Origin of the sequence: uncultured Kushneria sp. (assembly GCF_947497025.1) — a bacterium.
Lineage (GTDB): Bacteria > Pseudomonadota > Gammaproteobacteria > Pseudomonadales > Halomonadaceae > Kushneria.
Genome location: NZ_CANMFC010000007.1, coordinates 1 through 112,780, shown reverse-complemented (window position 1 = coordinate 112,780; position 112,780 = coordinate 1). Strand labels below are relative to the sequence as shown.

The window sequence follows — 112,780 nt, the reverse complement described above, 5'->3', positions numbered from 1 at the left end:
TACGTTCATGGGAAAGCACCTCGCGCACGCCCGTGGCATCAAGCGCCACCACCGGCAGCCCGGCGGCCATCGCCTCGACCACCACCATGCCCTGGGTTTCGCTGAAAGAAGCAAAGGCAAAACTGTCCATGGCGTGATAGGCATCAATGAGCGACTGCTCCTTGAGCACGCCGGTCAGGTGAACCCGCTCCCCCACACCCATCTGATGCGCCCGGGTCAAAATGGCGTCGCGCTCCTCGCCATCTCCGACCACCAGAAAGTGCATGTCGGGGTGATCGCATAATGCCCGACAGACGCTGCGCGTGAGAAACGGCAGATTTTTCTCCTGCGCCAGTCGCCCCACATGGCCCACCACGTGAGCATGCTCCTCGATGCCAAAATGCGTGCGCCAGCGCTGACGATCGCCCTGGGCAAATCGTTCGATATCCACCCCGCTGGGCACCACTTCCAGCGGGGTCTGAACGCCACGCTCACGCAGTATGGTGCGAATGCTTTCACTGGGCGCAATCACGGTATCGCAGAGTTCGCTGTAGCCATTGGACAGCGCCAGCGCAAAGCGCTGCATCACCGGAGAATTACCCGGGACATAGTGAGTGTAATGTTCATAGAGCGTGTGATGGGTAAACACCAGCGGCAGACCGCGCCCCTGGGCGACGCGTACCGCCGTGTCCCCCAGCAGAAAGGGATGATTGGAGTGCACGATATCAGGCGCAAAGTCCCGAATGGCGTCATCCAGCGAGCCGGGGATCGTGACCGGCAGGGAAAAATCGCTGCCGTTGAAACGCTGCATGGCGGGTACACGGATAACATCGGTTTCCGTATCGGGCTGGCCGTTGAGCGTGGGCGCCACGACCAGAACCCGGTGACCGGACGTTCTGAAACATTCAACGAATCGCTGCACGGATTCGCTGACACCTCCCACGATGGGACTATAGGTGTTGGTGAACATCAAAATGTTCAAGCCATTCCTCCTGGTGCTGGCCTGCAAAAATGGATCCGACGGCTGCACCTGATAAACCTGATTGCACAAACGTGTCGAGAACCTCGACACCATGCGCGCATTATAGCCGACGGAGTCTAACAGAGCTGTATGGTGCTGGGCATTCCGGCGTGACGAGAACTACACTGCGGGCGGCATCACGATATGTTGATCCATGACACTATAAAACAGGATGCCCGGCCACCTGACGGCCGTGCCCCTGACCCTGGACCCAACCCTGACAAGCTGTCCGAAAGATGAAGGAGTACGCCCCATGAGCACCATTTTTGAAGAGATCCGCAAGGACCACGATACTCAGCGCACGCTGCTGGACCTGCTGGTCAAGACCCATGGTGACAGCGACGGCCGCGAGGAGCTTTTTCAACGCGTCAAGAAAGCCCTGCAGACCCATGAGACCGCGGAAGAGCGCTACTTCTACAGCCCGCTGATGGAGTATGACAACGGAGTCGGAAAATCCCGCCATGGCATCGCCGAGCACCATGAAATGGACGAAGTCATCGAGCAAATGGAGAGCACCGACTTCAGCTCGCCGGCCTGGCTTGGCTACGCCAAAAAGCTTCAGGATATGGCGCTGCATCACTTTGAAGATGAAGAGCAGCAGTTTTTCATCTCGGCCGGACAAAAGTTTGAAGACGATGAGAAAGCGCGTCTGGGTCGGGAATACCGCAGTGAAATGGAGCGTCTGAACAGCTGATCCTTTGGCTGTCCAGGCTCCTCCGGCAGGTGCCCGCATTTCTGCCCGGTCTGATGTCAGGGCAGCGGCGGCAGCCGTTCGGCGAGCCCCGTTGTCATGGCATCAATGAACCGGGCAATCCGTTCCGGAACAAAGCGCTGCTGGCGATGCACCACCATGAAATCCATACGCGGCGTTTCAAAATCGGGCAGAAGCCTTTTAAGCGTGCCCTGCGCCAGCGGCTTTTGTACCTGCCACCAGGAACGATAGATGATGCCGTGGCCGGCCATGGCCCAGCGTGTCACGCTCTCCCCATCGTTACTGCTCATCGTGCCGCCGACGCGCACGCGATGTTCCTGCCCATCTTTCATGAAGCGCCAGTCATCGAAGCCGGCCTCGCGCTCACGCACCACCAGGCAGTTGTGAGCGGCCAGCGCCTCCGGGGTGGTCGGCCAGCCGGCGCGCTCGAGATAGTCCGATGAGGCACAGGCAATACGGCGACTGGCCAGCAGACGCCTGGCACGCAACCGCGAATCCGGCGCCGGACCCACGATGATGCCGATATCCAGATCATGAGCCAGCAGGTCACGCGGGTAGTCACTCAAATCCAGCAGCACCTCCACCTCCGGATGAACACGGGTGAACTGCTCGATCAGGGGCGCCACATGGGCACGGCCGAAGCCAAAGGTGGCATTGACCCGCAGCTGCCCGGAAAGCGCATGACGCTGGGCGCCCAGCGACGCCTCCAGCTCATCAAGTTCCTGCAAAAGAGAGGCACCACGCTTTAAATAGTGCTCGCCCTCCCCGGTCAGGGCCAGACGCCGCGTGGTCCGGCGCATCAACTGAACGCCCAGGCGCTTTTCCAGCTGGGCCAGGCGCTTGCTCACGGCCGACAGCGACAACCCCAGCGCCTGAGCGGCCTGCGTCATCGACTCATGCCGGGCCAGCACCTGAAAAAAGTGCAGATCACTGATGGCTTTCATGCGCGCTCCCCGTCGATTATCTACCTGGATTCAATAATCAATTGCCTGAGCGGGCGATTATAAACGTCGCATGATGCTTTAGAGTACCTGTCATGATGAACACCACGCAGGAGCCTTCCATGCTGGAGATGTTCGAAACCTTCGATCTGGACGTGAACGGGATCACCCTGCACGGCTGTGCCGGCGGCCAGGGACCGCCCCTGTTATTACTGCACGGCCATCCACAGACGCACGTGATCTGGCACCGGGTTGCCCCGACGCTGAAGGATCATTTTCATGTCGTCATGGTGGACCTGCGCGGCTATGGCCACTCCTCAAAGCCGCCGGGCGATCCGGAACATATGACCTACAGCAAGCGCGTCATGGCCGAAGACATGCGCCAGCTCATGCAGGCGCTGGGCTTTGAGCGCTTTTCAGTGCTGGCGCATGATCGCGGCGCGCGTGTTGCCCATCGGCTCTGTCTGGACCACCCGGAACATGTCGAGCGTGCCATGTTTCTCGACATTGCCCCGACGCTCGATATGTATGAGCGCACCGATCGCGCCTTTGCCAGCGCCTATTTCCACTGGTTTTTGCTGATTCAGCCCGCCCCACTGCCGGAGCGGTTGATCGAGGCCAATCCCGACGCCTGGATCGAAGAGGTCATGGGTGGTCGCCACGCGGGGCTTGCGCCCTTTTCTATTGAGGCCCTTGACGCCTACCGGGCCGCCATGAGGCTGCCGGGCACGGCCCACGCCATGTGTGAGGACTACCGGGCCGCCAACACCATCGATCTTGACCATGACCGCATCGATCGAAACGCTGATCATCGCATCCGCTGCCCGCTCAGGGTGCTGTGGGGCAAACATGGCGTGATCGAAAAACTGTTTGACCCGATGGCGCTATGGCGCGCCTGTGCGCGGGATATCAGCGGCCGTGCCCTGCCGTGCGGCCACTATCTGCCCGAGGAGTGTCCCGACGACGTCATCCGGGAAGCCCTTGTGTTTTTCAACGCTGACTGAGCCCGCTCGGTCAGTCTTTCCTGTCGCCCATCAGAGGAGCTCAACATGAGCCATAACATTGCGGTCATCCCCGGCGATGGCATCGGTAACGAAGTCATGCCCGAGGGCGTTCGCGCGCTGGAAGCGGCCGCGCATCGTTTCAAACTGGATTTGAGCTTTTCGGAGTTCGATTTTGCCAGCTGCGACTACTATGAGCGCCACGGCAAGATGATGCCTGATGACTGGCGCGACCAGCTGGGCGGCATGGATGCGATCTTCTTTGGCGCTGTGGGCATGCCCGAGCGCGTGCCGGATCATATTTCGCTTTGGGGCTCGCTTCTGCAGTTTCGCCGCGCCTTTGATCAGTACGTCAATCTGCGCCCGTGCAAATTGATGCCCGGCATCAGGAGCCCGCTGGCGGGTCGCGCCCCCGGCGATATCGATTTCTACGTCGTGCGGGAAAACACTGAGGGCGAGTATTCCAGCGTCGGCGGCAGGATGTTTGAAGGCACCGACCGCGAGGTGGTGATTCAGGATACGGTCATGACCCGGACCGGCATCGATCGCGTACTGAAGTTTGCCTTTGAGCTGGCCATGACCCGCCCGCGCAAAAAGCTCACCTCCGCCACCAAATCCAACGGCATCTCGATCACCATGCCCTATTGGGATGAGCGCGTGGTGGAGATGGCCAAAGGCTATCCGGACATCAACGTCGACAAGTTCCATATCGACATCCTGACCGCCAACTTTGTGCTGCACCCGGACTGGTTCGATGTGGTCGTGGCCAGCAACCTGTTCGGCGACATTCTCTCGGATCTGGGCCCGGCCTGTACCGGCACCATCGGCGTGGCGCCGTCGGCCAACATCAATCCCGAAGGCCGCTTCCCGAGTCTTTTCGAGCCGGTCCACGGCAGCGCACCGGATATCGCAGGCCGGGGCATTGCCAATCCGATCGGCCAGATCTGGTCAGCGGCGATGATGCTTGAGCACCTCGGTCACGTTGATGCCGGCAAGGCCATGGTAGAGGCCATCGAACGCGTGCTGGCAGCAGGCCCCGAAAACACTCCGCTGACCCAGGATCTGGGCGGCAAGGGCACCACCAGTGAGCTGGGCGAAGCTGTCGCCGAGGCCATCAGGGCCGGCTGACCAGCTGACCGGCAACCATCACGCTATTTATGGCGTTGCGATGGAGCTGCCGTCACGATAAAAAAGAAAGGGCCGCATCATGATAGTGATGCGGCCCTCTTTTCATCTCGGCGCCCCCGGGCTCAGATCGCGAAGCGAACCACGGACTGATACAAACGTCCGGACTGCTCTTCCAGCGAGGAAGCAGCGGCAGCCGCCTCCTCCACCAGCGCGGCGTTTTGCTGCGTCACCTGATCCATCTGGCTAACAGCCTGATTGACCTGTTCGATGCCGCTGGTCTGCTCCTTGGAGGCCGCTGCAATCTCGGCCATCAAATCATTGACCCGACGCGAGCTCTGGGTGATGGTCGCCATGGTGGTATCGGCTTCATCAACGAGCGTGGTGCCGCTGGCGACCTGCGCCACCGAGCGCTCGATCAGCGCCTTGATATCGCTGGCGGCGGTCGCCGAACGACTGGCGAGCTGGCGAACCTCTCCGGCCACCACAGCAAAGCCGCGACCCTGCTCGCCGGCACGAGCGGCCTCAACGGCTGCGTTAAGCGCCAGCAGGTTGGTCTGGAAGGCGATACTGTCGATCATGGTAATGATTTCGCTGATCTTGCTGGAGCTTTCACGAATCTCGCTCATGGTCGCCACAACACGCTGAATGACTTCACGCCCGCCGTCCATCTCGCTGGAAGCCGTCTGGGACAGGCGCGTGGCCTGGGCAGCGTTATCGGCATTCTGGCGCACGGTGGCCGTCAGCTCTTCCATGCTCGCCGCCGTTTCTTCCAGCGAGGCGGCCTGCTGTTCGGTACGCGCAGACAGGTCGTTGTTGCCGGCGGCAATTTCACGAGCGCCCACATCGATTGACTCACTCGCCTGGCGAATGCTGGCGATGGTCTCGGCAAGCTCTGCGCGCATGTGCTCAATGTGATAAAGAAGACTGGTCTGATCACCGCGTTTCAGATCGAGGCGCGTGCCCAGTCGCCCAGCCGCAATTTCGCGCACGCAGTCGATGGCGTAGGCAGGCTCGCCGCCCAGTCCCCGATAGATATTGCGGGTCAACAGCAAAAACGCCACGGTCAGCAACGCACCCACGGCGCTCAACAACACCACGTACTGAACGAGCTTGCTTAAAAAGGCATTCCGAATATCATCGGTATAGACCCCGGCCGCCAGATTGATCTGCCAGGGCGCGAAGCGCTCGACATAGCCCAGCTTGGGCAGCAGTTCCTCACCGTTGGCATCACGTGAGTCATAGCTGACAAAGCCGCTTCCATTGGCGAGCGCCTCTTTCAGCAGTTCACCATACACGGCAACGCCATTGGGATCGGTATAGGTCGACATGTCATCGCCGCTGTCACGACGCGGGTGATAAAGCACGCGCGCGCTGTCATCAAAGGCAAAGATATAGTTCTGGCGGTCATCGCCAAAGCGCAGACCGGCCAGTGCATCCAGTCCTCTTAGTCGGGCTTCTTCCTGGGTAAACTCGCCGGCATTGGCGCGCTCCTGGTACCGCGCGAACAGCGTATGCGCCACACCCACGGTGGCCTGCAGGCTGCGCTGACGTTCTTCAAACATCATGTCACGGGCATTCCATGCCATGCTGGTCACCAATACCATCATGCCAACCCACATCAGCGCCAGGATGGCGAACATCTTCTTTCTCAGCGTCCAGTTGCCCAGACTGAAGCTCGTGCGACGACGCCGTGTCGCCTTTTCATCATGGTGAGAGACCGTGTGCTCTCCTGGTGTCATTTCCGTCCAGCCTGCCTGCGACGCCATGTTTCTCTCCCTGCGGACCCCATGTCCATCACCTGCACCGTAATGGCGCGACTCAATGCACAACATCGGCCGACAGTGACTAGACTTGAGGTCATTCAAGCCAACCGCGTATCCATTTGACCGAAAGGAGCATGACATGCCTGACATGGCCGATCTGAAAGGATTACTGGGAAGCCTGGCCAGTGCCATGGGCGGTGAAACGGGAATGCCGAGCGGGTGTCGGGCCGTGGAAGACTTCGAGCTGAAGCGCTACCTGGGCCTGTGGTATGAAATCGCGCGGCTAAATCACAGCTTCGAGCGGGGCCTGGAACAGGTCACGGCGCACTACGCGATGCGTGACGATGGTGGCGTGGCCGTCACCAACCGGGGTTTCAACCCGGAGGATGGCGAGTGGGACGAGGCCGAAGGCAAGGCCTTTTTTGAAGAAGGACCCACCATCGGACGTTTTCGAGTGTCCTTTTTCGGCCCCTTCTACGCCGGCTACAACATCCTCTGGCTCGATGACGACTACGAGCACGCCATCGTGGCCGGCCCCAACCACGGTTTTCTCTGGCTGCTGGCCCGCTCGCCGAGCATCACATCTGACATGTACGAGCACATGGTCAATCTTGCCCGTCAAAGCGGCTTTGATACCGAGGCCCTGATGCGCATTTCGCACGCCCCGGAAAAGGCATGACCTGACGCCGGATCAGCGCGCAACGATACCGGCCCGGAAGACGCGCCAGATGCTGACCAGACGCTGGTCGAGGGTCTGGCGGTCATAAAGAAAGCTTTCGCTGAAAAGCCCGTCGATGACGCAGTAGGTCATACTGATAAAGTCGTTTTCATCAAGGTCATCGCGTAGGCAACCCTGCGCGACGCCAGCCTGAAAGGCCCTTTTCAACAGTTCATCGATGGCGCCCTCGCTCTCGCGGCTGATCTGCTTGAGCGGTGTGGCCAGCGATGGCGGCGGAAACAGCAAAAAGCGTTTATAGAACACGCCCTTGCCTGAATCGAAAATAAAGTCGCGGCTGGCCTGTAACAGCCTCTGAAGACGTTTTTCGACATTATCCTCCCCGGCCAGACTCTGCTCGATCACGCCCAGCATCTGTGCCTCGACTTCCTCCACCAGGGTCAGAAACAGCGCCTCCTTGCTGGTGAAGTGGTTATAAAGCGACGGCGTACGAATGCCGACCTCGCGCGCGATGGCCGACAGCGGCGTGGCCTCGTAGCCCTGTTCGGCAAACAGCCTGAGGCCGATCTCCTTTATCCGTGTCTCAGTGCTCATGACGGCGTCTCTTTCCGGAAAATGGCCAGGGGTTGCTGGTAGGCGCTGGCGAGACTAGGCTAACTAACGATCGTTAGTCCAACAACCCCTGTCCGTTTTCCTGCAGAAAGAGAGGTTTCCCATGGCATCAAAATGGTGGCTGATGCTGCCGGCCACACTGTGTGAAATCGGCTGGGCGATGGGCGCCAAGTATGCCCAGGGCCCTGTCGAGTGGCTGGGCACGCTGGTGCTGGTCACTCTGAGCCTGGGCCTGGCGACATGGATGGCCCGGACACTGCCCACCACGACGGTCTACACCGTCTTTGTCGGCCTTGGAGCAATGGGCACCGTACTGGTCGATATCGCCTTTCTGGGCGCGCCCTTCAATGCCCTGACGCTGATGTTGATCATGACTCTGCTGACCGGGGTGGTCGGCCTCAAACTCTACTCCTCCGATCAAAAGGAGGCGTCATGTACTGGCTCGCACTGATCGTTTCGGGACTCATGGAAGTGGTCGGCGTAACCGGCATCGAGAAGTTCAATCGCGGCTCGCGCCGGCAGGGCCTGGCCATGCTGGTGATCGGTTTTGGCCTGTCGCTGGCATTCATCTCGTTTGCCATGCGCGAGATCAGTCTGGGCATCGCCTACGCCGTCTTTACCGCCATCGGCACGGTGGCCAGTGCGCTGTTGGGCATGCTGTTCTGGGGCGAGCCGAGAAGCCCGATCCGGCTGGGCTTCATTGCCCTGATCATCGCCTCGGTGGTCGGGCTCAAACTGGTCTCCGGCAGTCAGTGACGCCAACACGGTGTCACGACTCCTCTCGGGCCCAGGCCAGCAGCGGCCGGGTGTGCGCGTGCATGTCCAGCCGCGCCTTGAGACGCACCATGTTCCAGTAGTGTCCGTTAAGGGTACGCGACAGCAGCATGGTATCGGCCGGCGGCTGCAGTCGGTCCATGGCCGACCAGACCCGCGGGCTGATTTCACGTAGACGGTAATGAATGCGCGCATCGCTGAAGTCCTGCTCGCCGGGCTCGAACAGCGGTCGCATGGCGGCCGCCGATTCACGATACAGCGCCAGCGGTGCCCCTTCCCCCTGGCGTCCGCCCATCGAACGCAGCGCTTCATCCATGCCCATCGGGTCATCCTCGATGGCCGCCCCCAGAAGCTGCATCATCGAGCGCAGCCGCGCCTCGGGCACGCTGATCACCGCGCCCAGGTCATAGACAATCAACCGACCCTCCTCGTCGGTGGCAAAGTTGCCGGCGTGTGGGTCGGCGTGCAGCTCTCGATGCGTGAACAGCTCCTCGGTCAGCCAGTCGCCCAGATTGGCGGCCAGGGTCTGGCGAACACTATCCTCCATCCCTTCCGCCTCCCGCATGGGAATCCCGGGCAGGTAACGCATGGCGAGCACCCGGTCACCGGAATAGTCCGCCAGTGGCTCGGGAAAGCGCAGACCATCATTGTCGGCGTAACGTGCTCGATAGCGCACCAGTGCCTCGAATTCGGCGCGGTAGTCGAGCTCCTTGCGCAGGCTATCGGCAAACTCGTCAAACATGGCATCCAGCCGGGCCTGGGGCACCTTCATCCAGCGCATCAGGCGCATCATGCGCCGCACCTGCACCAGATCCTGCTCCAACACGCGCTCAAGACCGGGATACTGCACCTTGAGCACCAGTGTCTCGCCGTCATGGGTGGTGGCGCGATGCACCTGGCCCATGGAAGCGCTGGCAAAGGGCGTGGGCTCGATATTGGCAAAGGCCGCCTCCAGGTCGCCAAACTCATCCACCAGGGTTCGGCGGATGTCTTCCCAGGGCATGGGGCGGGCCTGACGCTGCAGTCGCGCCAGCTGCTCGGCCAGCGCCGGGGGCAGCAGGTCATCCCACTGCGCCATGATCTGGGCCAGTTTCATGGCCGGACCCTTGAGCTCGGAAAGCTCGTTGAACAGCTGCTCACCGAGCGCCTCCCAGCCGGCGTCACGCCCCATGCGCGAGCGCAACAGGGCCCCGCCGGTGCGCGCGCCCATGCCCAGCATCCTGCGGGTTCTGCCTCGCTCTCTCATTAACGTGACTCCTTTCAGGCGTTCACGGTGACACTGGACACTACGCCGTGCCCGTCATGATCACATCCAGCGCTCATCGGCCGTAAAGCAGACCGTAAACCAGCGCTGCTGCGGGGCAATGTCCAGTGCTGCACCGATCTGGGTGCGCACGTCATCCAGCGTGGCCACCCCCTCGCGCGCGGCAAACTCCGGCGTGGTCAGAATATGAATCTCGATAAAATGTCCGCGGCCGGTCCGGGCGACATGACTGTAGTAGTGTCTGAGCCCATCGCGCTGCATGACGCTTTCCATCACGGCATGCACCTGTTGATCCAGCTCGCGGGGCGCGATCAAAAGCACCTCCTTCATGGCCCGAATCACGATGCCGATGGGTACGGGCAGAAAGCACAGGGTCAGAACCGCCAGCAGTACCACATCCACATAGGGCGTATAGATGACCCAGGCCGTGCGCTCCAGCACCAGCGACAGCGCGAAGGCCACGATCAGCGCCAGCGTGATCAGGCCCGCCATCAGCCAGCTCTGGGCATCGATTCGGATGAAGACCGAATCAATGCGGGCGTTAACGCGCTTTTCCATGCGATACATGACAAGACAGATCACGGCCACCACCAGGGCATACCCCAGAGCAGGACCAAAGGCCAGTGCGTGGCCGCCCTTGATGATGCCCTGCACGGCATTAAGAAAGGCATACAGGCATAAAAGCGTCAGGATCGCGCCGTTAAGCGCTGCCACCAGCGGCTCCAGATGCCAGAAACCATGCTGAAATCGGTCACTGCTATCGCGCATGGCCAGACGCGCCACAAAAAGCGACAGCGCCGACATGATCGAATCGATGGCCGAGAACATGCCATCAAACAAAATGGACGCCGATCCCGAGACAAGACCAAAAACGATCCCGAGCAATGACACGCACAGCGTCGCTGCGATCGAGCGCTTCAGCGTTTGCTGCTCCAGACGGGCATCCATGATCATTCTCCGGAACGTTCTTCATCAGACGATCTTTTTCAGAACGACCTTCTTCATAACGACCCCTGCCCTGTGGTATCAGGCGTTAATATGGCCATCCTGGCGTACACTACAGACTGCCGATTGCATAACAATGAGGGGCAAGCATGTCACTGAGCGATTACTTTGCCGATTTCATCGCGGCCGATGAGCTGACAGTGTGGTCGGATTGTGGCGCATTGCCAGGCGTATCGGTGGTCGAGTATGCCCCGGGGGTCATTGCACTATGGCCGCAGGCATCCAGTGAACCGCCGGGCGCCACCATTATTTCGGCCGGCATTCACGGCGATGAGACGGCCCCGATCGAGCTTTTCGGCGAGCTTCTGGCGGCACTCGATGCCGGGCAACTACACGTCGGGGCACCTGCCCTGCTGATTCTGGGCAACCGTCGTGCCATTGCCAAAGGGCAGCGCTATCTCGACACCAACCTCAATCGACTCTTTCGCCGCGAGACCCTGCTTCAGGACGACAACCGATTCGAGTGCCTGCGTGCCCTTGAGCTGATGCATGCCGTGGACCGCTTCGTGGCCGGGGTTTCCGGTCCGGTGCTGCACCTGGACATGCATACCGCCATCCGCGACAGCCGCTATCCCCGCTTTGCCGTCGAACCCTTCAGCGACACGCCAACGCCTGACGCCGTCTGGCAGCAACTGGCCGATGCCGGCATTCAGGCCGGGCTTTCCCAGCATCAGCACAGCTGGACATTTTCGCACTACAGTCGCCACTATCATGGCGCTCAGGGCTTTACGCTGGAGCTGGGCCGCGTGGCCCCCTTTGGCAGCAACGATCTCGAGCCACTGGCGCCGATGCTGGATCTGCTGCGCGCGCGCATCGCCGGCACCCATGACAATACATCAGGCCATACGCCGCTTTTGCGCTTTACCGTGGTCGATGAAATCATGCGCGAAAGCGATGACTTTCACCTGTGCTTTGCCGATGACATCGCCAATTTTACCGAATTCTCTCCTGGCTGCTGTCTTGTCCGCGACGGTGCCTACGGCGAATGGGTCGTAAAGGAGGCACCGGTGCATGTCGTGTTTCCCAATGCCAATGTCGAGCGCGGGGCAAGAGCACTACTGCTGGCCCGGCCCGTGGCACCGGTAGCGCCTGGCACAGGATGATCCCATCAGACGGGCGCGCGCTGGTCGGGCCTGTTAACATGCGCCGCCAGATACCTCGGGTCGCCACATAAAAAACGGCCTGGCGCATGATTTCATACCACCAATGACAACATTCAGGAGAGTGCCTTGGCCGACGCCTCCATTCCGCTGATCGTTAGCGACATCCATAAGCGCTTTGGCAACAACGAAGTCCTCAAGGGCATTTCGCTGGAAGCCAGAAAGGGCGACGTCATCACCCTGATCGGGGCCTCCGGCTCCGGCAAGAGTACCTTTTTGCGCTGCATGAACCTGCTCGAGCGCCCTGACAGCGGTGACATTCTCGTTCACGGCGAGCCAATCAGTTTTCGCCGGACCCGGCACGGGCGCGAACCAGCCGACCGGGGCCAGCTCCAGCGTATCCGCACGCGGCTGTCGATGGTTTTTCAAAGCTTCAACCTCTGGGCGCACATGACGTTGATTGCCAACGTGATCGAGGCACCCGTTCATGTCCGCGGCGTGCCAAAGGCCCGTGCGATGGAACAGGGCATGGCACTTTTGGAGCGGGTCGGACTGGCCGACCGGGCCCACTACTACCCGGCCCAGCTCTCCGGCGGCCAGCAGCAGCGTGGCGCCATCGCCCGGGCACTGGCAATGGAGCCTGAGGTCATGCTCTTTGACGAGCCGACCTCGGCGCTCGACCCGGAACTGGTGGGCGATGTGCTCAAGGTCATGCGCGAGCTGGCCGATGAGGGGCGCACCATGATCGTGGTCACTCACGAGATGGACTTTGCCCGTGACGTCTCCAACCAGGTGGTCTATCTGCATCAGGGCATGGTCGAGGAGCAGGGACATCCCTCCGAGGTGCTGGACAACCCGAGCTCGTCACGCCTGCGTCAATTCCTCGCCCCGCGCGGGCGTTAATCCCAGGGAGACTGCCATGATCGATTTTCAGGGCTATGGCCCCCGTCTTCTGGAGGGCGCTCTGCTGACCCTTGAGCTGGCGGTACTCTCACTGCTGGTGGCGGTCGTGCTGGGGCTTCTGACCGCCAGCGCCCGCCTGTCACGCCTGGCCGTGCTGCGCCTGCCGGCCATCATCTACACCGTGATCATTCGTGGCGTGCCGGACCTGGTGCTGATGCTGCTGCTGTTTTATGGCGCCCAGATCGGCATCAATCAGCTCACCGATATGATCTATGATCGCTGGGGCTGGGACATTTTCATCAACATCGATCCGTTTGTGGCCGGTGTGATCACCATCGGGCTGATCTTTGGGGCCTACATGGCCGAAACCTTTCGCGGCGCCTTTCTGGCCGTGGACCAGGGCCAGATCGAGGCCGCCGAGTCCTTCGGCATGAGCCCATGGCTACTGTTTCGCCACATCCGCTTTCCCCTGATGATGCGTCACGCGCTGCCGGGACTTGGCAACAACTGGATGGTGCTGTTGAAGACCACCGCTCTGGTGTCGATCATCGGCCTGTCCGACATGGTCCGGGTCGCCGCCGAGGCCACACGGGCGACCCACCAGACCTTTTTGTTCATGATTCCGGTGGCGCTGGGGTATCTGGCCATCACATCACTGTCGGAAATCGGCATGCAGTGGTTGAAAAAACGCTATAACGCCGGCTTCGAGGAGGCGTCATAATGCAGGAGCTTCTGCAGTCTCTCGCCCCCTGGCTCAGTGATAACGCCATCTTCACACCGGCCACGCTTGCTCAGTACTGGGGCGGCTTCGTCAACACCGTCCAGCTGGTCTTTATCTCGCTGATCATCGGGCTTTTTCTGGCCGTGCCGCTGGCCATCGGCCGTGCCAGCCCGATCTGGATCCTGCGCAAGAGTATCTGGCTCTATACGTGGATCTTTCGCGGCACCCCGCTTCTGATTCAGCTCTACATTGCCTATTACGGTCTGGCCTTCATCCCCGGCGTGCAGGACAGTCCGATATGGCCATTGATCAAGGACCCGCTCTACCCGGCGCTTTTGGCGTTTCTGCTCAATACGGCGGCCTATACCACCGAGATCTTCTACGGGGCGATCAAGGCGATGCCCAGAGGCGAGCTTGAAGCGGCGCGCGCCTACGGCATGTCACCGATGCTGGCCTATCGGCGCATCATTTTGCCCAGCGCCCTGCGCCGCGCCCTGCCGGCCTACGGCAATGAGGTCATCTTCATGCTGCACGCCAGCGCCATTGCCAGCGTCGTGACCATTGCTGATCTGACCGGTGTGGCCTACAACATCTATTCGCGCTATTACGCGCCTTTCTCGGCATTTATCTTTGTGGCGCTGTGCTACATGGTGCTGAGCTTTTCCATTCAGGGCATTTTCAGGCTGCTGGAAAAGCGCATGCTGGCCCATCTACAGCCACGCTGATGCCGAAAGACATCGCCATGATCTTCCTTACATGCGGTTACAGCACTTGCATCCACACGGGGGAACATGGTGATAATCCAGCGTCGACCCGGTCCGCCGGGCGGTCCTTTTAAAAAAAGAGAGACAATGATGAAAAGACTACTGACGGTTTCACTGCTGGGGGCAGCCATCGCGGCAGGCTCAGCCCAGGCACGTGATAACGATACGGTCCGTATCGGTGTGGACATTCCCTATGTGCCCATGGAATATCGCACGCCTTCCGGCGAGCTGGCAGGCTTTGATATCGAGCTGGGCAACGCTCTGTGCGAGCAGGCCAGACTCGAGTGTAACTGGGTCGAACAGGGCTGGGACGGCATCATTCCGGGCCTGATGTCTCGCAAGTTCGACGCCATCATGTCCTCGATGACGATCAACGACGACCGCCGTCAGCAGGTGCTTTTCTCTGATCCGTACCTGGTACCGCCCTCTGCCTGGTTTGCACCCACCTCAACAAAGATGGCAGGCGTTGAATCCAGCGATCTCAAGGATCGCAGCATCGGCGTACAGCGCGGCACCGTGCAGGACAATTACGTGACCGACAAGTTTGGCGACGTGGCCAACATCCAGCGCTACGCCAGTGCCGACGATGTCGCCGTCGACATGGAAACCGGTCGTCTGGACATCGCCTTTCTGGACTACCCCACCGGTCAGGCAGCCCTGCTCAAGGGTGGCAAGTACAAGACCATGGGCGAGATGATGACCGAGCCCAAGGAGTACTTTGGTGACGGCTTTGGCATTGCCTTTCGCCAGCGTGACGAGGCTCTGGCCGAAAAGTTCAACAAGGCTTTGGCCACATTGAAGTCCAACGGTACCTACGACGAGATTCACGACAAGTATTTCAATGAAGATGGCACTAACGCCCCGCAGCCCGACCAGGACTGACAGCGGCCTGGTAGCCTCTGTACATTGAATGAAAAAGGCCCCGTCAATGACGGGGCCTTTTCATGAAGAGTCATACCGAAGCGGTCAGGCCGGTACGCCAGTGAGCTCTGCCCCCGGCGAGACCGGCTTTGCCGGTTCATCCACGGCAAAGATGCCGCCGGAGAGCCGGCGTACCCGCTTGATGAACAGCGCCAGCGCCACGGCCGTACCCAGCGCCGCCAGGATATAGGCCATGGTCAGGGGCAACCCGAAACCGATCGGCGCCCAGGCAATGTAGGTAAAGGTGGCCATGGTCATGAAAAGCGCCGGCAGCAGCGTCAGCCAGTAAGGCTTTTTGGCCAGAATCAGATACATGGTGGCCACCCAGAGTGCGATGACTGCCGTGGTCTGATTGGCCCAGGAGAAGTAGCGCCACAGCAGCGTGAAGTCCATATGGGTCAGGCCGTACGAAATCACAAACAGCGGTGCTGCCACCATGATGCGCTTGGCCATCGGCTTCTGACCAATATGGAGATAGTCGGCAATGATCATGCGCGCGCTGCGAAAGGCGGTATCCCCCGAGGTGATCGGCAACACGATAACGCCCAGTACGGCCAGCGTGCCGCCCACCGCGCCCAGCAGATTGACCGACACGCTCTGCACCACGGCGGCCGGACCGCCCTGCGCCAGCACCTGAGAGAGGCTGTTGTCACCGTGAAACAGGCTCATGGCCGCGGCCGCCCAGATCATGGCAATCACGCCTTCAGTGATCATCATCCCGTAGAAGATCTTGCGCCCGTTGTTTTCATTGCCGGTGGTGCGCGAAATGATCGGCGTCTGGGTGGCGTGAAAACCCGACAGCGCACCACAGGAGATGGTCAGAAACAGCAGCGGGAAGATGGGGGCGTTATCCGGATGCATGTTGGAGAAATTCAGCTCCGGAATCGGCGCGCCGCGCATGATCATCATGATGCCGATACCCGCGGCACTGAACAGCAAAAGCGCTCCAAACCAGGGGTAGATACGCCCGATGATCTTGTCGATGGGCAAGAGCGTGGCGAGCAGATAATAGGCAAAGATCGCCAGCGTAACCACGGTCAGCGACACCGGCAGCATATTGGCCAGCAGGGTCGCAGGCGCGGTCACGAAGACGGTCGCGACCAGTAGCAGCAGCAGCAGTGCAAAGAAGTTCACTACATGCTTCATGACCCGGCCCAGAAACTTGCCGGCCAGTTGTGGCAGGTGGGCGCCGTGATTGCGAATCGAGATCATGCCGGTGAGATAGTCGTGCACGGCGCCGGCGAAGATGCAGCCCACCACGATCCAGATAAAGGCCACCGGACCGTACAGGGCACCAAGAATCGGCCCGAAGATCGGTCCGACTCCGGCAATGTTCAGAAGCTGGATCAGCGCGTTGCGCTTGGTGCCCATGGGGAGATAGTCGACATCATCACGCATGGTATGCGCAGGCGTGGGGCGCCGGTGATTGGACTCGAAAACACGTTCCACGAATTTGCCGTAGGTAAAATACCCCACTACCAGCAGCACGATCCCTGCCAGAAAGGTCATCATATCGATATTCTCCTTGACCCTTGCGCACGCCATCGTTCGGAAGGTTCCGACCAGCGCGGCCAAGGTGGTCTGTGAGGTTTTTGTAAACCCGCAGAGCTTATTCACCCACCGGAGAAGTCAACAGATGGACCTTCGTTTTATAGACAAAAGTCTCGGGCGCCGGAGGGGCCCGTAGCGGCCCCCCGGGAGATGATGTCAGCCCACGGAGGGCACCAGAATGCGACGCAGCCAGACCCCGCATTCATCGATGGCCTGGTCGGCCTGCAGGTGCTGACCAAGTCTTCGAATAAAGGCATGGATCATGCCGTAATAGTGGCTGTGGCGTGTCAGCACCCCGTATTCGGCCAGCAGCTCGGCATAACGCACGCCTTCATCACACACCGGGTCAAACTCGGCGGTCATGACCAGCGCCGGTGGCAGCCCGGCCAGGTCCTGATGATCAAGCAGTGTATTGAAGGGGTGCGAGCGCGCCGCCTCATCGGGCAGATACTGCTGGATATACCAGTCGCGGGCCTCGCGGGTGAAGCCATAGCCGCTGGCATGGCGCGTCAGGGAATCAAGCCCCTGGCGCTGCAGATCCAGCATGGGATAGAGCAGACACTGCCCGCGCAGCACCGGACCGCCTTCATCACGAACCCGCAGGGCCGTCAGTGCTGCCAGCAGCCCCCCGGCACTGTCCCCGGCCAGTGCCAGACGCGTGTCGTCGCCGCCAAAACTACCAGCGTGACGGCCGATATAGCGCACGGCGGCCAGCGCATCATCGGGAGCGGCCGGAAACGGATGCTCCGGCGCCAGACGATAATCCACAAAAGCCACGATGGTTTTCGAGGCGCGACATAGTGCGCGGCAGATCACATCATAGGTCGCCAGCGACCCGGTCACGAATCCGCCGCCATGAAAAAATACCGTGACCGGTCGTGGCCCGCTCGAGCCGTGTACGAAGGGGTAATAAAGTCGCAGCGTCATGGATCCGGCCGGGCCGGGAATCGAGATATCCCTGATTTCCGCAACCGGATACGCCAGTGGCGGGCGCTGAAGTTTCAGATTGGCCTGATCGGCGACAGCGCGACGCTGGGCAACACTCATGGCGCTGACATCCGGCGCCCTTTCAGTGGCTTCCTGCAGCCAGCGTCCAAACTGCGAATCCAGTGGCATATTCCCCTCCTCTGACGTGGCTCCAAGCCCTCAGCGTAACCTGAATGGAGCTGCGCGTCGCGATGACGCACAATGTATGCGCTGTTCACTACAGCCATGGTCGTGGACACGGACTCTCTTTTGTTAACGGTTGCTCATGAACACACGCGCACTTGTTCCCCTTTCCCCCATTATCGCTGCCATGCTGCTGATCGGCTGTGATCGCGTCCCCGAAGTCGAACTGGCTCAGGGCGAGGCACAGGGCACCACCTATCACATCAAATGGTGGAGTGAGGATGCCCCTTCGCATGGTGACATCGAGGCGGATCTGACCCGGGTGCTCACGCAGATCGATCAGGACATTTCGACCTATCGCGACGACTCCTGGATTTCACGCTTCAACGCCAGTCGCCGCACCGACTGGCAGACGGCGCCGCCCGAAGTCATTCATCTGCTGCAGATTGCCCGCCGCGTCAATGAACAGTCGCAGGGCTGTTACGACCCGACGGTTGCCCCGCTTTTCAGGCTGTGGGGGTTTCAGGACGAGAATTTTCAGGTGCCCTCGGATGAGGCCATCCGAGAGGCCATGACGCATACCGGCCTTGAGCATCTTGAGATCGACGCCAGCGCCGGAAAAATCCGCAAGACGATCCCAGAGCTTTCCATCGACCTCTCCTCCATGGGAGAAGGTCACAGCGTGGACCGGATCGCCGCAATGCTGGAATCCCACGGCATTCATGATTATCTGGCCGAGCTGGGCGGCGACATGCGCATTCGTGGCGCCAAGCCGGACGGCGAGCCCTGGCGTGTCGGCATTGAGACGCCAAGCCCCGGCGAGCGCCGCGCCGGCCATATCGTGACCGTCAATGATCACGAGGGGATGTCACTCAACACCTCCGGCACCTATCGCCGCTATTTCGACGACAGCGGCCACGCCTATGGCCATATCATCGATCCACGCAGTGGCCATCCCGCCACGCATGAGCTGGTCTCGGCCACCGTCTTTGGCACCGAGGCCGCCGTCAGCGATGCCTGGGCCACCACCATGCTCTGTCTGGGACGCGAGGAAGGCACCCTCGTGGCCGATCGCGAAGGCCTGCCGGTCTATCTCATCGAACGCCACGCAGAGAACGACTTTACCGACAGCCGCACGAAGGCGCTGGAAAAGAGCCAGGGGTTCACGCTGGAATAACGCCACCGACTGGTGAAACAGGGAAAGGCAGCCGGCCGGTGAGCGGGCTGCCGGCATCAAGGAATCTACCCGGAAGTGCTGCCATCACGCATGAAGTTGACGATCCAGCGTGCCATGACATGGTCATCGACCGGCGCATTGAGCGACGCCATGGCCTCGCGGCGGCGCCGATCCGGCAGCGTGTCGCTCTTGTCGGCCATCAGATCTGCGCTGCATGCCTTCGAGAACTCGGGATGGCCCTGAACGCTCATCAAGCGGGGTCCGTACTGCAGCAGATAAAAGGGACAAAACGGGCTTTCGGCCAGCACCTCGGTGCCTTCGGGCAGTGCCAGCACCTGATCCTGATGGCTGACGATCAGATCCAGCCCTTCCTGCCAGGGCGTCATCCACGGTTTGTGATGTATCACCGTATTGAACGATACCCCCACGCCCCAGCCGCGATCGCTTTTACCGGCGCGCCCGCCAAGGGCCTGCGCCATCGCCTGATGGCCAAAGCAGATGCCCACCACTGTTTGATGCTCGGCGTGTAGACGGCGAATCAGCACCAGCAGCGATTCGATCCACGCGTGGGATTCATAAACGCCGGCCTTGCTGCCGGAAATCAGCCAGGCATCGACCACATCAGAATCGGTGGGCAGCTCACCCTTGTGAACCCGCCAGGTGACGAACTCGATGGCAGGGTCCACCGCCTGTAAAAGCCCCGCATACAGGGCTGGATAGTTGCCATGCACGCGGGCCACATGGGGGGCCAGATCATCACACTGCAAAAGACCGACGTTCATGCGTTGTTATACCCTTTCTCTGTCATCAGACGCTTTTATCGAATTCCGTGATCAGATGCGGTCATCGAACAGGGTCATTTCAGCGTCGCCTCGGCACTGGCAATGGCGTCAAACTCCTCCTCCGGCGCCTGTGCCACCAGTCGCTTGCGACTGTAGAGACCAAACCAGGCCAGCATGATGGCGTAGAAAAGCCCCGCCCAGAGCGCGGCCTGCAGGCTGACCACAAAGGTCGAGATAAAGGCGATGATGGAGAGTCCCAGCGCCACCCCGGAGGTCCAGCGTCCGCCCGGCGTTTTATAGGGCCGAGCCAGGTCCGGCTCGCGCGCGCGCAGCAGCCAGTGCGACAGTGTCATCATGCCATAGGAGATGGTCGCGCCGAACACGGCCATGGTGATCATCAGATCCCCCTGCCCGGTCAGTGACAGCAAAAAGCCGATGACCCCGGGCACGATCAGGGCCAGTACGGGTGCCCCGCGACGGCTGGTGATTGACAGTATTCGGGGAATATAACCGGCCCGTGACAGGGCAAAGACCTGGCGGGAATAGCCAAAGATGATCGAGAAAAACGAGGCGATCAGACCGAACAGGCCGATCAGATTCACAAAGCCTGCCGCCCAGTTGCCCAGCCCATATACGGCGTTGAGGGCATCCACCAGCGGTGCCGCCGAAGTGCTCATGGCCTTCGCTCCGGCACCGCCCGGCGCCAGCAGCAGCATGCAAAAGGCAAAGACCAGCAGGACAGCCATCGCCGCGATAATGCCACGTGGCATATCGCGCCCGGGATGACGTGACTCCTCGGCTGCCAGCGGGACACCCTCAACGGCCAGAAACAGCCACATGGCAAAGGGAATCGCGCCCCAGATCCCCATATAGCCGTTGGGCAGAAAGGTAGAAGCGCCCAGCGCCTGGGTCGGGGTGATATCAAAAAGTCGGGCGCTGTCAAAATGAGGCAGCATGCCAACGATGAACACGATAATGGCCACCACCGCCAGCGCCGTGACCCCCATCATGATTCGAAGCGCCTCACCCGCCCCCCACAGATGCAGCCCCACAAAAGCGATATAAAACACGGCATAAACCAGTGGCCCGTCGAGCCCGATCAGGGAGTTGACGTAGCCGCCAATGAAGATGGCAATCGCCGCCGGCGCAATGGCGTATTCCAGCAAAATGGCCGTACCGGTGATGTAGCCGCCCCACGGCCCCATGGCACGGCGGGCGAAGCTGTAACCGCCCCCGGCAGTGGGCAGTGAAGAAGAGAGTTCCGCCAGCGAGAGCACCATGGTGGTATACATGATGGCCATCAGAATGGTGGCGATCAGCATGCCGCCAAACCCGCCGACACCGATGCCCAGGTTCCAGCCGGCAAAATCACCCGAAATCACATAGGACACGCCCAGCGTTGCCAGCAGTACCCAGCCGGCAGCGCCCTTTTTGAGCTGGCGCTTTTGCAGATAGTCTTCAGCCACGGCGTCGTGATGAACGCCGCTGTCATGCTTCGTATCCTGTGTCATGACAACACCTCGCGATTGTTGTTATTGGTCGCATTGTGAGGGGCCACCCGCGGGTGGCCCCGTGCCCGGTCACGGTTCAAGCGTGCCTGAGCGTCAGGTCATCATGCCCTGCCTGAACGGATCAGGCGAGAGGCTGGCGGTATCGAGTGGTCTATCTGTCCTTCCGAGGGTCATGCGAGTCATCATGCCTGGCAATCCAGCGCTCCAGCAGCTCAATCTCCTTTTGCTGGGCATCAATCACCTCACGGGCCAGCGTGCGCATCTGCTCATCATGGCCGTGTTCGAGCTCGATACGCGCCATGTCGACCGCGCCACGATGATGCGCCAGCATGCCGCGGGCGAAGTCCATATCGACGTTGCCACTGGAGTTGATGGCCATGCCATGATGCATGCGCTGATTGGCCTCGCTGAAGGCCTGCGCCGCCTGATCGGCCTCGCCACCCTGTGCGGCATGAGCATCGTGCGAAGCGGGGGCGTCTGCCAGTGCCGCTGTAGACAGCAGCACGCCTGCAATACATGAAACGACGCGATATGACATTGAGAACATCCCTCTCCTCCCTGAAAACCATGGCGATGGTGCTTACGTCACGATCTCGTGACGACGGGGCAGATCCGGACCGCGCTGTTGGCAGGTATGAGCGGCTGCACGCATGGCAAATTCCACCATGTCGCGGCGCTGATCCTGCGTCAGCTGACCGGGACCTTCGGGCGTGGCCAGACCCTGCTCGTCGAGCCATGCCAGAAGGGCTGCCATGAAGCTGTCGCCGGCGCCCACGGCGTCCACCACGCTGATCACCTCGGGCGTGAACGACTCGCTGCCGCCTGTCGTGTAGAGCGTCACACCCTCGCCTCCCCGGGTCATGATGACCATCGGGCAACGGTCATTAAGCCAGCCGCGGATCACCGTCTCGGGGTCCTGTTCCGGGTAGAGCGCGTCAAGGTCTTCATCACTGATCTTGATCAGATGGGCATGAGCGGCGAAGGTATCGATGCGCTCGCGCCAGCGGGCCACGTCGGGCTCGACCTTGAGACGAATGTTGGGATCCAGCGAGATCAAGCAGCGGTCACGCTCCCGCGCCACCAGTGCCTCCAGCGTCTCGCTGGTGGGCGAGACGGCGAGCGCATAGGAGCCGACATGAATGGCATGCACCGCCTCAAGGCCTGCGGGCAAATGCGCTGTTTCCAGCATGCGATCGGCGCCGCACTGGTTGTAAAAGACGTAGCGCGGCGAGCCGCTGTCATCCAGTGTCACCATGGCCAGCGTGGTCGCGCTGCCGGGGATCTCGACCATAAAGTCGGTCTCAACCGCCTCACTGGCCAGCACCGCTCGCAGGCGCTCGCCCAGCGCGTCCTGCGCCAGCCCGGTGAAAAACGCCGACTGACGCTCAAGGCGTGAAAGTCCGATGGCCACATTCATGGGCGAGCCGCCGGCCACAGCCGTAAACGACAGCGATGAAGCGTCCGGGGCGATCTGCCCCTCATCGGAAAAGAAGTCAAAAAGGGCCTCACCGCAGACCAGAAACATCGGGTTACTCCAGAAGTCCATAAAGGGACAAGCTTAACGCACCCGTGCCCGAACGTCGTGGACCTGTAAGCACCGATGGCGCTCCCCGGGCATGCGGTCAGCGCGGATCATCGCCGGCCAGACGAATCTGCAGCTTGACGTCCGTGGGCCGCGCCTCGGTAGCGCGATCAAAGGCCGCCACGCTCTGTTCGAAATCAAAGGTTTCGACAATCAGTGGTTTGAGATCCACCTTGCCGGAGGCGATCAGTTCGATGGCCCGGTCATAAACGTTGGCATAGCGAAAGACCGTCTCGATGCGCACTTCCTTCGTCTGAGCGAGAACCACATCGAAGCTGACCTTCTCGACCGGCATGCCGACCAGCACCATGACCCCGCCCGGCCGCACGCAGGCCAGTGCATCGTCATACACGCGCGGGCTGCCGCTGGCTTCGAACACCACATCGGCGCCCCAGCCATCACCGGTTAGCTCGGCGACGCGCTCGGTCAGCGACTCGTGGGCCACGTTGACGGGAATCAGCCTCTTGTACCCGGCAGCGATGGCGAGCTTGTCGTCCACCACATCGGAGATCACCACGCGGCTGGCGCCCGAGGCCAGGGCCGCCAGGGCCACCATCAGCCCGATCGGGCCGCAGCCGGTCACCACGCAGGTATCGCCCGGCTGGAGCCCTGCCTTGACCACCGCCTGCATCCCCACCGCAAACGGCTCGACCATGGCCCCTTCGGCAAAGGAGACGCTGTCCGGCAGTTTGAAGGTGAACGCCGCCGGATGAATCACCTCGGGCGTGAGACAGCCATGGATGGGCGGTGTGGCCCAGAAGCGCACGGCAGGATCGACGTTATACATCCCGAGCTTCGACGCACGAGAGGTCGGGTCGGGAATGCCCGGCTCCATGCAGACCCGATCACCCGGGACGAGCGTTTTGACGTTGGCCCCGACTTCCGTGACGGTACCGGCACCCTCATGACCCAGCACCATTGGCGCTTCAACCACAAAGGGACCGATGCGCCCGTGGGTGTAGTAGTGAATATCGCTGCCGCAGATGCCCACGGTGTGCATACTGATGCGCACGTCATCCGGCCCGATCTCACCGGGCAGTTCGATCTCACGCAGGGCCAGCTCGTTCTGACGCTCCAGTACCAGTGCTTTCGCCTTCATGTCATGACCTCTCTACAGCGTTGATGGACTGCCCTGCAGTGTCAGCGCCAAAGGGCGCCAGCGCTTTACAACCATGGTCTTGTTAAAAATGGTCTTGTTAAAAAAGGCCTTGCTACGCGACGCCTTCCAGCTGAAAGGGATAAATCGATCCCAGCGCCAGCAGGTCGGTGAGCTCCTGAAGCGCTGCCAGCGACTCGTGGGCCAGCTGCGGGTCGGCCAGATCCTCAAGCGTCAGACGATCGCGATAATGACGCTCGACCCACTGGACGAGATGCTGATACAGGCCATCATCGAGCATGACCCGGCCACTCATCGCCTGGCGTTCGGCCTCATCAAGCACCACGCGCAGGCGCAGGCAGGCCGGGCCGCCCCCGTTGCGCATGCTCTGTTTGACGTCGCGCACCACGACCTCGCTGATCGGATTGTTGCCACCCAGCAGCAGGTTCTGAATCGTCATCCAGACGGCCTCATCGGATTCGCACTCCCCCGGCACCACCAGCGTCATGCTGCCGTCGTCCCGACTCAATAGCTGGGAGTTGAAAAGATAGCTCGCCACTGCGGCTTCCAGCGTCACGGCCTCCTCGGGCACGCGAATGGGAATCAACGGCTGCCCATCGCTGCGCGCGGCAAGACGATCCCGCAACGCTTCCAGCACCGCCCGTTCTTCAAGGAAGGCGCGCTCGTGATAGAGCAGTACCGGTCCATTGCCGACACAGATCACGTCGTTGTGGAACACGCCCGCGTCGATGGCCTCCGGGTGTTGCTGGGCAAACACGGTCTGCTGATCACTCAGGCCATGCTGGCGCGCCAGCGCCCGGCATGCCCTGAGGGTCTGCCGCGGGCGATGGTGTGTCGGCGCAGCCAGGGTGTCCGGCGCTGGATCCCCATGCACGAACAGATGCACGCCCGGCCCGCCATGGTGCGCGCACAGCCGGGTATGGTTGGCCGCGCCCTCATCGGAAAACCAGGGCGTGGCCGGCAGCGCCGGGTGGTGGGCAAAGTATCGATCGTCAGCGAAGATCGCCTTTAGGGTTCGCGCCGTCTGCGCCGTCTCGATCGAGCGATGCAGCGCCGACTGCATGTTGGCGGGCGTGACGTGTACGCGTGAATCCAGTGTGTCGCGCGAAGGCGTAATGGTGGCGGCGTTGGCCGTCCACATGGCCGCCGCCGAGCAGGCGGCGTACAAAAGCTCGGGCGACTCGCTGCCTACCCGCGGCAGAACATCTTCCGGGGCACCGCGATAGCCAAGGCGATGCAACAGCCCCATGTCGGGGCGCTGCTGCGGCGGCAGTACCGCCTGAGGAAAGCCGGCATCGCGTGAGGCCTTCATCTTTTCAAGCCCCTGCAGCGCGGCCTCGCGCGGGTTGGAGATCAGCCCGGCGTGACGCCTTGAAGCCAGGTTGCCCTGCGCCAGACCTGCGTAGTTGTGCGTGGGGCCCACCAGACCATCAAAATTGATCTCGACGGCATCACTCATATGGCCTCCTCACCGTCAAAACCGGCCAGCGTAATGCCCGGCGGCAGCTGATCCGGCAGCACCAGAGTATCGCTTTCCATGGAAGCGACCGGCCAGGCACAGTAATCCGCCGCATACCAGGCACTGGGGCGGTGATTACCGCTGGCGCCCACGCCACCAAAGGGCGCATCGCTGGCCGCACCGGTAGTCTGACGATTCCAGTTGACCACTCCGGCACGGATGCGCAGCACGAAGTCTTCCCAGACTTCAAAGGTGCCGCCAATCAGCCCGGCGGCCAGGCCGAAACGGGTGTTATTGGCTTCGGTAATTGCACCTTCCCAATCTGAATAACGGTATACTTTTAGCAGGGGTCCGAAATATTCCTCGTCCGGCACCTCAATGCCGGTCACCTCCATCAACCCCGGCGACAGCAGACTGGTGTCCTCCTTCACGTACGCCATGCGCGACAGCACCCTTGCGCCCATTGCCTCAAGCTGCTGCTGGGCATCGAGCATTTTCTGCGCCGCCTCTAAAGACACCAGCCCGCTGTAAAACGGCTCCTGCTCGCCATGGCCGTCAAGACCGTCGAACTGAGGCCCCACCACCAGCGTGGAAAGCGTTTGACGCAGGGCCTCGATCAGCCGATCTCCCGAAGCGCCTTCCGGCACCAGCAGACGCCGGGCGCAGGTACAGCGCTGGCCACCCGACAGATAGGCTGACTGGATAATGGTCAGCACCGTCGCCTCGATATCGTCCGGGATGTCATGCACCAGCAGCGGATTGTTGCCGCCCAGCTCCAGCGCCAGCATGGTATCAAGTCGCCCGCCCATGCCTTCGTGCAGGCGCCTGCCGGTCCCCTCGCTGCCGGTAAAGAGCAGCCCGTCGATCCCGTTGTGACCGGCCAGCGCCTGGCCGGTCTCGATGCCGCCCTGCACCAGATTGATCACACCCGCCGGCAACCCGGCTTCCTGCCAGCAGGAGAGCACCAGATCGGCTGTGGCAGGCGTCAGCTCGCTGGGCTTGAACACCACCGTATTGCCGGCCAGAAGCGCCGGCACGATATGGCCGTTGGGCAGATGGCCCGGGAAATTGTAAGGACCGAAAACGGCCATGACGCCGTGCGGGCGATGGCGTACCACGGCGCGCACGCCGGCGTTTTCCCGCACACGCGTGGGCGTGCGTTCATGCCAGGCCGCCATGGAGATGGCGATCTTGCCGATCATGGCCTGGACTTCGGTACCGGCCTCCCAGCGCGGTTTACCGGTTTCCCGGGCGATGGTATCGGCCAGCACGCTGCGGTGATGTTCCAGACGCTCGCGGAAGGCTTCCAGCAGCGCGATGCGCGTCTCGATCGGCTGGCGTGCCCAGCCAGGGAAGGCTTCCCGGGCGGCAGCGACAGCGCGCGCCACCTGATCGGCACTGGCACCGCGCCCCCGCCAGAGACCTTCACCGCTGACCGGGTCGCGCTTTTCAAGCTCGCTCCCCTCCCCTGGAAACCATTCACCGCCTGCCAGCAGCTGCTGCGTGATCTCGATACTCATCTCTTCCTCCATGAACATGGCACCCTCAGGTGGCCAGCAGCCTGAGCGTATCTCCGTCTTCAACGCCCAGACGCTGCGCTTCCTCGGGGGTCAGGGCAATCGTACCGTCCCGCGGTCCCCTGCCAACCCAGCCGGCCCGAAAACCTACCGCCGCCCCGGTCGTGGCCGCCAGCCAGCCCGGGCGCTCGTCACTTGAGAGCGCCTCCTGAACGCTGACACAAGCGGTCTGGCTATCGCGAATCGAGCGCACATCATCAATGTAGGCTTCCACGGTCGGGCCGCCGTCAAAGATATCGATGTAGCCTTCAAAGCGCAGTCCGTCGCGGTTGAGCATCGCCAGTGCCGGGCGGGTCTGGGTATGCACCTGACCGATGCACGCCCGGGCACTCGGCGGCAGAAAGGAGGTGCAGATCGGGTGACGTGGCATCATCTCGCCGATAAAGCCCTTTTCGCCCATGCCGGTGAGATGGTCGGCGCGCTGAAACTCGATGGGCAGGAATTTCTGGCCCAGCGCTTCCCAGAACGGACTTTTGCCGTCGTCATCAAAACGACCGCGCATCTCGGCCAGCACCCGATCGGGAAAGCGCTCGCGAAAGCCTGCCATGAACAGCCATCGCGCCCGGGACAGCAGCGTGCCGTTGCGCATCGGTCGTTGCGCTTCGCCGCGCCAGCGCTTTCGCAGATAGAGCGAGCACACCTCGGCGGAGCCGGTGTGATCGGAGCACAAAAAGAGCGTATCCAGCGTTCGATGCAGCTCCAGGTGGCTGGACGAGTGCGCCAGCTGGCCGATGCGGTAGTGATAAAACGGCGCTTCGAGCCCGACGCGCGACTCAATCGCACAGCAGCCGGCCAGACGCTCGGCACTCTCCAGAGGCTGGCTGTCATCCTCGAGCACAAAGAAGTAGAGCGCGGCTTCAGGCGCATTTTCTGTCGTTTCATGCGAGCGCTGAAAGCTCTTGCGAGCGTGGGCGATCTTGTCGATCAAAAAGTCGCGACTGTTCGGCAGTGAGGTAAATCCTGGGCCGGTCTCGACGGCGATCGCCTGCAGGGCATCAATGTCCCTTTCCTCGATGGGTCGAATCAGCATGGCTGTTCCTCCGAATCGCAGGATCCATCGAAGGGAATCACCAGCACCGGCTCGTCGATCTCTACCATAAGACGCCGGGCACTGTCGGACGCCATCACGCATTGACCGCGCTCGTTGAGACTCGCCGTCACCACGCTGGTTCTGAAGCCTCCCAACCGTTGACTGGCGATCAGCACGGGCCTGGCACAGGCGGCCTCGAAAGAGACATCACCGACCTGCACGGTCAGCCACTGACCATGGGGCAGATGATCGCGCGACGCCTCCAGCAGCGGCCCGCCATCGAGCATATCGACGTGGCGCGACAGGCGAAACCCTTCCTGCTGCCAGGCCGTCAGGGCGTCGAGATGATTGTCGCCGGCCCGCCCGATGGCCTCGCGCGCATGGTCGTCCAAAAGTAGCAGATACAACGGAAACGGCGGCATGACTTCACCGATAAAGCTTCTCGACCCCAGGCTGGCTGCCCGGTGAATGTCATCGAAGTCACGCGAGAAGAAATGGCGCCCCACGCCATCCCAGAACGGCGTTCGCCCGCCCTCACGATAGCCGGACAGCGCCACGAACAGCGTCGCGGCAAAGCGTTCCGGAAACCGGACAATCAGCGCGAGTCGCGCGGCGCGAAGCAGACATCGGGCGCTGTCGGCCCGGCCATGATCGGTGGTCGCCAGTGCGCACAGCAGCGAGGCGTGCGACATCTCATGCGAGATGGATAAAATGTTCACCTCGCGGCGGACATCGAGCTGCTGCGAGGCGTGAATCAGCGTTTCCTGACGATAGGTGTAATAGGCCTCCCGGCCCCCGGCCAGCGCCTTGACCGTGGCCGTGGCGATCACCTCGCCCGCTTCGGTCTCCGCCACCAGCACATACTGTTCATTCCCCGGACGGTCAACGCTTGTCGACAACGCCGCCTGGCTCGAAGCCAGGCGTTGCAGCAACCGGTCACGATCGGCCGGCAGGTTGGTCAGGGCGGGACGCGCCATCGTGGCCATGGCCATGATGGCATCGACATCGTCAGGCGTGGCACTGCGTGCAATCAGTGACATGTCAGCGCCCCCTCAGCGGTTGGCCATTACCCGCGCCAGGGCCCGATCGAGACACGCCATGCCTTCATCGATCACCTCCAGCTCAATGACCAGAGACGGCGCAAAGCGCAGCACATTGGGGCCGGCTACCAGCATCATCAGTCCCTCTTCGGTTGCGGCCGCCAGTACCTCGCGCCCCCGCTCGCCAAAGGATTCATTGAACTGCGCCCCCAGCAGCAGCCCCAGGCCGCGGATGTCGCTGAAGCAGTCATATTTTTCGTTGAGCCTTTGCAGGTGCTCGCGAAACCGCTGTGAGCGCGCCTCGACGCCCTTGAGCACCTCGGGCGAGCTGATGGTTTCCACCGCCGCCAGCGCCACCGCCGATCCCAGCGGATTGCCACCATAGGTCGAGCCATGGGTGCCGACCACGAACACGCGCGCAATCTCATCGGTAGTCATCATCGCACCCATCGGGAAACCGCCACCCAGTGCCTTGGCCGAGGTCAGAATGTCGGGCGTGATCCCATAATGCATATAGGCGTACAAATGGCCGCTGCGCCCGACGCCACACTGGACTTCATCAAAGATCAGCAGCGCCCCGTGATCGTCACAGAGCTTGCGCAGGCCTTCGAGAAACTCGGGCGTGCCCGGGGTGACGCCGCCCTCACCCTGCATGGGTTCGACGATCACCGCACAGGTGTCGTCGTTGATCAGCTCGCGCGCACTGTCGAGATCATTGTAGGTGCCGTGCACAATGCCGCCGGGCACCGGGCCGAAGCCCTGAGAGTACTTGGGCTGGCCGCCGACGCTGACGGTAAAGAAGGAGCGACCGTGGAAGGACTGACGAAAGGAGACGATGCGATGCTTTTGCTCGCCCGCGGTGTCATGGGCATAGCGACGCGCCAGCTTCAGGGCCGCCTCATTGGCCTCGGCCCCCGAGGAACACAGAAACACCTTGTCGGCAAAGGTCTTCTCGACCAGCGTACGGGCCAGCTTCAATGCAGGTTCATTGGTATAGACATTGGAGAGGTGCCAGACCTTTTCGCTTTGCGCTTTCAGGGCTTCCATCAGTACCGGATGGCAATGCCCCAGACCATTGACCGCAATGCCACCGGCAAAATCGATATATTCGCGACCGTTCTGGTCCCACAGGCGGCTACCCTCGCCGCGCACCGGTATCACCTTCTGAGGGGAATAATTGGGCAGCATGTACTGATCAAAGGCTTCACGGGTGGGGGTCCAGCTCATGACAGGTCTCCGTTGACAAACACATCTGGCGACAAGACGTCGCCGACAGGTATATCAGTATACGCAGAGGAGACCGGCAAAAGGCAGGGGGCAGACGTGATCCATGACACGATCGCGCCTTCACTTTGGTAGAAAGGGTCAGGGCGTGTGCATGACACCGTTGCGCACACGCACCTGCCAGTCTTCCCAGCGGCTCATATGGCTTGAGCTGCCGACCGGCGCCTCCTGACCCGACGCAGTCGATGTCCAGAGGCTGCTGCCGTTGAAGCTATAGACAGGGATCAGATCCCGGCGCGAAGCGGCCGGTGCGATGGTTTTGTCGATGTTATCCAGGATCACCGGCATCTGTTGCGGCGTCGCCGCCCAGGAAAGCACCACGTGAAACTGGTCATAGGGCACATATTTAACATAGTGAAGGCGCATCTGATCATCGGGCACCCCCAGCTCGAGCAGGGTCAGATACTTGGCCAGCGCAAACTCCTCGCAGTCCCCGCGCCCGACGCCCAGAAACTCGACCGGCGTGGCCCAGTAATCCGCCTGATGCCAGATATCGACATCATCCACAAAACCCAGCTGATTGAAGAAGTCATTGACCCCGGTCAGCTGAGCCGCCACCGGCTGGCCCTTGAGCCTGGTGATCAGCGCCTGCCAGCGCTGCACCCGCTCAAGACCGGCCGTACCGTAATGAGACGTGATAGCAGCGGAGGCCGGGACAGAGGCATTCGACAGCATGCCGGCCGAGACCGGAATGGCGATCCCCAGCAGTATTGTCACTCCCCACCGGCACCATCGCCACATCAGCAGACATTCCCTGTCAGATCATGCTTGTTTATCGGCCAATGCGTCGATCAATTGGCCCCGGGGTTCAATGTCACGGCGGGTGCCAGATAACCCTGATAGCCGTCCGCACCGATATCGGTCACGCGGGCGCGCTGCGCCTCGGACTCGACACGCGTCACAATTACCAGCGCCTCGATCTGATGGGCAGCCATGCACAGGCTGTGCAAAAACTCGTTGTCAACATCGTCACGCACAAAAAAGGTCTGGTCGATCTTGACGTAATCCGGCCGCAGTCGGCTCAGAATCGGCAGGGAGTTCAGATTGCGTGCAAACCGATCGATACCGCCGCGGCCCCCCAGGTTCCACGCCACGCGGAAAAGGCGTTGTACGTTGTCGGTATGGCGCAAAACGCTCTCTTCCGTGACCTCAAGATCCAGGCGACAGGCCAGCGTCGGATACGTTTTCAGCCACTCGATCAGACCATCGACTTCTTCATCGCTGCCGACCAGGTCCTGGGTCAGATTCACGGCCAGGCGGTAATCGGTGTCGTGACCGTGACGGCTCAGCCAGTCCAGCACGTAGCGATCCATCTGCGCTCCGATACCGAAATGCCATGCAATGGGCAAAAAGGTCGACGCCAGATGCACCTCGTCCCCTTCCCTGAATCGCATGAAAAGCTCGCGGTGCAGCTCCTGGCCATCATTGAGCAATACCGGCGGCCGGAGCCTGCTGTAACTCTGTAGGATCCTGACCGGCAGCAATAGCGGCCTGTAGCGCAGCAATATCGGGATCAACATCGGTTAGCTGCTGTGCAACCACCAGTTCATGAACATCTCCCGTGCTGACCAATGTACCGGGCTGGCCCGCACTCAGGCTCAGAACAGTACCGTCAGCCAGAATGACGCGACCGCCATCAGCTGCCATCACGTCAGTCCCCTATCCCGCAACATTACTGAAATACTTCATATTTATCGAATATATAGTGCTTGTTAAGCATAAAAAAAGGCAGCCCAAAGGGCTGCCTGAACAAGAGAAGACAAGGCAATCAGCCTGTTGATTCCATCCCTTCGATAAAGCGGTTGGATCGCTCTATCGAGGCCTGCATCTCACGCCTCAATGTGGCAATCTGGGTTTCCAGCTGGCTGACTTCACCTTTCAACGCACCAATCGCCCGGGCGTTCAGGTTGTGCTTGAGAAACAGCACGTTGTCATGCATGGCCGTCAGCACCGGCGGCATGGTGTCTTCCGCGCGGTGCATGGCATCGAGCATTTCACTGTAGCGCTGACGTGTCTGCTCAAGTTCCCGTTCGCTCTGGCGGCGATAGGTCTGGTTCTGATATTGATCCAGCTCGCCTTCCCATTCACTGAAGAGCGCCTGCGCCACGCTTTCGATGGCATCGATACGCTGACTCACCCGCTCGGCCGCCGCCTGACTGCGCTCGTAATCGGACTCGAGCTCACCATAGGCACGGGACAGCTTGCTTTCGGGCACCGTCACCACGCTTTGATAACGTTCGAGCGCCGAAGAAAACTGTTCGTCAGCATCCTGCTGCGCATCACGTGCGGTAATGACACGATCCGACAGGATATCGCGCTTGTGAACGCCGGCCTGCTCCATGACGTCGTAATAGGCACTCTGACAGCCGGACAGAAGCAGGGATGCCAGCAGCACCCCTGTGGGCGCCCATGTCGTTAAACGTGCGTGTCGCAATAACGCCATGATGGACCTCAGAGCTGTACCACGTCGAAATCGACCTTCGGATTGACGTCGGCGTCATAGTCGACATCGTCACGATCAAAGCCGAACAGCTTGAGGAACTCATGCTTGTAGCCGGCGTAATCGGTCATTTCAAAAACGTTGTCACTGGTCACCTGCGGCCACAGCGCCTTGCATTCATCCTGCACGTCATCGCGCAGCTCGCGATCATCCAGACGCATGCGACCGGCGTCGTCCAGCGCCGGCATCTGACTGGCCGTCAGGTGCTCATGGAACAGGCGATTGAGCTGGTCGATCGTCCCTTCATGCAGGTTTTTCTCCTTCATGATGCGATAGACCATGGAGATATACAGCGGCATAACCGGAATGGCCGCGCTGGCCTGAGTCACCACGGACTTGAGCACAGCCACATTGGCGTGGCCGCCCTTTGCGCTCAGGCGGGTATCGAGTGCCTGCGCGGCGCGGTCCAGATCTTCCTTGGCCTTGCCCAGCGAGCCGTGCCAGTAGATCGGCCAGGTGATCTCGGTACCGATATAGCTGAAGGCCACCGTGCTGGCCCCTTCGGCCAGTACACCGGCCTTATCGAGTGCATCGATCCAGAGCTCCCAGTCCTCGCCGCCCATGACGCGAATGGTATTGTCGATCTCTTCCTGTGAAGCGGGCTCGACCGAGGCCTCGATGATCTGATCCTTGTTGGTATCCAGTGCCGTGGCGCGATAGGTCTCACCGATCGGCTTGAGGGCCGATTTGACCACCTCGCCGCTATCGGGCAGCTTGCGCACCGGTGACGCCAGCGAATAGACCACCAGATCGATCTGGCCACCCATCTCGTTTTTGATCATCTCGATGGCCTGATCGCGTGTCGCATGGGCGAAGGCATCACCGTTGATCGAACGGCTGTAGAGGCCCTCAGCGCTTGCCAGACGATCAAAGGCTGCCGAGTTGTACCAGCCGGCCGACCCCGGGCGGGTCTCGGTGCCCGGCTTTTCAAAGAATACGCCCAGCGTATCGGCGCCACATCCAAAGGCGGCGGTGATTCGTGCCGACAGGCCGTAACCGGTAGACGCCCCGATCACCAGGACCTTTTTGGGACCATTTTCGATGGTGCCGCGCGAGCGCGTGATCTCGATCTGCTCACGCACGTTCTGCTCGCAGCCGACCGGATGGGTTGTCGTACAGATAAAACCGCGAACCTTGGGATGGATAACCACACTCACCTCTCTTGCCAGAAATATAAACGAATGGCATTTCAACCGATGAAATGCCTTCCAGAAATGCTGCGCCAATGCCGGCCGGACAACTGAATGCCCTGCGATACTCAAAATTGAGTCATGGCGACCTGGCGCGTATTTTACCGGGTACGGGCGCAGGTGTCCGCACAAGCCGGGACCAATGTCCCTGAACCGCTTCAATATTGCAGGGTGAAAACGGTGTCATCTTCTCATGACAACATGAATGACCCACAGCGTCTGCTCGATCATCGTCGTGACCTCTGGATGGCGCTGGCACCGCTGTGGCTCGACCGTGAACCCGGTGAACGCGACTACGCCCACATGGCGGATGTCATCGAGCAATATGACTTCACCACCGACGAGCTTGAACGCATCTATCGCGTCGAGATGTCACCGGTACTGGTCCGCCATCAGGTGTCACTGGCCGGAGAGTGGCGATCCTTTGATGAAGACCGGCTACTTCGCCAGCTGACCTTTCACGTCTGGAAGCTGACCCGGTGGCGCCGGGGTTTCTGGCTGCTCTTTTCCGGGTTGACCACCATGATGACGCGCCACCGCTACAACATGCTCATGGACGTCGTGCTGACCCGACGCAGAACGCGCGATGCGACGCCCGATAACTGATCTGCCTGCATGACACGCCCATGAAAAAGGGGCATCCCGTGGATGCCCCTTTTGGCTACTGACGATCAGGCCGGTTTAACGATCAACATCGTTGTCACCCTCGCCTTCGTCATTATCCTCATCCGGCAGCTTTTCACTTTCCTTCAGGCGATTGCGCTCTGACTGCCCTGAAGAAACGGTTTTGGCGCCCTTGCGTGAGGGGGTCTGGCCTGCCGCACCGGCCTGGCCTTCTTCCACCACATACTCGTCGAGGACGTGAACGTTGGCCGGCGGCGCGCCACCGTTCTTGTCCTGACCGAAGTAGAGCGTGGTATGCGGATAGGGAATCTCGATACCGGCCGCATCGAAATGCTTTTTGACCAGACGATTGAACTCACGCCCGACGCCCCACTGGCTGCCGGGCTTGGTCTTGATCATGATACGAATGTTGACCGAGCTGTCCGCCAGCGACACCACACCCGGCACCGCCATGTCATCAATGACATTGACGGCCTGATCGGGATTATCCATCAGTTCGGCAAAGGCCTCGCGCAGATGGTGAATGGCGTTATCCACGTCTTCACGATAGGCAATGCCGTACTCGCCCACATGGTAGGCAAAGTCGCGCATGTAGTTGGAGACCGTATCGACCGACGAGAAGGGAATCACGTGGAAGGTACCATCCAGTGTGCGCAGCCCTACCGAACGAATGGTGATCTTTTCGGCCGTACCGGTCAGACCTGCCACGCCCACGACATCACCGGTATTCATGGCGTTTTCCAGCTGAATGAACACCCCGGTAATGATGTCCTGCACCAGTTTCTGAGCACCGAAACCGATGGCCAGACCGACCACACCGGCACCGGCAATCAGTGGCCCGATGTTGATACCGATCTGCGACAGCACGATCAGCAGCGTCATGGTCACAATCAGGATCAGGATGGCGTTGCGAAACAGGGACAGCAGCGTCTTTTCACGAGCGCTCGGTGCGGAAGCGGCACTCAGGCGATGCTCGATAAAGCTGGCCACTACCGTCCAGATCAGCGTGGCAATAAAGAGAATAATCGCCACATGCACGATCATGCCGATGGTTTCAGCACCGCTGTCGGAAGCCAGCCAACCCGGCAGATCAAAGGCGCGCCAGGCGTCCAGTACGACCAGGACCACGAAGATGCCCAGCAGGATACGCAGGCCCCTGAGCGCCTTGGGCACATAGGAGTTGATGCGAACCTCGAGCATCGGGAGGCGCTCACGCAGACTCTCGGAGAGCTGAATGCGGCGTGCCAGCGCAATGGTGAGAATCGAAGAGATCAGGATACCGATCCCGACTGCCAGCAGGGTCTGCACGGTGGCATGGGCCATGAAAGGCAAGGCCTGTGCCGGCTGTACCTGACTGACCACCAGCAGCACGGTGAAATAGGCCAGCGCAAACAGATGCCAGGTGAGGCCCAGAATACGCAGCAGCGTACCGAAAAAGGCGAAGTTGCTCTCATCTGCTCGGGCATTGAGGTTGTCCCGCAGCGTTTTGCGGTTTTTCAGTACCACCCGCACGGCATAGATGTAGACGCCGATCATGACAAGCAGACTGGCGATCTGTCCGGCCGCCGGCGACAGCATGGCATTGATCATGGGCACGGCGACCATCAGACCGTAGCCGGTGATCCCTACCACACGCGCCAGCCAGCGGTTCCAGTATGATGCGGTCTCGCTCGACATGGCAAAAAGGCGCAGCGAATCATAGCGCGTGGAAAACACCATCCTGATCAGGGCCTTGACGATCTCGACGATGACAAAGGCATTGATAAAAAGGGATTCAGCGCGACCAATCTCGCCGCTCTGGCCGGCAAAGAACAGGCTGATCACATAGCCCACGGCACCGGCCAGCACGATCACAACAATATCGATCAAAAGCGCACCAAGGACGGCACTCCAGCGCCGCAGCAGCGCTCCGGCGGCCTGCTTTTGTTCGCGCTCGTCAAGCGTTTGCTGGACGTCCTCGTCTTCTCCCATCTCGATCGGTGGCGCTGTGGAAGGCGCCGGCTGGCTGGCCACCCAGCCATCAATGCGGCGATAGATGCGCGCCACCAGGGCACGAAAGACAAAAAAGGCCACTACCGTCGAGACCACGGCAATGCCAAAGGCCAGCAGAATACTGCCCCAGAGAGACCAGGGAAGGCCGGCGCCTTCACCGTCTCCGGCATTGCGGAAGGAGGCAATGGCATTGGTCACATCTTCGGCAACCCCCTGGGCAAAACCCTGGGTCATGTCGGCAATGCGACCAACCAGCGACTGCTCATCGGCTGCGACCACATCCGAACCGGCCTCCTCGGACGGCGCCGTTTCTCCCTGAGCAATACCGCGCAGCTGGGAGATCAGCTCGTTGCGCGTCTGCTCATTTTCAAGCAGATCCGCCAGTGCCGTATAAGAGGCCTGATCGCCAGACGGCGGTGCGGCCTCCTGCGTTTGCGATTCAGCCATAGCGGCCACCGACATGGTGCTGATCAAAAGCACCAGCAGAGGTAGCCGAAGCCAATAAAACAGCCTCGTCAAAGCCACATGCATTCTCCATGAGTGAGTAGATATCATTATTGTCAGCCCTTTGGGCCGGGCGCATGGCGCGTAAACTTTCATAACCTGGTACAAAAGGCCAGCGCTTTCAAAATGCTGAAAAGAGTCTATCGTCCCCACATGTTTGTCACCAGCGTCCCATGATGTCTTCCTGACCCGCGGGTTTCTGCACACCGCACTGGCTCCGGACATCTGATAAAACGCATTGGTCCGGTGATGCATGGGGCTCTGACAGCGGGCATCATGGTCGAATCTGTCACCACCGTGGCCTGAACATGAAACTGCGTCATATCGAAGTCTTCCATGCCCTGATCAGCTGCGGCAGCGTCAGCGCTGCCGCTCGCCGCCTTAATGTCTCCCAGCCCAACGTGACACGCACACTGGCCCATGCCGAAGCCACGCTGGGTGTACGTCTTTTTGAGCGCCATCCGCGTGGGCTGACCCCAACGCCGGAAGCCCTCCGGCTGTGGCCGGCGATCGAAGCGGCGATCAAACAACTGGATGTGGTGGATCAGCTGGGGCGTCAGCTTTCTCATGGCGTGGACCAGCACTTGCGTCTGGGCGCCTCTCATGCGCCCGGCCACCTGATCATGCCGGGTGCCCTGATCGCCCTTCAACGTCTGCTGCCGGCACTGGACATCGAGCTGGTCACCTCCCACTTTTCCACCCTGTGCGATGAGCTGCTGACCCATCGGCTGGACATGGCACTGGCATTTGAGCAGCCAGCACCGGAAGGCATCGAGTGCGAGCATCTGATGCGCGCGCCCATGAAGGCACTTCTGCCACCAGAGATGGAGGCGCCCTCCCATGTAACGCTTGAATGGCTCAATGCCCACGGCCTGATTCTGATGCCGGAAGATGACCCCCTGGGTGCCCTGCTGGGCCAGGCCCTCAGGGCGGAGGGGCTGTCTCCGACAGCACGTCTGCGGGTCAAGACCTACAGCGTGATTGCAGAGCTGGTCATTGCCGGCGGCGGCACGGGCATCGTTGATCCTTTCACGGCCGAGCGCTATCGCGACCGGCTTCAGGTATTGCCGCTGACCCCGGCGCTGGACATGAATGTAGCCCTGTTAAGGGCGCGTCATGTCCCTCAGCCTCACGCCGCACATCAGCTACGAACGCTTTTGATCGAACAGCTCTCGCTCCATGCCCGGCGCTGACAAATGAATTAGCCGTCCGGTATACGTCATGGTTATACCGAAGCGACAAAACAGCATTCGAAGCTATGGCAATTATCGTCGACACTGACACGGACCCCATTTTTCGGAGCCCGTGATGACAAGCCAGCCCTACCGCCCTGCCGATATTGTTTCACCCTACCTGCTGTTTCTGGGCGACATCGAAGACAGCGTGTCGGCCAAGATGGCTCGCGCCGTGGTGATCTGGCGTCCCGAAAAGGCCGTCGGTCAGCTGCGCATGACCGAGCAGACGGCCAGCGTCGGGATCGAGGATCTGAGCATCGAAGAAGCGGTGGCACGCGGTGCGCGCACGCTGGTCATCGGCGTGGCCAACTCGGGCGGCAAACTGCCGTCACACTGGCGTGACGTCATCTGTCAGGCCATCGAACACGGCATGGACGTGGCCAGCGGCATGCATCAGCGCCTTGATGCCATCGAAGGGGTGGCCCAACTGGCACGCGAGCATGGGGTCACACTTCATGACATCCGCCACAGCCACCCACCGCTGGAGGTAGGCACCGGCGAACCCCGCAGCGGCAGGCGAATCCTGACTGTCGGCACTGACTGTTCGCTGGGCAAGATGTTCAGCTCGCTGGCTCTGCAACGCGGCCTTGAAAAGGCCGGACTCAAGGCGCGCTTTCGTGCCACCGGACAGTGCGGCGTACTGGTGGCCGGTGAAGGCGTGGCCATTGATGCCGTCATTGCCGATTTCATTTCCGGCGCCGTGGAGTGGCTCAGCCCGGCCGGTGACGACGATCAGTGGGATGTCATCGAGGGCCAGGGCTCACTGTTTCACCCGGCCTATGCCGGCGTCAGCCTCGGTCTGCTACACGGTGCCCAGCCCGACTACATCGTGATGTGTCATGAACTGGGCCGGCCGCATATGCGTCACCTGCCCAACCGCCCGATGCCGGACATGGCCAAGTGCATCGACGCCAACCTGAGTGCCGCTCGAGTGACCAACCCCGATGTGAAGCTCGCCGGGTTTTCCGTCAATACCTCTCAGGTGGATGAAGAGACTGCCAGGCGTGAGCTGGCGTCTTTGAGTCAACAGTTTGGCGTCCCGGCCACCGACCCCATTCGCTTTGGCATCGAACCGCTGGTCGCCGCCTTTACGACAGGAGCCGCGTAATGCGCACACTCAAGCGCTACACCCAGACATGGCAGCTGGATCGCCCGTTCGTGATTGCTCGTGGTGCCAGTACCTCGATCGAGGTGATCCGCGTCGAGATTCATCAGGACGGGTATGTCGGTACGGGGGAAAGCAAGCCGACTCCACGTTATGGCCACAGTGCGGAGTCGGTCATGGAAGAGATCGATGAAGTATCGCTGGCCATCGAACAGGGCATTGATCGCAAGGCACTGCTTGAACGCCTGCCGGCGGGCCCTGCGCGCAATGCGCTGGACTGTGCCCTGTGGTCGCTGGAGTGTGCGAAGGAAGGCACCACGCCGACCGCGCGACTGGGGCCGCCCCTGGGGCGTGAAATCGTCACGGCCCACACCATTTCCATCGCCACACCGGAAGAGATGGCCGAAGCGGCCCGTCAGGAGCTGGCGCAGGGCGCACGGCTTTTAAAAATCAAGCTCAACGATGAACAGGTTGTCGAGCGGGTGCGCGCCGTACGCGACGCGGCGCCGAACGTGCGCATCATCATTGATGCCAACGAGGCATGGTCACCGGAAAACGTGGAAAACTACTGTCAGGCGCTGGCACAACTCGATGTTGAAATGATCGAACAGCCCCTGCCTGCCGGAGAAGATGGCGTGCTGGCCAACTTCGACCATCCAGTGGCGCTGTGCGCCGATGAGAGCTGTCATACCCGGGAAGATATCGTTCGGCTGAGCGATCGCTACGAGATGATCAATATCAAGCTCGACAAGAGTGGCGGACTCACGGAAGCACTGGCCATGGTAGACGAAGCTCGCAAGCATGATATGACTATCATGGTGGGCTGCATGCTGGGCACTTCCATGGCCATGCGCGCAGCCCTGCCGGTCGCCGCCCACGCCGCCATTGTGGATCTAGATGGCCCGATCTGGCTGTCACATGATGATATTCCAGCGCTGGACTATCGCGACGGCTGGGTCCGGGAGACTCACGACACCTGAAGACCTGCAGGGCCTGCCCAAGGCAGGCGCTTATGACAAGAATCCCTGCTCCACCAGCACCTTGAGGGCCTGGTGCGAGTCGGGTGTGGCATCTTCAATGGCCAACGCTTCACTCAGTGTCAGCCACTCGATGCCTGCCACTTCACTGGGCTGGAGCGTCATGGGCTGATTGCGATAACGCGTCAGAAAAACGCTGCCAAAGGCATTCATGCCTTCTTCGAAATAAAGTTTCAGGCAGTAGTTCAGTTCAAGTGACAACCCCAGCTCCTCCTGCAGCTCTCGACGCGCAGCGCATGCCATGGATTCGCCGGCATCGACTACCCCACCGGCACAAAGATCGCGATAACCTGGAAAAATGTCCTTCCACGGCGTGCGGTGCTGCACGCAAAGCCTGCCTTGCTGATCGATCACAAAGATATAGACCGCTCGATGCCACATCCGCAACCGGCGCATATCACATCGACGTGCACTACCCACGGGCCGATTCAGGGCATCCACAATCTGGACACGTACACGTGATGATCCCATGGCTGCGCTCTCCGAGAATAAAGCGAACAATCTTACGCCTGACCATCGCTTATTCGAAGCCCGCTTCTATCTCGATATATGCCCCACGATATGAACCCCGGATCTCCCGCGATACAAAACGCGCGCATAAAAAAGGCCTCGATTAACGAAGCCAGCCAGAAGCCATGATGTCAAAGCGATATCAGGATAAAACGAGAGACGCGATGACAGGACATCATCGGCAGGTGTCATTAGTGACAGCCTCAGGCGCCATCCATGGCGTCTTCAACCACTTTTCCTTCCTGGAAAATCCTGCTACCGGATGAGGCGAAAGCGTCCTGCCTTCTGTTTGCATCCTTGCAGTGTAAGGATGGTAACACTAGTAGAACTGTTGTCCATATTTTTCAAAAAATATCGGTTTTTTAATTTTCAAAAATCGTCTGGAGTTAAAAAATACCGCTTTCCTGTGCATCAGTTATACAAGGCATGACAGCCTGTTGTCAGCCTCATGAAGACCAGGTTAAGTGTTTTGATCTGAACTACGCTTGGGTACAGTGTCCAATCAGGTAGCGCAGGTCATGACAACCACGGCTGACGCTGCACAAACCAGAAAGACACCCACGTTTTCAGCCACCTATACTGACCAGAGCACGTCCGGTAGTGACCTGAAACAAGCCTGACCACGTCAATGGAGGACATCAGATGGGCATTTTTTCATCCAGCGATAGCCGAGCCACTCGTCGACTCAAGGATTACGAAAAGGAGCTGAACAAGCGAGGCGCGCGCGCACTGGCACGTTATGAAGATGAGCTTGATTCAACGGGTCAAAAGATACGCAGTCGTCTCAAGGGCGCTGGTGATCAACTGGGTCAACGCTGGTATCAGGCTCGTGATCGGGTAGAAGATGAAGGACACCGCGCATGGGAACTGACCGAAGAGGGCGCGCGTGATCTGGATCGTCATGTGCATGAAAATGCCTGGAGCTATATTGGCGCAGGTGCCGCCATTGGACTGGTGGCCGGTCTTTTACTGGGTCGTCGTTCCTGATTTGTAATGCTCCCTGTACGCCCGCCCCTTCCGGTGCGGGCGTTTTAGTATCTGCCCTTCTCATCCCGGCGTTTCCCTTTCCCATTCCATGAGCATGACGGCAGATCTTCCATGACAGATACGGCGTCAGTTTTATACTTGTGAAGCACGTGATGACAGTGACATGACACGGACAACAGGAGGCCAATTGATGTATCGCACAATTCTCGTACCACTGGATGGATCCGGGAATGCCAACAAGGCACTGGACATTGCCGCGCATCTGGCGCGCGCCAACCATGGCAGACTTTATTTAATACACGTGCCGGTCGTTACTGAAAAGGATAACGACCCTCTGGTAACGAGCCCTTCGCAAAACGATGCTGCCATGCAGCTGATTCAGACAGCGCTTGAGACCATTGATGCCTCGGACCTTGATACCAGTATTCTTGTTCGCAAGGGCGCTCCTGCCGAAGTCATTGAACGAGAAGCGCACCGACTGGACGCCGATGCCATCGTCATGGGATACAAGGGCCTGAGCAGGACATCAAACGAGAAAGGTGGCAGCGTTTCCGTGGCGATCAACCAGCGCGCGGCCTGTCGCGTCATCACGGTCAGATAATGACTCATTGCCCGCATGTCTCATGCTGGGCATTACGAGTACTGCGGCGTTCCCTCAGTGCCGAGAGCGTTTTTCCTCTCGCCAGCGCCGCAGTACCTTCAAAAGCACCATGACCAGTAGCGGGAAAAATAAAAGCGTCAGGATCGCACCTGTCGTAATGAAGAAAAAGTGCAGTACGCCCTCGCTCATGAATACTCCCATTACGGCCTTTCAGGACACGACCGGAATCTCTCTCCGACCATATGAATGCCGACATTCTAGGGGCTTTCCGGGTTCGTTGCACTGGTCCACAAACGCCGACCTGCTTGGAATGCACATGACCGACTTGAAAGCCGGTCATGTCGATAAGCGAAATACCCTACAGGCGTTTACTTTCGAGCAACGCTGACATTGCCGATTCGTTCCTCGGACCGGTTGGAAGCCGTGCGGTTGACCAATACATTGGCCGTAAACAGTAGCGATACCAGCTTGCTGCGATTGTTCAAGACGGCTGCCAGCGAGCTGATGGCCATCACGCCAAGGAAATAGACTGGAAAGACCATGTCCGGATTGCCGTGTACCACTCGAGTGAGAATCACGGGCGCCACCCAGGTCACCGGGAAATGCACGAGGAAAAGCACCAGAGAGTTACGACCAAACCACTCGAAGGGCCGCAGCACCGGAGCTGTCCATCTAAAGGTGACGATACGCAGCAACACCAGGGTCATCGCCAGTGCCAGAACCATGGACATGGGCTGATAGGCGCCGCCAGTGGCTACCAAACCGTGGTAGGCCATGACGTACCAGACCACCAGACCCGCCAGCGCCAGAACGGCCAGCCAGCTGGTACGCTCGATAAAATGCTTGAAGGCTTCCAGATGATAGCCCAGCACCCCACCCACAATGAAAAACGGCAGGTGAAATATGAAGCGATCGACCTCGGTATCCTTCAGAACCAGATAAAGCGCCAGTGATCCCAGAATGGACACGGCCCAGTGCAGCCTGAGGACAAAATAGGCAATAACGTAGTAAAAAAAGATGTAATAAATAAACCAGAGATAAGCCATGGGCTCGAAAAATAGCGAGTGCCAGAACTCAACCACCGGCTTGCCATTAAAATGGGCTCTATATATAAAAAGGCCGTAGGAAATAATCGACCAGATCACATAAGGATAAAGAATACCCGACAGCTTGCCCTTGAAATAACGCCCAGCGCCCTTGCGCATCGACCCTGCCACCAGAAGGCCTGAAAGCAACATCAGTGCCGGCATTCTAAAAGGAGAAAAATAACCATTGATCTGAGTAAAGATGGGATCAAGATCTTCAAACTTGAGCGACATCGAATCGGCGCTGTGTAAATAGACCACCATGGTAATGGCAAGCCCCCTCAGGGCATCCATCCACCTTATGCGGCCTCTTCCTGGAGCTGCTGAAACATTTTCTCTGGCCATTACCGGACCCTCTGACAAATGACACTGCCAGAGAAACATAATGTAACGTAAAAAAATAAAATATGCCGATTTGTCCGTTCCTCGCTGAATTAGCGCATTATATTTTAAAATAAGCCAATAGCAGTAACCGGCATCAAAATCGGACATCGAGCTTTATTAATTTCACCATTCCACTTCATGACAGAAAATCAGCATAAAATATCGTCATGAATTAGTTTTTTAGTCCTCTGAAAAATTATAAAGTTTACACTGAGCTGCCAGCGCTTTCCTCGGGAACAAATTTGCCCCTGCTTCAGGTCTCCGAGCGCTTTGAGTGCATCCGAAGATAGCCTTCCCTGAAGTCAGAAAATTCCTGCAGTCGACCAATGTCCGGGATACTGATCTGATGCCGATCACGATAAACCAGCGACTGCTCGCGTAGAGAAGAAAATACCCGGCTGACGTGTACCGGCGTTAACCCCATCAGATCCGCCAGCATCTGTTGCGATAACGGCAGCCTGAACTCGTTGAGCGCGCCACTGTTGGTTTTGGACAGGCGACTGCGTGTCTCGCACAGAAAATGGGCCAGTTTGCTTTGCGCGTTTCTACGCCCCAGATTGACCATACGCTCTACCAGCATGGATTGCTGAATACCCGAAATGGAAAAAAAGGTACTGGTCAGTCGGCCGGATTTTTCAAAAACGTTATCCAGGTGACAGTGTGGAAAGCGACAAAACGTGCAATCGGTGATGGCCTCAATGGTCGACTGATGCGCCTCAAGGGCATATTCGCGCAGACCGACGACATCTCCGGGCATGAAGATGTCCAGAATCATTCTGCTGCCATCTTCCAGCACATAGCTGCTGCAGGCCCAGCCCTGGCTCAATACCGCCATTTCTTCGGCACGCTCGCCTTCACGCCACAGGGCATCACCGCTTTTGAGCTGCTCGGGAGATTTCTCAAGCGTGCTCAAAAGCTCGATTTCCGAATCGGAAAGATCCGCAAAATATTGAAAATGCCGAACCATGCAACTTTGATGGGACACTCGGAATCTCCTCTGTCATGAGTGTTTAAAACAGATATTTCAGGCAAGAATACACGCCTCGCCGTGACAGATGGCAAGAAGCAGAGAGGAAAAACGAAAGAGGAGATATCGTAAAGAGGTGGTACCGGTGGTCGGACTCGAACCGACACGGAGTATTAGTCCGGCGGATTTTGAATCCGCTGCGTCTACCAATTTCGCCACACCGGCAGTGTTGCGCGAGACGTATTATACGGTCCGTAGCCAACACGTCAATGACGCAGACCGGTAGCATCCGCTATCATGCCCGCCCCTTGATGACACCGACTCTTGATTAGCCATGCAGCGCGCCGACTTTCATTTTGAACTGCCCAACGAACTGATTGCCCGCTACCCCAGCGACCAGCGCAGTGATTGCCGTCTGCTGTGCGTCGATGGCGACAGCGGAAACCTTGAACACACACGTTTTCCGCAGCTTCTGGACCATCTGGCGCCGGGAGATCTGGTGGTGTTCAACGATACTCGCGTCATTCCCGCACGACTTTTTGGCCAAAAGGAAAGTGGCGGACGTGTCGAAATGCTGCTGGAGCGCCCGCTGGATGCGCACCGGGGTCTGGCGCACCTGCGCGCCAGCAAGGCGCCGAAAATTGGCACCCGCCTTGTATTCGAAGGCGATATCCATGCGGTGGTCGAGGGCCGGCGCGATGCACTGTTCGAGCTGAGATTTGAAGGGGAGACACCACTGGTGGCGCTTCTGGAAGCGCATGGCCATATGCCCCTTCCGCCCTATATCGAGCGCGAGGATGAGCATACCGACCGCGAACGCTATCAGACCGTCTACGCCCGCCGCGACGGCGCCGTTGCCGCCCCGACCGCCGGCCTTCATTTTGACGACGCCATGCTCGAGGCGATGGAGACACGTGGCATCGAGAAGGCGTTCGTGACGCTGCACGTCGGTGCCGGCACCTTTCAGCCGGTTCGGGTGGATAACATCCTCGAGCATCACATGCACAGCGAATGGATCGAGGTCAGCGAGACGACGGCCGAACAGGTCCGAGCGGCACAGGATCGCGGCAACCGGGTCATTGCGGTCGGCACCACCAGCGTGCGCTGTCTGGAAAGCGCCTGCCAGCAAAGCGGCAGCAGCCGGATAGAAGCCTTCAGCGGTGATACGGATATCTTCATCTATCCGGGTTACCAATGGCAGTGCGTGGACAGCCTGATCACCAACTTCCATCTGCCGGAATCCACGCTTTTGATGCTGGTGTCCTCCTTTGCAGGATATGACCACGTCATGCAGGCATATCAGGCGGCCGTAGACGAACGCTATGCCTTTTTCAGTTATGGCGACGCCATGTATCTCACCCGGCAGCGCGGCTGACCAGCCGCTGCGGCACGCTTTTTGTATTGATGACTTTCAAGTACCGACAGGATCTTTCATGAGACAGGACTGCTTCATGCGTTTTGAACGCATGGCAACCGACGGCCGTGCCCGCCGAGGGCGCCTGACCTTTCCGCGTGGCAGCGTCGAAACGCCCGCCTTCATGCCGGTGGGCACCTATGGCACCGTCAAGGGCATGACGCCAAAGGATGTCGAGGCCATTGGCGCCGAGATCATTTTGGGCAACACCTTTCATCTGTGGCTGCGCCCGGGCACCGACGTCATCGAAGCCCATGGTGATCTGCATGATTTTGCGCAGTGGCACAAACCGATTCTGACCGACTCCGGCGGCTTTCAGGTGTTCTCGCTGGGCGAGATGCGCAAGATCACCGAGGCCGGCGTGCATTTTCGCTCACCGGTCGACGGCGCCAAAATCTTCATGGGGCCTGAGGAGTCCATGGCGGTGCAGCGCTCGCTGGGTTCCGATATCGTCATGATCTTTGATGAATGCACCCCCTATCCGGCCACATTCGAGGAAGCAAAGACCTCGATGGAGCTCTCGCTTCGCTGGGCGCAGCGTTCGCTGGACGCCCACGGCGACTCCCCTTCTGCGCTGTTTGGCATCATTCAGGGCGGCATGTATCGCGAGCTGCGCGAACGCTCGCTCGAAGGCCTTGAGCAGATCGGCTTTGACGGTCTGGCCATCGGTGGCCTGTCAGTCGGCGAGCCCAAGGAAGAGATGATCAAGGTGCTGGATTATCTGCCGGGATTGATGCCGGACGACAAGCCCCGTTATCTGATGGGCGTGGGCAAGCCCGAGGATCTGGTGGAAGGCGTGCGGCGCGGCGTCGACATGTTCGACTGTGTCATGCCCACTCGCAACGCTCGCAACGGCCACCTTTTTACCTTCGACGGCGTCGTTCGCATTCGCAATGCTACTCACCGCCATGACACGCGCCCGCTTGAAGAAGGCTGCGATTGCTATACCTGTCAGAACTTTTCACGCAGCTACCTTCATCACCTGGACCGCTGCGGGGAAATGCTGGGCGCACAGCTCAACACCATCCATAATCTGCGACATTATCAGCAGCTGATGAGCGGTTTGCGCGGGGCTATCGAAGCGGGTACATTGGCGGACTTCGTGGCAGCGTTCTATGCGCGCCGGGGCCAGACGGTCCCGCCACTTGAGGCGTAAACGGCTTATAACAGAGCACCACTGAACAAGATCATTCCTAGAGGAAACCTCATGCTCGAGTACCTGATTCCGGCAGCCATGGCAGAAGGAGGCGCCGGTAGTGCCGGTGGCGCGGGTGCCATCGGTCAGATCGTCATGCTGGTCGGCTTTGTCCTGATTTTCTACTTCCTGCTTTGGCGCCCGCAGTCCAAGCGTGCCAAGGCGCACAAGAAGTTGATGTCAGAGCTTTCCAAAGGCGACGAAGTCACCATCAGCGGCGGCCTTATGGGGCGTCTGACCAAGGTCGGTGACGAGTTCATTACGCTGGAAATCGCTGAAGGTACTGAAGTCAATGTTCAGAAAAGCTCGGTTATCAGCGTACTGCCCAAGGGCACACTGAAATCGATCTGAACCCAGCAAGGGCAGGCGATCACCGCTGTCGTATCGGTGTAATGACGCCTGCCTGCGATGTATTGACGCACAACACATCGCCTTCTGCCCGGGGCTCGTTCAGTGGTGATTGAACCATTGGTCGAGCCCTGTGGTCATTGATACGACCTCAAAAGCTCTCTTGAGCCACCAGCCAATCAGGACAGGGCCACGATGCTCAATCGTTATCCCCTCTGGAAGTATCTGCTGATACTCCTCGTGTTTATTGTGGGCGTTCTCTATGCACTGCCCAATCTTTATCCCAAGGACCCGGCCATTCAGATCAGCGCAGCCAACAGCGGCGCAAGCGTTGGCGACAGCGAAATGGCCCGTGTCGATCAGATACTCGAGCAGGCAGGCATTGCTGTTACATCAAGCGAGTCCGCCAACGGCACCGGTCTGGTAAGGCTGAAAAACGACTCACAGCAGTCGGCCGCTCGGGATGTGGTCAGCAAGGCACTGGGCCAGGGCTATACCGTCGCGCTCAACCTAGCAGACTCGACCCCCCAGTGGCTGCAGTCCATCGGTGCCAAACCCATGAATCTGGGCCTTGACCTGCGTGGTGGTGTCCACTTCCTGCTGGAAGTCGACATGGATGCAGCCATTGACCAGCGCCTGGATGTCAACGCCAGTGCCATGCGTGAGGCTCTGCGTGGTGAAGGCATTCGCTATCGCAACAACACCACCGGCGATAACACCATCCGCTTTACCTTTGCCAATGCCGAGGATCGCAGCCAGGCACGCACCCTGCTCAGCCGCCAGTACAACGAATTCACCTTCAGCAATAGCGATGATGGCGGACCAACGCTTGTCATGACGCTGACCGAACAGGCGGTCAACGACATTCAGGACTACGCCATCAACCAGAACCTCACCACCCTGCGCAATCGCGTCAACGAATTGGGCGTATCCGAGCCGATCGTGCAGCGTCAGGGCCCCAATCGTATCGTGGTTGAGCTTCCGGGCGTGCAGGACACGGCTGAAGCCAAGCGCATCGTGGGCGCCACGGCCAACCTCGAGTTTCGGCTTGAAGCGTCCGACAGCACGAGTCCCGATCAGCAGCAGGCGTTCGAATTTCGTAACGATGCCGGCCGCAAGGCGGCCTTGGAACGCGATGTCATCATCACCGGCGATCGTGTCTCCAGCGCCAGCACCTCCTTCGATGACAGCGGCCGCCCCCAGGTCAACATCAACCTTGATGGCCCTGGCGGAAGCAGCATGAATCGTGCCACGCGTGCCAATATCGGCCGTAACATGGCCGTGCTCTACATCGAGCACAAGACCCGTACCCGCACCGTCACCCGTGACGGAGAACAGGTCGAGGAGCGCATCCCCTACACCGAGCGCGGCATCATCAGTCTGGCCACCATCCAGAGCGCACTGGGCAATCAGTTCCGCATCACCGGTCTGGATTCACCGACCGAAGCGCGCGAGCTGTCGCTGCTGCTGCGTTCGGGCTCACTGGCCGCGCCCATCTACTTCGCACAGGAACGTACCATCGGGCCAAGCCTGGGCCAGCAGAACATTGATCGTGGCGTCATGTCGGTCATTGTCGGCCTGATTCTGGTGCTGGCCTTCATGATCGTGCGCTACAAGGGGTTTGGCCTGATCGCCAACATCGCCCTGGCCGTCAACCTGACGCTACTGATCGCGGCGATGTCGATTCTGGGCGCGACCCTGACCCTGCCGGGCATTGCCGGGATCGTGCTGACACTGGGCATGGCGGTCGATGCCAACGTGCTGGTGTTTGAGCGCATCCGCGAGGAAATGCGCAGTCGATCGATACAGCAGGCCATCCATACCGGCTATGAGCGGGCCTTCACGGCCATTCTGGACGCCAATATCACGACCCTGCTGGTGGCAATCATCCTGTTCTCGATTGGTACCGGTCCCGTGAAGGGCTTTGCGGTCACGCTGTCACTGGGCATTCTGACCTCGGTCTTCACCGGTGTGATGGTGAGCCGTGCCCTTACCAACCTTGTCGTAGGCGGCAAGTCGCTCAAGAAGCTGTGGATCTGAGGAGGCCGGCAAATGACGCAATTTGATTTCATGGGCAAACGCAAGGCTGCCTACATCATCTCTATCCTGTTGACGGTCATCGCCCTTGGGGCGCTGGCTGTCAAGGGCTTGAGCCTGGGCCTCGACTTCACCGGCGGCACCCAGGTCGAGGTAAGCTACGCCAAGGCGCCCTCGCTTGACGAAGTTCGTGATGAGCTGGGCGAGGCAGGCTTTGGCAACTATTCGGTGCAGACCTTTGGTGCTGACACCGACGTGCTGGTCCGCCTTCAGCAGACCTTTGATGAAGGCATCGGTGATCAGGTCGTCACCGCCCTGCGTGCCGAGGGCGAGCAGGTCGATCTGGTGCGGGCTGAGTATGTCGGCGCTCAAGTCGGCGATCAACTTCGCGACCAGAGTGGATTGGGCATGCTGATTGCCCTCGGTGTGGTCGCGCTGTATGTCGCCTTTCGCTTTCAGTACAAGTTTGCCCTCGGCGCCCTGATTTCGCTGGGCCACGATGTGGTGATCCTGCTGGGCTTTTTTGCCCTGTTCGGTTTCGACTTCGACCTGACGGTACTGGCCGCGGTGCTGGCCGTGATCGGTTACTCGCTCAACGACACCATCATCGTCTACGACCGGATCCGCGAAAACATCCGTCGCTCCCAGTCCAATGATCTGGTCAGGATCTTCAACGACGCCGTCAATCAGACGCTGTCGCGAACGCTGTCGACCTCGGGAACGACTCTGCTGGTGCTGCTGGCACTGTTTTTCCTGGGCGGCGACATGATCCATAACTTCTCGCTGGCACTGATCGTGGGCGTGGTGCTGGGGACGTTCTCCTCCATCTATGTGGCAGCCGCCGTACTGCTGCTGGTCAAACTGGAGCGAGAGGACCTGATCCCGGCGAAGCGCGAAAATGCTGCCGAGGACGAGCTGCCCTGATATCCCGGGCGGCTTGACCGATCAGTGCCACCGACACATAAAAGGGCCCGCCTCATGGAGGCGGGCCCTTTTTGGTATCGACATCCGTTCTTTCGAGACCCGTTTCTCTGGTCTCGACAGACGGCTACAGGGTCGGCAGATTCGCGTTGCCCATCGCCTGTACCAGCTGCTTGAAAAGACGCGGCGAGGCCGCCATGAGCGCCCCTTCGATCTTGATCTGAGGACTGCCCTGCGGTGTGCCGGATAGCGCCCCACACTCCTTGAGCACCAGGCTGACGATGTGCATGTCCTGCTCGTCCAGCCCCAGGATGAAGCCGGCATCGACATGGCCGGCACACAGCGACAGCATATCCAGCAGCGGGCAGCCCGAGGCGCGCAGCATGTCCACGCGAGCGCCCAGCTGGGTGGTCAGAATCTGCCAGGTCGAGAAATAGCGCTCGCGCATCCAGTTTTCGGGAAGGCCCAGCGCGATGCGACTGCCATCAATGCTGGTACGCACGGGCACACGCATGCGGCGACCGTTGTAATGGGCACCCCGGCCGCGGCTGACCAGATACTCTTCATCGGTGAAGGGGGAAATGATGACGGCATGCTCGGGACGCCCCTTGTAGAGGCAGACCATCGACAGCGCACAGCCCGAGGTGCCGGACGCCAAGTTGGCGTAGCCGTGAAAGATCTCGATCTTCCAGTGATAATCACGTCCTTCACCACGGCCTTCACTCCAGCCGATATAGCGTCCGGACATGCCATGTTCCGGGTATCCCTTGCCAAACTGAGCGGCAATCAGGGTTTCTGCACGCTGAGCCGTATCGCTGAGCAACGTATCAAGCGTGTTGTCTTCACGGGCAATATCAAGTCGGTCGCGAACGCGAACGAACTGTTCCTGGGCGCCACGCAGCGCGCGCAGGGCAAACTGGACCATTGGATGCATGATCAATCCTCGAACCGAGTGCTGTTAAAGAGCGGGAGCGGGTCAGTAGCTGACAGAATCAAACGCCGCCCGTGCGACAGGCCCGAGACCTGCCACACAAGCGACGCGATAAAATGAGATGTCTGAAAAGCGGACTGTCCGGAAAAGTGGCCGACGATGCTAGCAGAGACGCCTTGAACTCGCCAGCGCTCAATCAGGGCAGAGTCCGGTCGCTCCATGCTAGACTTGCCTCTTCTACTGCCCAACGGCCCACGTTTTCTGTATTACGGCGATTTTCATGCTAGAGCGTATTCGTATTGTTCTGATTGGCACCAGTCACCCCGGTAATATCGGCGCCGCCGCGCGCGCCATGAAAACCATGGGGCTTGAGCAGCTCGCGCTGGTCGCGCCGCGAGGGGAAGGGATCAACCCGGAAGCCATTGCCCGGGCCTCGGGTGCCGATGACATCCTTGAGCGGGCCACGCTGCATGATACGCTGGAACCGGCGCTGACGGACTGTCAGTGGGTGGTCGGGGCAAGCGCCCGCTCACGCCATTTGCCCTGGCCGCTGTGCTCACCGCGTGAGTTTTCTGCCCGCCTGCCCGGCGAGATGCAGGGCCAGAACAGCACGGTGGCGCTGGTCTTCGGTCGAGAGGACAAGGGGCTGACCAACGAAGAACTCCAGCGCTGCCATACGCATGTGCATATCCCGACGTCCGCCGATTACAGCTCCCTCAATCTGGCGGCCGCCGTCCAGGTGCTGGCCTACGAATGCCGTCAGGCATGGCTTGGCACTCAGGCCAGCGCGACGGACGCCCTGCCCGGCTCGGCCTATCCCTTTGGCGTTGAATGGGACAATCCGCTGGCCAGCCACGCCGACACAGAGCGCTTTTTTGAGCATCTCGAACGCACCCTGACCGATATCGGCTTTCATGACCCGGCCAACCCGCGTCAGCTGATGGCACGCCTTAGACGCCTTTACATGAGAAGCCGGCTGGATGTGATGGAGCTCAATATGCTGCGCGGCATTCTGACACGCGTAGACCGCCTGCAAGACGGTTCTGGCAAGCCAACGGCGCCTACCGAACCCTCGTCGTGACGCCATCGGTCCCCGGTCACCGCCGACAATTGTTGACCAAATCCCTCGGGATTATCATAATCAACGATTACTGTCATGTTGCGGAATCTGGATCATGCGTCTGACGACCAAGGGCCGCTACGCCGTTACTGCCATTCTGGACCTGGCCCTGCACGGTAGCGGCTCGCCCATCAGCCTTGCCGATATCTCGGCGCGCCAGGATATTTCGCTTTCCTATCTCGAGCAGCTTTTTGCCAGGCTGCGTCGTGAGGGGCTTGTCACCAGTGTTCGCGGACCGGGCGGCGGCTACCTGCTGGCCCGGGCACCTGGTGAGATTTCCGTGGCCAGCGTCATCGACGCGGTCAACGAATCCATCGATGCCACGCGCTGTCAGGGCACAGGGGATTGTCAGCAAGGAACCACCTGCCTGACGCATCATCTCTGGAGTGATCTGTCCGATGTCATACACGATTTTCTCGATCGTATTACGCTTGAAGAGCTGATTCATCGTCATGATGTTCAGCGCATCGCCTGTCAACAGCAGGACAGCGTCAACCGGATTGCCGTGCTGCCCATTGCCCACACGTCCTGATGTCATTGTGCGTCGTGCAGCGGGTCATGACGCTGGAGAAAGGAAAACACCATGAGCACCATGCCTCTTTACCTTGACTACGCGGCCACGACCCCGGTCGACCCGCGTGTGGCCGAGGTCATGGCACGTCACCTGACGCTGGAAGGCACCTTTGCCAATCCGGCCTCACGCAGCCACATGTCGGGCTGGCTGGCCGAGCAGGCCGTCGAAACCGGACGACGTCAGGTCAGCGACCTGATCGGGGCCGACCCGCGCGAAATTGTCTGGACCTCGGGGGCTACCGAGGCCGATAACTTGGCGCTGATCGGCTACATGCGCGCTCATCGCGCCCGCGGTCGACACCTGATCACGTCCGCCATTGAACACAAGGCCGTACTCGACAGCGCCGCCGCCCTCGAACAGGAAGGCTTTGAGGTGACCTACCTCGCCCCTCGCGCCGACGGCACGATCTCGCCCGAGGCGCTTCAGGAGGCGCTGCGCCCCGAGACGATTCTGGTGTCCCTGATGGCGGTCAATAATGAGCTGGGCAGCATCAACGATCTGCAGACGCTGGGCGCCATCGCGTCCGAACATGGCGCGGCCTTTCATGTCGATGCCGCCCAGGCCACCGGGCGAATCGAACTGGACATGAGCCGGCTTTCCGTCGACATGCTGTCGCTGTCGGCGCACAAGGCCTACGGCCCCAAGGGCATCGGCGCGCTTTACGTTCGACGCGGCACCCGAATCGAGGCACTGATTCACGGCGGCGGTCATGAGCGCGGCATGCGCTCCGGCACCCTGCCGACCCATCAGATTGCCGGCATGGGCCAGGCCTTTTCACTGGCCCTGGAAGAAAAGGACAGCGACAACGCCCATCTCGAGATGCTCGGTCAGCACTTTCGCAACGGGCTTCGCCGACTGGAAGGCACCTGGATCAATGCCGATGGCGGGACGCATGTGCCCAACATCATCAACGCAGGCTTTGAAGGCGTGGATGGTGAGGACCTGATCATGGCGCTACGCGGTCTGGCAGTGTCGACCGGGTCGGCCTGTAATTCAGCCAGCGTGGACCCCTCCTACGTATTGACCGGTATTGGTTTGCCACGCGAACAGGCCCTGGCCTCGATTCGCTTCAGTTTTGGCCGTTTCAGCCGGATCGAAGAGATCGATCAGGCACTTGAATCACTTTCGAACGCTCTGAGCAGCCTGCGTACGCGCCAGAGCGCCTGAGCATCTTCCATCTTTCGCGCGCCAGGCGCGCATCACCGGGGAGGACAATATCATGGCCCGGATCTCGATTTCCGAAGCCGCCGCCCACCAGATTCGCCACGTGCTCGAAGAGCGCGGCAGCGGCGAAGGATTGCGTGTTGCGGTCAAGCCAAGCGGCTGCTCGGGCTATAGCTACGTGCTCGACTTTGCCGACAGCGTTGATGCCGATGATCAGGTGTTTGAAGATCACGGTGTCAGAGTCATCGTTGATAACGACGCCCTGTCCGTCCTTGACGGCACCGAGGTGGATTACGTCAGCGAAGGTCTTAACCGCTTCTTTCGCTTCAATAATCCCAATGTCCGCGATGAATGCGGCTGCGGGGAAAGTTTCAGCGTTTGACCCGACCCATGCCACTGCGGATGCATGTTGCGTCGGCTATGGCTATAATGGCGCGATTTTTGCCGGAGCCGGCAGCTGTCAATGCAGCTGCCGGCTCTGCGCTATCCTGAATCACGACTCATCTTGAATTCATCACCCTGTCAGGAGCCCTTTAACATGGCCCAGGAACGTACTCTCTCCATCATCAAACCGGACGCCGTTGCCAAGAATGCCGTAGGCGACATCATTTCTCGTTTCGAGAAGGCCGGTCTGCAGGTGGTCGCCTGCAAGATGGTCAGCCTGTCACAGGAAAAGGCCGAGGGCTTTTACGCCGAGCACAGCGAGCGTCCTTTCTTCAAGGATCTGGTCTCCTTCATGACCTCCGGTCCGGTCGTTGTTCAGGTGCTGGAAGGTGACAACGCCATCGCCAAAAACCGTGAGCTGATGGGCGCCACCGACCCGAAGAAGGCCGAAGCCGGCACCATTCGCGCCGATTTCGCCACCTCCATCGACGCCAACGCCGTTCACGGCTCCGACGCGCCGGAATCTGCCCAGCGCGAAGTGGCCTACTTCTTCTCTGACGAAGAAATCTGTCCGCGCGGCTGATTGCCTTGCCGCGCCCGGCCGTCATCTGCCCCCGAGGGCAGATGACGGCCTTCTTTCTCCCATGACACCAGCGAGCTCACTGCCATGACACAGACTGCCACGACGACACCCGTCAATCTTCTGGGTCTTTCACGCAGCCAGATGGAGCAGTTCTTCATCGACCAGGGCGAGAAAAAATTTCGCGCCGCACAGGTCATGAAATGGATCCATCATGAGGGTGTCGATGACTTCTCGCAGATGACCAATATTTCAAGGGCCCTGCGTGACAAGCTCTCACATGTGGCCGAAATTCGTGGCCCCAAAGTGGTCTACGAAGGCCAGTCCAGCGACGGCACGCAGAAATGGGTGCTGGAAGTGGAAGATGGCAGCTTCGTGGAAACCGTTCTGATCCCGTCCGAAAACGGTAGCCGACGGACGCTGTGCGTCTCCTCTCAGGTCGGCTGCTCGCTGGACTGCAGCTTCTGCTCGACCGGCAAGCAGGGCTTTCAGCGCAACCTGACCGCCGCCGAAGTCATCGGCCAGCTGTGGGTTGCCCAGGCCAGTGCCGGCGGGCGCATGGGTCATGATGACGGCCGCCGCGCCGTCACCAACGTGGTCATGATGGGCATGGGTGAGCCACTCTTGAACTACGACAATATCGTGCCGGCCATGCACCTGATGCTGGATGACAACGGCTACGGGCTCTCCAAGCGCCGCGTGACCCTGTCGACGTCGGGCGTGGTCCCCATGATCGAGAAGCTGGGCGATGAGATCGACGTCGCGCTGGCCATTTCCCTGCATGCCGCCAACGACGAGCTTCGCAACACGCTGGTACCGCTCAATCGCAAATACAACATTGCAACACTTCTGGACGCCTGCCGACGCTATCTGTCCAAAAGCGAGGGAACGCGCCATATCACCATCGAGTACACCCTGATCAAGGATATCAATGATCAGCGTGAACATGCCGAGCAGCTGGTCGAGGTGCTGGGAGATCTACCCTGCAAGATCAACCTGATTCCGTTCAATCCCTTCCCACATGCCGGCTATGAAAAGCCGTCACGCAATCAGGTGATGCGATTCCAGGCATGGCTTTACGAGCTTGGGCACAATGCGCCGGTCCGCACGACCCGCGGCGATGATATCGATGCGGCCTGTGGGCAGCTGGTTGGCCGCGTCAAGGATCGCACCAAACGTGCCGAGCGCTATATCAAGGCGGTTCAGCTCGACGCATCATGACCGATTCGCCATGTACTATCCGTCATCGGCTTGACTTGGTGGAGTGGCAGCGCTTTGATGGTCAACGCTTTCGCTAATATTTGACAGATTCGGGCATGTTCATCACGTCAGGAAGTCGATGATTCACTTGCGCTGCACCTTCAAGACATCCCTGGTCATGGCGGCCCTGTTGCTGGTCGTTACGACGCTTACAGGCTGTGCCAGCCATGGCAGCAGCGCTCAGGGGCCGTCAGAAGAGTCACCCACCACGGCCTACACTCAGCTGGGTATGGCCTACCTGCAGCGCGATGATCTGGAACGCGCCCAGCAGGCCTTCGGCCGGGCCATCGACCTTTCTGCCAACGACCCCGATGCCCTCCAGGGGCTTGCCCTGATCTATCAACGTCAGGGCGAGACAGACAGTGCCGATCAATATTTTCAGCGCGCCCTGAACGCGCGGCCCTCGTTTACTCAGGCGCGCAACAATTACGCTGCCTTTCTGTTCAACCAGAATCGAATCCCTCAGGCCTGCGAACAACTTGAACAGGCCACGTCGGATCTGCGCTACGAACGCCGCGCTCAGCTTTTTACCAACCTGGGGCAGTGTCGTCAGCGTCAGGGCGACAGTACCGCGGCGCTTGAGTCCTACCAGCGCGCCGTGCAGCTGGATGAGCGTCTACCGCGCGCATGGCTGGGACTTGCCGAAGTACAATATCAACAGCAACGCTTTGATGCCGCCCGCGCCTCGCTCGAACACCATGTTCGACTGGCCGGCAAGAGCAATGAGAGTCTGCAGCTGGCTCAAAAGCTTGCCGGCGAGGCATATGATGGGTAAGGCTGGCCTGCGTCAAACGCCGGAGAAGGATCATTTCGTGCCACGACCGAACAAGGAATTTTCTGCATGAGCGAACAGCATGCCTCTCCCGCCGGGGAGCCGGGCGCCGGTGAAATGCTGCGCGAAGAACGCGAACGTCAGCGCCTGCATCTGGAAGATGCCGCCGAGCAGCTGAATCTGCGTCCGTCTCTGGTCGCCGACATGGAACGTGACAACTTTGATCAGATCCCGATACCGACCTATCGTCGAGGCTACCTGCGTGCCTATGCGCGCCTGCTGGGCATCGATGATCGAATGATTGTGGCGGCCTATGATCGTGTCCACGGTCGAAACGATCTGGATGAGCGTCGCGTCGCGCCCATCAGCAGCATCAAGCCCCCCTCGCGCATGGGCGCCATCGCCTTCAGGGTCGTCACGGTGGTCGTCGTGGTCATTCTGGCCGTCATGACCCTGTTATGGTGGGAGGGGCGTGAAAGCGCGCCCGGCTATGGGGATGAGAGCGCCATGCCCGAGCAGAACCTCACGCAGCAGGGAAATGCAGACGAGCGCGACCTGCCGCCAACGCCTGAAGCCCAACCCGTTGTGGATAACACATCGAGCGATGGCTCGGGTACCATGGCGAACAGCGCACCGGTCAACACCGCGATAGCCACCCGGGTCGCCGAAGGCAGCCATGATGGCATGCCCGAACCCGGCAGCCTTCAGGTCGAGACGCCCGAAGGCCGCAACGGCGCGACCGGCGGGCTGGTGGACACCGCCAGTGACGAAGACACGGCGTCCGACCCGATCGCCAGCGGTCGCAGCGTGAAAATGAATTTTGGCGGCGAATCGTGGGTGGATGTTCGTGATGCCAATGGCACCACCGTCCTGCGCGGCCTGCAGCAAAGTGGCACCACCGCCACGATCGAAGGCGTGCCGCCCTTTCGCCTGACGGTAGGCAATGCCAATCAGGTCACCATTGATTACAGAGGCGAACGCGTAGACATGTCCCAACACGCCGGCAGCAGCAACGTTGCCCGTTTTACCCTGGGGGAGTGATTTATCATGATTAGCCAGTCCCCGATCGTACGGCGCAAGTCGCGCCAGATCCACGTCGGTAATGTGCCCGTGGGTGGCGATGCGCCCATTTCCGTACAGAGCATGACCAATACCAACACGCTGGACGTCGACGCCACCGTTGATCAGATCGAGCGTATTGCCGCTGCCGGTGGCGATATCGTGCGCGTCTCCGTGCCGGACATGGACTGTGCCGAGGCCTTTGGCAGGATCAAGCAGCGCACCTCGGTACCGCTGGTGACCGACATCCATTTCGACTATCGCATCGCCCTGCGTGTCGCCGAACTGGGCGCAGACTGCCTGCGCATCAACCCGGGCAACATTGGTCGGGAAGACCGTGTTCGTGCCGTGGTTCAGGCGGCCCGCGACAACGGCATCCCGATCCGCATCGGCGTCAATGCAGGCTCGCTTGAAAAGGACCTGCAGAAAAAATATGGCGAGCCGACGCCGGCCGCGCTGGTCGAATCGGCCATGCGCCATATCGATTATCTCGATCGCCTGGATTTTCAGGAGTACAAGATTTCGCTCAAGGCCAGCGATATCTTCATGGCGGTCGACGCCTATCGTCAGATTGCCGGCCAGATCGATCAGCCTCTGCACCTGGGCATCACCGAGGCCGGTGGACTTCGCGGCGGCACGGTCAAGTCATCGATCGGTCTGGGGGCGCTTTTGATGGATGGCATCGGCGATACCCTGCGTATCTCGCTGGCGGCCGACCCGGTCGAAGAGATCAAGGTCGGCTACGATATCCTCAAGAGCCTGAAACTGCGATCGCGGGGCATCAACTTCATCGCCTGCCCGAGCTGCTCACGCCAGAACTTTGACGTCATCGGCACCATGAACCAGCTTGAGGAGCGTCTTGAAGACGTCATGACCCCGCTGAACGTGTCGGTGATCGGCTGTGTGGTCAACGGTCCCGGCGAGGCAAAGGAAACCGATATCGGTCTGACCGGTGGCAGCCCGGCCAACCTGATTTATATCGACGGCAAGCCTGCACAAAAACTGCGCAACGACCACCTCGTGGACGATCTCGAAAAACTGATTCGGGAACGCGTGGCGCGCAAGGAAGCCGAAGAGAAAGATGTCATCACCCGTGCCTGAGGCTCGGGCCCTTTTTTGAAATGCAGCGATAAACAATCAATGTCGAGTAAATTACAGGCCATCCGAGGCATGAATGACCTGCTGCCCGAGCGCTCGCCGCTCTGGCAGTATTTCGAGCAGCACGTGCGCCAGCTCATGGCACAGTACGGCTATCTGGAAATGCGCACGCCGGTGCTTGAGCAGACAGCACTGTTCAAGCGCTCCATTGGCGAGGTAACCGATATCGTCGAAAAGGAGATGTATACCTTTGACGATCGCAACGGTGACAGCCTCTCTTTGCGCCCGGAAGGCACGGCATCCGTCGTGCGTGCCGCCATCGAAAACGGACTGCTGCATAATCAGACCCACAGGCTCTGGTATGCCGGCCCCATGTTTCGCCACGAACGCCCCCAGAAGGGCCGTTATCGCCAGTTCCATCAGGTGGGTGTGGAAGTCTTTGGCCTTGAAGGGCCGGACATCGATGTCGAAGTGATCGCCCTGTCCGCCCGCCTCTGGCAGGCGCTGGGCCTGATCGATCACGTGCAGCTCGAGATCAACTCGCTGGGCTCGCTCGAAGCGCGTCATGCCTATCGCGCCAGGCTGGTCGACTACTTCAATGCGCACCTCGATCAGCTTGATGAGGATGCCCAGCGGCGTCTTGACAGCAATCCGCTGCGTATCCTTGATAGCAAGAACCCGAACATGCAGGCGCTCATCGAGGCGGCACCAAGGCTCATCGATCATCTTGATGAGGCCTCCGTTGCACACTTCGAGGGCCTCAAGCAGCGCCTTGATGCGCTGGGTATCGAGTATGTGATCAATACACGTCTGGTGCGCGGGCTGGATTACTACAGCCGCACGGTCTTTGAATGGACCACCACGGCGCTGGGCAGCCAGGGCACGGTCTGTGCCGGCGGACGCTACGACGGTCTGGTCGAACAGCTGGGCGGCAAGACCACCCCGGCAGTCGGTTTTGCCATGGGCGTTGAGCGTCTGATCCTGCTTCTGGAAACGCTGGAGCTTGTACCAAAGGCGGCCGAAGACATTCTGGATGTCTACCTGATGGGTCAGGGAGAAGGCATCGATACGCAGCTGCTGGTGCTGGGTGAGACGCTTCGCACCCGCTTGCCCATGCTTCGCGCACAGGTGCACTGCGGTAGTGGCAGCTTCAAGAGCCAGCTCAAGAAGGCCGACAAAAGCCGTGCCCGTTTTGCGATCATGCTGGGCGAGGATGAGCTCGCTGCTGGCACGGTAACGCTCAAGGACCTGCGCGGCGAAGAGCCCCAGCAGCAGATGGACATTGCCTCGCTGGTCGATCGCCTTGCACGCTGGATTGAAGAACGTCCGGCGGACAGCGGCCACTCAAACCGCGTTTAGCGCTTTTCCGACGACCCGGGCAGAGAATGTCATGAGACCGAACCTACAGGAGTGCCGCACGTGGCGGATCAGTTGAATATTCACGAGGAAGACGATCAGCTGGCAGCTGCCAAACGACTCTGGCACAACTACGCCAAGCCGATTCTGGGCGGCATTATCATTGCCGCAGCCGGTCTTTTTGCCTGGCACTGGTGGCAGGATCATCAGCAGTCGCAGTCCGAGGCGGCCTCGCTTCAGTACCAGCAGTTGATCCAGCTGACCTCACAGGACAGCCTTGATGACAGCGGCCGCCAGGCAGCCCAGAGCATCATCGATGCCATTCGTGACCAGCACGGCGACACCCTGTATGCCGACCTGGCCGGCATGATTCAGGCGCGTCTGGCCGTGGATGGCAACGATCTGCCGGCTGCCGAGCAGGCACTGGGCGAAGTACGCAAAAGCAGTGATCGCGACGAGATCCGCGCGCTGGCCGGCCTGGAACTGGTCCGTGTGCAGCTGGGTCAGAACAACGCCGAAGAAGCACTTGGCACGCTTGAGAGCCTGCAGCTGCCCGAGGCCATGAGCGCGCGCGGCGCGGATATTCGTGGTGACATCCAGCTGGCACTGGGCAACACCGACGAGGCGCGCAGTGCCTGGCAAAACGCCGTCAACCTGGCTCGTGAGCACAATCAGGAGCTCTCCGGGATACAACTCAAACTCGATGATCTGGCGCCTCAGGAGGCTTCATGAGCACGCTTGAAAACGGCTCTTTTTCACATTCGGGTCTCAAGCGCGTCGCGCTGATGGCCAAACCGCTGGGCGCCCTGCTGTGCGCGACCTCACTGGTGGTTCTTGCGGGCTGCTCCGGCAACGTCCAGACCGGCACCCAGCCACGCGAACTGACCACCATTGATCAGACCGTCAAGGTCGAAGGCATGTGGTCTCAGGGCATCGGATCACTGACACGCGCGCGCTACCCGATCACTCCGGCCATCTCGGGCGATACGATCTACGCCAGCGATGCCGAAGGCAACATCAAGGCCATCAACCGCAATAACGGTCAGATCAAATGGGAAAAGCGTCTGGATACGCCCATTTCCAGTGGTCTGACGGCGGACAGCGGACAGCTCTTTGTCGGCACGCGCAACGGTGAAGTCATTGTTTTCAGTGAAGACAACGGCGACATCGTCTGGCGCTCACGCGTGTCCAGCGAAGTGATCGCACCGCCGCAGCTCAACAGCGGTCAGGTCGTGGTGCAGAGTGTGGATGGTACGCTCACGGCACTGGATCGCTTTACCGGTGACGAGCAGTGGCTGTATGCCTCCTCCCAGCCGGCGCTGACCCTGCGGGGCACCGGGGCACCGCGCACCATCGATCCGGTCTCCTTTGCCGGCTTTGCCAACGGCCGTCTGGCCGCCTTTGACAACCGCAGCGGTCAACAGCTGTGGGATCTGCGTGTTGCTGTCCCTCAGGGGCGTACCGAAGTCGAACAGCTGGTGGATCTTGACGGCCAGCCGGTGCTGACCCAGGACGGCCGTCTGTTCGTGACCAGCTACAACGGTCGCGTCATGGCACTCGATGCCCGCAACGGCCAGCCGCTATGGGATCGGGAACAGTCTAGCTACCACACTCCGGTACTGGTTGGTGACTATCTCTTCACGGTTACGGCCGACAGCCACATCATGGCGCTCGATGCCAACAACGGTCGCGTCATCTGGAACCAGGACGCGCTCGAAGGCCGCTCGCTGAGTGCCCCGGTGTTTGTCGACAACAAGCTGGTGGTCGGCGACTATCAGGGCTATCTGCACGTTATTGATGCCCAGAGCGGTGAGCAGGAAGGCCGCGCACACCCGGGCGGTGACGGTATCAGCATCACACCACTGACCGATGGCAACCATGTCTTCGCCCTGACCAATGACGGTGAGCTGATCGCCTACGCCCTCAGGGACATGGACAGCCCCCAGTAAGCCGTTCTCGACCGTGATGTCATGACGGGTCTTCCGGTATTCGACCGGAAGACCCGTTCGTTTATCATCCACGCCTGACCAGGCGTACCACACATTTCGAATACCGACGCCTTTCGGGTTAGAATGCCACGATCAGGACGGACGGTATCAGCGCTGTCCCCCATTAAGCCGGCAGCCCGCTCCCTCTATCTTGCAGGACCCTCATGAATCCCGTTATCGCACTTGTCGGCCGACCCAATGTCGGCAAATCCACGCTATTCAATCGGCTGACGCGCACGCGTGATGCCATCGTTGCAGACTTTCCCGGGCTGACCCGTGACCGCCACTACGGCAACGGTCAGCTGGGCGACAAGCCCTATACCGTCATCGATACCGGTGGTATCAGCGGCGACGAGATGGGCATCGATGCGGCCATGGCCGAGCAGTCGCTGCTGGCCATCGACGAAGCCGATATCGTCTTTTTCATGGTGGATGCCCGCGCCGGCGTCATGCCGGCCGATGAGGCCATCGCCAACCATCTGCGCGTCAACCAGAAAAAGACCTGGCTTGTGGTCAACAAGAGTGACGGCCTGCAGGAAGAGATTGCCACCGCCGATTTCTGGGCACTGGGGCTGGGCGACCCCCACGCCATTGCCGCCGCCCACGGGCGCAATGTCACCACCCTGATCGAGCATGTGCTTGAGCCCTTCCCCGAGGTCAGTGAAGAGACCCACCCGGACCTGATCGCCAACGGTATTCGCATCGGTGTGGTCGGGCGGCCCAACGTGGGCAAATCCACCCTGGTCAACCGGCTGCTGGGCGAAGAGCGTGTGGTGGTCTTTGATGAGGCCGGCACCACGCGCGATGCCATTGAAATTCCGTTTGAGCGCCGCGGCCAGCCCTACGTGCTGATCGACACGGCCGGGGTACGTCGCCGCAAGAACATCAGTCTGGCGGCCGAAAAGTTCTCGATCATCAAGACACTGGACGCCATCAAGGAGTGCAACGTCGCCATCGTGGTGCTCGATGCCCGTACCGGTCTGGTCGAGCAGGATCTGCACCTGCTGGATTACGTGCTGACCACCGGGCGTGCGCTGGTGCTGGCCGTCAACAAGTGGGATGGTCTTGAGCAGGAAGCGCGCGAGAAAATGCGCTCCGACATCAAACGGCGTCTGGGATTTGCCGATTATGCCGACCTGCATTTCATTTCGGCGCTTCACGGTACGGCCGTGGGCGATCTCTACCCGTCCATCGAGCGCGCCTTCGCCTCGGCCACGGCGCGCTGGTCGACCAATCGTCTGACCACGCTGTTGCAGGACGCCGTCAGCGAGCACCAGCCGCCGCTGGTCAACGGTCGGCGCATCAAGCTGCGCATGGCGCATCAGGGCGGTGCCAATCCGCCGCTGATCGTGGTGCACGGCAATCAGACCAATGCCCTGCCCGACGCCTACAAGCGCTTTTTGATCAACACTTTTCGCAAGGTGCTCAAGGTCAAGGGCACGCCGATCCGCTTTGAATTCCGTTCCGGCGACAATCCCTACGACAAGAACAGCGGCGACAGCGACCGTGAAAAGGCCAAGGCGCGCCAGCTCGCCCGTACAAAGGAAGCTCGCAAGAACCGACGCTAAAGGCTGTCAGACTCCCGCCCTGACGACCTGGTATGACATTCCGATCGATCCAGGTCAGACTTGCATCAGAAAGCGTTGATCCAACGCCTCTCTGAGGGGAGTTCTTGATGACACTGGGGAAGTTTCGATATCGCCCGGCCTTGCTGATGACCGCAACGCTATCACTGGCCGGCTGCCTGGCACTGCCGCAGGCAAGCTTCATGCTGGGGCGACTGGCGCTCCAGTCGATGGGGGTGGAAAACGTTCGTATCGGCCGATGGGCGGTACCCGTCGATGCCATGACGCTCGAACCCACCGCTCTGGCCCGGGCCGGGCTGGATATGGCCGGCATGCCGGTCAGTCTGGAGCTGCCGCTTTCCCTGACGCCGCCGGACGCCGCACCCGATATCAATCTGACCGGCTATGCCTGGCAGCTTGTGGTGCCGGGTGCCGAGCCGGTCAGTGGCGACGTGGATGAGCCCGTCAGTCTGCGCGGCGGCGAGCCGGCCACTCTGCGCCTGCCGGTGGACCTTTTCCCCGAGACGCCCGAGCGGGAAGGCGCGGCCTACGATCAGAAGCTGCTGGCACTGGCACAGCGGCTGGCGGATCGGCAGCAGCTCCCGGCGGGGAGCACCCTGTCACTGACCCCACGTCTGGACAGCCAGATGGCCCGGCTGATACCGGCACCGACCATTACCCTTGATATCGGGGATGGGGGGGCTCAGGAAAGTGCCGCGGCGCTGCCTACCCCCGTCTACCCACCAAAGACGGGTGTCAGCAGCGATGATACCGCTGAACCTGAAACGCCCCTGCCCGCGGAAAGCCCCTGAACTATGCCTTTTGGGCGTCAGCACGTCCCGTCCAGGCAATGGCGAACTGCCAGGCCGCGCGCCCGCTGCGCACGCCACGCGCCAGCGCAAAGCGACGCGCCTCGGCCTCGGCGGCGTCATCAAACTGCCCGCCCAGGTGAGCCACCCAGTGGGCGCAGGTTCGCAGATAGGTGTCCTGATCGAAGGGATAAAACGATAGCCACAGCCCGAAACGGTCCGACAGCGAAATTTTCTCCTCGACGGCGTCACCATGGTGGATTTCCCCATCCACGACCTGCGTATCGTTATTGTCGGCCATGCTCTCCGGCAGCAGATGGCGCCGATTGGAAGTAGCATAAAGCAGCACATTGTCCGGCGGGCCGGTCAGGGTGCCATCCAGCACGCTCTTGAGCGCCTTGTAGGCATCATCGCTGCCTTCAAAGGAGAGATCGTCACAATAGACGACAAAGCGATAATCGCTGCCTCCGAGCGTTTGCACCAGCGTCGGCAGACCCACCAGATCATGACGATCGACCTGAATCAGGCGCAGCCCTTCGCCTGCCAGATCGTTGATCAGTGCGCGGATCAGTGATGACTTGCCGGTGCCCCGGGCGCCCCAGAGCAGCGCATGATTGGCCGGGCGCCCGCGTAGAAAGGTACGCGTATTGTCCACCAGCGCTTTTTTCTGGGATTCGATACCAATCAACTCCGCCACGCTAACGCTGTCACGCGGCTGAACCGGGGTCAGTCGTCCACCCAGCGCATGGCGCTGCCAGAGCGCGGCAACATCACGTGACCAGTCAATGGGCGCCTGCTCGGGGGGCAATAAGGGCTCCATCCGGTCCAGCAGATTCAAAAGACGTGTGCTCAACTGCTCATTCATGTATTGCTCCGCATCAGGTTATGCTGTCATGTGACCATGACCCCGCTATCCTGGCGTGCCCCTTTGGCACGCGTCCAGCCGGGCCCATCGAATCCCTACAGGAGTTTTGCCGTTCATGATGCGCAAGACCGTGCTGAGTGCACTGACTCTAAGCCTTGGCCTGAGCGCCTGCACCACCTCGCCACTGGGGCGTTCCCAGCTGTCGCTGTTTGACAGCAGCGAGATCGACCAGCAGGGTCAACAGGCCTTTGATGAATACCGCCAGAACCACAAACAGGCCACCGGCCGTGATGGCCGCTATGTCAGCTGTATTGCCAATGCCATTATCGACACGTTGCCCGAGGGGCAGGGCCCATCGAAATGGACCGTTGGGGTTTATCAGGATGACGAGCCCAACGCCTTTGCCCTGCCGGGCGGCTACGTCGTGATCAATACAGGGCTGATGAGCGTGGCGAAAAATCAGGACCAGATTGCCACCGTCGTCGGCCATGAAATGGCCCACGTGCTTTCTCACCATGCCAACGAGCGCACATCAACCCAGTCACTGACCAGCACCGGGCTCGGTGTGGTGCAGTCTGTCACGGGCAATAACGCGCTGGCCCAGCTGCTGGGCGCCGGCGCCCAGTATGGTGTTCTGCTGCCCTACTCGCGTCGTCAGGAAAGCGAAGCGGACCTTTTGGGGCTGGATCTGATGGCACGCGCCGGCTTTGACCCGAAGGCCAGTATTGCCCTGTGGCAGAACATGGCCAGTGCTGCCGGCGGTGGCCAGCCTCCGGAATGGGCCTCCACCCACCCCAACAGCGGCGCGCGCAGTGAGGCCCTCAAGGGCCGCATGCAAAGTGCGGTCAAACTTTCCGAGCAGGCACACGCCGCAGGCCACACTCCCGACTGTGGCAGTATCAGCTCCTGATAACGCCCGGGCCGATCAACGAAGATCGGCCCGCAGCGTTTCCAGCACGGGCGTGGTGTCGGGGCGCGTGCCGCGCCACTGATACCAGGATTCGGCCGCCTGGCCGACCAGCATGCCCAGCCCGTCCACACAGCGCACCTCAAAGGCCTGCGCCCACTCGAGAAAGACGGTGGGCGCAGCGCCATACATCATGTCGTAGGCAAGCGCCCCCTCGTTGAACAGCGTCTCCGGCAGCGGCGGCAGCGCACCGGCCAGGCTGGCACTGGTGGCATTGATGACCAGATCAAAACGGCCCTCGATCTCTTCAAAACCGCAGCCGCGAATCCTGCCGCGGGCATCAAACAGCTCGGCCAGCGCCGTGGCCTTTTCCACCGTTCGATTGGCAATGACCAGCTCCGACGGCCCGGCCTCCAGCAGAGGCTCAAGCACGCCGCGCACTGCCCCGCCGGCCCCCAGCACCAGAATGCGCGCGCCTTCAAGCGGTGCCTCAAGACGCTTGATATCCAGCAGCAGCCCGGCGCCATCGGTGTTGTCACCGATCACCTCGCCACTGTCACCAACCATCAGCGTATTGACGGCGCCGGCCTGTCGCGCCCGCTCACTCAGTCGATCCGCCAGCGTCGCGGCCTGCTGCTTGAAGGGCACGGTGACGTTGGCACCCCGTCCGCCCTCGGTTAGAAAGGCGCGCCAGTGCCCGTAAAAATCATCGACCGGCACCAGACGCGCTTCATAGCGCACCGGATCTGCCAGCTGCTCGGCGAAACCGGCATGGATTTGCGGTGACTTCGAATGCGCCACGGGATTGCCGAACACGGCGTAAAGCGGCGTGTCATTCATGCCTGTCCGGCCTCCTCAAGCCATTCGCGGGGATGCAGATAATCCGTGTACAGTTCGGCCTCGGGAGAGCCTTCTTCGGGCTGATACTGATAGGCCCAGTGCGCCACCGGCGGCATCGACATCAGAATCGACTCGGTGCGTCCGCCGCTTTGCAGACCGAACAGCGTGCCGCGGTCATAGACCAGGTTGAACTCGACGTAGCGCCCGCGCCGATAGTTCTGAAAATTGCGCTCCCGCTCGCCATAAGGCGTATCGCGGCGCTTTTCGACAATCGGCAGGTAGGCCGGCACAAAGGCTTCGGCCACCGCCTGCTGAAAGGCAAAGCTCTGCTCGAACCCTTCCTCGTTGACGTCATCGAAGAAAAGGCCGCCTACGCCACGGGTTTCATCGCGGTGTTTGAGATAAAAATACTCATCGCACCAGCGCTTGTAGCGGGCATAGACATCGTCACCGAAGGGCGCACAGGCATCATGGGCGGTGCGGTGCCAGTGGATGACATCCTCAAGCACCGGGTAATACGGCGTCAGATCGATACCGCCGCCAAACCACCAGACCGGTGTCTCCCCTTCCTTTTCGGCGATGAAAAAGCGAACGTTGCCATGCGTTGTCGGCAGATGCGGGGTTCGCGGGTGCATGACCCAGGAGACGCCAACGGCATGAAAGCTGCGCCCGGCCAGCTCTGGCCGGGCGGCAGAGGCAGACGGCGGCAGGTTCTCGCCAAAGACATGCGAAAAATTGACGCCACCCTTTTCAAATACCGCACCCTCGGTGATGACACGCGAGCGACCGCCGCCGCCATCCTCACGCGTCCAGGCATCTTCCACAAAGTCGGCGCGGCCATCAGTCTGTGCCAGCGCCTGACAGAGCCGATCCTGAAAGTCCAGCAGATAGAGTCGAACCCTTTCGAGATAGGCATGTGACACGGTTGCTCTCCAGCAGGGTCATGGCCACTCCCCGGCCATGACGGGCATTGTATTGCGGGGCAGCGCTAGTCGCGCAGCACGTCGTTGGTGAGCAGATCACGAATCTCGCTGGGACGCGTTCGCCCGCCCAGCGGCCCGTTGACGATGAGCACCCGGTCCTCGAAGACCTGTCTGATCTCTTCGGCGGCCAGACAGGGCGCTTCGCTGGCCCGATTGGCCGAACTCGACACCAGCGGGCCGCCGAAGGCCTCACACAGCGCCTGTACCAGCGGATGATCACTGACCCGCAGGGCTACGCTTGCATGCTCGCCGCGCACCAGCGGATGCGCGCGGCCGTTGTCCGGCACCAGCCAGCTCACGGGTCCGGGCCAGCTGGCCTGAAGCCGGGCACGATGCGTGGCATCAAGCCCGGCAAGCCAGGGCTCGAATTGCTCGATGCTGGCGGCGATCAGAATCAACCCCTTGGCCGGGTCGCGCATCTTGAGGGCCAGAAGACGCTCGAGCGCATCCGTGTTGTCGGGATCGCAGCCCAACCCCCAGACGGCTTCCGTCGGGTACGCCACAACGCCACCATCAATCAGAGAGACGGCGGCGTCCTTTAGCGCCTGCTGGGCGAGAGAAGAGTCAAAATATGAAGACATGCTGCGTGAATACCATTGCCCCAATCAGGGGGCAGTGTATCTCATGCCAGCCTGCGGACCCAGCCACCGGCGACCTGCGCCGCCCACCCGTCGAGCTCCAGCATGAGAAGGCGAGACTGCAGCGCAGCAATCGACTCACCGGTGCGCTCGACCAGGGCATCGACCGGCACGGGCGTGTCGTCAAGCGATTGCCAGAGCGGATCCTCGGGACGTTTATCCTGCGCTGCGGCATCAGGCGTAAGAGGAGCCTGCTCGCCGCTTTGACATGTCGACACTGCGGGCGCCAGTGGGGCACTTCCCCACTGCCGTTCGGGCAGCTCCTGCAGGATCTCTTCCAGACTGGTCACCAACCGGGCGCCTTCACGAATCAGCCACAGGCAGCCGCGCGCCTGCGGGTTATGCAGAGAGCCCGGTAGCGCAAACACCTCCCGGTTCTGCTCCATGGCAAGCCGGGCGCTGACCAGTGAACCACTGGCCATGGCCGCCTCGACCACCAGCACCCCCAACGACAGCCCGGTAATGATGCGGTTACGCCTTGGGAAGTGCTGCGGGTGCGCCCGCGTGCCGGGCGGATGCTCGGACAACAGCAGACCGTCCTGATCCAGCAGCTGCTGACGCAGGCGGGCATGGGTGCGCGGATAGAGCACATCGATCCCGCAGCCCAGTACCGCAACGGTGGCGCCACGGGCTTCCAGTGCGCCGTGGTGGGCACAGCCATCCACGCCCAGCGCCAGCCCACTGACAACGCTATAGCCGGCCCCTGCCATGTCACGCGCGAACCGCCAGGCATTGTCCTGCCCCTCACGGGTGGGCCGGCGCGTTCCCACAACGGCCAGCGCCGGCAGCGACAGCGCCTCGAGCGCGCCCCAGGCCCACAGCACCGGCGGCGGGTCCGGTAATTCATCGAGCATGGCCGGCCAGGCGGGATGCTCCGGCGTCAGCAGGTGATGCTGCGAACTCTGTTCCAGCCACGCCATGGCGGCTTCTACCCGCGCATGAAGGGGACCCTGCCCCGGCATTTGAAGATAGTGGCGCATCATTTGTGCCGCCTCCGCGGGCAGACGAGCCAGCCAGCCCTCGGGCCAGGCAGGCGCCGCCTGCCTGAGTGCCATGAGGCGTTTGGCGCCCACGCGAGGCAGCATCGACAGCGCCAGCCAATGACGAGGCATCGAAGGCTTCGTAAGCTCAGTCATCAAAAGGCGCTCCCAGCCGATCTCCCGTGGCCATGGGCAGCCCGGTCCGGGTCACCAGTGCAAGACTGGCCTGCTCGAACGTACGAACGATCATCAGCTCTCCCAGCACACCCCCTTCAAGCGCCAGCGATTCATTGGTGACCGGGTCGGTGACGGACTGCGCCTCGCCCTGCACAAGAAAACGCATCCCGGGCACCACCTGATGACGCCCCAGATCCACCACCACAATGTCGCGAAGGCCCACGATGCGTCCGGCACCGGGGCGGTCGAGAATCTGCCCTCGAGTGCCGGCCGGTGCCCTTGAGGGCACCAGCTGCCTCGGCGGCGTCCAGCCATCGAGTGCCATGAGCATTGCCCCGCCACTCACTTCACGCGGGCTCTGCTCGATGATCAGCGTCGACAGCGGCGTGCCCGAACGCTCAAGACGTGCCACGCCCTGACGGATCATGACCTGACCCAGCGTGTTGCCCTGCTCATCGTGCAGTACTGCTCCCGGCGTGTAGATGCCGAAACGCCGACCCGGCGGGCCCTGAACATGGCGCGCCAGAATCTGATCACCGGCGCCGCTGATCAACCGCCCTTCACTGCCGCTGACGACATAGGCCCGTGACGCCGCCCTGCCGCTTTCGACAATGCGATAGTCCATCAGCGCCTGCGCCCGGGCCGAAATGTCCACGGGCTCACGCTGCTCGTCCAGCGGCAAAAAGCGCAGCCGCGGCGACAGGGTCACGATGCTGTCCTGATCACCCACCGAAGCAGCACCGGCGCTACACGGCAGGCCCATCAGGGCGCTCACCATGGCAACCATCAGTACCATGGGCTGCCATCCCTGTTCGGCGCGGCGGCTTCTGGCGTTCATCCCTTGCCGTTTCATGTCATCTTCGCTCTGCTGTCGGTTCCGTTGCCAACGCCTGCGCACTACAATAGGCGCCATACGGAGTGAATCCATTCATGCATTTACGGCCGTCACCCCGGCTTTCTTGACCTGACGTGATCGAAGCCGGCGGCTGGCGACCCCACAACAGATACGAACATGGCTCTACTGACGATTCTCGAATACCCCGATGAACGCCTGCGCACCGTTGCAAAGCCCGTGGACCAGGTCGACGATGAGGTACGTCGCCTGATCGATGACATGTTTGAAACCATGTATGACGCCCCGGGGATCGGCCTTGCCGCCACGCAGGTGGATGTGCATCGCCGTGTGATCGTGATGGATGTCAGCGAAGAGAAAAATCAGCCGCTGACGCTGATCAATCCGGAAGTCACCCTGCTGGGCGATGAGCGCGAGCCGCTGCAGGAAGGCTGCCTGTCGATTCCGGAGTACTACGCCGAAGTACCCCGCGCCCTGCGGGTGCATCTCAAGGCACAGGATCGCAATGGCAAGTTTTATGAGCTGGAAGCCGATGGCCTGCTCGCCCACTGCATCCAGCATGAAGTGGATCATCTCGAGGGCGTGCTGTTCGTCGATTACCTTTCTCCGCTCAAGCGTGACCGCGTCAAGAAGAAGATGATCAAGCGCCAGAAGGCGGCTTCCTGAACCCGTTCACGGGTCAACACTGACCGCCCTTCTTCTTTATCGGCGCCCCGGACAGGGGCGCTGACGTCTTTCAGGACCACGCCATGCCCAGCTCTCTTCGCATCGCCTTTGCCGGCACCCCGGACTTTGCCGCCGAACATCTTCGCGCCCTGCTGGCCAGCCGCCATGAGGTCATCTGTGTCTACACCCAGCCGGATCGTCCGGCCGGCCGCGGGCGTCGCCTGACGCCGTCACCGGTCAAGGCACTGGCGCTGGAACACGGCCTTGCCGTGCATCAGCCCGAGAAGCTGAAAACCTCTGACACCCATGCCCCACTGATCGATGCCGACATCGATCTGCTTGTGGTGGTGGCCTACGGGCTGATCCTGCCGCGCGCCGTGCTCGACATTCCCCGTCTGGGCGCCATCAATGTTCATGCTTCCCTGCTGCCGCGCTGGCGCGGAGCGGCACCGATTCAGCGTGCCATCGAGGCCGGCGATCGCGAAAGCGGTGTGACCATCATGGCCATGGATGAAGGACTTGATACCGGCGATATGCTGCTCACGGCCCGGGTACCCATCGAGGACACGACCACCGCCGCCATGCTGCATGATCAACTGGCCGAGATGGGTGCCGGCGCCCTGATCGAGGCGCTTGATCGCCTGAGCGACCATCAGCTGACGGCCACGCCCCAGCCCGAGGAGGGTGTGACCTACGCGGCCAAGCTGAGCAAGGCCGAAGCCCGCCTCGACTTTAGTCAGAGTGCCACGGTGCTGGCTCAGCGCGTTCGGGCCTTCAACCCCTTCCCGGTGGCCTGGACCACGCTGGGCGGCGACACCCTGCGCATCTGGCAGGCCGAAGCGCGTGGGGCTCAGGGCAGCGAACTCGACGCCGCACCGGGACAGCTGCTTGACGACCCCTCGGATGCCCTGTGCGTGGCCTGTGGCGATGGCGTACTGCGCATTACCCACGCCCAGTTGCCGGGCGGCAAAATGCTGTCGGCCCATGAACTTCTCAATCGTCGGCGCGATCATTTCGTTGCCGGCACGCTGCTGGGAGCAGATCAATGACCCGTCAACGCGCTCAAAAGCCCAAACGCGCCATGAGTGTGCGTGCTCATGCCGCCCAGGCACTGGCACCGGTGCTGAACCAGCGCGGGGCACTCACAAGCGATGTCCCCGAAGGCGTTGCGCCGCGAGACCAGGGGCTTTACCGGGCGCTGTGCTTTGGTGTCTGTCGCGCCCTGCCCCAGCTTGAAGCCATTGCCGAAAAACTTCTGAAATCGCCCTTCAAGCAGCGCGACCAGGACGTTCATGCCCTGTTGCTGATCGGGCTGTATCAGCTCTATCACATGCGCATTCCGACCCACGCCGCCGTAGGGGAAACTGCCGGCGGGGCGCGCGAGTTGAACAAGGAGTGGGCCACCCGGGTCATCAACGGCTGCCTGCGTCGCGCCGATCGCGAGCGTGATGCGCTGCTGTCAGCCGTTGCAGAGACACCGGCGGCGGCGCACTGGCATCCTCAGTGGCTTCTGACCCGGCTTGAACAGGCCTGGCCCGACCAGTGGCAGGACATCACGGCCGCCAACAACGTGCCCGGTCCCATGACGCTGCGCGTCAATCAGCGTCATCAATCCCGGGCGGCCTGGCTCGAGCGTCTCGAAGGTGCCGGCCTGGCGGCCAGGCCGTGCCCGTTCAGTGACGATGGCCTGATGCTGGAGACACCCTGCGATGTCGAACAGCTGCCGGGATTTCAGGACGGCGACGTCAGCGTTCAGGATGAGGCCGCCCAGCTGGCCGCCCACCTGCTGCTTGACGGCCTTGAAGCGCGCACGACGCCGCTGCGCCTGCTCGATGCCTGCAGCGCGCCAGGCGGCAAGAGCGCCCATCTGCTGGAATGCGCCCCCGACAACATTCTGACGGCGCTGGACAGCGATGCCACCCGTCTTGAACGCGTACGCGAGACACTGACGCGCCTGAAGCTTTCGGGCACGCTTGTGTCCGCCGATGCCACCATGGATGACTGGTGGGACGGGACACCCTTTGATGGCATTTTGCTGGATGCGCCCTGTTCGGGCACCGGCGTCATTCGTCGCCATCCCGATATCAAGGCGCTGCGTCGGGAAGAGGATATCGCCGAGCTGGTCGCTCTGCAGGGCGACCTTCTGGACGCCCAGTGGCAGCGTCTGGCCCCCGGTGGCCGCCTGCTCTATGCCACCTGCTCGGTGCTGCCGGAGGAAAACGCCGAGCAGATTGCTGCCTTTCTGGCCCGCACCGGTGATGCGCGCGCGCTACCGATCACGGCTGATTGGGGCCAGCCAGGGGGCGAAGGCCGCCAGCTGATGCCAACGCCGGATGGCCATGACGGCTTTTTCTACGCGCTGCTGGAAAAGCACGCCGACTGACGAACCGTTCAGACCAGCGCCGGCAACAACCTTTCACATGCCGGTGCTTGTCAGATGGGCAAGCGCCTTCGATACTGAAAGCCATTCTGGTTGCCGGACACACCACATCCCATGGCCTACTCACATCGTGATACCGACATGCCCGGGACGAGGCCAGCGCCTGAGCAGTGCGCGCTGATCGTGATCGACATGCAGGGCGATTTCATGCCGGGTGGAGCGCTCCCCTGTACCCGTGGCAACGAAATCATCGACGGCATTCAGACCGCCATGTCCAGCGATGAGTATGGCCACGTCGTGGCCACTCAGGACTGGCATCCGGCCGGCCATATTTCCTTTGCCAGCAGCCATGCGGGCCATCAGCCCTTCGACACGATCGAGCTTTACGGCGAATCTCAAACGCTCTGGCCGGATCACTGCGTGCGCGCCACCAGCGGCGCCGTACTGGACACGCGGCTGGACTGGTCACTGGCAGACATCATTATTCGCAAGGGCAGCGACCCGCGCGTGGACAGCTACAGTGCCTTTCGTGACAACCTGGGGCCGAAAGGCACGCGTCCATCCACCGGGCTTGCCGGCTGGCTCAGGGAGCGCGGCGTGACCGAGGTTTCCGTCTGCGGTCTGGCACGCGAGGTCTGTGTGCTCTGGACGGCCGAGGATGCGCTCCGGGCCGGTTTTACCACCCGATTTCTCTGGCCGCTGACGCGTCCGGTGTCGTTTGATTCTGACACCGCCACGTATCGACGGCTGGAACACTGCGGTATTGCGATCGTCGATACCGCTTCCATGGACCCCCCCTGATGCCTGAAGACAGCAGGGGCCACGTTAAAGGAAAGACACCATGAGCGATCATGTCTACAAGTCCATCGAACTGACCGGCTCTTCCGAGACCAGCATCGAGGAAGCCGTCCAGAATGCCCTGACCAAGGCCAGCGAGTCCGTCAAGAACATGCAGTGGTTCCAGGTTACCGAAACCCGCGGCCACATTGAAAACGACCGCGTGGGCCACTGGCAGGTCAGCATCAAGGTCGGCTTTACCCTCGAGTGATGCCCTCACGGCAGCCGCCCCCCGGCTGCCGTTTTTATTCCTTTCGCCGTCTGTTGCAATCCCTCCCTGCCCTTTCCCTTGTCGCCGATTGGTGCCAACATCCCCGCCATTGATCTTGCTTCTCCATCCTTCGGATCACAGTCATGAAAATCATCATTCTGGGTGCCGGCCAGGTAGGCGGCACGCTGGCCGAGCATCTGGCGCACGAAGACAACGACATTACCGTGGTGGATGTCGACAGCGTTCGCCTGCGTGATCTGAGCACGCGTCTTGATCTGAGAACCGTGCAGGGCGTGTGCTCCTACCCCGTCACCCTGAAGGAGGCCGGGGCCGAAGACGCCGACATGCTGATTGCCGTGACCAACTCCGATGAAGTCAACATGATGGCCTGTCAGGTGGCCCATACGCTGTTCAGCACGCCCACCAAGATTGCCCGGGTGCGCGCGACCCAGTATCTGACCAGCAAGGGGCTGTTTTCCCAGGACGCCATTCCGATCGATGTATTGATCAGTCCCGAGCAGGTAGTGACCAACCACATTCGTCGCCTGATCGAATATCCCGGTGCCCTGCAGGTGCTGGATTTTGCCAATGGCCTGGCGCAGCTGGTGGCGGTCAAGGCCTACTACGGCGGCCCGCTGGTGGGCCAGGAGCTCGCGTTTCTGCGCCGCCACATGCCCAATGTCGACACCCGGGTGGCGGCGATCTATCGCCGCAACCGGCCGATCATGCCGCGCGGCAACACCGTCATCGAGGCCGATGACGAGGTGTTTTTCATTGCCGCACGCAAGGACATTCGCACCGTCATGGGCGAGCTCAGGCGCGTGGACCGGGGTTTTCGGCGGGTCATGATCGGCGGCGGCGGCAACATCGGCGAACGGCTGGCCGAGACCCTTGAACAGGACTATCAGGTCAAGATTCTCGAGCAGAACCTGGAGCGCTGCACCCAGCTTTCGGAGCACTTGAAGCGCACCGTGGTGCTGCACGGCAGCGCCACCAGCAAGCGACTGCTGCTCGAGGAAAACATCGAGGAGTGCGACATTTTCTGTGCGCTGACCAACGATGACGAGGTCAATGTCATGTCGTCGATGCTGGCCAAGCGCCTCGGCGCCAAGAAGGTGCTGACCCTGATCAACAATCCGGCCTATGTGGACCTGGTTCAGGGCGGCGAAATCGACATCGCCATTTCACCTCAGCAGGCCACCATCGGGGGGCTTTTGACCCATGTCCGCCGCGGCGACATCGTCAACGTGCACTCCCTGCGCCGCGGCGCTGCCGAGGCGATCGAGGCGATTGCCCATGGGGATTCGCGCTCCTCTCGCGTGGTCGGGCGCACCATCGGCGAGGTCAGGCTGCCCGAAGGCGTCAGCATCGGGGCCATCGTGCGCGGGCGCGACGTCATGATCGCCCACCGCGATATCACCATCCAGACCGATGACCACATCATTCTCTTTGTGGTCGACAAGCGCCGGCTCAAGGAAGTCGAGCGTCTCTTCCAGGTCGGCCTGAGCTTTTTCTAGCGGGCAATCCACAGCAGATACGACCAGATCATCGCTGCCGCCATCCCCGGTGTGCCAGCCACACATAGGGCGGCAGATTGATCACGAGCGCCCCAAGACCCAGCCAGAGCTGTATTGTCGGTGTCAGACCGCTGGGGTAGATCACGCCCAGTAGATAGTGTTCGATGAAACCGCCCTCGAACCCCGCCTGGCCGGCCCGCATCCGCAGCAGGTTTTCCAGCGGTGTCAGCGGGCAGCGCCAGCCATTGAGCTCCAGCGACACGGCCCAGGCCAGTGCCGGCACATGCAGCGCGGCCAGGCGCGGGCGCCACAGCACCATCAGCGCCCCGAGCACTACCCAGACGATAAAGGCCAGATGCAGGACCAACACCCCATCGGCCGCCAGTCGATATGCCATGGCCCGGCTCCCGTCGAGACCCTTCTGTCACTCTAGTGAGCCCTGATCGCTCCGGCCATTCAGGGCCGCTTTTTGTTCATCGCCCGGACTTCGGCGATAATGCGCCATCCCCTATCGGCGGCACTCGGTACCGCCCTTTCATTGACACCAGCCTGTGAGCCACCATGCCCAACCAAGCACAGGGTCCACGCGACACCCTTGATGTCGGTGATCATCATTTAACCCTTGTGGGCACCGCCCACGTCTCCCCTGAAAGCGCCGAAGAAGTCCGCGACCTGATTCAATCAGGCGATTTTGATGCCGTGGCCATTGAGCTTTGCGCGTCACGTCATCAGAGTCTGGTCGACCCCGATGCCATTGCTCGACTGGATCTCTTCCAGGTGCTGCGCCAGGGCAAGGCCGGCATGGTCGCTGCAAGCCTGGCGCTGGGCGCCTTTCAGCAGCGCGTGGCCGAACAGTCCGGCATCGAGCCGGGCGCCGAGATGAAGGCCGCCGTCGAGGAGGCGCAACACCGGGGCCTGCCGCTTTATCTGGTGGACCGCGATATCGGGGTGACACTCAAGCGCGTTTACCGCAACGTGCCGTGGTACAAGCGCATGACGCTCGTATCCGGCCTTGTGGGCAGTGTGCTGTCACGCCAGAAAGTGTCCAGCGAGGAGATCGAGCGGCTCAAGGAAGGCGACGTGCTGGAGGCGACCTTCGCCGAGTTCGCGCAGCAATCCAGGCAGCTCTATACGCCACTGGTCGAGGAACGCGACCGCTATATGGCACTGAAACTGGTCGAGGCCCTGCCTGCTGGCCGGTCCGGGCGCGTGCTGGTGGTCATCGGTGCCGGCCATCTCAAGGGCATGGGCACCCATCTGCGCACGCTCGATGCCGAGCCCCGCACCCCGGAGGCCGTCACCGACGAGCGTCAGGCACTCGATACCGTCGCGCCGTCGGGACGTCTTTTGAAACTGCTGCCCTGGCTGGTCGTGGCGCTGGTGGTGGCAGGCTTTGCCGTGGGCTTCAGCCGCGACACGGGGCTTGGCTGGTCACTGGTCGGTGAATGGGTGTTGATCAACTCGACGCTGTCGGCACTGGGCGCACTGATCGCGCTGGGCCATCCACTGACCATAGTGGCCGCCTTTGTGGCAGCACCCCTGACTTCGCTGAATCCGACCATCGGCGTGGGCTTTGTGACCGCAGGCGTTGAGCTCTACATGCGAAAACCTACGGTGGGTGATTTTTCCACTCTCAGAGCCGACGTCAGCCACTGGCGGGGCTGGTGGCGCAATCGGGTCGCCCGCACCCTGCTGGTTTTTCTGCTGTCCACCGTGGGTTCGGCGGCGGCCACCTGGATTGCCGGGCTGCGCATCGCCGGACAGCTGTTTGGCTGATCCCAAAAGCGCCGTGACAAAAAAAGCGCCGTGACGGTGTCACGGCGCTCGATGGCCTGATCGGTACCGCAATATCAGGTCAGGACGTCGTACTCGCGCACTTCCATCTGCTCAATGGCGTTTTCAAGCGTCTGCGCCATCTGCTTGTAGTGCTCGGTGGCAATATGGGCATCCAGCGCGGCCCGGTCACGCCACTGCTCGACCATGATAAACCGCGACGGCCGCTCACTGTCGCGCGTCAGGGTATAGAGCAGGCACCCTTCATCGTCTCTGGAAGGTGCCACGATTTTGGTCAGCTCGGCCTCGACACGCGCTTCCTCACCTGATTTGGCATCAATGGTCGCCAGAATTCCCAGGGTCATATCTCCGCTCCTGTCATGAACATGCCTCCAAGAATAGACGGCTCAGCTCGTATGTGCGCGCCGCTTTTCCAGAAGTCGCTGCGCGGCCTCGGACTGATGCGGCGTGCCGGCATCGCGGCGGGCCGCGGCGTATTGTTCGTTGAATACCGTAAAGTAGTCATCCAGTACCTGAGCGCCCTGCTCGTCACCCGAGTGGCGCAGCAGCTCGACGGCCACCTCGGCCGTGCACAGATGCTCCGGACTTGCCGGCTTTCTCAGCCGATAACGGGTGAGACGGTCGGTACGCAGGGCCACGATCGGCAGCTCGGCAAGATAGTCACTTCGGCGGAACATGCGCCGCGCCTGGCGCCAGGTCCCATCGAGCAGGATAAAGACCGGGATGCGCGACGTATCACAGGCTTGTGCCATGTCCACCACCCGGTGGCGATAGTCTTCCTGGTCGTCGGGAAAGACCAGACAGGGCGCAAAACGCGGGTCCGCAAGTGCGGCCAGCAGTGCCGGATCCGGCTCGGTGCGCGACCACTCAAACACCCGGGTATGGGCGATGCAGTCACCGATCAGACGGCCGGTGTTGGTCGGCTTGTAATGCTCGATGCGATGGGTGATCAGCCAGAACTGCGCCCGGGTGGTGACGCGCAGACGATAGTCACAGATGCAGTGCAGCCCCGGCATGCGGCACTGCTCACAGCGCTTCACCAGGCTGCCGCGCGCGTTGAACGGCTTGCGCGGCGCCAGTGGGTCATGACCGTCACTCATGATGCTTTTTGCGTCTCATCCGATGCGGTCGCCGGACGTCTTTTCCAGTAGCCGGCCAGAATCGAGCCGGAGATGTTGTGCCATACCGAAAAGAGCGCACCGGGCAGCGCCGCGGCCGCCGGGAAGAAGTTGGTCGCCAGCGATACGGCAAGTCCCGAGTTCTGCATGCCGACCTCGATGGCCACGGCACGGCAGTCCCGCTCGTTGAGCCCTGCCAGACGCGACATCCAGAAACCACCAATCAACCCACAGCCGTTATGAAGCACCACGGCCAGTGCAATGACGGGGCCCAGGGTGGCCAGACGCCCGGCGTTGAGCGCCACCACAATGGCAATGATCATCACGATCGCGGCCATGGCAATGGTCGCCAGCGCCGGCTCGATGCGCCGGATGGTCGTGGCCATGAAGTGATGCACGACCGTTCCCAGCGCAATCGGCACGATCACGAGTTTGGCGATGCTCCAGAGCATGCCCCCCACGGGCACATCGATGCTCGCCCCCATCCAGAGCCAGACCAGCAGCGGCGTCATGACAATCGATAACAGCGTCGAGATCAGCGTCATGCTGATCGACAGCGCCACATTGCCCCCGGCAAGCCAGGTCATGACGTTGGAGGCCGTGCCACCCGAGGTGGCGCCAACCAGCATCATGCCCACGGCAAGCTCCGGCGACAGCCCCAGAAGGCGCGAGATACCAAAGGCGGCCGCGGGCATCAAAAGGTACTGCAGGCCGATCCCGATCATGACCGCGCGCGGTGAGCGTGCCACCCGGGCAAAGTCGTGACGCGACAGCGTCAGCCCCATCGTGAACATGATCAGGGCCAGCAGGGGCGGTACCCAGCCCTTGAGAGAGGCCAGCGCGTCAGGGAAAAACGCCGCCAGCAGGGCCGCACCCAGTGCCCACAGCGGGAAGAATCGGTTGATCTGCTCAAACATGAAGGTATCTATCTGGTAGCGATGACAGGATGCGCTTGTCCATTCATGGAAAGCGCTCGTGATAAACCGCCGCATCCCGTGGCTCGATCAGAGCCTCAGGTATTCAGCAGGGTGTCCGGGTCGGGCTTGAGCAGATGGCCATGTTGTGACCAGAAGTCGCGCAGGCGACTGACCCCTTCGGTGGCGCTGGTGGCCAGCGGCACCACGCCCCGAACGGCCAGCTCGCGCGCACCGGGATCGACCAGTACGCGCGGGGCGGCGAGGGGCGCCTCGTCCATCAGCATCGAGGCTGGCATGACGGCCAGCGAGGTGCCCACAATCAGCAGGAGATCGGCATCGGCGACGATATCGCAGGCGGTGGCATACAGCGGGACATTTTCACCAAACCAGACCACGTGCGGGCGCAGCTGGGCGCCGTCGTCACCGCAGTCTCCCATTTCGATGGTCTCGTCCTCATCGAGACGATAGACCAGCCGGGGGTCGCGGCTGGAGCGCGCCTTCAAAAGCTCGCCGTGCAGATGCAGCACATCGCGCGAACCGGCACGCTCGTGCAGATCGTCGATGTTCTGGGTAATGATGCTGACCCGAAAGTGTTTTTCGAGTTCGGCCAGCGCCAGATGGGCCGCATTGGGTCGGGCCGCCCGCACCTGGGCACGGCGCTCGTTGTAAAAGCGCAGCACGGTTTGAGGATCACGCGCCCAGCCCTCGGGCGTTGCCACATCCTCGACGTGATGATTCTCCCAGAGGCCGTCGCCATCGCGGAAGGTTTTGATACCGCTTTCAGCGCTGATGCCGGCGCCAGTGAGAACGACCAGGTGAGCCATGTGCTTTCCCTTTAAAGATGTAGCCCGGGCGATGTCACCCAAAAGAACGCCGACAGGGCAACGCCGAGGCGCAGGGATTTTAACAGAGTCCTTTCACTGCGCCATCCTGCCCCTGTACATCGGGACACCCAATTACCGACAATAGCGGCTGATGCCCGACCACGACGTTTCAATGACCACGCCCATCCCCGTTATTTATCGTGACGATCACCTGGTGATCGTCCACAAGCCCTCCGGCGCGCTGGTACACCGCAGCGCGCTGGACCGGCACGCACCGGTCATCATGCTGCAGGCACTGCGCAACCAGCTGGGCCAGCATGTCTATCCGGTGCATCGGCTGGATCGCCCGACCTCGGGCGCGATGATCCTTGCCCTGACCCCCGGGATGGCCACGGCGCTGGGTCATCAGTTTCAGGGTCAGCAGGTGCAAAAACGCTATCTTGCCATCGTGCGAGGCATCGGCTCCGAACAAAACACCTATGACTGGGCCCTTCGTGAGGAAGATGGCAAGCGTCCCAAGGCCGAAATGCCGGCCATGGCCGCCGAAACCCATGTCCGACGGCTGGACAGCGTTGAGCTGCCGGTCGCCATCGACCGCTACCCGACCAGCCGCTATTCGCTGATGTCGGTGACGCCGACCACCGGACGGCGTCACCAGATTCGTCGTCATCTGAGCCGCGGCGGCTATCCCATCATTGGTGACGCCCGACACGGCAAGGGCATTCATAACCGCTTTTTTCGCGACAACTTCGGCGCCGGCCGGCTGCTGCTGGCTGCCGTCATGCTCGAGTTTTATCATCCCGCCCACGAGCAGAGGCTCAGGGTGAGCGCCGCCGTCCAGGAGGACATGGCCGCGCTGATGCACCGATTTGGCTGGGCCGGTCACTGCCCGGTCAATCAGGTGCAGTGGCAGGACAATACTCAGAGCAACGCGCCCGACACGTCCGACAGGAGAGACGCCGCATCATGAGCGATTCAGCCAGCGCTGAGCGACTGGACGCTGCCCGTCACGAGGCAGATTTCGCCGCACGCTTTGACGGCATGCGCCGTCTTTATGGTCACACGGGCATCGAGCGTCTGCGCCGCGCCCATGTGGTGGTCATCGGCATCGGCGGTGTGGGCAGCTGGAGCGTCGAGGCGCTGGCGCGATCAGGGTTCGAGCGCATCAGCCTGATCGACCTGGACGATGTCTGCACGACCAATATCAACCGCCAGCTGCATGCCCTTGATGGCACCATTGGCCGCCCGAAGGTCGAGGTGATGGCCGAACGCTGCCGTTTGATCAACCCGTGGATGCAGGTCGAGGCCATCCCGGGCTTTATCACGCCGGACAACATCGAGCGCATGCTGCCGGAAGATACCGATCACGTGATCGATGCCATCGATCATGTGGGCGCCAAGTGTGCCCTGATCAATCATTGCAAACGCCGCAGGATCGGACTGACCGTCACCGGTGGCGCCGGCGGCCTGACCGACCCGACCCGCATCATGACGGCAGATCTCACCCGCACCGAGCACGACCCGCTGCTCTCGAAGGTGCGCAGCCGACTGCGACGGGAGTACGGTTTCAGCCGCAACCCCAAACGCCGATTTTCGGTGACCTGCGTCTACTCTCCCGAACAGCGACGCTACCCGGATGGCGCCGGTGAGGTGTGCAATACTCGCCCGGGCGATGGTGAGACCCTGAAACTCGGGTGCAGCGCCGGCTATGGCTCTGCCACCTTTGTGACCGGCGCCTTTGGCTTTGCCGCCGTGAGCCACGCCATCGAACGTCTGATTCGGACCGGCCTCGCGTCCGACAGCGCCGATGATGATGCTGAACCTACCGCTCAGGAGCCTGCATGAAACGAGAAAACGAACACGCCGTGACCCCTGGCGTCTATCGACACTACAAGGGCAGCGATTACGAGGTGCTGGGTGTGGCGCATCACAGCGAGACCGAAGAGCCGCTGGTGGTCTATCGCGCGCTCTACGGCGAGTTCGGCCTCTGGGTTCGACCGCTGGCGATGTTTCGTGAAAACGTCGAGATCGATGGTGAACCGGTGGCCCGCTTTTCGCTGATCCGACACTTCTAGCGGCTGTCAGCTCAAGAGCCCAAATGACAGCGGGCCGCCCCATGGGGCGGCCCGCTGTCATGCGTATGCGAGACGACGACCGGATCAGGTCGCCGTTTCGCCCTCTTCGCGCTCGTTGGCAGGACGCATCTGGCGCTGCTTGTAGTTTTCCAGCCCGACCTGCTCAAGCAGATGCAGTTCGGTCTCGATGATATCGATGTGCTCTTCTTCTTCGGCCAGGATCTTCTTGAGCATTTCGCTGCTCGGGTAATCGGCGACGGATTCGCAGTGGCGAATGGCCTTGATCAGATCATCACGACCGTCGTGCTCAATGCGCAGATCGCACTCCAGCATTTCCTGAACGTGCTCGCCGATGTGCAGCTTGCCCAGATCCTGCAGATTCGGCAGACCGTCGAGAAACAGAATGCGCTCGATCAGAATATCGGCGTGCTGCATCTCTTCGATGGATTCCTTGTATTCCCAGTCTCCCAGACCGTGCAGGCCCCAGTTGCGATACATGCGGGCATGCAGGAAATACTGGTTGATGGCAATGAGCTCGTTGCCAAGGATTTTATTGAGGTGCTCGATAACCTGAGGATCGCCTTTCATGTGCTTCTCCGCCATCAGTGGTCATGGCGATCGCCGAAACCTGCGTCCGCCTGTGGAGGCAGTATCCAACAAACGCACGGGGATTTCGACCACACAGGCATAAAAAAAGGCTCAATGCGAGCCATTATCATAAGACAATTCAAACAGTTAGCAGTTAAAAACCAATCCCTTTCAGGCAAGCGCCAACCTTAGCGTGCAGCGTAGGCAAGCTCTTCAAAATGGCGGGCCGGAATGTGCTGCGACACATGCCGCTCGAGCAGGGCTTCATCGACGATTTCCTGTGCCAGACAGGTGCACTTGCCGCACTGGGTGGAACACCGCGTCATCCGGGAAACGTCTTCCCAGCTCGAGGCACCCAGCGCCACTGCCTGCTTCAACTGCCCGTCCGTGACCTTCTTGCACATGCATACAAACATGGAGACTCCCGCCACAAGAGAATACAAATGATTCTCATAAGAGATTGCATTGGCGCAATATGCGAAACATTTTCATTCGCGTCAACCTCAAACGTGACAGGGACATAAAAAAAGAGCGACCGAAGTCGCTCTCTGACACCAGAAGGCCGTATTCAGTAGAGACCGGCCGGGCTGTCACTGTAGGAGATCAGCTGACACTTGAGCTGCTGATAATTGCCCAGCATGGCCAGATGAGTCTCGCGACCGATACCGGATTTCTTGTAGCCCCCGAAGGCGGCATGTGCCGGATACTGGTGATAGCAGTTGGTCCAGACCCGACCGGCCTGAATGGCTCGACCCATGCGATAGGCGCGGTTCATGTCGCGCGTCCAGACCCCGGCGCCCAGGCCGAACTCGGTATCGTTGGCGATGGCCAGCGCCTCCTCCTCGGTCTTGAAGGTGGTCACGGACAGCGTGGGCCCGAAAATTTCCTCCTGAAAGATACGCATGTCATTGCGGCCCCTGAAGATCGTGGGCTGCACATAGAAACCGTTGGCATAGTCCTGATCGACCGAGGCCCGCTCACCGCCCAGCAACAGCTCGGCGCCTTCATCACGGCCGATCTCCATATAGGAGAGAATCTTGTCGAACTGCTCTTTGGAGACCTGAGCCCCCATCTCGGTTTCGGTATCCAGTGGATTGCCCGACTTCAATCGTTTGGCCCGCTCCACGGCCCGCGTCATCAGCGTGTCATAGACCGACTCATGAATCAGCGCGCGGGATGGACAGGTACAGACCTCACCCTGATTCAAAAAGGTCATCATCAGACCTTCGACGCACTTGTCGATGTAGGCATCTCCGTGATCGAGCACGTCCTCGAAATAGATATTGGGCGACTTGCCACCGAGCTCCAGCGTGGCCGGAATGATGCGCTCGGCCGCCCGGGACATGATGTGGCTGCCCACCGGGGTGGAGCCGGTAAAGGCAATCTTCTGGATACCCGGGTGGGTGGCCAGCGCCTCGCCGGCCTCCTCCCCGATACCCTGCACCACATTCAGCACGCCCGGCGGCAGCAGGTCCTGAATCAGCTCCAGCAACACGCAGATGGAGACCGGTGTCTGCTCGGCCGGCTTCAACACACTACAGTTGCCGGCCACCAGCGCTGGCGCCAGCTTCCAGCCAGCCATCAGCAGTGGAAAGTTCCAGGGAATGATCTGGCCGACAACGCCGTAGGGTTCGTGATAGTGGTAGGCCACCGTCTGGCTGTCGATTTCACTAATGCCGCCCTCCTGTGCCCGGATACAGCCGGCAAAGTAGCGAAAGTGATCCGCCAGCAGCGGCAGGTCGGCCGCTAGGCATTCCCGGATCGGCTTGCCGTTGTCCCAGGTTTCGGCCACGGCCAGCATCTCGAGGTTGTTCTCGATGCGATCGGCGATTTTGAGCAAAATACCGGCACGCTCGGCAGGCGCCGTGGCGGCCCAGCCGGGCGCGGCCTTCTGGGCAGCCTTCACGGCGCGATCGATGTCTTCCGGGCCGGAGCGCGGCACCCGGCAAAACACGTCGCCGGTGACCGGCGTCACGTTATCCATGTAGCGGCCGTCATGGGGTGCGCACCACTCACCGCCGATGAAGTTGTCGTACTGCTCGCGAAAATGTACGAGGGCATCCGAACTGCCGGGTCTGGCGTACTGCATTGTCCACCTCCAGAAAATCAGGGTAGCGGTCGATGAAAGAACCTCTCGGCACCTTCTACTCTGGCACTGCCGGGACAGCACAACAAACGGATATTGGTCCAACAGGGAGGGGCCAGAAGCGCTTTCAGCGCCTGGGTAAGTGACCTGCGAAAACGCCCTGAAGCCATCACTTCAGGGCGCAGGTCAAGGGCCGGGAGGGATCAAACGGGTCAGCCGGCGCGGCGCAACAGCCAGAAACCGAGCGCAAAACATGCGCCCATGGGCACCACAATGGCCCAGATGGGCGAGAACCCGAAGATGGTGGCAGCCGGGCCGAGCAGGTCCTGCACGTACTTGAACACCAGCCCGACCACAGTGCCGTAAAACACCCGCGACCCGGCCGCGACGCTTCTCAGCGGGCCGAAGATGAACGAGGCCGCAATGATGACCAGCGAGGCCAGCGTCAGCGGCAGCAGCACCTTCTGCCAGAAATAGAGCCAGGTATCGTTGGCGCTGATGCCCTGCTCGTTGAGATAGCGCCCGTAGCGCCAGAGATCCTCGATCGACTGGCTGTCACGGTCGGTGATGATCAGACGCAACAGCTCGGGATCAAGCGACGTGTCCCACTCAAGCCGGTCAAGATGCTCGGCGCTTGTGGCGTTGTCCTGAATCAGGGTCCGATCCACGTCTTCCAGCGTCCACTCATCCCCTTCAAGCACGGCCCGCGAGGCATGAGTGGCCTCTACCAGCTGCTCTCCGTCATAGCGAAAGCGGTTGACGTCCAGCAGCGTATTGTCCGAACGAATGGAGCCAAAGCGGTAGAAACTGTCGCCCTCGCGCTGCCACCCGCCACTGCGTGACACCGCGCTGCCTTCCTGAAGCTCGGTGCGCCATGCCTGGCCGAACATTTCGGTACGCGGGGCAGCAAACTCGCCCACTGCCATGACCAGCAGCACCACGATCAGCAGGGGCTTCATGACCCCGATCAGAATACGCCACAGGGAAAAGCCGGCCGAACGCATGACGGTCAGCTCGTTGCTGGAGGCCATCGCACCAAGCCCCACCAGCGAGCCGATCAGCACGCTCACGGGCGCATACTGATAAAAGCGCCAGGGCAGACGAATCACCCCATACATCAATACCTGCAGGGTGCCGTAGTTGCCCTCGGTATCCCCCAGGTCGTTGATAAAGCTGATGGTGAAGTCAAGCCCGAGAATGATGAGATGCACGATCAGCATGCCCATGAGGACATTGCGCGCGATGTAGCGATCAAGCCGGTTGAACATCAGCGCGCCCCTCCATACTGGCTGCTTCGATGCAAAAGCCAGGCCCCGATCAGGGCAAAGACGGCGTGAATGGGCCAGAGCCCAATGGCAGTCGGGAGACTGCCGCTGCCCACGGCGTCCTGTGCGGCCAGCAACAGGCTCATGTAGGCCACGTACAGGATGATGGCCGGCATCATCTTGGCAAAACGCCCCTGGCGCGGATTGGCCCGCGACAGTGGCAGGGCAATCATGGTCAGGATCGGCACCATCAGGGCCAGCGAAATCCGCCACTGAAGGGCGGCACGCGCCTTGTCGCTTTCATCCCCGAGAAGACGCCAGGTGGGCTGAAGTTCGACATCATCCACGTCCATCTGGGCTGTGCCGTTTTCAAGCCGGGCGGCATAGGTGTCGAACACAAGCTGCTCGGCGACCCGGCTGCCCGGCCTGACACTCTCTCGGGTGCCATCGGAAAGCACCAGAAAGCGGCTGTCACTTTCAGGGTCAGTGGTCTGATAACCGTTTTTTCCCCGGGTCAGCACATCCACCCGCTGCCCCTGCTCATTGCGAGTCTGCTCGGCAATAAAGACGTTAAAGACGTTTTCCATTCGGCTGCTGCCCTGCCCGACACGCTCGGCATAAATGGTGCGATCCCCCAGTTTCTGAAAGCGCCCGGGCGAGAGCGCACTGAAATCGGCCTTCTCCTGCTGCTCGGTCAGCGTTTTTTCGTTCTGGGTCAGCCCGGCCGGCGTCAGCCACAGGCTACAGGCCCCGACCACACAGGCCATCAGCAGTGCCGGCCAGCATGATGCGCCCAGAATGCGTGCGGGACTGACGCCGCAGGCCGCCAGCACGGTCATTTCACTGTTGAGGTAGAGCTGTCCGTAGGCCAGCAGAATGCCCAGAAAGAAGGCCAGCGGCAGAATCAGCTGGAGGAAACTGGGCATATGAAACAGCATCAGGCTGCCCAGAAGGCTGGCCGGAAAGTCGCCCTCCGCCACGTCACTGAAGTAGCGAATGAAGCGATTGCCCATGATGACCAGCAGCAAAATGCCGGTCACGGCACTCATCGTGGTCAATATTTCACGAATCAAGTAGCGAAAAACGATCAAGCGCAGACTCCCTCATACATCAATATCGAGCGATCGTTTCCGATGCATCTATCGCAAGGTAACTCCCGACCATGCAATGGTGCAGGGGTTTGCGTACACTGAAGGCCTGTTCGGACCCACCTGTTCAACGCATCGAGCATACGTTTACCGTACTCGACAACGTGTCTGTTCAAAACAGTCATTATCACCAATACCCACCGCATTGTCTTGGGGAGACACCATGGAATTTCCCGTGCTCACCGCCAACCCGGCCCGCTCCGAAACCGACTGCATTATTGTGCCGGTGTTCAAGGACGGTGATTTGCCCCCGGCCAGCGAGCGTCTGGATGACGCCAGCGAGCGCCTGATTACCCAGCTGATGGAACGGGGCGATTTTGACCCGGTCACCGCCAGCACCCAGCTGGTGCCTTTCGCGCCCGGCCTGAACACCGCCCGTCTGCTGCTGGTGGGCTGCGGGGAAACCGGTGAATTCAACGAAGGCGCCTTTCGAAAGGTCCTCGATGCCGCCTTCGGCGTACTGCTGTCGCTGCCGGTCGAAAATGCCGCCATTGCCATGCTGGATCGGGAAAACGGGCCGCATGATGTGGTCTGGAAAGCGCGCATGATTGCCGAGGCCACCCTGCGCGCCACTTATCGCTTTGACCGCTTCAAATCGAAAAAGCGCCCGCCGATCACCCTGACTCGTTTGTCGCTGATGGTCAGTGATGCCAACGAGGCCGCCGGTGCCGAGGCGGGCGCTCGTATCGGCGCCGGTATTGGCGCCGGGATCAATCTGGCCAGGGAACTGGGCAACCTGCCGGGCAATGTCTGCACTCCGCGTTATCTGGCCGACGAAGCTGAAAAGCTCGGTGCCGAGAATGACCTCAAGGTCACCATTCATGACGAGAAGGCACTGGAAGCCATGGGGGCCGGCGCCATTCTGGCCGTGGGCCAGGGCAGCACCGAGCCCTCGCGTTTAATCGTCATGGAATACAAGGGCGCCGCGGATCCCGAGGAAGCCCCTCACGTGCTGGTCGGCAAGGGCATCACCTTTGACAGTGGCGGTATCTCGCTCAAGGGCGGGGCCAACATGGATGAGATGAAGTTCGACATGGGCGGGGCCGCCAGCGTCATGGGCACCATGAAGGCCATCACTGCGCTTAAGCCGAACATCAACGTGGTCGCCATCATCGCCTCTGCCGAGAACATGCCGGACGCCAGCGCCCTGAAACCCGGCGACATCATCACCACGCTCAAGGGCCTGACCGTCGAGGTGCTCAACACCGACGCCGAAGGCCGACTGGTACTGTGCGACGCGCTGACCTATGCCGAGCGCTATCAGCCTGCCTCGGTGGTAGATATCGCCACTCTGACCGGCGCCTGCATCGTCGCGCTGGGTCATCAGACCTCGGCACTGCTGTCCAATGACGACGTCCTGGCGCAGCAGCTTCTGGAGGCGGGCAACATCGCATGGGATCGCGCCTGGCAGCTGCCGCTGTGGGACGAGTACCAGAGCCAGCTCGACTCCGAATACGCCGACATGGCCAATATCGGCGGCCGGCCTGCCGGCACCATCACGGCGGCCTGCTTTTTGTCCCGCTTTGCCAAAGGCTACCCCTGGGCCCACCTGGACGTGGCCGGTACGGCCTGGGATGGCAAGAAAGGCGGCACCGGCCGACCGGTAGGGCTTTTAAGTGAATACCTGCTGTCCCGCGCCCCTCGCTGATCGTAATCATGGCGCTTGACCAGGGTGCCCTGTGCCCGTCGCCATGCGGCGGGCTTTATTGGCGCAGGGCGCCTGTGTCATTCTTGGCAATCTGTTTCTGACGTGCCCCTTAATCATCTGTCGGACCAGCGTTATCGGATACGCCGTTGCCGATGATCGACAGCGATGTGTACTTCTCGCCTGGCTACCGTACTCACGGAGAATCCGAATCGTGTCTTCCTCTCAAGGCTTTGAGCTTCGCCCCACGACCACGCCCACCGACGCCGGTCAGCGTGACGAGATCCTGAGCAACCCGGGCTTTGGTCGCTACTTTACCGATCACATGGCACATGTGCGCTGGACCCATGCCGACGGCTGGAGTAGCGGTGAAGTGCGCCCCTACGGGCCGCTGTCGCTGGACCCGGCCGCCTCGGTGCTGCACTACGCTCAGGAAATCTTCGAAGGGGTCAAGGCCTACCGCCACGCCGACGGATCCGTCTGGACCTTCCGACCGGAGAAAAATGCGGCACGCTTTCAGGCTTCGGCGCGCCGTCTGGCCCTGCCGGAGCTGGACGCCGACACCTTTATTGGCTCGCTGAAGGCCCTGGTCAGCCAGGACGTTGACTGGGTGCCCACACCGGCCAGCGAGGCCGAGGAATCCAGTCTCTATCTGCGCCCCTTCATGATCGCCAGCGAGAAATTCCTGGGCGTGCGTCCGTCAAGGGAGGTCGACTACTACGTCATCGCCTCGCCGGCGGCGGCCTACTTCAAGGGCGGCGTCAAGCCGGTCTCGATCTGGCTCTCCTCGAACTATAACCGCGCCGCCCCCGGCGGCACCGGCTTTGCCAAGTGTGGCGGCAACTACGCTGCATCGCTGGCCGCGCAAAAGGAAGCCGAAGCCCACGGCTGTGACCAGGTGGCGTTTCTGGACGCGGTCGAGAACAAGTGGGTCGAAGAGCTGGGCGGCATGAACCTGTTCTTCGTGTTCAAGGACGGCCGTATCGTCACGCCGGCCCTGACCGGCACGATCCTTGAGGGCGTCACCCGTGACTCTGTTTTGCAGCTGGCCGCCGATGCCGGTCTCAAGCCCGAAGAACGTGCCATCAGCATCGAGGAATGGCGCGAGGGCGTGCGCTCAGGCGAGATCACCGAAGTATTCGCCTGCGGTACTGCTGCGGTGATCACGCCGATTGGCGAGCTGGTCAGCGACAACGACCGTCTGAGCTGCAGCGACGGCAGCGGCGGTGACGTTGGCAAGTCCATTCGCAAGCAGCTGCTGGATATTCAGTACGGTCGTGTTGAAGACCGTCATGGCTGGCTGACGCGCCTGGCCTGAGCCTTCAAGCGCCGCCTGCGGGCGGCGTTTTCGCATCAACGCCCGACCCAATTTTGAAGGAGAGATTCGATGAGTAACGTCATGATCGTGACCGGCGGCAGCCGCGGCATTGGTGCTGCCACTGCACGTCTGGCCGCCACTCGCGGCTATCAGGTGGCCGTCAACTACGTCAGCAACCGCGAGGCCGCCGACCAGGTCGTCAACGACATTACCGCCGCTGGCGGCCGGGCGCTGGCCGTACAGGCTGACATGGCCGTGGAAGCCGATATCGTGGCACTTTTCAAGACCGTTGATCGCGAGCTGGGCCCGGTGGACGTGCTGGTCAACAATGCCGGCGTGATCGATCAGATCTCACGCGTGGACGAAATGAGCTTTGAGCGCGTGGATCGCATGATGCGCATCAACGTGACCGGTCCGTTTATTTGCGCGCGGGAAGCGATCAAGCGCATGTCAACCCGCCATGGCGGCAAGGGCGGCGCCATCGTCAATATCTCCTCGGCGGCAGCCCACCGCGGCGGCTCGGGTGAATACGTCGACTACGCCGCCTCCAAGGGCGCGATCGACACCTTTACCGAGGGCCTGGCAAAGGAGCTGGCCGGTGAAGGCATTCGGGTCAATGGCGTGCGCCCGGGCGTGGTCAATACCGGGATTCATGCCAGCGGCGGCAATCCAGACAAGCCGGAAAAATCGAGCAAAAGCATTCCCATGGGCCGTGCCGGTAACGCTGACGAGATCGCCAACGGCATCCTGTGGCTGGCCAGTGACGAGGCCTCCTTTACGACCGGGGCCCGCCTGGACATCGACGGCGGCGTCTGAGCATGACCCGCATCGATTTCTATGTGCTCTCGGCCACCACGCTCGAAGCCAGGTTTGATTTTGCCTGTCGCCTGGCCGAGACCATCTATCGAAAGGGGTATCGGCTGCACGTACACCTAGAAGATGAAGCCATGGCGCATGAATTTGATGAGCGCCTGTGGGTCTTTCGCCAGGACGCCTTTGTGCCGCACGTACTCATGGGCGAGCAAAGTCTGCCGCCGGCGCCGGTCACACTGGGCTGGGAGGCGCCCCCGGAGCCCGGCATCGAGGCGCTGTTAAACCTGAACACTGCCATTCCGTCGTGGTTTTCCCGCTTTGAGCGCGTGGCCGAAATCATCAACCAGCATCAGGAAGTGCTCAGCGCCAAGCGCGAATGCTGGCAGACCTACAAAAGCCGTGGCTATGAGGTGAAGGCGCACCACATCAACAGCTGAGACGAGACGGGCAACGTCTGAATCAAAAAGGGGGCCGGCAACTGCCGGCCCCCCTTTTTAAGGCCTGTCTTTTAATGACGACCTTTTTTCGATTCCTTTCGCGAAAGAGACATCTCGTGTCCGAAACGCCAGACGCTCAGGCCCTGCGATCTCGGGGACCTCAGTGCTGCGGCGCCACCCTGAAGCGACGCGTCACTTCGCGAAGCTCTTGCGCGCGACCTTCAAGTTCCCCGGCTGCAGCGGCGGTCTGCTCGACCAGTGCCGCATTGTGCTGGGTGGATTGATCCATCTGGCTGACGGCCTGGCTGATCTGCTCAATACCGCTGCTCTGTTCGCGGGCACCGGCGGCGATTTCACCCAGCAGGTCGTTCATGCGTTGAATACGCGCATCGACATCGCCCATGCGCTCGCTCGCCGACTGCACGCGCTGAGCCCCCTCGCCCACCTGCTGTCCGGACGTATCGATCAGGCTCTTGATGTCCTGGGCCGCCGAGGCCGAGCGGTTGGCCAACTGGCGCACTTCACCGGCGACCACGGCAAAACCGCGTCCCTCTTCGCCGGCGCGGGCAGCCTCAACCGAGGCATTGAGTGCCAGCAGGTTGGTCTGGAAGGCAATGCTGTCGATCAGCGAGACAATATCGGCAATTTTCGTGGAGCCCTCGGTAATGGCGGCCATGGACTGTACGGCCTCATCAATGGCCTGCTGGCCTTCCCGCGAGGTATCACGCGCCTGCTGGGCGAGCTGTCGGGCCTGATCGGCGCTGTCGGCGCTCTGCCGCACGCTGGCGGTCATCTGCTCCATGCTTGAGGAGGTCTCTTCAAGGGCGGCGGCCTGCTGCTCGGTGCGCGAGGAAAGCTCCTGATTGCCCGAGGCGATCTCACTGGCGCCCTGATCCACCGACAGACTGGTGGTTCTGAATGACACGAATCGACTCCGCCAGCGCATCGCGCATGCTCTTGATGTTCGCCAGCAGACTGGTCCGGTCGCCCTGGCGCAGATCCACGGGCGCGGTCAGATCACCGTCGGCAATCTGTCTGACCACACCGGCCGCGTAAGCAGGCTCCCCGCCCAGCCGACGCAGTACCCGTTGCATGCCCCACCAGAACATGGCGGTCAGCAGCGCACCGGCAACCAGTACGACCAGCCCTGATTCCATGAGGTTATCCAGCACGATGGCGTTCACATCGCCCATGAATACGCCGCTGGCCAGATAGATGTTCCAGGGCTGATAGTGGGAAACATAGGCCCTGACGCGGGGCTGAGCCTCCGAGCCGCGGGCAAAGTTGGAGCGGTATTCGCTAAAGCCCTGTCCGTGGGCCCGGCCTTCACTGACCAGATCCCGAAAAAGCAGACGCCCGGTCGGGTCGGTCACCGCGGAGACATCCTGCCCATAAGGCCTTTTGGGATGGGCCATGATCTGCAGGTTGCCGTTGACGACGTAGACATAGTTGTTGCCCCCATCAAAGCGCATATCACGGAGTTCATCAAAGGCCTGCTGGCGTGCCGCACTTTCTGTCAGTTCACCGCGCTCAACCCGGTCCTGATAGTGCTGTACGAGGCTCTCTGCCATATCCACGGCGCTGGTCAGGCGCGCCTCACGCTCGGCGTACATGACGCCTCGGCTCTGCCAGGCATTGACCATGAGCATGCCCACCAGAATAAGCCACATGATGGCGATGCCCGCCATCATCTGACGCCGCAGGGTCATGCCCCGGCTGCCGGATACTTGCCCCTCAAGGTCGTGATCGGCGCGCGAGACGCCCGCGGGCTTTCGAAATCCCGAGAAAAGACCTGAACCTGATGTCCCTGTTACCTGCATGTCCACATACTCGCTTGAATATCTGCCAAAAAAAGAGGGCTATCTCGACGGGCGCTGCCAACGTTTCACGCATTTTTAGACTTTAGTATTACCCGGCGGCACTCTATCGGCATTGCTCAACAATTCTTTAGCCCTGCCATGCCATGACGTACCCCCCTTGGCAGCGCTATAATTGGCGCCATTTTTCGCAGACCCGATCGTGCACTGGCGTCCTGCGAGTACTTCACAGCTTCAAACCGAGCCGGTCCATGGAAAAAACCTATCAGCCTGAATCGATCGAACGCGCCTGGTATCAGCACTGGGAATCCAGGGGCTATTTCGCCCCCACGGGTCAGGGCTCGCCCTACACCATCATGATTCCGCCGCCCAATGTGACCGGCAGTCTGCACATGGGGCATGCCTTCCAGGACACGCTGATGGACACCCTGATTCGCTATCAGCGCATGAAGGGCCACAACACCCTGTGGCAGATCGGCACCGACCATGCCGGCATCGCGACCCAGATGCTGGTCGAGCGCAAGCTCCAGCACGAGACCGGTCAGTCGCGCCACGATCTGGGCCGCGAGGCGTTCATCGACAAGGTGTGGGAGTGGAAAAACGAATCCGGCGGCCACATTACCCGCCAGCTCAGGCGCATGGGCACCAGCGTTGACTGGAGCCGTGAGCGTTTCACCATGGACGAGGGCTTTTCCAACGCGGTGCGCGAAGCCTTTGTTCGCCTTTTTGATGAAGGGCTGATCTATCGTGGCAAGCGGCTGGTCAACTGGGACCCGACGCTGGGCACGGCGATCTCGGATCTGGAAGTGGAAAATCGCGACCAGCAGGGCCAGTTCTGGCATTTCCGCTATCCGCTGGCCGATGGTGTCACCACCGAAGCCGGACTGGACCACCTGGTGGTCGCCACCACCCGTCCCGAAACACTGCTGGGCGATACCTGTGTGGCGGTCAACCCTGCGGATGAGCGCTATGCCTCGCTGATCGGCAAATTCATCACCCTGCCGCTGGTGGGCCGCCGCATTCCGGTGATTGCCGACGAACACGCCGACATGGACAAGGGCTCGGGCTGTGTGAAGATCACGCCCGCCCACGACTTTAATGACTATGGCGTCGGCCGGCGTCATGACAGTGCGCTGATCAACGTCTTTACCCGAGAGGCCTGCATCCGTGACGCCGCCGAAGTCTTCAACATGGACGGCAGCGCCCGTGATGACATCGACACGACCCTGCCCGAGGCCTATCAGGGCCTGAACCGCTTCGAGGCGCGCGAGAAGATCGTTGCCGACATGGACGCGCAGGGACTGCTGGAGAAGGTCGAGACCATCACCAACACCCTGCCCTATGGCGACCGCTCCGGTGATGTGATCGAGCCGCTGTTGACCGATCAGTGGTTTGTCGCGGTTGAAACGCTGGCAAAGCCTGCCATTGAGGCGGTGGAAAACGGCGATATCCGCTTCGTGCCCAAAAGCTACGAGAACATGTACTTCTCGTGGATGCGTGACCTGCAGGACTGGTGCATCTCGCGCCAGCTCTGGTGGGGCCATCGCATTCCGGCCTGGTATGACGAGACCGGAAAGTTCTATGTGGCCCGCAGCGAGGAAGAGGCACGTGAAAAATATGCCCTCTCCCCCGAGACGATCCTGATTCAAGACAATGACGTGCTGGACACCTGGTTCAGCTCCAGTCTCTGGACCTTCGGCACGCTGGGCTGGCCCGAGCAGACCCCGGAGCTCGAGACCTTTCATCCCACCAGCACGCTGGTCACGGGTTTTGACATCATCTTCTTCTGGGTTGCCCGGATGATCATGATGACGCTCAAGTTCACGAATCAGGTCCCGTTCAGGACGGTCTATGTCCACGGGCTGGTGCGTGACAGTCAGGGCCAGAAGATGTCCAAGTCCAAGGGCAATGTGCTCGACCCGATCGATCTGATCGACGGTATCGATCTGGAAACGCTGCTGGAAAAGCGCACCGGCGCCATGATGCAACCGCAAAAGGCAAAGGCGATCGCCAAGGCTACCCGGGCAGAATTCCCGGACGGTATCGAATCCAACGGCACCGACGCCCTGCGCTACACCTTTTTGTCACTGGCCAGCACCGGGCGTGACATCAAGTTCGACTCCGGACGTCTGGAAGGTTATCGCAACTTCTGCAACAAGCTGTGGAACGCCGCGCGCTATGTGCTGATGAATACCGAGGGCGAGGATTGCGGCCCGGATGGTGAGGTCGCGCTGTCGCTGGCGGATCGCTGGATCGTTTCTCGCCTTCAGCAGGTCGAGACCCAGGTCACCAGAGCACTGGATGAATACCGCTTCGACCACGCCTCTCAGGCCCTTTACGACTTTGTCTGGAACGAGTACTGCGACTGGTATCTGGAGCTTTCCAAGCCGGTGCTGTGGGACAGTGAGGCCACACCTGAAGCGCGCCGTGGTACGCGGCGCACGCTGGTGCGGGTGCTGGAGACCATTCTGCGTCTGGCCCACCCGATGATGCCGTTTATCACCGAAGAGATCTGGCAGAAGGTCTCGCTGCTGGCTGGCGTGGATATCGAATGTCAGGGCAGCTCCCTCATGGTCCAGCCCTGGCCGCAGGCGGATGCGTCACGCATCGATGAAACAGCCATTGCCGATATCGAGTGGGTCAAGGCCGTTATCATCGCCATCCGCAATATTCGCGCCGAACTCAACATTGCCCCGGGCAAGCCGCTGGAAGTCCTGCTGACCCACGGAGAAGCGGCCGACCGTCAGCGTCTCAAGGACAATGCCCTGTTTCTGAGCAAGCTGGCACGGCTGGAAAGTGTGCGGTTTGTCACTCCTGACGAGGTACCGGTCTCCAGCGTACAGCGTGTCGGCTCACTGGAAGTGCGCGTGCCGATGGCCGGTCATATTGATCGCGACGCCGAGCTTGCCCGCATCGACCGCGACATCGACAAGCAGGACAAGCTCATCAACGGTGTCGAGAAAAAACTCGGTAACGACAGCTTCATGAGCAAGGCACCGGCCGCCGTGGTCGACAAGGAGCGCGCCAAGCTCGAGGAGGCACGCGCCAATCGCGATACGCTACTGGCGCAGCGCCGGACCATCGAAACCCTGTAGTTCTTTACTGACATTCCTCCAGACAGGTCACTTTTTGAAAGTGACTGTTCTCTACAGCAGGCCCTCGGGCCTGCTGTTTTTGTATCCGCCTGCCTCTCGGCTACTCCGATAGCCTCTCTCTTGCGGTGCCATTACGGCTCGCCACTTTTTATTAAAGCAATATTAAATTATGATGAACACTGTTTTATAACTGCGCTGTGTTTGCCATGAATTTTCGCCGAATCCTTTTCTATAACCTGCTGGGCGTGACCCTGGTCACGACCTGGTGGCTGCCTCAATTTCTGGTCTGGTCCTCCGTTGATGACGCCATCTTCTGGTTTTTCAATCAGTTCATTACGGCGGATTACCCAACCTGGACCACCCTTCTTGCCGCGCTCAATACCCGCACCTTCGACAGGGCGATGTTTCTGTTGCTGGTGGTGATGCTCTACATCGCCATGAAGCGCGATGCTCAGGGCAGCTGGCTCAAGTGGGGCGCCATTGGTCTGGTCATGACGGTGACCGCCCTGATTCTTCAGGACGTCATTCACAATGTCATGACCTACCAGCACGCCAGCCCGACCGCGATGCTCGATCATGTCAACCTTTTGTCCGAGCTGACCAGCCTCCCGGCCAAGGATACCGCGTCGAGCAGTTTCCCCAGTGACCATGGGCTCATGGCCATGATCTTTGCCGCCTTCATGTGGCGCTTTGCCGACCGTCTGGTGGCCTGGAGTGCCACGGCACTGGTCGTGCTCGTCTGTGCCCCTCGCATCATGGTCGGCGCGCACTGGGTCAGCGACGTGTCCGTGGGGGCACTCTCGATTGCCCTGATCATTCTGCCCTGGATGCTGTGTACGCCACTGGTCTCCGGCGCCGTTCAAGGCGTCGTGCGTTTCTCAAAAAGGCTTGCCGACCGCGCGAGTCGTCATCACCGGAACACGCATTGCGATTGAGCCGGTATTTCGGACTGCCTCAGGAGGGGGATGTCATGCATTCAAAACGTATCATCTGCTGCAATCTGGCGGGGCTTGCCCTGTTTGCAAGCTGGCTCTGGTTCTCTGTCTGGCTGGTGCTTGACGACAGAATTTTCTTTTTTTTCAATCAGTTCATCACCAGTGAGCATCCGATCTGGATCAACTTTCTGGCCGCGGTCAACACCCGCTATTTTGATGCCGCCTCCTTTGGCATGCTGCTGGCCATTTTTGGCTGGGCGATCTCGCTGGATACCCGCCCGGGACGCTGCTGGCGCTGGCTGGGCGTAGGGTTGACCATGCTGGTGGTGGCAGGGCTTTTGGCCGTGGCGACCAACAAGCTGCCCTATGGTCACCCGAGCCCGACGCTCAGCTTCAATCACGTCAATTTTCTGACCGACGTGGTCTCGTTTGACACCAAGGACGCTGACAAAAACAGCTTCCCGGGTGATCATGGCCTGATGCTGATGGTCTTCACGGCCTTCATTCTGCGCTTTGGCGATCGTCGTCCGGCCATCCTGAGCGCCCTCATGATCGCCGTGCTGAGCGCACCACGCGTCATGGCCGGTGCCCACTGGCTACAGGATGTCTACATGGGCTCGCTTTCCATCGCGCTGCTGGTGCTGCCCTGGGTGCTGTGTACGCCCATTGCGCCGCGCTGTGTGGACGCCATTGAGCGCATGGCCGAACAATTTCATCTGCCCGGCACGCGTAGCATGACCTGAGCGGCTCATGGCAATGTCGGATACAAAAAGGGGCACCCTGTCGGGTGCCCCTTTTACATTGACACGAAAGTAAACCTTACCAGCTGCCGGTGTTTTCCATCGACGCCCAGGGCTCCTGAGACGGCTTGGGGTCACCCTTTTGCAACAGCTCAATGGAGATGCCATCGGGCGATTTCACAAAGGCCATGTGACCGTCACGCGGCGGGCGGTTGATGGTCACGCCGTTGTCCATCAGATGCTGACAGGTGGCGTAGATATCATCGACACGATAGGCCAGGTGGCCGAAGTTACGCGCCCCCGTGGTCAATTCTTCCGGGTCCCAGTTCCAGGTCAGCTCCAGCTCGGGCGCCTGCTGCTCGCTGGAAGTCGCCTCATCATCATTGGCGGCCAGAAAGATCAGGGTAAAGCGCCCTTTCTCACTCTCCTTGCGGCGCACTTCCTTCATGCCCAGCAGATCACAGTAAAACTGCAGGGACTGATCAATATCAGTGATACGTACCATGGTATGTAGATATTGCACGATGTACTCCTCAGGGTCGTATGGCACGCGTCTTTAAACGCGCATGACACATTGGCTGCCACGTTCGGCCAACGTGTGCAATCTGGTGAATGCCTTGAAACGATGGCACTGTAATGCTGGCGAACAGGTCGTTTTTCAAGTCAGGACTGGCACACGGGGAAGATCATGTCGTTTTTCAACAATGAACATCTGGGCAAGCTGATCCTTCGGCTCGCGCTGGGCGTGACGCTGCTGCTGCACGGCATCGCCAAGATTGGCGCTCCGAATGTCCTCGAAGTGATTGGCAATCATCTCGAGCACTGGAGCCTGCCCACACCGCTGGCCTTTGGCGTATTTATCGGCGAGCTGATGGCACCTCTGATGATTCTGGCCGGCTGGCGCTGTCGCATCGGTGGTGGTCTGGCGGCCATCAACATGCTGTTTGCCATTGTCCTGATGCGTCTGGGCGCCGTCTGGTCGCTGAGCGATACCGGCGGCTGGAACATCGAAACCGAAGTACTGATGCTGGGCGCGGCCCTGGCACTGATGTTTTGCGGTAGCGGCCGCATGGCCATTCGTCCGGACTAACCGAAAGCCTCAGCGATCAAAGAGTCAGATTGTCGGGCCGGACATCCAGCTGCTCAAGGCGCTGTGCCAGAAGCCCCGGAAACCGGCCATACCAGGTCTGGTTCAGCGGCGACGGATGAGGCAGCGGATAGAGTGTGAACGTTTGCGCCTGCCCCTGATCATCTTCCAGCGTGACATCAATACTGCTTTCAAAGCGATCCTCACGCTTCCAGAACGCTTCCAGACGATCGCGTTCGGCCTTTGATCGATTGATGCCAAACCACAAAAAGGCCTCGCGTCCCAATGTGATCAGCGTGCGCCCTTCCCAGCGCGAGATCAGAAGCTCGTTCATCAGCCCATGAAAGTGGCGCTTGACCTTCATCGACCACGCCTTGTTCCCTACCGGCTTGTAAGGCACGGTGTTGATCCAGAAAAAGTGCTCGCCCACGGCGCGTGAGGCCTCGAAGTCCGGCATCTTCTCGCCGTAAAGATGTTCATGAAGCGCCTTTCTGACCAGCTGCCCGCCGGCACCGATAAAGGGCTCGCCGTAGCGCACCTCATCGCGCCCGGGGTCACGGCCGAAAAATCCGATGCGCAGATTGCGCTGGCCCAGCCCGATGATGGGATCGAGCGGATCACGCTCAAAACGCTGGTAGACCTCAAGATCGATGCCATCGGTCTCGGCCGCCAGCGCTCTAAAGGCTTCCTGCTGACACTGGGTCAGGGACATGTTCGCCACTCCTTGTTACTCTTTGATCATCCGGCTCACTTCTGGCCGCGCCGATACCGGCCCTGGCAGGACAAGCATAGCTGCCATGGCCCGATGTAATGGCCCTCAATAGACGGGAGTGACACAAAAGCAATGGATTCCCTGACACAGGCCTGTCTCGGTGGCGCGCTGGGCGGCGCCGTACTGGGGCGGCGGCTGGGACGCACGTCGATTCTGCTCGGTGCCGTGGCAGCGACTCTGCCGGATCTGGACAGTTTCATCAGTTACGGTAACGCCGTGGCCGACTACACCTATCATCGCAGCGCCACGCATTCGGTGTTTGTCCTATCGCTGCTGGCCGGGGTCTTCACCCTCGTCTGCGCGCGCCTGCCGACAACCCGAAAAGTACCCACCCGATCATGGTTCTGGTTCTGGTGGCTATGCCTGGTCACTCACCCTATCCTGGATGCCTTCACTACCTATGGTACCCAGCTGCTCTGGCCCATCGCCTCGCCCCCGGTGGCCTGGAAAACCATTTTCATCATCGATCCGCTCTATACCCTGCCCATGCTGGTGGCTATCCTCGTGGCGCTGATCAAAGGCACACAAGGGCGCGCCGCCATCATTGGCCTGGCCCTCTCGACGGTCTATCTGGGCTTTTCCATTGCTGCCAAATCCATGGTGCTGGCGCAGGTGGCTCCGGCGCTGGTGCAGCGCGGACTGGATGACCGCCCGGTCATGGTCCAGCCCACGCCGCTGAACACGCTGGTATGGCGCGTCACCGTTATTGACGATGACCGGCAACTGGAAGCGCTGGTCAGCCTGTTTGATGACCACCACACCCTTGCCTTTGACCATTTCCGCCGACCGATGGCCGCCCACGACCTGCTGATCGACAGCTGGGCCGGCCAGCGGCTGGGCTGGTTCGCTGCCCCCTTCTGGCGCAGCGAGGAGCGCGATGGCACGCTGGTCGTGACCGATCTGCGAATGGGGCAGCCCGGCACCTATTCCTTTGCCTTTGATATCGGTGAACGCGATGATAACGGCTACTGGCAGCTGGTCACCTCGCGATCGGTTGATATGCCACGCCCCGATACAGGCCTGTTATCAGCGCTTTTGAGACGTATTACGCATCCCGAAGCCCTGTGTCCGTCAGACTTTGGCGACCGCGACCTGCTTTTGCCTGACGCCGAGTGTCGGCGTCAGGGGTAGCGTTGTCGGCACAGAGCCTTTATTCAGATGATTCACCCTTCAGATCAGCCATGAGAGAGACGCTTTAATGATCGAGTTCCGGCACCTGCGTACCCTGCTGGCACTGCGCGATACCGGGTCACTGGTTGAAGCCGCCGAGCGCGTGCATTTGACCCAGTCGGCATTGTCTCATCAGCTCAAGGATCTGGAAGAGCGATTGGACTGCCCGCTTTTTTTGCGCAAGACGCGCCCGGTACAGTTTACGCGTGCCGGCCAGAGGCTTCTGGGTCTGGCCGAGCAGGTGCTGCCCCAGATTCGTAATGCCGAGCGTGATATCGCGCGCATGGCCGGCGGAGAACAGGGCCGCCTGCACATGGCCATTGAATGCCACAGTTGCTTTCAATGGCTCATGCCAACCATCGATCACTTTCGCGACCACTGGCCCGAGGTCGAGGTAGATATCCCTGCCGGCCAGCATTTTGACCCGCTACCGGCGCTGGCACGTGAGCAGCTTGACCTGGTCATCACGGCCGACCCGCAACCGCTGCCGCGCATTCACTACGAGCCGCTTTTTCGCTACGAAAGCCTGCTGGCCGTGGCCCGACAGCACCCTCTGGCCGACAAGCGACATGTCGTGCCGGAGGATCTGATCGACCAGATCCTGATCACCTATCCGGTAGAACATTCAAAGCTCGATGTCTTTACCCGCTTTCTGGAACCCGCCGGCATTCACCCACGCGAGACCCGCACGGCCGAGCTGACCATGATGATGATGCAGCTGGTCGCGAGCGAGCGTGGGGTTTGCGCCCTGCCGAACTGGGCGCTGACCGAATATCTTGAAAAGGATTATGTGAAGGCATGCTCACTGGGCCGGGACGGCGTGTGGGGGACACTGTATGCGGCCGTCCGGGTCGATCAGATGAGCCAGGTCTGGATGAGTGACTTTCTGCGCACGGCGCGCGAGACGTCCTTTTCCGTGCTCAATGGCATACGCCCGGCCGGCTGAAAGGCCTCAGGTGTATTCTTCCATCGCTTCGTAGTGACGCGGCAGGGAAAGAATGAACTGGGCACCGCCCAGCTCGGGGGCCGTATCGACCGTAATGCGCCCATGGTGCCATTGGACGATACGGGCCACGATCGCCAGACCCAGACCGTAGCCACCAACGCCGGGCTGATGCCGGGTGCGGCTGTCATCAAGACGCGCGAAGGGCTTGAATATGCGTTCGCGCTCCTCGAGGGGCACCCCCGCGCCATCATCCTCGACGCTGAGATACACCATGCGCTCATCGCCCAGCAGGCGCACATGCACCCGGCTACGGGCATGGGTACAGGCATTGGAGACCAGATTCTGCAGCGCGCGCTGCAAATAGCGCGAATCGGCATGCACGTTGAGCTCCTGACCGCCGGTCACTTCAAGCGTCAGTTGCGGATGCAGCGGTGTCAGTGTCTCGACCACGCGGTCGGCAATGTCACGCACTTCAAGGCTGACCGGCTCCAGCGGCAGAAGCCCGTCGGTGGCGCTGTCCAGGCGTGCGTAGGTCAGAATTTCATCGATGAGTCGGTCGATGGATTCGATGTCATCATCCACCCCCTTGAGCAGCCGCCTGATCCCGGGCGACTCGCTCATGTCATCGACCATCTGCAGCGCAAAGCGCACTCGCGCCACGGGGGTTCGAAACTCATGCGAGACCGCCCGCATCAGATCCTGCTGTGAAGAGAGTACCGCCTGGACCTGGTCGGCCATGGTATTGAAGGCCAGCCCAAGCTGGGTGAGATACTCCCCTTCCTGAATGGTCACGCGCGCGTTGTAGTCGCCGGCCGTAAAGCTAGCCGTGGTCTGCTCAAGCCGGGTCAGGCGTTTCTCGACACTGCGCATGATGAAATAGATGGCCGTCCCCAGCAGGGTCAGCATCAGCGCCATGACCATGGCAATGGTCACAATGGGCAGCGATTCAAACGGCGACAGCGGCCCGACCATGATCCATCGCCCTCCCGAAAACTGGGCGTAGAAACCAAGACTTGAGCGCTCTGCCACCACGTTGATCACGACATGACCGGCATTGAGCTGCGCCAGCTGGCTGTTGGAAAGCCCCGGCGGCGTGCCACTGCCCATGCCCATGGGCAGGGAGATACGGCTGCGCAGCTCCTGAAAGCGGGCCTCACGCTCATCATCGGGGGACAGCTCCAGCCACTGACGCAGCAGGGAGACAAGCTGCAAAGGCTGCTGCTCGGAAAGACCGGTAAAATGCGCCACCAAAATGGCATCATCTTCACCGGGCAGACGCTGATAAAGCTGCCAGCCAATTTCACCCTGAGCCTGCCGAGCCAGAACGCCCCCCTGTGCCAGACGACGCCGGTCCATGAACCCGAGCATCAGCGTTTCAGAATCCGACAGCGCCAGACGAATGCCCAGCTCATCCTCATAGGCACTCAGCCATGCATCGCGGGAGCTTTCCGGCTGGCTGGCGACCAGAGAGGTCAAAAGCGCCATCGGCCCACTGGCCAGGCGCTGGCGGTAATGATCCTCGCGCCAGTCGTCAATCAGCCATGAGGCGACCACGCCCACCCAGAAAATGGCCATGAGTGAGAAAAACAGGGTCAGGTAGAGTCGACGAAAACCGCCGTGGGCGGACAGTGGTCGGTGAGGCGGCGGTGCCAGACCGTCCGCCCCGCCCGAGCGGGAGTGCCATGAGGCGAGAGAAGGGAATTTTGACGGCATCGTCTATCCTTACACAGGGTTCTTTACAGTAGACGAAGCCGTCCTTCACGAGACAAGATCAGGTATTTGCTGGTTCAGATCTCTCGAACGAACAGGTATCCCTTGCTGCGCACGGTCTTGATACGCTGCGGCTGATGCGGGTCATCACCGATCTTGGGTCGAATGCGAGAAACACGCACGTCTATCGAACGATCCTGACCATCATAACGAATGCCGCGCAGCGCCGAGAAGATCTCTTCACGCGTCAGCACTCGGCCGGCATGGGAGGCCAGCAGCCACAGTAGATCAAATTCGGCACTGGTCAGATCGATGCGCTCGCCGTTGAGCCATGCCTCTCTGGTTGAGGAGTCCACCACCAGATCACGAAACTCGAGACGGGTCTCTTCCTGCTCGTTGGTTTCCGACCCATCAGCACGACGCAGCAGCGCGCGCATGCGTGCCAGCAGGACACGCGGTGGCACCGGTTTGGGGACATAATCATCAGCACCCATTTCAAGACCCAGCACCTGATCCATGTCATCGGTACGAGCTGTCAGCATCAAAATGGGGCCGGGATACTGGTGGCGTACGCGGCGGCAAATGGACAGACCATCTTCACCCGGCAGCATCAGGTCAAGAATGACCAGGTCCGGCCGCAGGGACAGAATACGTTCGACGCCATTGGTGCCGTCATGCTCGACGCTGACCCTGAAACCGTTGCCTTCAAGATACTCACGCGTCAACGCGGCCAGTCGTTCATCATCTTCAATGATAAGAATGTGTTCGTTGGCGGTTGTAATGTTATCCAAGGCTCGTCCGTCCGATCATTGATAAAGAAGCTTCCGTGCCGTCACCGGCATGCTGCACGGGCAGCGCCCGCACATACGGCAGGCAGACAGCGATAAATGTGACCTTCAAACCCAACGGTCGTTCAACTTTGGCAACATTGTGCCACTGTTACACGAAAGTGCCCATACAGAAGCCACGTATTTGCACACGATTCTCATCATCAGGCTCTAATCGGCATGAATTTTATTCGGTGTGCCAGCGGTCGAGCTGAAATATTCGCGACAAAAAAACGCATCCCTACCGGAATTTTCATGTAACCGCCGGCATGCCAGTAATGGCAAGGCCTGTGGCGAGGTAAGCACACTTTATCCACAGATTGTGCGCCCGATTCGAGTCGTTTTTTCCTATTGAGGGTATTCGCCAGACACACTATATTGTGTCCACCTGGTCGACAGACACACCATGTAGTGTTTTTGCAGCAGATTCTTCTAACAGCTGTCAATATCTTGTGACCCAACTTTTTTCGATCCCGTGATGATCTGCCGTGCTTTTTAAATCGGCAGGCAAGGCACGGTTTTGACCTTAAGACAGAAAGGTAACGTTATGGAAACCTCGCATACAGAGCGTGATACCTCATCAATTCTTGATGATGCTCATACGCGCCAGACCGATCAGCAACTGCGCGTCATCAAGCGTACCGGTGACACCGCCACCTTTGATGCGAGCAAGGTCTCCGTGGCGATGAGCAAGGCCTTTCTTGCCGTGGAAGGTGACAACGCCGCCGGCTCCTCTCGCATTCGCGAGCAGGTCGAACAGCTGACGCAGTCCATCATGGAGACGTTCGCGCGTCGTATGCCGGAAGGCGGCACCCTGCATATCGAAGATATCCAGGATCAGGTGGAACTGGCTCTGATGCGTTCGGGTGAACACAAGGTGGCCCGCGCCTACGTGCTCTACCGTGAAGAGCACGCTCGTGCGCGCGCCGCGCAGCATCAGGGTATCGAAAAGCCCCACCCCACCATCAACGTGACCCAGCCTGACGGCAGCCGTCGCCCGCTGGATCTGGCGCGCATCGAGACACTGATTACCGAAGCCTGCGCGGGTCTGGATAACGTTGAAGTGCGTCGCATCATGGATGAGTCGCTGCGCAACCTCTATGACGGCGTAACGCCCGATGGCGTCGCCACGGCACTGATGATGACCGCGCGCATGCTGGTCGAGAAGGAGCCCAACTACACCTTCGTTACCGCGCGTCTTTTGCAGGACAATCTGCGCCGTGAAGCCCTCTCCTTCCTTGAAGTCGCCGAGGAAGCCACCTTTGGTGACATGGCGACGCTCTACAAGCCGGCCTTCCAGAACTACATCAAGCGCGGCATTGAATTCGAGCAGCTCGATCCGGTCCTGGCCGAGTTCGACCTTGAGCGCCTGGGCGATGCCCTGAACCACGAGCGTGACAACCAGTTCACCTATCTGGGTCTGCAGACGCTTTACGACCGTTACTTCCTGCATCGCGACGGCGTTCGCTACGAACTGCCGCAGGTCATGTTCATGCGCGTGGCCATGGGCCTGTCGCTGAACGAGCAGGATCGTGAAGCGCGCGCCATCGAGTTCTATGAGCTGCTGTCGAGCTTCGATTACATGACCTCGACGCCCACGCTGTTCAATGCCGGCACCGTGCGCAGCCAGCTGTCCTCGTGCTATCTGACCACCGTGCCGGATAACCTTGAAGGCATCTACGGCGCCATTCGTGACAACGCCATGCTCTCCAAGTGGGCCGGCGGCCTGGGCAATGACTGGACGCCGGTGCGTGCGCTGGGCTCCTACATCAAGGGCACCAACGGCAAGTCACAAGGCGTTGTGCCCTTCCTCAAGGTCGTCAACGATACGGCCGTGGCCGTCAACCAGGGCGGCAAGCGCAAGGGCGCGGTCTGCTCGTACCTAGAAACCTGGCACATGGACGTCGAGGAGTTCCTCGAACTTCGCAAGAACACCGGTGATGACCGTCGCCGCACGCATGACATGAACACGGCCAATTGGGTACCGGACCTATTCATGAAGCGCGTCAGCGAAGAGAAGGAATGGACACTCTTCTCACCGGCCACCTGTCCTGATCTGCATGACCTTTATGGCGCGGCCTTCGAGAAGCGTTATGAAGAGTACGAAGCCATGACGCAGACCGGTGAGATCACGCTGTTCAAACGCGTACAGGCCAAGGATCTGTGGCGCAAGATGCTGTCGATGCTGTTTGAAACAGGCCATCCCTGGATCACCTTCAAGGATCCGTGCAACCTGCGCAGCCCGCAGCGTCATGCCGGCGTCGTGCACTCTTCCAACCTGTGCACCGAGATCACGCTCAACACCAGCGTTGACGAAATTGCCGTCTGCAACCTGGGGTCGATCAACCTGGCGGCTCACGTGGTTGATGGCCAGCTGGACAGCGAGAAGCTCAAGCGGTCGGTCAGGACGGCCGTGCGCATGCTCGATAACGTCATCGACATCAATTATTACGCCGTGCCGCAGGCCAAACGCTCCAACTTCCGTCACCGCCCGGTCGGTCTGGGCCTGATGGGCTTTCAGGATGCGCTGTACAAGCATGGTATCGCCTATGCCTCCGATGACGCCGTGACCTTTGCCGATCGTTCCATGGAGCTGATCAGCTATCACGCCATCGAAGCCTCCAGCGACCTGGCAGCCGAGCGCGGCCAGTATGAATCCTACGAAGGCTCACTCTGGAGCCAGGGCATTCTGCCCATCGACTCCATTAATGACCTGCAGCGCGAGCGTGGCGAGCAGTATGTGCAGATGGACACCTCTACCACGCAGGACTGGGACCACATTCGCAACAAGGTACGCCGTCAGGGCATGCGTAACTCCAACGTCATGGCGATCGCACCGACGGCCACCATCTCCAATATCTGTGGCGTGACACAGTCGATCGAGCCGACCTATCAGAACCTGTATGTGAAGTCGAACCTGTCGGGCGAGTTCACGGTGGTCAACTCGCACATGGTGCATGCGCTCAAGGAGCGTGGCCTGTGGGATGAGGTGATGATCAATGACCTCAAGTACTACGATGGCTCGCTTCAGCCAATCGATCGCATCCCGGACGATCTGAAGCAGCGCTATGCCACGGCGTTTGAAATCGAGCCGCGCTGGATCGTCGAGGCTGCCTCGCGCCGTCAGAAGTGGATCGACCAGGCACAGTCCCTGAACCTCTACATCAGCGGTGTTTCCGGTCGCAAGCTGGATACCACCTACCGCATGGCGTGGCAGCTGGGTCTGAAGACCACCTATTACCTCCGTGCGCAGGCTTCTACTCGCCTTGAGAAATCAACGCTCAAGGGCACCGATGGCAAGCTGACCGGCGTCAAGCCCAACGCACCGACGCCGCAGCCAGCGCCCGCGCCGGCACCGGAGGCCTCGCAGGCTCCCCAGCAGCCGCTGGGCTCGGCACCGCCACTGGCCTGCTCACTCGATGATCCGGACTGCGAAGCCTGCCAGTAATTTGATCAATACGACGGTGGCCCTGCAGGGCCACCGTCTACTGCACTCAAGACCACACTCGCCGTTGAACATACTCGGGTGATGGCAAGGGAGAGAATCATGCAAGAGACCAACCTGTTTGCTGATGACAACGATCAGGTCGACAACACCGGTCTGGGTGAAATTCAGGCCGGCGCTCAGCGTATTGATGCCAGCCAGAAGGCCATGATCAATGCCCAGAGCGACGTCAATCAGCTGTTGCCGCTGAAGTACAGCTGGGCATGGGAAAAGTATCTGGCAGGCTGTAACAACCACTGGATGCCGACCGAAGTCTCCATGCAGGGCGATATCGCCACATGGCGTGCACCGGTCAATAGTCCGCAGGGGCTGACCGAAGACGAGGTGCTGATGCTCAAGCGCAACCTCGGCTTTTTTGCGACCGCCGAGTCGCTGGTCGCCAACAACATCGTGCTGGCCGTCTATCGCAACATCACCAATCCGGAGTGTCGCCAGTACCTGCTGCGCCAGGCCTTTGAAGAAGCCATCCATACCCATACCTTCCAGTACATCTGCACGTCGCTGGGTCTGGATGAGGGTGAGCTTTTCAACATGTATCGGGAAATCCCCTCGATCACCGACAAGGATGCCTGGGCGCTCAAGTACACCCAAGCACTGGAAGACCCGAGCTTCACAACCGGTACCATCGAACGTGACCAGGCCTTCCTGCGCGCGCTGGTGGCCTTTTATGTCGTGTTTGAAGGCATGTGGTTCTACACCGGTTTTGCCCAGATCCTGGCGCTGGGTCGCCGCAACAAGATGGTGGGGATTGCCGAGCAGTATCAGTACATCCTGCGCGATGAGTCCATCCACCTGAACTTTGGTATCGACTGCATCAATCAGATCAAGATCGAAAATCCGCATCTATGGGATGACGCCTTCCAGCAGGAAGTGCGTGGCATGCTTCTGGAAGCCTACAAGCTGGAAGCGGCCTATGGCCGTGAAACCATGCCGCGCGGCATCCTGGGCCTGAATGCCGAGCTTACCGAGCAGTACATGCAGTTCATCGCCAACCGCCGCAGCGAACAGATTGGTCTGGGTCTGCTCTTTGATGACGTGGAAAACCCGTTCCCGTGGATGTCGGAACTGATCGATCTGCCCAAGGAGAAGAACTTCTTCGAAACGCGGGTAACCGAATATCAGACCGGCGGCGCGCTGACCTGGGACTGAGGCATAAAAAATTCGGGCCCTGTCGCTAAACAGGGCCCGAACTGACTTAGATGCGAAGATGCACGTATCTAAGTAGAAGTAGAAGGCCGGCAAGCCTTGTTACTTCTTTGAGCAGGATCTCTCCAAACCCAATTGGCAAACGGATTTTGGTAGGGATCTGTGCTCAAGTCAACGCATCAATTGTTACCAACATTCAATTGAGAGGTAGATTTGATATGAGCGACAACCTTCCCCCTGATTCTTCTGGAGAATTCATTTTCAGGAAGTCTTTCAGGCATCCCAAAACAGGAAAAGTTATTGTAGCTCCTCCCGGGAAATCTTTTCCTATCAGGGTTAAGCCAAAACCGCGACCAGAATCCTAACCTATCGAGCCCTGCTTATTGCAGGGTTTTTTATGGGCGTTTTTCAAATTACTCAGGATTTCAGTCCAGTATTTACTGGGGTGGCCGATAACAAGAGGATCCGGCTATCTTTTATTGAACGCTTGCGAGGAGAGACATCATGCATAAAGGGATTGTGGTGATGACAACCGTGGCAGCGCTGACGCTTCTAACAGCCTGTAGCAGTCCTACCGGGCGCAGCGCGGCTCAGGGTGCCGGTATCGGCGGCCTTACAGGCGCTGCTGCCGGCGCCATCACGGGAGGCAGTGCAGGGAAAGGCGCCCTCATTGGCGGCGCGGCGGGTGCAGCGGTGGGTGCGGCCGGCGCCCAGTAATAGCCTGAAACAGTCGCGCCAAATCAAAAAAGCCTCCTGACGATGTCAGGAGGCTTTTTCACTTCTCTACCCTATCGGGATAGATCAGTTGCTGTGCTCTTCAGCGCTGTCGCTGATGGAGTCACCAGCATCTTCCATGGCCTGGCCAGTAGAGTCAGCTGCATCACTGGCAGCATCGCCGACAGAATCAGCCGCATCGCTGGTCGCATCTCCAGCATTGTCGGCGGCGTTATCAACCTTTGCACCGGTCTCTTCAGCAGGGCCGTCATCGTTATTACAACCGGCCACAGCAAATACCATCATTGCAGCCAGCAAAATACCCAGTGTTTTTTTCATCGTCAGCTCTCCCTTGCCTACTGTATTCATTACATCAACGATATACCCGAAACCCCGGGCACTTGCCTATTCATTGTGGTGCAAAAATCGATGTAATACCAAGTCTCTTTGCATGGGAAGCGTTTGATTTCCCATATAAACCTTTTTTGCGTTTACCAATCGGCACCGAGGCAGAGATGGCCGCCCTGACCGAGGCGCTGACGGCCCTGCACGAGGGGCCCTGAGGCGAGACGCCCTCGCCCTCGCCCGCGGTCACGGTCGTGACCGCGGGCGGGGCCGGCGCCGCAGGCCGTG

Annotated in this window: 113 protein-coding genes and 1 tRNA gene (1 of these 114 cut by a window edge); 61 read left to right on the top strand and 53 right to left on the bottom strand. The window is 60.6% G+C overall.

All coding sequences use genetic code 11. From position 1 onward, the window contains the following. Positions 1-961 carry the 5' portion of a glycosyltransferase gene (locus tag Q0931_RS13740; RefSeq protein ID WP_299261241.1) on the bottom strand. Its footprint begins 509 nt before the window's first position, so 961 of the gene's 1,470 nt are visible here — the first part of the coding sequence; the start codon lies at positions 959-961; its stop codon lies beyond the left edge, outside the window. A 292-nt stretch (positions 962-1,253) separates the two neighbouring features. Here Q0931_RS13740 and Q0931_RS13735 point away from each other — a divergent pair, with 292 nt between their 5' ends. After that, positions 1,254-1,694 (top strand): hemerythrin domain-containing protein, encoded by a 441-nt coding sequence (locus Q0931_RS13735; RefSeq protein ID WP_299261239.1) that lies wholly within the window; start codon positions 1,254-1,256, stop codon positions 1,692-1,694. A 56-nt stretch (positions 1,695-1,750) separates the two neighbouring features. On the opposite strand, the gene Q0931_RS13730 is transcribed toward Q0931_RS13735, so the two are convergent. Beyond that, positions 1,751-2,656 (bottom strand): LysR family transcriptional regulator, encoded by a 906-nt coding sequence (locus tag Q0931_RS13730; protein WP_299261237.1) that lies wholly within the window; start codon positions 2,654-2,656, stop codon positions 1,751-1,753. Positions 2,657-2,775: 119 nt separating this feature from the next. On the opposite strand from Q0931_RS13730, the gene Q0931_RS13725 reads away from it, so the two are divergent. Together Q0931_RS13725 and Q0931_RS13720 are read left to right on the top strand one after the other, a co-directional pair. After that, positions 2,776-3,657: an alpha/beta hydrolase gene (locus Q0931_RS13725; RefSeq protein ID WP_299261235.1), complete on the top strand. Its 882-nt coding sequence runs from the start codon at positions 2,776-2,778 to the stop codon at positions 3,655-3,657. Positions 3,658-3,702: 45 nt separating this feature from the next. Beyond that, positions 3,703-4,782 carry a tartrate dehydrogenase gene (locus Q0931_RS13720; protein WP_299261233.1) on the top strand — a complete coding sequence of 360 codons (1,080 nt, stop codon included), beginning with the start codon at positions 3,703-3,705 and terminating at the stop codon, positions 4,780-4,782. A 122-nt stretch (positions 4,783-4,904) separates the two neighbouring features. Here Q0931_RS13720 and Q0931_RS13715 read toward each other — a convergent pair whose 3' ends face one another. After that, positions 4,905-6,548: a methyl-accepting chemotaxis protein gene (locus tag Q0931_RS13715; protein ID WP_299261231.1), complete on the bottom strand. Its 1,644-nt coding sequence runs from the start codon at positions 6,546-6,548 to the stop codon at positions 4,905-4,907. A 136-nt stretch (positions 6,549-6,684) separates the two neighbouring features. Here Q0931_RS13715 and Q0931_RS13710 point away from each other — a divergent pair, with 136 nt between their 5' ends. After that, complete coding sequence (locus Q0931_RS13710) at positions 6,685-7,224, top strand: lipocalin family protein (protein WP_299261229.1); 540 nt, start codon at positions 6,685-6,687, stop codon at positions 7,222-7,224. 12 nt (positions 7,225-7,236) lie between these two features. On the opposite strand, the gene Q0931_RS13705 is transcribed toward Q0931_RS13710, so the two are convergent. Then, positions 7,237-7,815 carry a TetR/AcrR family transcriptional regulator gene (locus Q0931_RS13705; RefSeq protein WP_299261227.1) on the bottom strand — a complete coding sequence of 193 codons (579 nt, stop codon included), beginning with the start codon at positions 7,813-7,815 and terminating at the stop codon, positions 7,237-7,239. Positions 7,816-7,936: 121 nt separating this feature from the next. Between Q0931_RS13705 and Q0931_RS13700 the strand changes: the two genes are divergently transcribed. After that, positions 7,937-8,284 (top strand): SMR family transporter, encoded by a 348-nt coding sequence (locus Q0931_RS13700; RefSeq protein WP_299261225.1) that lies wholly within the window; start codon positions 7,937-7,939, stop codon positions 8,282-8,284. Beyond that, complete coding sequence (locus Q0931_RS13695) at positions 8,266-8,589, top strand: multidrug efflux SMR transporter (protein ID WP_299261223.1); 324 nt, start codon at positions 8,266-8,268, stop codon at positions 8,587-8,589. The genes Q0931_RS13700 and Q0931_RS13695 overlap by 19 nt, the downstream gene beginning before the upstream one ends. 13 nt (positions 8,590-8,602) lie before the next feature. Here Q0931_RS13695 and Q0931_RS13690 read toward each other — a convergent pair whose 3' ends face one another. Next, positions 8,603-9,853 carry an AarF/ABC1/UbiB kinase family protein gene (locus tag Q0931_RS13690; RefSeq protein WP_299261221.1) on the bottom strand — a complete coding sequence of 417 codons (1,251 nt, stop codon included), beginning with the start codon at positions 9,851-9,853 and terminating at the stop codon, positions 8,603-8,605. 60 nt (positions 9,854-9,913) lie between these two features. Continuing rightward, a complete protein-coding gene (locus Q0931_RS13685; RefSeq protein WP_299261219.1) occupies positions 9,914-10,819 on the bottom strand; it encodes a cation transporter in 906 nt (301 codons plus the stop codon). Positions 10,820-10,965: 146 nt separating this feature from the next. On the opposite strand from Q0931_RS13685, the gene Q0931_RS13680 reads away from it, so the two are divergent. The 5 genes from Q0931_RS13680 (at position 10,966) to Q0931_RS13660 (ending at position 15,246) form a co-directional block, all read left to right on the top strand. After that, a complete protein-coding gene (locus Q0931_RS13680) occupies positions 10,966-11,979 on the top strand; it encodes a succinylglutamate desuccinylase (protein WP_299261217.1) in 1,014 nt (337 codons plus the stop codon). 126 nt (positions 11,980-12,105) lie between these two features. Next, positions 12,106-12,879 carry an ATP-binding cassette domain-containing protein gene (locus tag Q0931_RS13675; protein ID WP_299261215.1) on the top strand — a complete coding sequence of 258 codons (774 nt, stop codon included), beginning with the start codon at positions 12,106-12,108 and terminating at the stop codon, positions 12,877-12,879. Between the two features lie 16 nt (positions 12,880-12,895). Beyond that, positions 12,896-13,600 carry an ABC transporter permease subunit gene (locus Q0931_RS13670; protein ID WP_299261213.1) on the top strand — a complete coding sequence of 235 codons (705 nt, stop codon included), beginning with the start codon at positions 12,896-12,898 and terminating at the stop codon, positions 13,598-13,600. Next, positions 13,600-14,325, top strand: a complete 726-nt coding sequence (locus tag Q0931_RS13665) for an ABC transporter permease (protein WP_299261211.1) — start codon at positions 13,600-13,602, stop codon at positions 14,323-14,325. Before Q0931_RS13670 ends, Q0931_RS13665 begins: the two co-directional genes overlap by 1 nt. 129 nt (positions 14,326-14,454) lie before the next feature. Next, positions 14,455-15,246 carry a transporter substrate-binding domain-containing protein gene (locus Q0931_RS13660; RefSeq protein ID WP_299261209.1) on the top strand — a complete coding sequence of 264 codons (792 nt, stop codon included), beginning with the start codon at positions 14,455-14,457 and terminating at the stop codon, positions 15,244-15,246. An 84-nt stretch (positions 15,247-15,330) separates the two neighbouring features. Here Q0931_RS13660 and Q0931_RS13655 read toward each other — a convergent pair whose 3' ends face one another. Further along, positions 15,331-16,797: a carbon starvation CstA family protein gene (locus Q0931_RS13655; RefSeq protein ID WP_299261207.1), complete on the bottom strand. Its 1,467-nt coding sequence runs from the start codon at positions 16,795-16,797 to the stop codon at positions 15,331-15,333. Between the two features lie 195 nt (positions 16,798-16,992). Further along, a complete protein-coding gene (locus Q0931_RS13650) occupies positions 16,993-17,952 on the bottom strand; it encodes an alpha/beta hydrolase (protein ID WP_299261205.1) in 960 nt (319 codons plus the stop codon). 136 nt (positions 17,953-18,088) lie between these two features. Here Q0931_RS13650 and Q0931_RS13645 point away from each other — a divergent pair, with 136 nt between their 5' ends. Continuing rightward, on the top strand, positions 18,089-19,123 hold the full coding sequence (locus tag Q0931_RS13645; protein ID WP_299261203.1) for an FAD:protein FMN transferase: 1,035 nt from the start codon (positions 18,089-18,091) through the stop codon (positions 19,121-19,123). Between the two features lie 65 nt (positions 19,124-19,188). Here the strand turns inward: Q0931_RS13645 and Q0931_RS13640 are convergent, their stop codons facing one another. The 15 genes from Q0931_RS13640 to fabV all read right to left on the bottom strand — a co-directional run bounded on the left by Q0931_RS13640 (position 19,189) and on the right by fabV (position 34,156). Beyond that, positions 19,189-19,905, bottom strand: coding sequence for a GMP synthase (locus Q0931_RS13640; protein ID WP_299261201.1), 717 nt, complete (start codon positions 19,903-19,905; stop codon positions 19,189-19,191). Between the two features lie 74 nt (positions 19,906-19,979). Further along, positions 19,980-21,416: an ethanolamine permease gene (gene eat, locus Q0931_RS13635; protein ID WP_299261199.1), complete on the bottom strand. Its 1,437-nt coding sequence runs from the start codon at positions 21,414-21,416 to the stop codon at positions 19,980-19,982. Positions 21,417-21,567: 151 nt separating this feature from the next. Further along, on the bottom strand, positions 21,568-21,954 hold the full coding sequence (locus Q0931_RS13630; protein ID WP_299261197.1) for a DUF305 domain-containing protein: 387 nt from the start codon (positions 21,952-21,954) through the stop codon (positions 21,568-21,570). Between the two features lie 42 nt (positions 21,955-21,996). Then, on the bottom strand, positions 21,997-22,941 hold the full coding sequence (locus Q0931_RS13625) for a carbohydrate kinase (RefSeq protein ID WP_299261195.1): 945 nt from the start codon (positions 22,939-22,941) through the stop codon (positions 21,997-21,999). A 97-nt stretch (positions 22,942-23,038) separates the two neighbouring features. Then, positions 23,039-24,097, bottom strand: coding sequence for an NAD(P)-dependent alcohol dehydrogenase (locus tag Q0931_RS13620; RefSeq protein WP_299261193.1), 1,059 nt, complete (start codon positions 24,095-24,097; stop codon positions 23,039-23,041). A gap of 112 nt (positions 24,098-24,209) precedes the next feature. Beyond that, positions 24,210-25,574, bottom strand: coding sequence for an N-succinylarginine dihydrolase (gene astB / locus Q0931_RS13615; protein ID WP_299261191.1), 1,365 nt, complete (start codon positions 25,572-25,574; stop codon positions 24,210-24,212). Next, positions 25,571-27,112 carry a succinylglutamate-semialdehyde dehydrogenase gene (astD, locus tag Q0931_RS13610; RefSeq protein ID WP_299261189.1) on the bottom strand — a complete coding sequence of 514 codons (1,542 nt, stop codon included), beginning with the start codon at positions 27,110-27,112 and terminating at the stop codon, positions 25,571-25,573. The genes astB and astD overlap by 4 nt, the downstream gene beginning before the upstream one ends. Before the next feature lie 7 nt (positions 27,113-27,119). After that, positions 27,120-28,181, bottom strand: a complete 1,062-nt coding sequence (gene astA / locus Q0931_RS13605) for an arginine N-succinyltransferase (protein ID WP_299261187.1) — start codon at positions 28,179-28,181, stop codon at positions 27,120-27,122. After that, a complete protein-coding gene (locus Q0931_RS13600) occupies positions 28,175-29,221 on the bottom strand; it encodes an arginine N-succinyltransferase (RefSeq protein WP_299261185.1) in 1,047 nt (348 codons plus the stop codon). Before Q0931_RS13600 ends, astA begins: the two co-directional genes overlap by 7 nt. A 12-nt stretch (positions 29,222-29,233) precedes the next feature. Then, complete coding sequence (locus tag Q0931_RS13595) at positions 29,234-30,448, bottom strand: aspartate aminotransferase family protein (RefSeq protein ID WP_299261183.1); 1,215 nt, start codon at positions 30,446-30,448, stop codon at positions 29,234-29,236. Positions 30,449-30,586: 138 nt separating this feature from the next. Then, positions 30,587-31,222, bottom strand: coding sequence for a transglutaminase-like cysteine peptidase (locus Q0931_RS13590; RefSeq protein WP_299261181.1), 636 nt, complete (start codon positions 31,220-31,222; stop codon positions 30,587-30,589). A gap of 74 nt (positions 31,223-31,296) precedes the next feature. After that, a complete protein-coding gene (locus tag Q0931_RS13585) occupies positions 31,297-31,899 on the bottom strand; it encodes an EAL domain-containing protein (RefSeq protein ID WP_299261179.1) in 603 nt (200 codons plus the stop codon). Positions 31,900-31,927: 28 nt separating this feature from the next. Further along, positions 31,928-32,152 (bottom strand): hypothetical protein, encoded by a 225-nt coding sequence (locus Q0931_RS13580; RefSeq protein WP_299261177.1) that lies wholly within the window; start codon positions 32,150-32,152, stop codon positions 31,928-31,930. Positions 32,153-32,273: 121 nt separating this feature from the next. Further along, positions 32,274-32,948: a DUF2959 domain-containing protein gene (locus tag Q0931_RS13575; protein ID WP_299261175.1), complete on the bottom strand. Its 675-nt coding sequence runs from the start codon at positions 32,946-32,948 to the stop codon at positions 32,274-32,276. A gap of 8 nt (positions 32,949-32,956) precedes the next feature. Beyond that, the gene (gene fabV / locus Q0931_RS13570; RefSeq protein ID WP_299261457.1) at positions 32,957-34,156 is read right to left on the bottom strand and encodes an enoyl-ACP reductase FabV; all 1,200 of its coding nucleotides are present in this window, start codon (positions 34,154-34,156) and stop codon (positions 32,957-32,959) included. A 240-nt stretch (positions 34,157-34,396) separates the two neighbouring features. Here fabV and Q0931_RS13565 point away from each other — a divergent pair, with 240 nt between their 5' ends. Further along, positions 34,397-34,801: a hypothetical protein gene (locus tag Q0931_RS13565; RefSeq protein ID WP_299261455.1), complete on the top strand. Its 405-nt coding sequence runs from the start codon at positions 34,397-34,399 to the stop codon at positions 34,799-34,801. A 75-nt stretch (positions 34,802-34,876) separates the two neighbouring features. Here the strand turns inward: Q0931_RS13565 and Q0931_RS13560 are convergent, their stop codons facing one another. After that, complete coding sequence (locus Q0931_RS13560; protein WP_299261173.1) at positions 34,877-37,336, bottom strand: mechanosensitive ion channel domain-containing protein; 2,460 nt, start codon at positions 37,334-37,336, stop codon at positions 34,877-34,879. Between the two features lie 287 nt (positions 37,337-37,623). Here Q0931_RS13560 and Q0931_RS13555 point away from each other — a divergent pair, with 287 nt between their 5' ends. The 3 genes from Q0931_RS13555 (at position 37,624) to dgcA (ending at position 40,635) form a co-directional block, all read left to right on the top strand. Then, positions 37,624-38,508 (top strand): LysR family transcriptional regulator, encoded by an 885-nt coding sequence (locus tag Q0931_RS13555; protein WP_299261171.1) that lies wholly within the window; start codon positions 37,624-37,626, stop codon positions 38,506-38,508. A 115-nt stretch (positions 38,509-38,623) separates the two neighbouring features. Beyond that, on the top strand, positions 38,624-39,658 hold the full coding sequence (gene dgcN / locus Q0931_RS13550; RefSeq protein ID WP_299261169.1) for an N-acetyltransferase DgcN: 1,035 nt from the start codon (positions 38,624-38,626) through the stop codon (positions 39,656-39,658). Further along, positions 39,658-40,635 (top strand): N-acetyl-D-Glu racemase DgcA, encoded by a 978-nt coding sequence (dgcA, locus tag Q0931_RS13545; RefSeq protein ID WP_299261167.1) that lies wholly within the window; start codon positions 39,658-39,660, stop codon positions 40,633-40,635. The genes dgcN and dgcA overlap by 1 nt, the downstream gene beginning before the upstream one ends. A 30-nt stretch (positions 40,636-40,665) precedes the next feature. Here dgcA and Q0931_RS13540 read toward each other — a convergent pair whose 3' ends face one another. Beyond that, positions 40,666-41,163: an NUDIX domain-containing protein gene (locus Q0931_RS13540; protein WP_299261165.1), complete on the bottom strand. Its 498-nt coding sequence runs from the start codon at positions 41,161-41,163 to the stop codon at positions 40,666-40,668. Between the two features lie 681 nt (positions 41,164-41,844). Between Q0931_RS13540 and Q0931_RS13535 the strand changes: the two genes are divergently transcribed. Together Q0931_RS13535 and Q0931_RS13530 are read left to right on the top strand one after the other, a co-directional pair. Then, complete coding sequence (locus Q0931_RS13535; RefSeq protein ID WP_299261162.1) at positions 41,845-42,189, top strand: hypothetical protein; 345 nt, start codon at positions 41,845-41,847, stop codon at positions 42,187-42,189. Positions 42,190-42,379: 190 nt separating this feature from the next. After that, positions 42,380-42,790, top strand: a complete 411-nt coding sequence (locus tag Q0931_RS13530; protein WP_299261160.1) for a universal stress protein — start codon at positions 42,380-42,382, stop codon at positions 42,788-42,790. A 54-nt stretch (positions 42,791-42,844) separates the two neighbouring features. On the opposite strand, the gene Q0931_RS13525 is transcribed toward Q0931_RS13530, so the two are convergent. The 4 genes from Q0931_RS13525 to Q0931_RS13510 form a co-directional block, all read right to left on the bottom strand. Continuing rightward, positions 42,845-42,979, bottom strand: a complete 135-nt coding sequence (locus Q0931_RS13525) for a hypothetical protein (RefSeq protein WP_299261158.1) — start codon at positions 42,977-42,979, stop codon at positions 42,845-42,847. Between the two features lie 179 nt (positions 42,980-43,158). Then, positions 43,159-44,169, bottom strand: coding sequence for an acyltransferase (locus tag Q0931_RS13520; protein WP_299261156.1), 1,011 nt, complete (start codon positions 44,167-44,169; stop codon positions 43,159-43,161). Positions 44,170-44,512: 343 nt separating this feature from the next. Beyond that, on the bottom strand, positions 44,513-45,244 hold the full coding sequence (locus tag Q0931_RS13515; RefSeq protein WP_299261154.1) for a Crp/Fnr family transcriptional regulator: 732 nt from the start codon (positions 45,242-45,244) through the stop codon (positions 44,513-44,515). Between the two features lie 119 nt (positions 45,245-45,363). Continuing rightward, a tRNA-Leu gene (locus tag Q0931_RS13510) sits at positions 45,364-45,451 on the bottom strand. Between the two features lie 109 nt (positions 45,452-45,560). Here Q0931_RS13510 and queA point away from each other — a divergent pair. The 5 genes from queA to secF all read left to right on the top strand — a co-directional run bounded on the left by queA (position 45,561) and on the right by secF (position 51,144). Beyond that, positions 45,561-46,601: a tRNA preQ1(34) S-adenosylmethionine ribosyltransferase-isomerase QueA gene (queA, locus tag Q0931_RS13505; RefSeq protein WP_299261152.1), complete on the top strand. Its 1,041-nt coding sequence runs from the start codon at positions 45,561-45,563 to the stop codon at positions 46,599-46,601. A 58-nt stretch (positions 46,602-46,659) separates the two neighbouring features. Further along, on the top strand, positions 46,660-47,796 hold the full coding sequence (tgt, locus tag Q0931_RS13500) for a tRNA guanosine(34) transglycosylase Tgt (RefSeq protein ID WP_299261150.1): 1,137 nt from the start codon (positions 46,660-46,662) through the stop codon (positions 47,794-47,796). A gap of 51 nt (positions 47,797-47,847) precedes the next feature. Beyond that, on the top strand, positions 47,848-48,186 hold the full coding sequence (yajC, locus tag Q0931_RS13495; protein WP_086899683.1) for a preprotein translocase subunit YajC: 339 nt from the start codon (positions 47,848-47,850) through the stop codon (positions 48,184-48,186). Positions 48,187-48,378: 192 nt separating this feature from the next. After that, complete coding sequence (gene secD, locus Q0931_RS13490; RefSeq protein ID WP_299261145.1) at positions 48,379-50,223, top strand: protein translocase subunit SecD; 1,845 nt, start codon at positions 48,379-48,381, stop codon at positions 50,221-50,223. Positions 50,224-50,235: 12 nt separating this feature from the next. Further along, positions 50,236-51,144 carry a protein translocase subunit SecF gene (secF, locus tag Q0931_RS13485; protein ID WP_299261143.1) on the top strand — a complete coding sequence of 303 codons (909 nt, stop codon included), beginning with the start codon at positions 50,236-50,238 and terminating at the stop codon, positions 51,142-51,144. A gap of 124 nt (positions 51,145-51,268) precedes the next feature. On the opposite strand, the gene Q0931_RS13480 is transcribed toward secF, so the two are convergent. Beyond that, a complete protein-coding gene (locus Q0931_RS13480) occupies positions 51,269-52,075 on the bottom strand; it encodes an inositol monophosphatase family protein (protein WP_299261141.1) in 807 nt (268 codons plus the stop codon). 277 nt (positions 52,076-52,352) lie between these two features. On the opposite strand from Q0931_RS13480, the gene Q0931_RS13475 reads away from it, so the two are divergent. The 14 genes from Q0931_RS13475 (at position 52,353) to Q0931_RS13410 (ending at position 65,804) form a co-directional block, all read left to right on the top strand. Next, positions 52,353-53,153 (top strand): RNA methyltransferase, encoded by an 801-nt coding sequence (locus Q0931_RS13475; RefSeq protein WP_299261139.1) that lies wholly within the window; start codon positions 52,353-52,355, stop codon positions 53,151-53,153. Positions 53,154-53,247: 94 nt separating this feature from the next. Beyond that, positions 53,248-53,724 (top strand): Fe-S cluster assembly transcription factor, encoded by a 477-nt coding sequence (locus tag Q0931_RS13470; RefSeq protein ID WP_299261137.1) that lies wholly within the window; start codon positions 53,248-53,250, stop codon positions 53,722-53,724. A gap of 51 nt (positions 53,725-53,775) precedes the next feature. Then, positions 53,776-54,933, top strand: a complete 1,158-nt coding sequence (locus Q0931_RS13465; RefSeq protein WP_299261135.1) for an aminotransferase class V-fold PLP-dependent enzyme — start codon at positions 53,776-53,778, stop codon at positions 54,931-54,933. 52 nt (positions 54,934-54,985) lie between these two features. Then, a complete protein-coding gene (locus Q0931_RS13460; RefSeq protein ID WP_108844172.1) occupies positions 54,986-55,312 on the top strand; it encodes an iron-sulfur cluster assembly accessory protein in 327 nt (108 codons plus the stop codon). A 156-nt stretch (positions 55,313-55,468) separates the two neighbouring features. After that, on the top strand, positions 55,469-55,897 hold the full coding sequence (gene ndk / locus Q0931_RS13455; RefSeq protein ID WP_108844199.1) for a nucleoside-diphosphate kinase: 429 nt from the start codon (positions 55,469-55,471) through the stop codon (positions 55,895-55,897). Between the two features lie 84 nt (positions 55,898-55,981). Then, entirely contained in the window at positions 55,982-57,115 is a 1,134-nt protein-coding gene (gene rlmN / locus Q0931_RS13450; protein ID WP_299261131.1) for a 23S rRNA (adenine(2503)-C(2))-methyltransferase RlmN, read from the top strand. Positions 57,116-57,233: 118 nt separating this feature from the next. Continuing rightward, positions 57,234-57,929, top strand: a complete 696-nt coding sequence (pilW, locus tag Q0931_RS13445) for a type IV pilus biogenesis/stability protein PilW (protein WP_299261129.1) — start codon at positions 57,234-57,236, stop codon at positions 57,927-57,929. A 66-nt stretch (positions 57,930-57,995) separates the two neighbouring features. Next, a complete protein-coding gene (locus Q0931_RS13440; protein WP_299261127.1) occupies positions 57,996-58,967 on the top strand; it encodes a RodZ family helix-turn-helix domain-containing protein in 972 nt (323 codons plus the stop codon). Positions 58,968-58,973: 6 nt separating this feature from the next. Continuing rightward, positions 58,974-60,086, top strand: coding sequence for a flavodoxin-dependent (E)-4-hydroxy-3-methylbut-2-enyl-diphosphate synthase (gene ispG / locus Q0931_RS13435; RefSeq protein ID WP_299261125.1), 1,113 nt, complete (start codon positions 58,974-58,976; stop codon positions 60,084-60,086). A gap of 39 nt (positions 60,087-60,125) precedes the next feature. Beyond that, entirely contained in the window at positions 60,126-61,442 is a 1,317-nt protein-coding gene (hisS, locus tag Q0931_RS13430; protein ID WP_299261123.1) for a histidine--tRNA ligase, read from the top strand. 60 nt (positions 61,443-61,502) lie between these two features. Then, the gene (locus Q0931_RS13425; RefSeq protein WP_299261121.1) at positions 61,503-62,171 is read left to right on the top strand and encodes a tetratricopeptide repeat protein; all 669 of its coding nucleotides are present in this window, start codon (positions 61,503-61,505) and stop codon (positions 62,169-62,171) included. After that, complete coding sequence (bamB, locus tag Q0931_RS13420) at positions 62,168-63,388, top strand: outer membrane protein assembly factor BamB (RefSeq protein ID WP_366941619.1); 1,221 nt, start codon at positions 62,168-62,170, stop codon at positions 63,386-63,388. Before Q0931_RS13425 ends, bamB begins: the two co-directional genes overlap by 4 nt. 203 nt (positions 63,389-63,591) lie before the next feature. Then, a complete protein-coding gene (gene der, locus Q0931_RS13415) occupies positions 63,592-64,995 on the top strand; it encodes a ribosome biogenesis GTPase Der (protein WP_299261119.1) in 1,404 nt (467 codons plus the stop codon). Positions 64,996-65,102: 107 nt separating this feature from the next. After that, on the top strand, positions 65,103-65,804 hold the full coding sequence (locus Q0931_RS13410; protein WP_299261117.1) for a hypothetical protein: 702 nt from the start codon (positions 65,103-65,105) through the stop codon (positions 65,802-65,804). Position 65,805: 1 nt separating this feature from the next. On the opposite strand, the gene Q0931_RS13405 is transcribed toward Q0931_RS13410, so the two are convergent. Next, positions 65,806-66,666, bottom strand: a complete 861-nt coding sequence (locus Q0931_RS13405) for an ATP-binding protein (protein ID WP_299261115.1) — start codon at positions 66,664-66,666, stop codon at positions 65,806-65,808. Positions 66,667-66,781: 115 nt separating this feature from the next. On the opposite strand from Q0931_RS13405, the gene Q0931_RS13400 reads away from it, so the two are divergent. Continuing rightward, positions 66,782-67,576: a M48 family metallopeptidase gene (locus Q0931_RS13400; RefSeq protein WP_366941618.1), complete on the top strand. Its 795-nt coding sequence runs from the start codon at positions 66,782-66,784 to the stop codon at positions 67,574-67,576. A 15-nt stretch (positions 67,577-67,591) separates the two neighbouring features. Here the strand turns inward: Q0931_RS13400 and aroE are convergent, their stop codons facing one another. The 5 genes from aroE to Q0931_RS13375 form a co-directional block, all read right to left on the bottom strand. Further along, entirely contained in the window at positions 67,592-68,413 is an 822-nt protein-coding gene (gene aroE, locus Q0931_RS13395) for a shikimate dehydrogenase (RefSeq protein ID WP_299261113.1), read from the bottom strand. Continuing rightward, positions 68,410-69,336, bottom strand: coding sequence for an oxygen-dependent coproporphyrinogen oxidase (hemF, locus tag Q0931_RS13390; protein ID WP_299261111.1), 927 nt, complete (start codon positions 69,334-69,336; stop codon positions 68,410-68,412). The genes aroE and hemF overlap by 4 nt, the downstream gene beginning before the upstream one ends. A gap of 65 nt (positions 69,337-69,401) precedes the next feature. Further along, positions 69,402-69,977, bottom strand: a complete 576-nt coding sequence (locus Q0931_RS13385) for a Sua5/YciO/YrdC/YwlC family protein (protein ID WP_299261109.1) — start codon at positions 69,975-69,977, stop codon at positions 69,402-69,404. Positions 69,978-70,018: 41 nt separating this feature from the next. Beyond that, positions 70,019-71,170 carry a DNA-processing protein DprA gene (gene dprA, locus Q0931_RS13380; RefSeq protein WP_299261107.1) on the bottom strand — a complete coding sequence of 384 codons (1,152 nt, stop codon included), beginning with the start codon at positions 71,168-71,170 and terminating at the stop codon, positions 70,019-70,021. Further along, positions 71,163-72,044, bottom strand: a complete 882-nt coding sequence (locus Q0931_RS13375) for a hypothetical protein (RefSeq protein WP_299261105.1) — start codon at positions 72,042-72,044, stop codon at positions 71,163-71,165. The genes dprA and Q0931_RS13375 overlap by 8 nt, the downstream gene beginning before the upstream one ends. 159 nt (positions 72,045-72,203) lie before the next feature. On the opposite strand from Q0931_RS13375, the gene def reads away from it, so the two are divergent. The 6 genes from def (at position 72,204) to trkA (ending at position 77,655) form a co-directional block, all read left to right on the top strand. Next, positions 72,204-72,710 carry a peptide deformylase gene (gene def, locus Q0931_RS13370; protein WP_299261103.1) on the top strand — a complete coding sequence of 169 codons (507 nt, stop codon included), beginning with the start codon at positions 72,204-72,206 and terminating at the stop codon, positions 72,708-72,710. Between the two features lie 83 nt (positions 72,711-72,793). Beyond that, positions 72,794-73,759, top strand: coding sequence for a methionyl-tRNA formyltransferase (gene fmt / locus Q0931_RS13365; protein ID WP_299261101.1), 966 nt, complete (start codon positions 72,794-72,796; stop codon positions 73,757-73,759). After that, positions 73,756-75,093 carry a 16S rRNA (cytosine(967)-C(5))-methyltransferase RsmB gene (rsmB, locus tag Q0931_RS13360; protein ID WP_299261099.1) on the top strand — a complete coding sequence of 446 codons (1,338 nt, stop codon included), beginning with the start codon at positions 73,756-73,758 and terminating at the stop codon, positions 75,091-75,093. Before fmt ends, rsmB begins: the two co-directional genes overlap by 4 nt. Before the next feature lie 111 nt (positions 75,094-75,204). Continuing rightward, entirely contained in the window at positions 75,205-75,891 is a 687-nt protein-coding gene (locus Q0931_RS13355) for a nicotinamidase (protein WP_299261097.1), read from the top strand. 40 nt (positions 75,892-75,931) lie between these two features. Beyond that, positions 75,932-76,138 (top strand): dodecin, encoded by a 207-nt coding sequence (locus Q0931_RS13350; protein ID WP_108844154.1) that lies wholly within the window; start codon positions 75,932-75,934, stop codon positions 76,136-76,138. Positions 76,139-76,272: 134 nt separating this feature from the next. After that, complete coding sequence (gene trkA / locus Q0931_RS13345; protein ID WP_366941622.1) at positions 76,273-77,655, top strand: Trk system potassium transporter TrkA; 1,383 nt, start codon at positions 76,273-76,275, stop codon at positions 77,653-77,655. A 28-nt stretch (positions 77,656-77,683) separates the two neighbouring features. Here the strand turns inward: trkA and Q0931_RS13340 are convergent, their stop codons facing one another. Beyond that, the gene (locus Q0931_RS13340; protein WP_299261092.1) at positions 77,684-78,052 is read right to left on the bottom strand and encodes a DUF2784 domain-containing protein; all 369 of its coding nucleotides are present in this window, start codon (positions 78,050-78,052) and stop codon (positions 77,684-77,686) included. A gap of 164 nt (positions 78,053-78,216) precedes the next feature. Here Q0931_RS13340 and Q0931_RS13335 point away from each other — a divergent pair, with 164 nt between their 5' ends. Continuing rightward, positions 78,217-79,431 (top strand): TraB/GumN family protein, encoded by a 1,215-nt coding sequence (locus Q0931_RS13335; RefSeq protein ID WP_299261090.1) that lies wholly within the window; start codon positions 78,217-78,219, stop codon positions 79,429-79,431. Positions 79,432-79,505: 74 nt separating this feature from the next. On the opposite strand, the gene Q0931_RS13330 is transcribed toward Q0931_RS13335, so the two are convergent. The 4 genes from Q0931_RS13330 to Q0931_RS13315 all read right to left on the bottom strand — a co-directional run bounded on the left by Q0931_RS13330 (position 79,506) and on the right by Q0931_RS13315 (position 82,308). After that, positions 79,506-79,793, bottom strand: coding sequence for a putative quinol monooxygenase (locus tag Q0931_RS13330; protein ID WP_299261088.1), 288 nt, complete (start codon positions 79,791-79,793; stop codon positions 79,506-79,508). A gap of 42 nt (positions 79,794-79,835) precedes the next feature. Beyond that, entirely contained in the window at positions 79,836-80,549 is a 714-nt protein-coding gene (locus Q0931_RS13325; protein ID WP_299261086.1) for a DTW domain-containing protein, read from the bottom strand. Continuing rightward, the gene (locus Q0931_RS13320; protein ID WP_299261084.1) at positions 80,546-81,484 is read right to left on the bottom strand and encodes a bile acid:sodium symporter family protein; all 939 of its coding nucleotides are present in this window, start codon (positions 81,482-81,484) and stop codon (positions 80,546-80,548) included. Before Q0931_RS13320 ends, Q0931_RS13325 begins: the two co-directional genes overlap by 4 nt. 95 nt (positions 81,485-81,579) lie before the next feature. Then, positions 81,580-82,308 carry a Sir2 family NAD-dependent protein deacetylase gene (locus Q0931_RS13315; RefSeq protein WP_299261082.1) on the bottom strand — a complete coding sequence of 243 codons (729 nt, stop codon included), beginning with the start codon at positions 82,306-82,308 and terminating at the stop codon, positions 81,580-81,582. 172 nt (positions 82,309-82,480) lie between these two features. On the opposite strand from Q0931_RS13315, the gene Q0931_RS13310 reads away from it, so the two are divergent. The 3 genes from Q0931_RS13310 to Q0931_RS13300 are packed head-to-tail and all read left to right on the top strand — an operon-like array spanning position 82,481 to position 84,383. Further along, positions 82,481-83,278 (top strand): pseudouridine synthase, encoded by a 798-nt coding sequence (locus tag Q0931_RS13310; protein WP_299261080.1) that lies wholly within the window; start codon positions 82,481-82,483, stop codon positions 83,276-83,278. Further along, positions 83,275-84,153, top strand: coding sequence for a tRNA threonylcarbamoyladenosine dehydratase (locus tag Q0931_RS13305; protein ID WP_299261079.1), 879 nt, complete (start codon positions 83,275-83,277; stop codon positions 84,151-84,153). Before Q0931_RS13310 ends, Q0931_RS13305 begins: the two co-directional genes overlap by 4 nt. Continuing rightward, positions 84,150-84,383, top strand: a complete 234-nt coding sequence (locus Q0931_RS13300) for a DUF1653 domain-containing protein (RefSeq protein WP_299261077.1) — start codon at positions 84,150-84,152, stop codon at positions 84,381-84,383. The genes Q0931_RS13305 and Q0931_RS13300 overlap by 4 nt, the downstream gene beginning before the upstream one ends. 84 nt (positions 84,384-84,467) lie before the next feature. Here Q0931_RS13300 and bfr read toward each other — a convergent pair whose 3' ends face one another. The 5 genes from bfr to lptF all read right to left on the bottom strand — a co-directional run bounded on the left by bfr (position 84,468) and on the right by lptF (position 89,413). Further along, positions 84,468-84,971 (bottom strand): bacterioferritin, encoded by a 504-nt coding sequence (gene bfr / locus Q0931_RS13295; RefSeq protein WP_108844194.1) that lies wholly within the window; start codon positions 84,969-84,971, stop codon positions 84,468-84,470. Between the two features lie 188 nt (positions 84,972-85,159). After that, positions 85,160-85,387, bottom strand: coding sequence for a (2Fe-2S)-binding protein (locus tag Q0931_RS13290; protein WP_299261072.1), 228 nt, complete (start codon positions 85,385-85,387; stop codon positions 85,160-85,162). Between the two features lie 152 nt (positions 85,388-85,539). Continuing rightward, positions 85,540-87,060: an aldehyde dehydrogenase family protein gene (locus Q0931_RS13285; RefSeq protein WP_299261070.1), complete on the bottom strand. Its 1,521-nt coding sequence runs from the start codon at positions 87,058-87,060 to the stop codon at positions 85,540-85,542. Between the two features lie 209 nt (positions 87,061-87,269). Continuing rightward, positions 87,270-88,328 (bottom strand): LPS export ABC transporter permease LptG, encoded by a 1,059-nt coding sequence (gene lptG, locus Q0931_RS13280; RefSeq protein WP_299261449.1) that lies wholly within the window; start codon positions 88,326-88,328, stop codon positions 87,270-87,272. Further along, positions 88,325-89,413: an LPS export ABC transporter permease LptF gene (gene lptF, locus Q0931_RS13275; RefSeq protein ID WP_299261068.1), complete on the bottom strand. Its 1,089-nt coding sequence runs from the start codon at positions 89,411-89,413 to the stop codon at positions 88,325-88,327. Before lptF ends, lptG begins: the two co-directional genes overlap by 4 nt. A gap of 220 nt (positions 89,414-89,633) precedes the next feature. Here lptF and Q0931_RS13270 point away from each other — a divergent pair, with 220 nt between their 5' ends. From Q0931_RS13270 to Q0931_RS13255, 4 genes are all read left to right on the top strand, one after another. Next, positions 89,634-91,118 carry a leucyl aminopeptidase gene (locus Q0931_RS13270; RefSeq protein WP_299261066.1) on the top strand — a complete coding sequence of 495 codons (1,485 nt, stop codon included), beginning with the start codon at positions 89,634-89,636 and terminating at the stop codon, positions 91,116-91,118. A 211-nt stretch (positions 91,119-91,329) separates the two neighbouring features. Then, complete coding sequence (locus Q0931_RS13265) at positions 91,330-92,433, top strand: branched-chain amino acid aminotransferase (protein ID WP_299261064.1); 1,104 nt, start codon at positions 91,330-91,332, stop codon at positions 92,431-92,433. A gap of 69 nt (positions 92,434-92,502) precedes the next feature. Then, positions 92,503-93,249: a glucose 1-dehydrogenase gene (locus Q0931_RS13260; protein ID WP_299261062.1), complete on the top strand. Its 747-nt coding sequence runs from the start codon at positions 92,503-92,505 to the stop codon at positions 93,247-93,249. Between the two features lie 2 nt (positions 93,250-93,251). Beyond that, a complete protein-coding gene (locus Q0931_RS13255) occupies positions 93,252-93,683 on the top strand; it encodes a DNA polymerase III subunit chi (protein ID WP_299261060.1) in 432 nt (143 codons plus the stop codon). Positions 93,684-93,843: 160 nt separating this feature from the next. Here Q0931_RS13255 and Q0931_RS13250 read toward each other — a convergent pair whose 3' ends face one another. Both Q0931_RS13250 and Q0931_RS13245 read right to left on the bottom strand, forming a co-directional pair. Beyond that, positions 93,844-94,608: a methyl-accepting chemotaxis protein gene (locus Q0931_RS13250; protein ID WP_299261058.1), complete on the bottom strand. Its 765-nt coding sequence runs from the start codon at positions 94,606-94,608 to the stop codon at positions 93,844-93,846. After that, entirely contained in the window at positions 94,562-95,503 is a 942-nt protein-coding gene (locus Q0931_RS13245) for a cache domain-containing protein (RefSeq protein ID WP_299261056.1), read from the bottom strand. The genes Q0931_RS13250 and Q0931_RS13245 overlap by 47 nt, the downstream gene beginning before the upstream one ends. Before the next feature lie 248 nt (positions 95,504-95,751). On the opposite strand from Q0931_RS13245, the gene Q0931_RS13240 reads away from it, so the two are divergent. From Q0931_RS13240 to Q0931_RS13230, 3 genes are all read left to right on the top strand, one after another. Further along, positions 95,752-98,595 carry a valine--tRNA ligase gene (locus Q0931_RS13240; protein WP_299261054.1) on the top strand — a complete coding sequence of 948 codons (2,844 nt, stop codon included), beginning with the start codon at positions 95,752-95,754 and terminating at the stop codon, positions 98,593-98,595. 206 nt (positions 98,596-98,801) lie between these two features. Continuing rightward, positions 98,802-99,530 (top strand): phosphatase PAP2 family protein, encoded by a 729-nt coding sequence (locus tag Q0931_RS13235; protein WP_299261052.1) that lies wholly within the window; start codon positions 98,802-98,804, stop codon positions 99,528-99,530. Positions 99,531-99,565: 35 nt separating this feature from the next. Continuing rightward, positions 99,566-100,273 carry a phosphatase PAP2 family protein gene (locus Q0931_RS13230; RefSeq protein ID WP_299261050.1) on the top strand — a complete coding sequence of 236 codons (708 nt, stop codon included), beginning with the start codon at positions 99,566-99,568 and terminating at the stop codon, positions 100,271-100,273. A 76-nt stretch (positions 100,274-100,349) separates the two neighbouring features. On the opposite strand, the gene gloA is transcribed toward Q0931_RS13230, so the two are convergent. After that, entirely contained in the window at positions 100,350-100,793 is a 444-nt protein-coding gene (gloA, locus tag Q0931_RS13225) for a lactoylglutathione lyase (RefSeq protein WP_299261048.1), read from the bottom strand. 165 nt (positions 100,794-100,958) lie between these two features. Between gloA and Q0931_RS13220 the strand changes: the two genes are divergently transcribed. Next, positions 100,959-101,360, top strand: a complete 402-nt coding sequence (locus Q0931_RS13220; RefSeq protein ID WP_299261046.1) for a DoxX family protein — start codon at positions 100,959-100,961, stop codon at positions 101,358-101,360. Between the two features lie 16 nt (positions 101,361-101,376). Here the strand turns inward: Q0931_RS13220 and Q0931_RS13215 are convergent, their stop codons facing one another. Continuing rightward, positions 101,377-102,069 carry a uracil-DNA glycosylase family protein gene (locus Q0931_RS13215; protein WP_299261044.1) on the bottom strand — a complete coding sequence of 231 codons (693 nt, stop codon included), beginning with the start codon at positions 102,067-102,069 and terminating at the stop codon, positions 101,377-101,379. Positions 102,070-102,201: 132 nt separating this feature from the next. Here Q0931_RS13215 and Q0931_RS13210 point away from each other — a divergent pair, with 132 nt between their 5' ends. Further along, positions 102,202-103,260: a metal-dependent hydrolase gene (locus tag Q0931_RS13210; RefSeq protein WP_299261042.1), complete on the top strand. Its 1,059-nt coding sequence runs from the start codon at positions 102,202-102,204 to the stop codon at positions 103,258-103,260. Positions 103,261-103,327: 67 nt separating this feature from the next. Then, positions 103,328-104,245, top strand: coding sequence for a LysR family transcriptional regulator (locus Q0931_RS13205; protein ID WP_299261040.1), 918 nt, complete (start codon positions 103,328-103,330; stop codon positions 104,243-104,245). A gap of 6 nt (positions 104,246-104,251) precedes the next feature. On the opposite strand, the gene Q0931_RS13200 is transcribed toward Q0931_RS13205, so the two are convergent. After that, positions 104,252-105,958, bottom strand: a complete 1,707-nt coding sequence (locus Q0931_RS13200; protein ID WP_299261038.1) for an ATP-binding protein — start codon at positions 105,956-105,958, stop codon at positions 104,252-104,254. Positions 105,959-106,032: 74 nt separating this feature from the next. Beyond that, a complete protein-coding gene (locus tag Q0931_RS13195) occupies positions 106,033-106,746 on the bottom strand; it encodes a winged helix-turn-helix domain-containing protein (protein ID WP_299261036.1) in 714 nt (237 codons plus the stop codon). Between the two features lie 583 nt (positions 106,747-107,329). Here Q0931_RS13195 and Q0931_RS13190 point away from each other — a divergent pair. The 3 genes from Q0931_RS13190 (at position 107,330) to Q0931_RS13180 (ending at position 112,150) form a co-directional block, all read left to right on the top strand. Further along, a complete protein-coding gene (locus Q0931_RS13190) occupies positions 107,330-110,230 on the top strand; it encodes a ribonucleoside-diphosphate reductase subunit alpha (protein WP_299261034.1) in 2,901 nt (966 codons plus the stop codon). Between the two features lie 99 nt (positions 110,231-110,329). Beyond that, positions 110,330-111,436, top strand: a complete 1,107-nt coding sequence (locus Q0931_RS13185) for a ribonucleotide-diphosphate reductase subunit beta (protein ID WP_299261032.1) — start codon at positions 110,330-110,332, stop codon at positions 111,434-111,436. A gap of 501 nt (positions 111,437-111,937) precedes the next feature. After that, positions 111,938-112,150, top strand: coding sequence for a YMGG-like glycine zipper-containing protein (locus Q0931_RS13180; protein ID WP_299261030.1), 213 nt, complete (start codon positions 111,938-111,940; stop codon positions 112,148-112,150). A gap of 84 nt (positions 112,151-112,234) precedes the next feature. Here Q0931_RS13180 and Q0931_RS13175 read toward each other — a convergent pair whose 3' ends face one another. Next, positions 112,235-112,486: a hypothetical protein gene (locus tag Q0931_RS13175; RefSeq protein ID WP_299261028.1), complete on the bottom strand. Its 252-nt coding sequence runs from the start codon at positions 112,484-112,486 to the stop codon at positions 112,235-112,237. Between the last annotated feature and the right edge of the window lie 294 nt (positions 112,487-112,780).

Excerpts from the sequence above, each read along its gene's own strand:
- secF (WP_299261143.1), top strand. The coding sequence starts at position 50,236 with ATGACGCAATTTGATTTCATGGGCAAACGCAAGGCTGCCTACATCATC.
- Q0931_RS13355 (WP_299261097.1), top strand. The coding sequence starts at position 75,205 with ATGGCCTACTCACATCGTGATACCGACATGCCCGGGACGAGGCCAGCG.
- fmt (WP_299261101.1), top strand. The coding sequence starts at position 72,794 with ATGCCCAGCTCTCTTCGCATCGCCTTTGCCGGCACCCCGGACTTTGCC.
- Q0931_RS13175 (WP_299261028.1), bottom strand. The coding sequence starts at position 112,486 with ATGAAAAAAACACTGGGTATTTTGCTGGCTGCAATGATGGTATTTGCT.
- Q0931_RS13580 (WP_299261177.1), bottom strand. The coding sequence starts at position 32,152 with ATGGCAGCTGATGGCGGTCGCGTCATTCTGGCTGACGGTACTGTTCTG.
- Q0931_RS13320 (WP_299261084.1), bottom strand. The coding sequence starts at position 81,484 with ATGTTTGAGCAGATCAACCGATTCTTCCCGCTGTGGGCACTGGGTGCG.
- Q0931_RS13285 (WP_299261070.1), bottom strand. The coding sequence starts at position 87,060 with ATGCAGTACGCCAGACCCGGCAGTTCGGATGCCCTCGTACATTTTCGC.
- Q0931_RS13700 (WP_299261225.1), top strand. The coding sequence starts at position 7,937 with ATGGCATCAAAATGGTGGCTGATGCTGCCGGCCACACTGTGTGAAATC.
- def (WP_299261103.1), top strand. The coding sequence starts at position 72,204 with ATGGCTCTACTGACGATTCTCGAATACCCCGATGAACGCCTGCGCACC.
- Q0931_RS13305 (WP_299261079.1), top strand. The coding sequence starts at position 83,275 with ATGAGCGATTCAGCCAGCGCTGAGCGACTGGACGCTGCCCGTCACGAG.
- Q0931_RS13710 (WP_299261229.1), top strand. The coding sequence starts at position 6,685 with ATGCCTGACATGGCCGATCTGAAAGGATTACTGGGAAGCCTGGCCAGT.
- Q0931_RS13475 (WP_299261139.1), top strand. The coding sequence starts at position 52,353 with ATGCTAGAGCGTATTCGTATTGTTCTGATTGGCACCAGTCACCCCGGT.
- dgcA (WP_299261167.1), top strand. The coding sequence starts at position 39,658 with ATGCGCACACTCAAGCGCTACACCCAGACATGGCAGCTGGATCGCCCG.
- Q0931_RS13375 (WP_299261105.1), bottom strand. The coding sequence starts at position 72,044 with ATGAAACGGCAAGGGATGAACGCCAGAAGCCGCCGCGCCGAACAGGGA.
- der (WP_299261119.1), top strand. The coding sequence starts at position 63,592 with ATGAATCCCGTTATCGCACTTGTCGGCCGACCCAATGTCGGCAAATCC.
- Q0931_RS13335 (WP_299261090.1), top strand. The coding sequence starts at position 78,217 with ATGCCCAACCAAGCACAGGGTCCACGCGACACCCTTGATGTCGGTGAT.
- Q0931_RS13350 (WP_108844154.1), top strand. The coding sequence starts at position 75,932 with ATGAGCGATCATGTCTACAAGTCCATCGAACTGACCGGCTCTTCCGAG.
- Q0931_RS13705 (WP_299261227.1), bottom strand. The coding sequence starts at position 7,815 with ATGAGCACTGAGACACGGATAAAGGAGATCGGCCTCAGGCTGTTTGCC.
- Q0931_RS13585 (WP_299261179.1), bottom strand. The coding sequence starts at position 31,899 with ATGCGATTCAGGGAAGGGGACGAGGTGCATCTGGCGTCGACCTTTTTG.
- ndk (WP_108844199.1), top strand. The coding sequence starts at position 55,469 with ATGGCCCAGGAACGTACTCTCTCCATCATCAAACCGGACGCCGTTGCC.
- Q0931_RS13220 (WP_299261046.1), top strand. The coding sequence starts at position 100,959 with ATGTCGTTTTTCAACAATGAACATCTGGGCAAGCTGATCCTTCGGCTC.
- Q0931_RS13235 (WP_299261052.1), top strand. The coding sequence starts at position 98,802 with ATGAATTTTCGCCGAATCCTTTTCTATAACCTGCTGGGCGTGACCCTG.
- Q0931_RS13540 (WP_299261165.1), bottom strand. The coding sequence starts at position 41,163 with ATGGGATCATCACGTGTACGTGTCCAGATTGTGGATGCCCTGAATCGG.
- Q0931_RS13520 (WP_299261156.1), bottom strand. The coding sequence starts at position 44,169 with ATGGATGCCCTGAGGGGGCTTGCCATTACCATGGTGGTCTATTTACAC.
- Q0931_RS13325 (WP_299261086.1), bottom strand. The coding sequence starts at position 80,549 with ATGAGTGACGGTCATGACCCACTGGCGCCGCGCAAGCCGTTCAACGCG.
- Q0931_RS13400 (WP_366941618.1), top strand. The coding sequence starts at position 66,782 with ATGATGCGCAAGACCGTGCTGAGTGCACTGACTCTAAGCCTTGGCCTG.
- Q0931_RS13200 (WP_299261038.1), bottom strand. The coding sequence starts at position 105,958 with ATGCCGTCAAAATTCCCTTCTCTCGCCTCATGGCACTCCCGCTCGGGC.
- eat (WP_299261199.1), bottom strand. The coding sequence starts at position 21,416 with ATGACACAGGATACGAAGCATGACAGCGGCGTTCATCACGACGCCGTG.
- Q0931_RS13645 (WP_299261203.1), top strand. The coding sequence starts at position 18,089 with ATGAACACACGCGCACTTGTTCCCCTTTCCCCCATTATCGCTGCCATG.
- bamB (WP_366941619.1), top strand. The coding sequence starts at position 62,168 with ATGAGCACGCTTGAAAACGGCTCTTTTTCACATTCGGGTCTCAAGCGC.
- Q0931_RS13695 (WP_299261223.1), top strand. The coding sequence starts at position 8,266 with ATGTACTGGCTCGCACTGATCGTTTCGGGACTCATGGAAGTGGTCGGC.
- Q0931_RS13245 (WP_299261056.1), bottom strand. The coding sequence starts at position 95,503 with ATGCAGGTAACAGGGACATCAGGTTCAGGTCTTTTCTCGGGATTTCGA.
- Q0931_RS13330 (WP_299261088.1), bottom strand. The coding sequence starts at position 79,793 with ATGACCCTGGGAATTCTGGCGACCATTGATGCCAAATCAGGTGAGGAA.
- Q0931_RS13255 (WP_299261060.1), top strand. The coding sequence starts at position 93,252 with ATGACCCGCATCGATTTCTATGTGCTCTCGGCCACCACGCTCGAAGCC.
- Q0931_RS13630 (WP_299261197.1), bottom strand. The coding sequence starts at position 21,954 with ATGTCATATCGCGTCGTTTCATGTATTGCAGGCGTGCTGCTGTCTACA.
- Q0931_RS13210 (WP_299261042.1), top strand. The coding sequence starts at position 102,202 with ATGGATTCCCTGACACAGGCCTGTCTCGGTGGCGCGCTGGGCGGCGCC.
- pilW (WP_299261129.1), top strand. The coding sequence starts at position 57,234 with ATGATTCACTTGCGCTGCACCTTCAAGACATCCCTGGTCATGGCGGCC.
- Q0931_RS13185 (WP_299261032.1), top strand. The coding sequence starts at position 110,330 with ATGCAAGAGACCAACCTGTTTGCTGATGACAACGATCAGGTCGACAAC.
- Q0931_RS13190 (WP_299261034.1), top strand. The coding sequence starts at position 107,330 with ATGGAAACCTCGCATACAGAGCGTGATACCTCATCAATTCTTGATGAT.
- Q0931_RS13465 (WP_299261135.1), top strand. The coding sequence starts at position 53,776 with ATGAGCACCATGCCTCTTTACCTTGACTACGCGGCCACGACCCCGGTC.
- Q0931_RS13660 (WP_299261209.1), top strand. The coding sequence starts at position 14,455 with ATGAAAAGACTACTGACGGTTTCACTGCTGGGGGCAGCCATCGCGGCA.
- Q0931_RS13715 (WP_299261231.1), bottom strand. The coding sequence starts at position 6,548 with ATGGCGTCGCAGGCAGGCTGGACGGAAATGACACCAGGAGAGCACACG.
- hisS (WP_299261123.1), top strand. The coding sequence starts at position 60,126 with ATGTCGAGTAAATTACAGGCCATCCGAGGCATGAATGACCTGCTGCCC.
- Q0931_RS13595 (WP_299261183.1), bottom strand. The coding sequence starts at position 30,448 with ATGAGCTGGACCCCCACCCGTGAAGCCTTTGATCAGTACATGCTGCCC.
- Q0931_RS13215 (WP_299261044.1), bottom strand. The coding sequence starts at position 102,069 with ATGTCCCTGACCCAGTGTCAGCAGGAAGCCTTTAGAGCGCTGGCGGCC.
- Q0931_RS13230 (WP_299261050.1), top strand. The coding sequence starts at position 99,566 with ATGCATTCAAAACGTATCATCTGCTGCAATCTGGCGGGGCTTGCCCTG.
- Q0931_RS13205 (WP_299261040.1), top strand. The coding sequence starts at position 103,328 with ATGATCGAGTTCCGGCACCTGCGTACCCTGCTGGCACTGCGCGATACC.
- Q0931_RS13470 (WP_299261137.1), top strand. The coding sequence starts at position 53,248 with ATGCGTCTGACGACCAAGGGCCGCTACGCCGTTACTGCCATTCTGGAC.
- Q0931_RS13665 (WP_299261211.1), top strand. The coding sequence starts at position 13,600 with ATGCAGGAGCTTCTGCAGTCTCTCGCCCCCTGGCTCAGTGATAACGCC.
- astB (WP_299261191.1), bottom strand. The coding sequence starts at position 25,574 with ATGAGTGATGCCGTCGAGATCAATTTTGATGGTCTGGTGGGCCCCACG.
- Q0931_RS13480 (WP_299261141.1), bottom strand. The coding sequence starts at position 52,075 with ATGCATCCAATGGTCCAGTTTGCCCTGCGCGCGCTGCGTGGCGCCCAG.
- Q0931_RS13525 (WP_299261158.1), bottom strand. The coding sequence starts at position 42,979 with ATGAGCGAGGGCGTACTGCACTTTTTCTTCATTACGACAGGTGCGATC.
- Q0931_RS13725 (WP_299261235.1), top strand. The coding sequence starts at position 2,776 with ATGCTGGAGATGTTCGAAACCTTCGATCTGGACGTGAACGGGATCACC.
- Q0931_RS13650 (WP_299261205.1), bottom strand. The coding sequence starts at position 17,952 with ATGCCACTGGATTCGCAGTTTGGACGCTGGCTGCAGGAAGCCACTGAA.
- Q0931_RS13260 (WP_299261062.1), top strand. The coding sequence starts at position 92,503 with ATGAGTAACGTCATGATCGTGACCGGCGGCAGCCGCGGCATTGGTGCT.
- astD (WP_299261189.1), bottom strand. The coding sequence starts at position 27,112 with ATGTTCATGGAGGAAGAGATGAGTATCGAGATCACGCAGCAGCTGCTG.
- dprA (WP_299261107.1), bottom strand. The coding sequence starts at position 71,170 with ATGACTGAGCTTACGAAGCCTTCGATGCCTCGTCATTGGCTGGCGCTG.
- Q0931_RS13555 (WP_299261171.1), top strand. The coding sequence starts at position 37,624 with ATGAAACTGCGTCATATCGAAGTCTTCCATGCCCTGATCAGCTGCGGC.
- rlmN (WP_299261131.1), top strand. The coding sequence starts at position 55,982 with ATGACACAGACTGCCACGACGACACCCGTCAATCTTCTGGGTCTTTCA.
- rsmB (WP_299261099.1), top strand. The coding sequence starts at position 73,756 with ATGACCCGTCAACGCGCTCAAAAGCCCAAACGCGCCATGAGTGTGCGT.
- Q0931_RS13620 (WP_299261193.1), bottom strand. The coding sequence starts at position 24,097 with ATGAAGGCGAAAGCACTGGTACTGGAGCGTCAGAACGAGCTGGCCCTG.
- Q0931_RS13340 (WP_299261092.1), bottom strand. The coding sequence starts at position 78,052 with ATGGCATATCGACTGGCGGCCGATGGGGTGTTGGTCCTGCATCTGGCC.
- Q0931_RS13300 (WP_299261077.1), top strand. The coding sequence starts at position 84,150 with ATGAAACGAGAAAACGAACACGCCGTGACCCCTGGCGTCTATCGACAC.
- Q0931_RS13180 (WP_299261030.1), top strand. The coding sequence starts at position 111,938 with ATGCATAAAGGGATTGTGGTGATGACAACCGTGGCAGCGCTGACGCTT.
- Q0931_RS13735 (WP_299261239.1), top strand. The coding sequence starts at position 1,254 with ATGAGCACCATTTTTGAAGAGATCCGCAAGGACCACGATACTCAGCGC.
- aroE (WP_299261113.1), bottom strand. The coding sequence starts at position 68,413 with ATGAATGACACGCCGCTTTACGCCGTGTTCGGCAATCCCGTGGCGCAT.
- Q0931_RS13240 (WP_299261054.1), top strand. The coding sequence starts at position 95,752 with ATGGAAAAAACCTATCAGCCTGAATCGATCGAACGCGCCTGGTATCAG.
- bfr (WP_108844194.1), bottom strand. The coding sequence starts at position 84,971 with ATGAAAGGCGATCCTCAGGTTATCGAGCACCTCAATAAAATCCTTGGC.
- Q0931_RS13625 (WP_299261195.1), bottom strand. The coding sequence starts at position 22,941 with ATGTTTCTGGTCTGCGGTGAGGCCCTTTTTGACTTCTTTTCCGATGAG.
- Q0931_RS13535 (WP_299261162.1), top strand. The coding sequence starts at position 41,845 with ATGGGCATTTTTTCATCCAGCGATAGCCGAGCCACTCGTCGACTCAAG.
- Q0931_RS13690 (WP_299261221.1), bottom strand. The coding sequence starts at position 9,853 with ATGAGAGAGCGAGGCAGAACCCGCAGGATGCTGGGCATGGGCGCGCGC.
- ispG (WP_299261125.1), top strand. The coding sequence starts at position 58,974 with ATGATTAGCCAGTCCCCGATCGTACGGCGCAAGTCGCGCCAGATCCAC.
- Q0931_RS13575 (WP_299261175.1), bottom strand. The coding sequence starts at position 32,948 with ATGGCGTTATTGCGACACGCACGTTTAACGACATGGGCGCCCACAGGG.
- secD (WP_299261145.1), top strand. The coding sequence starts at position 48,379 with ATGCTCAATCGTTATCCCCTCTGGAAGTATCTGCTGATACTCCTCGTG.
- Q0931_RS13720 (WP_299261233.1), top strand. The coding sequence starts at position 3,703 with ATGAGCCATAACATTGCGGTCATCCCCGGCGATGGCATCGGTAACGAA.
- Q0931_RS13460 (WP_108844172.1), top strand. The coding sequence starts at position 54,986 with ATGGCCCGGATCTCGATTTCCGAAGCCGCCGCCCACCAGATTCGCCAC.
- Q0931_RS13565 (WP_299261455.1), top strand. The coding sequence starts at position 34,397 with ATGAATGACCCACAGCGTCTGCTCGATCATCGTCGTGACCTCTGGATG.
- Q0931_RS13680 (WP_299261217.1), top strand. The coding sequence starts at position 10,966 with ATGTCACTGAGCGATTACTTTGCCGATTTCATCGCGGCCGATGAGCTG.
- Q0931_RS13290 (WP_299261072.1), bottom strand. The coding sequence starts at position 85,387 with ATGTTTGTATGCATGTGCAAGAAGGTCACGGACGGGCAGTTGAAGCAG.
- yajC (WP_086899683.1), top strand. The coding sequence starts at position 47,848 with ATGCTCGAGTACCTGATTCCGGCAGCCATGGCAGAAGGAGGCGCCGGT.
- dgcN (WP_299261169.1), top strand. The coding sequence starts at position 38,624 with ATGACAAGCCAGCCCTACCGCCCTGCCGATATTGTTTCACCCTACCTG.
- Q0931_RS13670 (WP_299261213.1), top strand. The coding sequence starts at position 12,896 with ATGATCGATTTTCAGGGCTATGGCCCCCGTCTTCTGGAGGGCGCTCTG.
- Q0931_RS13385 (WP_299261109.1), bottom strand. The coding sequence starts at position 69,977 with ATGTCTTCATATTTTGACTCTTCTCTCGCCCAGCAGGCGCTAAAGGAC.
- Q0931_RS13315 (WP_299261082.1), bottom strand. The coding sequence starts at position 82,308 with ATGGCTCACCTGGTCGTTCTCACTGGCGCCGGCATCAGCGCTGAAAGC.
- Q0931_RS13440 (WP_299261127.1), top strand. The coding sequence starts at position 57,996 with ATGAGCGAACAGCATGCCTCTCCCGCCGGGGAGCCGGGCGCCGGTGAA.
- Q0931_RS13655 (WP_299261207.1), bottom strand. The coding sequence starts at position 16,797 with ATGATGACCTTTCTGGCAGGGATCGTGCTGCTGGTAGTGGGGTATTTT.
- Q0931_RS13530 (WP_299261160.1), top strand. The coding sequence starts at position 42,380 with ATGTATCGCACAATTCTCGTACCACTGGATGGATCCGGGAATGCCAAC.
- Q0931_RS13405 (WP_299261115.1), bottom strand. The coding sequence starts at position 66,666 with ATGAATGAGCAGTTGAGCACACGTCTTTTGAATCTGCTGGACCGGATG.
- astA (WP_299261187.1), bottom strand. The coding sequence starts at position 28,181 with ATGCTGATTCGACCCATCGAGGAAAGGGACATTGATGCCCTGCAGGCG.
- Q0931_RS13270 (WP_299261066.1), top strand. The coding sequence starts at position 89,634 with ATGGAATTTCCCGTGCTCACCGCCAACCCGGCCCGCTCCGAAACCGAC.
- Q0931_RS13685 (WP_299261219.1), bottom strand. The coding sequence starts at position 10,819 with ATGGATGCCCGTCTGGAGCAGCAAACGCTGAAGCGCTCGATCGCAGCG.
- Q0931_RS13600 (WP_299261185.1), bottom strand. The coding sequence starts at position 29,221 with ATGTCACTGATTGCACGCAGTGCCACGCCTGACGATGTCGATGCCATC.
- tgt (WP_299261150.1), top strand. The coding sequence starts at position 46,660 with ATGAGACAGGACTGCTTCATGCGTTTTGAACGCATGGCAACCGACGGC.
- queA (WP_299261152.1), top strand. The coding sequence starts at position 45,561 with ATGCAGCGCGCCGACTTTCATTTTGAACTGCCCAACGAACTGATTGCC.
- Q0931_RS13310 (WP_299261080.1), top strand. The coding sequence starts at position 82,481 with ATGACCACGCCCATCCCCGTTATTTATCGTGACGATCACCTGGTGATC.
- Q0931_RS13640 (WP_299261201.1), bottom strand. The coding sequence starts at position 19,905 with ATGAACGTCGGTCTTTTGCAGTGTGATGATCTGGCCCCCCATGTGGCC.
- Q0931_RS13410 (WP_299261117.1), top strand. The coding sequence starts at position 65,103 with ATGACACTGGGGAAGTTTCGATATCGCCCGGCCTTGCTGATGACCGCA.
- Q0931_RS13730 (WP_299261237.1), bottom strand. The coding sequence starts at position 2,656 with ATGAAAGCCATCAGTGATCTGCACTTTTTTCAGGTGCTGGCCCGGCAT.